General features: G+C 62.9%; 110 protein-coding genes, 1 tRNA gene and 7 pseudogenes (1 of these 118 cut by a window edge). 56 read left to right on the top strand and 62 right to left on the bottom strand.

Going from position 1 to position 111,874, the window contains the following annotated elements:
• The 4 genes in view from BDK88_RS07580 to BDK88_RS07565 are tightly spaced (at most 33 nt apart) and all read left to right on the top strand, a layout consistent with a single transcriptional unit that may run on beyond the window.
• On the top strand, positions 1–1,125 hold the 3' portion of the coding sequence (locus tag BDK88_RS07580; RefSeq protein ID WP_130499915.1) for an acyl-CoA dehydrogenase family protein. Its footprint begins 42 nt before the window's first position; 1,125 of the gene's 1,167 nt are visible here — the last part of the coding sequence; the start codon falls outside the window, past its left edge; its stop codon occupies positions 1,123–1,125.
• Positions 1,126–1,127: 2 nt separating this feature from the next.
• The gene (locus BDK88_RS07575; protein WP_130499914.1) at positions 1,128–2,906 is read left to right on the top strand and encodes an acetyl-CoA carboxylase biotin carboxylase subunit; all 1,779 of its coding nucleotides are present in this window, start codon (positions 1,128–1,130) and stop codon (positions 2,904–2,906) included.
• 6 nt (positions 2,907–2,912) lie between these two features.
• The gene (locus BDK88_RS07570) at positions 2,913–4,649 is read left to right on the top strand and encodes an acyl-CoA carboxylase subunit beta (protein ID WP_130499913.1); all 1,737 of its coding nucleotides are present in this window, start codon (positions 2,913–2,915) and stop codon (positions 4,647–4,649) included.
• A gap of 33 nt (positions 4,650–4,682) precedes the next feature.
• On the top strand, positions 4,683–5,144 hold the full coding sequence (locus BDK88_RS07565; protein ID WP_130499912.1) for a MaoC family dehydratase: 462 nt from the start codon (positions 4,683–4,685) through the stop codon (positions 5,142–5,144).
• Positions 5,145–5,173: 29 nt separating this feature from the next.
• Here BDK88_RS07565 and BDK88_RS07560 read toward each other — a convergent pair whose 3' ends face one another.
• Entirely contained in the window at positions 5,174–5,908 is a 735-nt protein-coding gene (locus BDK88_RS07560; RefSeq protein ID WP_130499911.1) for a class I SAM-dependent methyltransferase, read from the bottom strand.
• Between the two features lie 98 nt (positions 5,909–6,006).
• Here BDK88_RS07560 and BDK88_RS07555 point away from each other — a divergent pair, with 98 nt between their 5' ends.
• Positions 6,007–8,061 carry an AMP-binding protein gene (locus BDK88_RS07555; RefSeq protein WP_130499910.1) on the top strand — a complete coding sequence of 685 codons (2,055 nt, stop codon included), beginning with the start codon at positions 6,007–6,009 and terminating at the stop codon, positions 8,059–8,061.
• Between the two features lie 98 nt (positions 8,062–8,159).
• Here BDK88_RS07555 and BDK88_RS07550 read toward each other — a convergent pair whose 3' ends face one another.
• Positions 8,160–8,990, bottom strand: coding sequence for an HpcH/HpaI aldolase/citrate lyase family protein (locus BDK88_RS07550; protein WP_130499909.1), 831 nt, complete (start codon positions 8,988–8,990; stop codon positions 8,160–8,162).
• Between the two features lie 903 nt (positions 8,991–9,893).
• Between BDK88_RS07550 and BDK88_RS07545 the strand changes: the two genes are divergently transcribed.
• Entirely contained in the window at positions 9,894–10,646 is a 753-nt protein-coding gene (locus BDK88_RS07545; RefSeq protein WP_130499908.1) for an IclR family transcriptional regulator, read from the top strand.
• A gap of 26 nt (positions 10,647–10,672) precedes the next feature.
• On the opposite strand, the gene BDK88_RS07540 is transcribed toward BDK88_RS07545, so the two are convergent.
• From BDK88_RS07540 to BDK88_RS07530, 3 genes are all read right to left on the bottom strand, one after another.
• A complete protein-coding gene (locus BDK88_RS07540) occupies positions 10,673–11,656 on the bottom strand; it encodes an LLM class flavin-dependent oxidoreductase (protein ID WP_130499907.1) in 984 nt (327 codons plus the stop codon).
• Positions 11,657–11,763: 107 nt separating this feature from the next.
• The gene (locus BDK88_RS07535; protein WP_130499906.1) at positions 11,764–12,552 is read right to left on the bottom strand and encodes an enoyl-CoA hydratase/isomerase family protein; all 789 of its coding nucleotides are present in this window, start codon (positions 12,550–12,552) and stop codon (positions 11,764–11,766) included.
• A gap of 74 nt (positions 12,553–12,626) precedes the next feature.
• A complete protein-coding gene (locus tag BDK88_RS07530) occupies positions 12,627–14,183 on the bottom strand; it encodes an acyl CoA:acetate/3-ketoacid CoA transferase (protein WP_130499905.1) in 1,557 nt (518 codons plus the stop codon).
• Between the two features lie 136 nt (positions 14,184–14,319).
• Here BDK88_RS07530 and BDK88_RS07525 point away from each other — a divergent pair, with 136 nt between their 5' ends.
• A complete protein-coding gene (locus tag BDK88_RS07525; protein ID WP_130499904.1) occupies positions 14,320–15,444 on the top strand; it encodes an acyl-CoA dehydrogenase family protein in 1,125 nt (374 codons plus the stop codon).
• Between the two features lie 9 nt (positions 15,445–15,453).
• Here BDK88_RS07525 and BDK88_RS07520 read toward each other — a convergent pair whose 3' ends face one another.
• Complete coding sequence (locus BDK88_RS07520) at positions 15,454–16,317, bottom strand: 3-hydroxyacyl-CoA dehydrogenase family protein (protein WP_130499903.1); 864 nt, start codon at positions 16,315–16,317, stop codon at positions 15,454–15,456.
• 130 nt (positions 16,318–16,447) lie between these two features.
• On the opposite strand from BDK88_RS07520, the gene BDK88_RS07515 reads away from it, so the two are divergent.
• A complete protein-coding gene (locus tag BDK88_RS07515) occupies positions 16,448–17,617 on the top strand; it encodes a thiolase C-terminal domain-containing protein (protein WP_130499902.1) in 1,170 nt (389 codons plus the stop codon).
• Positions 17,617–18,003, top strand: a complete 387-nt coding sequence (locus BDK88_RS07510) for a Zn-ribbon domain-containing OB-fold protein (protein ID WP_130499901.1) — start codon at positions 17,617–17,619, stop codon at positions 18,001–18,003. Before BDK88_RS07515 ends, BDK88_RS07510 begins: the two co-directional genes overlap by 1 nt.
• A 52-nt stretch (positions 18,004–18,055) precedes the next feature.
• Here BDK88_RS07510 and BDK88_RS07505 read toward each other — a convergent pair whose 3' ends face one another.
• Positions 18,056–19,693, bottom strand: coding sequence for an acyl-CoA synthetase (locus BDK88_RS07505; protein WP_130499900.1), 1,638 nt, complete (start codon positions 19,691–19,693; stop codon positions 18,056–18,058).
• A 165-nt stretch (positions 19,694–19,858) separates the two neighbouring features.
• Here BDK88_RS07505 and BDK88_RS22060 point away from each other — a divergent pair.
• The 3 pseudogenes from BDK88_RS22060 to BDK88_RS22050 form a co-directional block, all read left to right on the top strand.
• Positions 19,859–20,707: pseudogene (locus tag BDK88_RS22060) on the top strand (methylmalonyl-CoA mutase family protein); the annotation flags it as partial.
• A pseudogene (locus BDK88_RS22055) lies at positions 20,688–20,849 on the top strand (methylmalonyl-CoA mutase family protein); the annotation flags it as partial. The pseudogenes BDK88_RS22060 and BDK88_RS22055, both read left to right, overlap by 20 nt.
• A 67-nt stretch (positions 20,850–20,916) precedes the next feature.
• Positions 20,917–21,369, top strand: a pseudogene (locus BDK88_RS22050) (methylmalonyl-CoA mutase family protein); the annotation flags it as partial.
• A 202-nt stretch (positions 21,370–21,571) separates the two neighbouring features.
• On the opposite strand, the pseudogene BDK88_RS22285 reads toward BDK88_RS22050, so the two are convergent.
• Positions 21,572–22,076 (bottom strand): annotated as a pseudogene (locus BDK88_RS22285) (N-acetyltransferase family protein).
• Between the two features lie 114 nt (positions 22,077–22,190).
• On the opposite strand from BDK88_RS22285, the gene BDK88_RS07490 reads away from it, so the two are divergent.
• Positions 22,191–22,607, top strand: coding sequence for a cobalamin B12-binding domain-containing protein (locus BDK88_RS07490; RefSeq protein WP_092930945.1), 417 nt, complete (start codon positions 22,191–22,193; stop codon positions 22,605–22,607).
• A gap of 673 nt (positions 22,608–23,280) precedes the next feature.
• Here BDK88_RS07490 and BDK88_RS07485 read toward each other — a convergent pair.
• Positions 23,281–23,916 (bottom strand): dienelactone hydrolase family protein, encoded by a 636-nt coding sequence (locus tag BDK88_RS07485; protein WP_130499899.1) that lies wholly within the window; start codon positions 23,914–23,916, stop codon positions 23,281–23,283.
• 160 nt (positions 23,917–24,076) lie between these two features.
• Between BDK88_RS07485 and BDK88_RS07480 the strand changes: the two genes are divergently transcribed.
• Positions 24,077–25,552, top strand: coding sequence for an AMP phosphorylase (locus BDK88_RS07480; RefSeq protein WP_130499898.1), 1,476 nt, complete (start codon positions 24,077–24,079; stop codon positions 25,550–25,552).
• A 15-nt stretch (positions 25,553–25,567) separates the two neighbouring features.
• On the opposite strand, the gene BDK88_RS07475 is transcribed toward BDK88_RS07480, so the two are convergent.
• Positions 25,568–26,029, bottom strand: coding sequence for a universal stress protein (locus BDK88_RS07475; RefSeq protein WP_130499897.1), 462 nt, complete (start codon positions 26,027–26,029; stop codon positions 25,568–25,570).
• 59 nt (positions 26,030–26,088) lie between these two features.
• Positions 26,089–26,889: an ABC transporter permease gene (locus BDK88_RS07470; RefSeq protein WP_130499896.1), complete on the bottom strand. Its 801-nt coding sequence runs from the start codon at positions 26,887–26,889 to the stop codon at positions 26,089–26,091.
• A gap of 174 nt (positions 26,890–27,063) precedes the next feature.
• On the opposite strand from BDK88_RS07470, the gene BDK88_RS07465 reads away from it, so the two are divergent.
• Positions 27,064–28,227, top strand: a complete 1,164-nt coding sequence (locus BDK88_RS07465) for a COG1361 S-layer family protein (RefSeq protein ID WP_130499895.1) — start codon at positions 27,064–27,066, stop codon at positions 28,225–28,227.
• Between the two features lie 9 nt (positions 28,228–28,236).
• On the opposite strand, the gene BDK88_RS07460 is transcribed toward BDK88_RS07465, so the two are convergent.
• A complete protein-coding gene (locus tag BDK88_RS07460) occupies positions 28,237–29,175 on the bottom strand; it encodes an ABC transporter ATP-binding protein (protein WP_130499894.1) in 939 nt (312 codons plus the stop codon).
• 38 nt (positions 29,176–29,213) lie between these two features.
• Positions 29,214–30,311, bottom strand: coding sequence for a sodium:phosphate symporter (locus BDK88_RS07455; RefSeq protein ID WP_394342661.1), 1,098 nt, complete (start codon positions 30,309–30,311; stop codon positions 29,214–29,216).
• 332 nt (positions 30,312–30,643) lie between these two features.
• On the opposite strand from BDK88_RS07455, the gene BDK88_RS07450 reads away from it, so the two are divergent.
• Complete coding sequence (locus tag BDK88_RS07450; RefSeq protein WP_130499892.1) at positions 30,644–32,014, top strand: nicotinate phosphoribosyltransferase; 1,371 nt, start codon at positions 30,644–30,646, stop codon at positions 32,012–32,014.
• Positions 32,015–32,051: 37 nt separating this feature from the next.
• Positions 32,052–32,198, top strand: coding sequence for a DUF7557 family protein (locus BDK88_RS21115; protein WP_165396920.1), 147 nt, complete (start codon positions 32,052–32,054; stop codon positions 32,196–32,198).
• A gap of 142 nt (positions 32,199–32,340) precedes the next feature.
• Here the strand turns inward: BDK88_RS21115 and BDK88_RS07445 are convergent, their stop codons facing one another.
• The 4 genes from BDK88_RS07445 to BDK88_RS07430 form a co-directional block, all read right to left on the bottom strand.
• On the bottom strand, positions 32,341–32,760 hold the full coding sequence (locus tag BDK88_RS07445) for a CBS domain-containing protein (protein WP_130499891.1): 420 nt from the start codon (positions 32,758–32,760) through the stop codon (positions 32,341–32,343).
• Between the two features lie 89 nt (positions 32,761–32,849).
• On the bottom strand, positions 32,850–33,098 hold the full coding sequence (locus BDK88_RS07440) for a hypothetical protein (RefSeq protein ID WP_130499890.1): 249 nt from the start codon (positions 33,096–33,098) through the stop codon (positions 32,850–32,852).
• 270 nt (positions 33,099–33,368) lie between these two features.
• On the bottom strand, positions 33,369–34,448 hold the full coding sequence (locus tag BDK88_RS07435; RefSeq protein ID WP_165396925.1) for a S1C family serine protease: 1,080 nt from the start codon (positions 34,446–34,448) through the stop codon (positions 33,369–33,371).
• Between the two features lie 105 nt (positions 34,449–34,553).
• Positions 34,554–35,792 carry a mandelate racemase/muconate lactonizing enzyme family protein gene (locus BDK88_RS07430; RefSeq protein ID WP_130499889.1) on the bottom strand — a complete coding sequence of 413 codons (1,239 nt, stop codon included), beginning with the start codon at positions 35,790–35,792 and terminating at the stop codon, positions 34,554–34,556.
• Between the two features lie 174 nt (positions 35,793–35,966).
• On the opposite strand from BDK88_RS07430, the gene BDK88_RS07425 reads away from it, so the two are divergent.
• A complete protein-coding gene (locus BDK88_RS07425) occupies positions 35,967–36,779 on the top strand; it encodes a high-potential iron-sulfur protein (RefSeq protein WP_130499888.1) in 813 nt (270 codons plus the stop codon).
• Between the two features lie 87 nt (positions 36,780–36,866).
• On the opposite strand, the pseudogene BDK88_RS21710 reads toward BDK88_RS07425, so the two are convergent.
• The 7 genes and pseudogenes from BDK88_RS21710 to BDK88_RS07390 all read right to left on the bottom strand — a co-directional run.
• Positions 36,867–37,032, bottom strand: a pseudogene (locus tag BDK88_RS21710) (alanyl-tRNA editing protein); the annotation flags it as partial.
• A gap of 70 nt (positions 37,033–37,102) precedes the next feature.
• Positions 37,103–37,630 (bottom strand): helix-turn-helix domain-containing protein, encoded by a 528-nt coding sequence (locus BDK88_RS07415; RefSeq protein WP_130499887.1) that lies wholly within the window; start codon positions 37,628–37,630, stop codon positions 37,103–37,105.
• 180 nt (positions 37,631–37,810) lie between these two features.
• On the bottom strand, positions 37,811–39,121 hold the full coding sequence (locus BDK88_RS07410) for a J domain-containing protein (protein WP_130499886.1): 1,311 nt from the start codon (positions 39,119–39,121) through the stop codon (positions 37,811–37,813).
• 130 nt (positions 39,122–39,251) lie between these two features.
• On the bottom strand, positions 39,252–40,517 hold the full coding sequence (gene dinB, locus BDK88_RS07405; RefSeq protein WP_130499885.1) for a DNA polymerase IV: 1,266 nt from the start codon (positions 40,515–40,517) through the stop codon (positions 39,252–39,254).
• Between the two features lie 85 nt (positions 40,518–40,602).
• Positions 40,603–41,334 (bottom strand): GNAT family N-acetyltransferase, encoded by a 732-nt coding sequence (locus BDK88_RS07400; RefSeq protein ID WP_130499884.1) that lies wholly within the window; start codon positions 41,332–41,334, stop codon positions 40,603–40,605.
• Positions 41,335–41,447: 113 nt separating this feature from the next.
• A complete protein-coding gene (locus BDK88_RS07395; RefSeq protein WP_130499883.1) occupies positions 41,448–41,777 on the bottom strand; it encodes a transcription factor S in 330 nt (109 codons plus the stop codon).
• 93 nt (positions 41,778–41,870) lie between these two features.
• Positions 41,871–42,863, bottom strand: a complete 993-nt coding sequence (locus BDK88_RS07390) for a beta-ribofuranosylaminobenzene 5'-phosphate synthase family protein (protein WP_130499882.1) — start codon at positions 42,861–42,863, stop codon at positions 41,871–41,873.
• Positions 42,864–43,085: 222 nt separating this feature from the next.
• Between BDK88_RS07390 and ilvD the strand changes: the two genes are divergently transcribed.
• Positions 43,086–44,813 carry a dihydroxy-acid dehydratase gene (gene ilvD / locus BDK88_RS07385; protein ID WP_130499881.1) on the top strand — a complete coding sequence of 576 codons (1,728 nt, stop codon included), beginning with the start codon at positions 43,086–43,088 and terminating at the stop codon, positions 44,811–44,813.
• A 145-nt stretch (positions 44,814–44,958) separates the two neighbouring features.
• Positions 44,959–45,081: a hypothetical protein gene (locus BDK88_RS22045; protein ID WP_277613476.1), complete on the top strand. Its 123-nt coding sequence runs from the start codon at positions 44,959–44,961 to the stop codon at positions 45,079–45,081.
• A gap of 166 nt (positions 45,082–45,247) precedes the next feature.
• On the opposite strand, the gene BDK88_RS07375 is transcribed toward BDK88_RS22045, so the two are convergent.
• The 3 genes from BDK88_RS07375 to BDK88_RS07365 all read right to left on the bottom strand — a co-directional run bounded on the left by BDK88_RS07375 (position 45,248) and on the right by BDK88_RS07365 (position 46,735).
• A complete protein-coding gene (locus tag BDK88_RS07375) occupies positions 45,248–45,679 on the bottom strand; it encodes an adenylyltransferase/cytidyltransferase family protein (RefSeq protein WP_130500595.1) in 432 nt (143 codons plus the stop codon).
• Between the two features lie 64 nt (positions 45,680–45,743).
• Positions 45,744–46,238, bottom strand: a complete 495-nt coding sequence (locus BDK88_RS07370; protein WP_130499880.1) for a Mov34/MPN/PAD-1 family protein — start codon at positions 46,236–46,238, stop codon at positions 45,744–45,746.
• An 86-nt stretch (positions 46,239–46,324) separates the two neighbouring features.
• Complete coding sequence (locus BDK88_RS07365) at positions 46,325–46,735, bottom strand: FAS1-like dehydratase domain-containing protein (RefSeq protein WP_130499879.1); 411 nt, start codon at positions 46,733–46,735, stop codon at positions 46,325–46,327.
• Between the two features lie 124 nt (positions 46,736–46,859).
• On the opposite strand from BDK88_RS07365, the gene BDK88_RS07360 reads away from it, so the two are divergent.
• A complete protein-coding gene (locus tag BDK88_RS07360) occupies positions 46,860–48,764 on the top strand; it encodes a DHH family phosphoesterase (protein ID WP_130499878.1) in 1,905 nt (634 codons plus the stop codon).
• 77 nt (positions 48,765–48,841) lie between these two features.
• On the opposite strand, the gene BDK88_RS22040 is transcribed toward BDK88_RS07360, so the two are convergent.
• The 3 genes from BDK88_RS22040 to BDK88_RS07350 all read right to left on the bottom strand — a co-directional run bounded on the left by BDK88_RS22040 (position 48,842) and on the right by BDK88_RS07350 (position 49,791).
• Entirely contained in the window at positions 48,842–48,970 is a 129-nt protein-coding gene (locus BDK88_RS22040) for a hypothetical protein (protein ID WP_277613470.1), read from the bottom strand.
• Positions 48,971–49,113: 143 nt separating this feature from the next.
• Positions 49,114–49,437, bottom strand: a complete 324-nt coding sequence (locus tag BDK88_RS07355; protein WP_130499877.1) for a hypothetical protein — start codon at positions 49,435–49,437, stop codon at positions 49,114–49,116.
• Positions 49,438–49,521: 84 nt separating this feature from the next.
• A complete protein-coding gene (locus BDK88_RS07350; RefSeq protein WP_130499876.1) occupies positions 49,522–49,791 on the bottom strand; it encodes a hypothetical protein in 270 nt (89 codons plus the stop codon).
• Positions 49,792–49,893: 102 nt separating this feature from the next.
• Between BDK88_RS07350 and BDK88_RS07345 the strand changes: the two are divergent.
• The 3 genes and pseudogenes from BDK88_RS07345 to BDK88_RS07335 all read left to right on the top strand — a co-directional run bounded on the left by BDK88_RS07345 (position 49,894) and on the right by BDK88_RS07335 (position 53,013).
• Positions 49,894–50,818, top strand: a pseudogene (locus tag BDK88_RS07345) (A/G-specific adenine glycosylase).
• 362 nt (positions 50,819–51,180) lie between these two features.
• Positions 51,181–51,876: a helix-turn-helix domain-containing protein gene (locus tag BDK88_RS07340; RefSeq protein ID WP_130499875.1), complete on the top strand. Its 696-nt coding sequence runs from the start codon at positions 51,181–51,183 to the stop codon at positions 51,874–51,876.
• A gap of 555 nt (positions 51,877–52,431) precedes the next feature.
• The gene (locus tag BDK88_RS07335; protein ID WP_130499874.1) at positions 52,432–53,013 is read left to right on the top strand and encodes a DUF7344 domain-containing protein; all 582 of its coding nucleotides are present in this window, start codon (positions 52,432–52,434) and stop codon (positions 53,011–53,013) included.
• A gap of 192 nt (positions 53,014–53,205) precedes the next feature.
• On the opposite strand, the gene BDK88_RS07330 is transcribed toward BDK88_RS07335, so the two are convergent.
• A complete protein-coding gene (locus BDK88_RS07330) occupies positions 53,206–53,655 on the bottom strand; it encodes a hypothetical protein (protein WP_130499873.1) in 450 nt (149 codons plus the stop codon).
• A gap of 238 nt (positions 53,656–53,893) precedes the next feature.
• On the opposite strand from BDK88_RS07330, the gene BDK88_RS07325 reads away from it, so the two are divergent.
• The 3 genes from BDK88_RS07325 (at position 53,894) to BDK88_RS07315 (ending at position 56,732) form a co-directional block, all read left to right on the top strand.
• Entirely contained in the window at positions 53,894–54,625 is a 732-nt protein-coding gene (locus BDK88_RS07325) for a GNAT family N-acetyltransferase (protein ID WP_130499872.1), read from the top strand.
• Between the two features lie 81 nt (positions 54,626–54,706).
• Entirely contained in the window at positions 54,707–55,885 is a 1,179-nt protein-coding gene (locus tag BDK88_RS07320) for a redox-regulated ATPase YchF (RefSeq protein WP_130499871.1), read from the top strand.
• Positions 55,886–56,510: 625 nt separating this feature from the next.
• Entirely contained in the window at positions 56,511–56,732 is a 222-nt protein-coding gene (locus BDK88_RS07315) for a hypothetical protein (protein ID WP_130499870.1), read from the top strand.
• A gap of 61 nt (positions 56,733–56,793) precedes the next feature.
• Here BDK88_RS07315 and gcvH read toward each other — a convergent pair whose 3' ends face one another.
• Together gcvH and gcvT are read right to left on the bottom strand one after the other, a co-directional pair.
• A complete protein-coding gene (gcvH, locus tag BDK88_RS07310) occupies positions 56,794–57,177 on the bottom strand; it encodes a glycine cleavage system protein GcvH (protein WP_130499869.1) in 384 nt (127 codons plus the stop codon).
• A 1-nt stretch (position 57,178) separates the two neighbouring features.
• Complete coding sequence (gcvT, locus tag BDK88_RS07305; protein WP_130499868.1) at positions 57,179–58,276, bottom strand: glycine cleavage system aminomethyltransferase GcvT; 1,098 nt, start codon at positions 58,274–58,276, stop codon at positions 57,179–57,181.
• 127 nt (positions 58,277–58,403) lie between these two features.
• Here gcvT and BDK88_RS07300 point away from each other — a divergent pair, with 127 nt between their 5' ends.
• Positions 58,404–58,880, top strand: coding sequence for an NYN domain-containing protein (locus BDK88_RS07300; RefSeq protein WP_130499867.1), 477 nt, complete (start codon positions 58,404–58,406; stop codon positions 58,878–58,880).
• A 27-nt stretch (positions 58,881–58,907) separates the two neighbouring features.
• On the opposite strand, the gene BDK88_RS07295 is transcribed toward BDK88_RS07300, so the two are convergent.
• Together BDK88_RS07295 and BDK88_RS07290 are read right to left on the bottom strand one after the other, a co-directional pair.
• Positions 58,908–59,180 carry a DUF7513 family protein gene (locus BDK88_RS07295; protein WP_130499866.1) on the bottom strand — a complete coding sequence of 91 codons (273 nt, stop codon included), beginning with the start codon at positions 59,178–59,180 and terminating at the stop codon, positions 58,908–58,910.
• Positions 59,177–60,748 carry a Na+/H+ antiporter NhaC family protein gene (locus tag BDK88_RS07290; protein WP_130499865.1) on the bottom strand — a complete coding sequence of 524 codons (1,572 nt, stop codon included), beginning with the start codon at positions 60,746–60,748 and terminating at the stop codon, positions 59,177–59,179. Before BDK88_RS07290 ends, BDK88_RS07295 begins: the two co-directional genes overlap by 4 nt.
• A gap of 230 nt (positions 60,749–60,978) precedes the next feature.
• Here BDK88_RS07290 and BDK88_RS07285 point away from each other — a divergent pair, with 230 nt between their 5' ends.
• From BDK88_RS07285 to hmgB, 3 genes are all read left to right on the top strand, one after another.
• Complete coding sequence (locus tag BDK88_RS07285) at positions 60,979–61,830, top strand: TatD family hydrolase (protein WP_130499864.1); 852 nt, start codon at positions 60,979–60,981, stop codon at positions 61,828–61,830.
• Between the two features lie 198 nt (positions 61,831–62,028).
• Entirely contained in the window at positions 62,029–62,607 is a 579-nt protein-coding gene (locus BDK88_RS07280) for a DUF2150 family protein (protein ID WP_130499863.1), read from the top strand.
• A gap of 342 nt (positions 62,608–62,949) precedes the next feature.
• Positions 62,950–64,287 carry a hydroxymethylglutaryl-CoA synthase gene (gene hmgB / locus BDK88_RS07275; RefSeq protein WP_130499862.1) on the top strand — a complete coding sequence of 446 codons (1,338 nt, stop codon included), beginning with the start codon at positions 62,950–62,952 and terminating at the stop codon, positions 64,285–64,287.
• 100 nt (positions 64,288–64,387) lie between these two features.
• Here the strand turns inward: hmgB and BDK88_RS07270 are convergent, their stop codons facing one another.
• Positions 64,388–64,834, bottom strand: a complete 447-nt coding sequence (locus BDK88_RS07270) for a universal stress protein (protein WP_130499861.1) — start codon at positions 64,832–64,834, stop codon at positions 64,388–64,390.
• A 222-nt stretch (positions 64,835–65,056) separates the two neighbouring features.
• On the opposite strand from BDK88_RS07270, the gene BDK88_RS07265 reads away from it, so the two are divergent.
• From BDK88_RS07265 to gcvPB, 3 genes are all read left to right on the top strand, one after another.
• The gene (locus BDK88_RS07265; protein WP_130499860.1) at positions 65,057–66,175 is read left to right on the top strand and encodes an AI-2E family transporter; all 1,119 of its coding nucleotides are present in this window, start codon (positions 65,057–65,059) and stop codon (positions 66,173–66,175) included.
• 342 nt (positions 66,176–66,517) lie between these two features.
• Positions 66,518–67,855: an aminomethyl-transferring glycine dehydrogenase subunit GcvPA gene (gcvPA, locus tag BDK88_RS07260; protein ID WP_130499859.1), complete on the top strand. Its 1,338-nt coding sequence runs from the start codon at positions 66,518–66,520 to the stop codon at positions 67,853–67,855.
• Positions 67,852–69,375, top strand: coding sequence for an aminomethyl-transferring glycine dehydrogenase subunit GcvPB (gene gcvPB / locus BDK88_RS07255; protein ID WP_130499858.1), 1,524 nt, complete (start codon positions 67,852–67,854; stop codon positions 69,373–69,375). The genes gcvPA and gcvPB overlap by 4 nt, the downstream gene beginning before the upstream one ends.
• 65 nt (positions 69,376–69,440) lie before the next feature.
• Here gcvPB and BDK88_RS21110 read toward each other — a convergent pair whose 3' ends face one another.
• Complete coding sequence (locus BDK88_RS21110) at positions 69,441–69,617, bottom strand: DUF7838 family putative zinc beta-ribbon protein (RefSeq protein WP_165396924.1); 177 nt, start codon at positions 69,615–69,617, stop codon at positions 69,441–69,443.
• Positions 69,618–69,747: 130 nt separating this feature from the next.
• Between BDK88_RS21110 and BDK88_RS07250 the strand changes: the two genes are divergently transcribed.
• The 3 genes from BDK88_RS07250 (at position 69,748) to BDK88_RS07240 (ending at position 70,825) form a co-directional block, all read left to right on the top strand.
• Positions 69,748–70,281, top strand: a complete 534-nt coding sequence (locus BDK88_RS07250; protein WP_130499857.1) for a cob(I)yrinic acid a,c-diamide adenosyltransferase — start codon at positions 69,748–69,750, stop codon at positions 70,279–70,281.
• Between the two features lie 304 nt (positions 70,282–70,585).
• Entirely contained in the window at positions 70,586–70,723 is a 138-nt protein-coding gene (locus tag BDK88_RS22510) for a hypothetical protein (protein ID WP_449406704.1), read from the top strand.
• Positions 70,724–70,750: 27 nt separating this feature from the next.
• Positions 70,751–70,825: transfer RNA gene (locus tag BDK88_RS07240), tRNA-Val, on the top strand.
• A 257-nt stretch (positions 70,826–71,082) separates the two neighbouring features.
• Here the strand turns inward: BDK88_RS07240 and BDK88_RS07235 are convergent.
• Together BDK88_RS07235 and BDK88_RS07230 are read right to left on the bottom strand one after the other, a co-directional pair.
• Positions 71,083–72,750, bottom strand: a complete 1,668-nt coding sequence (locus BDK88_RS07235; protein ID WP_207225257.1) for an MFS transporter — start codon at positions 72,748–72,750, stop codon at positions 71,083–71,085.
• Positions 72,751–73,054: 304 nt separating this feature from the next.
• Positions 73,055–73,888: an alpha/beta fold hydrolase gene (locus tag BDK88_RS07230; RefSeq protein WP_242611621.1), complete on the bottom strand. Its 834-nt coding sequence runs from the start codon at positions 73,886–73,888 to the stop codon at positions 73,055–73,057.
• A gap of 253 nt (positions 73,889–74,141) precedes the next feature.
• On the opposite strand from BDK88_RS07230, the gene BDK88_RS07225 reads away from it, so the two are divergent.
• The gene (locus BDK88_RS07225) at positions 74,142–74,687 is read left to right on the top strand and encodes a DUF1684 domain-containing protein (RefSeq protein ID WP_130499855.1); all 546 of its coding nucleotides are present in this window, start codon (positions 74,142–74,144) and stop codon (positions 74,685–74,687) included.
• 24 nt (positions 74,688–74,711) lie between these two features.
• Here the strand turns inward: BDK88_RS07225 and BDK88_RS07220 are convergent, their stop codons facing one another.
• Positions 74,712–75,281, bottom strand: a complete 570-nt coding sequence (locus BDK88_RS07220; RefSeq protein WP_130499854.1) for a VIT1/CCC1 transporter family protein — start codon at positions 75,279–75,281, stop codon at positions 74,712–74,714.
• Positions 75,282–75,293: 12 nt separating this feature from the next.
• Positions 75,294–75,587 (bottom strand): DUF211 domain-containing protein, encoded by a 294-nt coding sequence (locus BDK88_RS07215; protein ID WP_130499853.1) that lies wholly within the window; start codon positions 75,585–75,587, stop codon positions 75,294–75,296.
• Between the two features lie 166 nt (positions 75,588–75,753).
• Between BDK88_RS07215 and BDK88_RS07210 the strand changes: the two genes are divergently transcribed.
• Complete coding sequence (locus BDK88_RS07210; protein ID WP_130499852.1) at positions 75,754–76,335, top strand: HdeD family acid-resistance protein; 582 nt, start codon at positions 75,754–75,756, stop codon at positions 76,333–76,335.
• Here the strand turns inward: BDK88_RS07210 and BDK88_RS07205 are convergent.
• The 4 genes from BDK88_RS07205 to BDK88_RS07190 form a co-directional block, all read right to left on the bottom strand.
• Positions 76,307–77,746 (bottom strand): TIGR00341 family protein, encoded by a 1,440-nt coding sequence (locus BDK88_RS07205; RefSeq protein ID WP_130499851.1) that lies wholly within the window; start codon positions 77,744–77,746, stop codon positions 76,307–76,309. The genes BDK88_RS07210 and BDK88_RS07205 overlap by 29 nt on opposite strands.
• A gap of 190 nt (positions 77,747–77,936) precedes the next feature.
• Positions 77,937–78,581 carry a TMEM175 family protein gene (locus BDK88_RS07200; RefSeq protein ID WP_130499850.1) on the bottom strand — a complete coding sequence of 215 codons (645 nt, stop codon included), beginning with the start codon at positions 78,579–78,581 and terminating at the stop codon, positions 77,937–77,939.
• A gap of 183 nt (positions 78,582–78,764) precedes the next feature.
• Positions 78,765–81,332 carry a calcium-translocating P-type ATPase, PMCA-type gene (locus BDK88_RS07195; protein WP_130499849.1) on the bottom strand — a complete coding sequence of 856 codons (2,568 nt, stop codon included), beginning with the start codon at positions 81,330–81,332 and terminating at the stop codon, positions 78,765–78,767.
• A gap of 301 nt (positions 81,333–81,633) precedes the next feature.
• A complete protein-coding gene (locus BDK88_RS07190; protein WP_130499848.1) occupies positions 81,634–82,827 on the bottom strand; it encodes an MBL fold metallo-hydrolase in 1,194 nt (397 codons plus the stop codon).
• Between the two features lie 228 nt (positions 82,828–83,055).
• Here BDK88_RS07190 and BDK88_RS07185 point away from each other — a divergent pair, with 228 nt between their 5' ends.
• The 3 genes from BDK88_RS07185 to BDK88_RS21105 all read left to right on the top strand — a co-directional run bounded on the left by BDK88_RS07185 (position 83,056) and on the right by BDK88_RS21105 (position 84,175).
• Positions 83,056–83,301, top strand: coding sequence for a sulfurtransferase TusA family protein (locus BDK88_RS07185; protein WP_008012761.1), 246 nt, complete (start codon positions 83,056–83,058; stop codon positions 83,299–83,301).
• Between the two features lie 104 nt (positions 83,302–83,405).
• Positions 83,406–83,825, top strand: a complete 420-nt coding sequence (locus tag BDK88_RS07180) for a hypothetical protein (RefSeq protein WP_130499847.1) — start codon at positions 83,406–83,408, stop codon at positions 83,823–83,825.
• Positions 83,826–84,022: 197 nt separating this feature from the next.
• Positions 84,023–84,175: a hypothetical protein gene (locus BDK88_RS21105; RefSeq protein ID WP_165396919.1), complete on the top strand. Its 153-nt coding sequence runs from the start codon at positions 84,023–84,025 to the stop codon at positions 84,173–84,175.
• 51 nt (positions 84,176–84,226) lie between these two features.
• Here the strand turns inward: BDK88_RS21105 and BDK88_RS22280 are convergent, their stop codons facing one another.
• Positions 84,227–84,388 carry a rubrerythrin-like domain-containing protein gene (locus tag BDK88_RS22280; RefSeq protein ID WP_394342671.1) on the bottom strand — a complete coding sequence of 54 codons (162 nt, stop codon included), beginning with the start codon at positions 84,386–84,388 and terminating at the stop codon, positions 84,227–84,229.
• A gap of 230 nt (positions 84,389–84,618) precedes the next feature.
• On the opposite strand from BDK88_RS22280, the gene BDK88_RS07170 reads away from it, so the two are divergent.
• The 3 genes from BDK88_RS07170 to BDK88_RS07160 all read left to right on the top strand — a co-directional run bounded on the left by BDK88_RS07170 (position 84,619) and on the right by BDK88_RS07160 (position 86,457).
• Positions 84,619–85,041 (top strand): CBS domain-containing protein, encoded by a 423-nt coding sequence (locus BDK88_RS07170; RefSeq protein WP_008012765.1) that lies wholly within the window; start codon positions 84,619–84,621, stop codon positions 85,039–85,041.
• 151 nt (positions 85,042–85,192) lie between these two features.
• A complete protein-coding gene (locus tag BDK88_RS07165) occupies positions 85,193–85,822 on the top strand; it encodes a metal-dependent hydrolase (protein ID WP_130499845.1) in 630 nt (209 codons plus the stop codon).
• 74 nt (positions 85,823–85,896) lie between these two features.
• Complete coding sequence (locus BDK88_RS07160; protein WP_130499844.1) at positions 85,897–86,457, top strand: hypothetical protein; 561 nt, start codon at positions 85,897–85,899, stop codon at positions 86,455–86,457.
• A 27-nt stretch (positions 86,458–86,484) separates the two neighbouring features.
• On the opposite strand, the gene BDK88_RS07155 is transcribed toward BDK88_RS07160, so the two are convergent.
• Positions 86,485–88,437, bottom strand: a complete 1,953-nt coding sequence (locus BDK88_RS07155) for an archaea-specific SMC-related protein (protein WP_130499843.1) — start codon at positions 88,435–88,437, stop codon at positions 86,485–86,487.
• Positions 88,438–88,501: 64 nt separating this feature from the next.
• Positions 88,502–89,125: a rod-determining factor RdfA gene (gene rdfA, locus BDK88_RS07150; RefSeq protein WP_130499842.1), complete on the bottom strand. Its 624-nt coding sequence runs from the start codon at positions 89,123–89,125 to the stop codon at positions 88,502–88,504.
• A 254-nt stretch (positions 89,126–89,379) separates the two neighbouring features.
• Between rdfA and BDK88_RS07145 the strand changes: the two genes are divergently transcribed.
• A complete protein-coding gene (locus BDK88_RS07145; RefSeq protein ID WP_130499841.1) occupies positions 89,380–91,635 on the top strand; it encodes an NADP-dependent malic enzyme in 2,256 nt (751 codons plus the stop codon).
• A 1,342-nt stretch (positions 91,636–92,977) separates the two neighbouring features.
• Here BDK88_RS07145 and BDK88_RS07140 read toward each other — a convergent pair.
• A complete protein-coding gene (locus BDK88_RS07140; RefSeq protein ID WP_015298909.1) occupies positions 92,978–93,793 on the bottom strand; it encodes an IS5-like element ISNpe14 family transposase in 816 nt (271 codons plus the stop codon).
• Between the two features lie 203 nt (positions 93,794–93,996).
• Between BDK88_RS07140 and BDK88_RS07130 the strand changes: the two genes are divergently transcribed.
• On the top strand, positions 93,997–94,476 hold the full coding sequence (locus BDK88_RS07130) for a Gfo/Idh/MocA family protein (protein WP_130499840.1): 480 nt from the start codon (positions 93,997–93,999) through the stop codon (positions 94,474–94,476).
• Between the two features lie 253 nt (positions 94,477–94,729).
• Positions 94,730–94,945: a hypothetical protein gene (locus tag BDK88_RS07125; RefSeq protein ID WP_008012777.1), complete on the top strand. Its 216-nt coding sequence runs from the start codon at positions 94,730–94,732 to the stop codon at positions 94,943–94,945.
• A gap of 130 nt (positions 94,946–95,075) precedes the next feature.
• Here BDK88_RS07125 and gvpM read toward each other — a convergent pair whose 3' ends face one another.
• From gvpM to BDK88_RS07085, 8 genes and pseudogenes are all read right to left on the bottom strand, one after another.
• The gene (gene gvpM / locus BDK88_RS07120) at positions 95,076–95,399 is read right to left on the bottom strand and encodes a gas vesicle protein GvpM (RefSeq protein WP_130499839.1); all 324 of its coding nucleotides are present in this window, start codon (positions 95,397–95,399) and stop codon (positions 95,076–95,078) included.
• Complete coding sequence (gene gvpL, locus BDK88_RS07115) at positions 95,396–96,343, bottom strand: gas vesicle protein GvpL (protein WP_130499838.1); 948 nt, start codon at positions 96,341–96,343, stop codon at positions 95,396–95,398. Before gvpL ends, gvpM begins: the two co-directional genes overlap by 4 nt.
• Complete coding sequence (locus BDK88_RS07110; RefSeq protein ID WP_130499837.1) at positions 96,340–96,684, bottom strand: gas vesicle protein K; 345 nt, start codon at positions 96,682–96,684, stop codon at positions 96,340–96,342. Before BDK88_RS07110 ends, gvpL begins: the two co-directional genes overlap by 4 nt.
• A gap of 17 nt (positions 96,685–96,701) precedes the next feature.
• Positions 96,702–97,094 (bottom strand): annotated as a pseudogene (gvpJ, locus tag BDK88_RS07105) (gas vesicle protein GvpJ); the annotation flags it as partial.
• Positions 97,095–97,171: 77 nt separating this feature from the next.
• Positions 97,172–98,083 (bottom strand): hypothetical protein, encoded by a 912-nt coding sequence (locus BDK88_RS07100; RefSeq protein WP_130499835.1) that lies wholly within the window; start codon positions 98,081–98,083, stop codon positions 97,172–97,174.
• Positions 98,080–98,631: an Hsp20/alpha crystallin family protein gene (locus BDK88_RS07095; protein WP_130499834.1), complete on the bottom strand. Its 552-nt coding sequence runs from the start codon at positions 98,629–98,631 to the stop codon at positions 98,080–98,082. Before BDK88_RS07095 ends, BDK88_RS07100 begins: the two co-directional genes overlap by 4 nt.
• Entirely contained in the window at positions 98,631–98,885 is a 255-nt protein-coding gene (gene gvpF / locus BDK88_RS07090) for a gas vesicle protein GvpF (RefSeq protein ID WP_130499833.1), read from the bottom strand. Before gvpF ends, BDK88_RS07095 begins: the two co-directional genes overlap by 1 nt.
• A gap of 3 nt (positions 98,886–98,888) precedes the next feature.
• Positions 98,889–99,509, bottom strand: coding sequence for a GvpL/GvpF family gas vesicle protein (locus BDK88_RS07085; protein ID WP_130499832.1), 621 nt, complete (start codon positions 99,507–99,509; stop codon positions 98,889–98,891).
• 392 nt (positions 99,510–99,901) lie between these two features.
• Between BDK88_RS07085 and gvpA the strand changes: the two genes are divergently transcribed.
• The 6 genes from gvpA to BDK88_RS07060 all read left to right on the top strand — a co-directional run bounded on the left by gvpA (position 99,902) and on the right by BDK88_RS07060 (position 105,051).
• Positions 99,902–100,189 (top strand): gas vesicle protein GvpA, encoded by a 288-nt coding sequence (gvpA, locus tag BDK88_RS07080; protein ID WP_130499831.1) that lies wholly within the window; start codon positions 99,902–99,904, stop codon positions 100,187–100,189.
• Between the two features lie 149 nt (positions 100,190–100,338).
• Entirely contained in the window at positions 100,339–100,881 is a 543-nt protein-coding gene (gvpO, locus tag BDK88_RS21705; RefSeq protein ID WP_130500593.1) for a gas vesicle protein GvpO, halophile-type, read from the top strand.
• Between the two features lie 187 nt (positions 100,882–101,068).
• Entirely contained in the window at positions 101,069–101,407 is a 339-nt protein-coding gene (locus BDK88_RS07070; RefSeq protein WP_130499830.1) for a CHY zinc finger protein, read from the top strand.
• A gap of 80 nt (positions 101,408–101,487) precedes the next feature.
• Positions 101,488–104,214 (top strand): DNA mismatch repair protein MutS, encoded by a 2,727-nt coding sequence (mutS, locus tag BDK88_RS07065; protein WP_130499829.1) that lies wholly within the window; start codon positions 101,488–101,490, stop codon positions 104,212–104,214.
• 113 nt (positions 104,215–104,327) lie between these two features.
• Positions 104,328–104,471, top strand: a complete 144-nt coding sequence (locus BDK88_RS21100) for a hypothetical protein (protein ID WP_165396921.1) — start codon at positions 104,328–104,330, stop codon at positions 104,469–104,471.
• Between the two features lie 124 nt (positions 104,472–104,595).
• Entirely contained in the window at positions 104,596–105,051 is a 456-nt protein-coding gene (locus BDK88_RS07060; protein ID WP_130499828.1) for a YbhB/YbcL family Raf kinase inhibitor-like protein, read from the top strand.
• A 17-nt stretch (positions 105,052–105,068) separates the two neighbouring features.
• Here BDK88_RS07060 and nucS read toward each other — a convergent pair whose 3' ends face one another.
• Entirely contained in the window at positions 105,069–105,812 is a 744-nt protein-coding gene (gene nucS / locus BDK88_RS07055) for an endonuclease NucS (RefSeq protein WP_130499827.1), read from the bottom strand.
• 125 nt (positions 105,813–105,937) lie between these two features.
• Between nucS and BDK88_RS07050 the strand changes: the two genes are divergently transcribed.
• On the top strand, positions 105,938–106,498 hold the full coding sequence (locus BDK88_RS07050) for a hypothetical protein (protein ID WP_130499826.1): 561 nt from the start codon (positions 105,938–105,940) through the stop codon (positions 106,496–106,498).
• A gap of 115 nt (positions 106,499–106,613) precedes the next feature.
• Here the strand turns inward: BDK88_RS07050 and BDK88_RS07045 are convergent, their stop codons facing one another.
• On the bottom strand, positions 106,614–107,096 hold the full coding sequence (locus tag BDK88_RS07045; protein ID WP_130499825.1) for a hypothetical protein: 483 nt from the start codon (positions 107,094–107,096) through the stop codon (positions 106,614–106,616).
• 437 nt (positions 107,097–107,533) lie between these two features.
• Between BDK88_RS07045 and BDK88_RS07040 the strand changes: the two genes are divergently transcribed.
• Positions 107,534–109,468 (top strand): beta-CASP ribonuclease aCPSF1, encoded by a 1,935-nt coding sequence (locus BDK88_RS07040; protein WP_130499824.1) that lies wholly within the window; start codon positions 107,534–107,536, stop codon positions 109,466–109,468.
• Positions 109,469–109,730: 262 nt separating this feature from the next.
• Here the strand turns inward: BDK88_RS07040 and bluB are convergent, their stop codons facing one another.
• The 3 genes from bluB to BDK88_RS07025 all read right to left on the bottom strand — a co-directional run bounded on the left by bluB (position 109,731) and on the right by BDK88_RS07025 (position 111,844).
• The gene (gene bluB / locus BDK88_RS07035) at positions 109,731–110,432 is read right to left on the bottom strand and encodes a 5,6-dimethylbenzimidazole synthase (RefSeq protein ID WP_130499823.1); all 702 of its coding nucleotides are present in this window, start codon (positions 110,430–110,432) and stop codon (positions 109,731–109,733) included.
• Positions 110,433–110,548: 116 nt separating this feature from the next.
• A complete protein-coding gene (locus BDK88_RS07030) occupies positions 110,549–111,361 on the bottom strand; it encodes an endonuclease III domain-containing protein (protein WP_130499822.1) in 813 nt (270 codons plus the stop codon).
• Positions 111,362–111,430: 69 nt separating this feature from the next.
• On the bottom strand, positions 111,431–111,844 hold the full coding sequence (locus BDK88_RS07025) for a DUF371 domain-containing protein (protein ID WP_130499821.1): 414 nt from the start codon (positions 111,842–111,844) through the stop codon (positions 111,431–111,433).
• Positions 111,845–111,874: the final 30 nt, after the last annotated feature.

The following is a 111,874-nucleotide window of genomic DNA, read 5'->3' as shown; positions in this document are numbered from 1 at the left end:
ACCGCGGAAGCGGTCGCAGCAGAATACGGACCGGAGTACTGGCGTGAGAAAGAGGAAAACGAGGAGTTTGCCCAGGGGTTCTGGGACGAGCTCGGCGAAGCCGGCTTCCACGGCCTGCTGGTTCCCGAGGAATACGGCGGTGCCAGTATGGGAATGCAGGATATGGGACTGGCCATGGAGACGCTCTGTGCCGAAGGCTGTGGCATGGCCGGCACCTGGTATCTGGTGCTCACCGCGGGTATGGCCGCCGTCGGCATCCGCGAGAACGGCACGGAGGCACAGAAAGAGAAATACCTCACCGACATCGCCACCGGCGAGCGAAACTTCTGCATCGGCATCACCGAACCAGAAGCGGGGACGAACACGCTGAACGTCGCCACGCGCGCGGAAAAAGATGGTGACGAGTACGTCCTCAACGGCCAGAAGGCCTGGATCACCTTCTCCGACCGGGCGGACAACATGATCCTCGTCACCCGTACGACGCCGCTCGAGGAGGTCGATCGAGGTACCGACGGCATCAGCCTGTTCATCGTCGACATGGACACCCCAGGCATCGACGTCTCGCCGATCTCCAAACACGGCATGAACTACTCGAAGTCCTGTGAGGTGTTCCTCGAGGACGTTCGCGTCCCCAAGGAGGATCTGCTCGGCGAGGAAGACGAGGGCTGGTGGGCGCTGGTCGACATGCTCAACCCCGAGCGCATCGGCTTCGCCGCGGCCGGAACGGGAATCGGCAAGCTCGCTGCGAACACGGCGATCGAGTACGCCAACGACCGCGAGGTGTTCGACGCGCCGATCGGGAGCCACCAGGCCGTCTCGTTCCCGATCACGAAGGCCTACGCGCGGATGGAGACGGCCGCGCTCATGCGCGAGAAGGCCGCCTGGCTCTACGATCAGGGTGAGGAGTGTGGCTACGAGACCAACGTCGCGAAGGCGACGGCCGTCGAGGCCGGCATCGAAGCGGTCAAACAGTCGATGCAGGCCTTCGGCGGCTGGGGCTACGCCACGGAGTACGACGTCGAGCGCTGGTGGCGCGAAATCAACCTCACGCGGCTGGCCCCGGTCTCCCAGCAGATGGCGTACAACCATATCGGCCAGCAGCTTGGCTTCCCGAAATCCTACTGACAATGTTCGAGAAAGTTCTCGTTGCGAACCGCGGCGAAATCGCGGTCCGTGTGATGGCAGCGTGTGAAGAACTGGACTGTGAGACGGTTGCCGTCTACAGCGACGCCGATCGCAACGGCGGTCACGTCGACTACGCCGACGAGGCGTACAACGTCGGCCCCGCACCGGCCAGCGAGTCGTACCTCGACCAGGCGGAGATCATCGATGTCGCCCAACGAGCGGGCGCGGACGCGATCCATCCCGGCTATGGCTTCCTCGCCGAAAACGCCGACTTCGCCCGCCGCGTCGAGGAGACAGACGAGATTACGTGGGTCGGCCCGCCGAGCGACGCCATGGAGACGCTCGGCGAAAAGACGAAAGCCCGAACCGTCATGCAGGACGCCGGCGTCCCGGTCGTTCCCGGGACGACCGAACCGGTCGACGACGCCGACGAAGTACGAGCACTCGGCGAGGAGTTCGGCTATCCCATCGCCATCAAGGCCGAAGGCGGCGGTGGCGGCCGCGGCATGAAGATCGTCCGCAGCGAGGCCGAGGTCGACGACGCCCTCGAGAGCGCCAAACGCGAGGGCGAGGCTTACTTCGGGAACGACTCGGTCTACGTCGAGAAGTATCTCGAGGCACCCAAACACATCGAGGTGCAAGTGCTCGCGGACCAGCACGGAAATGTCCGCCATCTCGGCGAGCGCGACTGCTCGCTGCAGCGTCGCCACCAGAAGGTCGTCGAGGAAGCCCCGAGCCCGGCGCTCGACGACGACCTGCGCGCCGAAATCGGCGAGGCCGCTCGACATGGCGTCCGCGAGGCCGGATATACGAACGCTGGGACCGTCGAGTTCCTCGTCGAAAATGGACAGTTCTACTTCATGGAGGTGAACACCCGCATCCAGGTCGAACACACCGTCAGCGAGGAAGTGACCGGGATCGACATCGTCCGGTGGCAGCTGCGGGTCGCCGCCGGCGAGGACCTCGCATTTTCCCAGGACGACGTCGAAATCGACGGCCACGCGGTCGAGTACCGCATCAACGCCGAAAACCCGGCCGCCGACTTCGCGCCCACGCCCGGGCAGCTGACGACCTACCGGCCGCCGACGAGCATCGGGGTTCGCCTCGACCACGCCGTCGCACAGGGCGACGAGATCGGCGGCGACTACGACTCGATGATCGGGAAACTGATCGTCAGCGGCGAGGACCGCGCCCACTGTCTCGAGCGCTCGAAGCGCGCGCTCGAGCACTTCGACGTCGCGGGCGTCCACACGACGATCCCGTTCCATCGGCTGATGCTCGACGACGATGTCTTCGTCGCCGGCGACCACACCACGAAGTACCTCGATCGGGAACTCGAGGATGACGCGCTCGAGTCCGCCGTCGATCGCTGGGGGCCAGCGGAGGCGGCCGGCGGCGACGGGACGGAGTCGACGACCGCCGAGGTCGCCGTCGAGGTCGACGGCAAGCGATTCGACGTCGTCATCGAAGACGCGAGCGCACGGATGACGGCCGAGTCAGCCGGCACCAGCGGCGGTTCCGGTGGGTCCGGCGGGTCTGGCGGCGGATCCACGGCCGAGGTCGCCACCGCCGACGCCATCACCGCCGAAATGCAGGGAACCATCCTCTCGGTCGCGGTCGAGGAAGGCGACGAGGTCGCTGCTGGTGACGTGGTCTGCGTGCTCGAGGCAATGAAGATGGAAAACGACGTGGTCGCCGCCAGTGGCGGGACGGTCGAGTCAGTCCCGATCGCGGCGGGCGACTCCGTCGACATGGGCGATACTCTCGTCCGACTGGAGTGATCACCGATGCGAATCAAGATTGCAGACGACACGACCGAAACGGAGGCACGGGCGATCGCCGAAGCCATGGCGTCACAGTACCGGGAAGACGTCACCGTCGTCACCGACGGCGGCGACGAGATCAGCAGTGCGTCCTACGACGGCGACAGCGACGCCGGTGCGACGGCGGCGGGCGAACCCGAGGCCCAGCCGGACGCTGATCTCGGGCCAACAGAGCGCGAGGAACTGCTGCTCGAGGAGATCGACGAGATTCTCGAAGGCGGCCCGGAAAAGTACAAAGAACAACTGCCCGAGGAGGGCAAACTGTTCGTCCGCGACCGGATCGATCTCTGGTTCGGCGATGACTTCCTCTTCGAGGACGGCCGGTTCGCGGAGTTCGACGACGACGACCAGCTGCCGGCCGACGGCCTGATCACGGGCGCGGCCGAGTTCGAGGGTCGGGACGTCCACTTCATGGCCAACGACTACACGGTCAAACGCGGCAGTATGGCCGCGAAGGGCGTCGAGAAGTTCCTGCGGATGCAACAGCGCGCGCTGAAGACGGGCAAGCCAGTGTTGTATCTGATGGATTCGTCGGGTGGCCGGATCGACCAGCAGACCGGCTTCTTCGCGAACCGCGAGGGCATTGGGAAGTACTACTACAACCACTCGATGCTCTCCGGGCGCGTCCCGCAGATCTGCGTCCTCTATGGCCCCTGTATCGCCGGCGCGGCCTACACCCCAGTGTTCGCGGACTTCACGGTCATGGTCCGGGACATGTCGGCGATGGCCATCGCCAGTCCACGCATGGTCGAGATGGTTACTGGCGAACAGATCGATCTGCAAGAACTCGGTGGCCCGGACGTCCACGCCCAATACTCGGGGAGTGCGGACCTCGTCGCCGACGACGAGGAACACGCCCGGGAGCTGGTCGCCCAGCTCATTAGCTACCTGCCGAACAACGCGGACGAGAAACCGCCCCACACCGACGGACAGGCACCTGCCGCCTCACCCGAGGGGATCGACGCCATCGTGCCCCAGGAGCCCAACAAGGGCTACGACATGTTCGACGTCATCGATCGGATCGTCGACGCCGGCTCGACGCTCGAGCTCCGTCCGGAGTTCGGCAAGGAGATCATCACTGCCTTCGCTCGAATCGATGGCCGTCCGGTCGGCATCGTCGCCAACCAGCCCGCCCACCGCGCGGGCGCGATCTTCCCGGACGCCGCCGAGAAGGCAGCCCAGTTCATCTGGACCTGTGACGCCTACGACGTTCCCCTGCTGTACCTCTGTGACACCCCCGGCTTCATGGCCGGCTCGCAGGTCGAGAAAGACGGCATCTTAGAGCAGGGCAAGAAGATGATCTACGCCACCTCCTCGGCGACGGTGCCCAAACAGTCGGTCGTCGTCCGGAAGGCCTACGGTGCGGGCATCTACGCGATGTCCGGCCCTGCCTACGACCCCGAGAGCGTCATCGGGTTGCCCTCGGGCGAGATCGCTATCATGGGGCCCGAAGCGGCGATCAACGCCGTCTACGCGCGCAAACTCGCCGAGATCGACGACCCGGACGAGCGCGAGCGCAAAGAACAGGAACTCCGCGAGGAGTACCGCGAAGACATCGACATCCACCGGATGGCGAGCGAAGTCGTCATCGACGAGATCGTCCCGCCGAGCAGTTTGCGGGAGGAACTCACGAACCGCTTTGCGTTCTACGAGGACATCGACAAGGACCTGCCCGACAAGAAACACGGGACGATCCTCTGATCGCCCGGTAATCGTTCACTACCTGATTCAACCATGACAGGACGCTACTACGAGGACTTCGAGGTCGGCGAGACCATCGAACACGAGAAGCGACGGACGATCAGCGAAGCCGACAACCAGCAGTTCTGTGATATGACGATGAACCAACAGCCCCTGCATCTCGACGCCGCGTTCGCCGCGGAGACGCAGTTCGATGGGCGGCTGGTCAACGGGCTCTACACGATGAGCCTGGCCGTCGGGCTCACGATCCCCGACACCACCGACGGGACGATCGTCGCGAACCTCTCGTACGACAACGTCGAGCACCCGACCCCGGTCTATCACGGAGACACGATCCGGGTCCAGTCGACAGTCACCGACAAACACGAGACCAGCGACGGCGAGCGCGGGATCGTCACCATGCACGTCGAAGTGTTCAAAGTGAATGAGGAGGAGCCGCTGGTCTGTGAATTCGACCGGACGGCACTCTCACTGAAACGCGAACACGCAACGTAACGATGCCAGCCGATCGTGGTCGAACCGAGTCACCTCCAGCCCGACTCTGCGACGCCGACGATCCATCGCCACCGCTGTTCGACGGTGCCCTCGAGGCCCGCGAGCAACTCTCGGGCCTTCGCGACGCGCTCGTCGGCGGCGAGTCGCGGATAGAGCCGTGCCGCCATCGCCGGAATCGCGTGGAAACGTCGCACGTTCTCGGCCGTCGTCGCGAACCGCCAGGTGCCCGTGGCGACGGTAAACGCGTCGGCAAGCGCCGCCTCGACGTCGTCGGCACCCGTCGGCGAGCGCGAGTCGCGCTCGAGGTCGGCGAAGACGTCCGTCCCGTCGGCATCGACCCAGCCAAGCGGTGCGACAGCACCGACGACTCCACCCGGCCGCAGGACGCGGGCGGCCTCCTGTGCCGCGACCGCCGGCTCGGGAACGAGAAAAAGCGATGCGGTAAACGCGACGCCGTCGAACGCGCCGTCGACGAAGGGCAGGTGATCGAAATCGCCCTCGACACGGGGTGCACCCTCGAGTTCGCACAGCATCTCGCGGCTGATGTCCAGTGCGACCGTTCGTCGCGCCCGCTCGGCGAAGACGCGCGTGCTCGCGCCCGTGCCGGCACCGGCGTCGAGGACGGTGTCGAACGGCTCGTCGGCTCGCGCCGACAGTTCGGCGGCCAGCAGTCTGGCGAGCGCGGTAAACCGGCCGGTTCGCTGCTCGTAGGCGTCGTAGGCGGAGACGCTGTCGTCGAAATTCGTCCGGACGATAGCCTTCATACGGCCGACCACGGACGGCGATGGAATATGCGTTCTCATCACACGACCGTCCGAGAGACGTATCGCCCGCTAACCACCCATCGCGAGCGACCCCACGAATGACAGAGACACCAGCGACCGACGAAATCGCACACGAACCGAGTCAAGAGTTCGTCGAATCGACGAACGTCTGGCAGTTCATGCAGGAGTACGGCATCGACGACTACGACGCGCTTATCGAGCGCACGACCACCGAACTCGACGACGTCCCGGATTCGGGTGTCGACTGGTTCTGGGACGAACTGGTCGACTACCTCGGCCTCGAGTTTTACGAGGACTACGACGAGGTACGAGACGATAGCGAGGCGCGAAGCGCCTCGGAAGGCGCGAGCGGTGAAACCGCGAGCCGCGGGGGACCGCAGTTCACCGACTGGTACCCCGGCGGCGAGCTCAACATCGCCCACAACACCGTCGACCGCCACGCAGGAGTCGACAGCGAGACGCGGAACACGGTCGCCTGCCTCTGGGAGGGCGAAGATGGCGAGGTACGAGAGATTACGTATCACGATCTTCACCGGCAGGCCAATCAGGTGGCCAACGCGCTCGAGGAACGCGGCATCGAGACTGGCGATACCGTGGGGCTCTACATGCCGATGGTGCCCGAAGTCATCGCGATCCTCTATGGCTGTTTCAAGGTCGGCGCGATCGCAGTCCCGATCTTCTCGGGTTTTGGCGTCGATGCGACGGCGACCCGGATCGCGGACGCGGAATGTTCGGTCCTGTTTACCGGCGATGGCTTCCAGCGCCGCGGCAGCGACGTCCTCCTCAAAGCAAGTGCCGACGAGGCCATCGACGAGGCCGGCCACGTCGAGCACACCATCGTCTACGACCGGCTGGGCCACGTCGGTACCGACGAGATTCCCTGGGTCGACGACCGGGACGAGCGCTGGACCGACGCCGTCGCCTCGCAGGACGACACGTACGAGACGAAATCGCTCGCCTCGAGTCAGGAGTCGATGCTGCTGTACTCGTCGGGGACGACGGGGAAACCGAAGGGGATCGTCCACACCCACGCCGGCGCGCTCGTCCAGCCGGCCAAGGAACTGCACTTCGGGTTCGACCTCAAACCGGCCGATCGGTTCTTCTGGGTCTCCGATATCGGCTGGATGATGGGACCGTGGACGCTGATCGGCACGCATGCCTTCGGCGGGACCGTCGTCATGTACGAGGGCGCACCCGACTACCCCGAGCCGGATCGGTTCTGGGAACTGATCGACCGCCACGGGGTCACGCAGTTCGGTATCTCGCCGACCGCGATCCGAGCGCTGCGCAAGCATGGGGACGAATGGCTCGAGGGCCACGACCTCTCCTCGCTCCGAATCCTGGGGTCGACGGGCGAACCGTGGGACCCCGAATCCTGGCAGTGGTTCTACGAGCACGTCGGCAGCAGCGAGACCCCGATCATCAACATCTCCGGCGGCACCGAGATCATGGGGTGTTTTCTCATGCCGATGCCGACTCAACCGCTAAAACCCTGTACGCTCGGCGGTCCGGGGTTAGGAATGGACATCGATATCGTCGATCGCGACGGCAATTCCGTCAGGGAAGATCACGACCGCGGCTACCTCGTCGCGCGTGACTCCTGTCCCTCGATGACGAAATCGCTCTGGTCGGGCGACGAACGCTATCTCGAGGAGTACTGGTCGACGTTCGAGGACCCGCCGCTGTGGGACCACGGCGACTGGGCCCAGAAAGACGAGGGCGGCTTCTGGTTCCTCCACGGTCGCGCCGACGACGCACTGAACGTCGCAGGCCGAAAAGTCGGCCCCGCCGAAGTCGAAGGCGCACTGATCGACCACGAGGCCGTCAATCAGGCCGCCGCCATCGGCGCGCCCGACGAGACGACTGGCACCGCCGTCGTCACCTACGTCATCCTCGAGAACGGATACACGGAGACCGACGAGTTACGCGACGAACTGCGCGCACAGGTCGGCGCAGAACTCGGGAAACCGTTCCGTCCGCGTGAGGTGTTGTTCGTCGACGAGTTCCCCAAAACGCAGTCGGGCAAGATCATCCGTCGGGCGGTCGAAGCGACCTACACCGGCGAGGATCTCGGTGACATGAGTAGTATCGAAAATCCGGAGGCGCTCGAGGAGATCGAGCAGGCGCGATAAGCGCTCCGGAACCGTCTCATACGGGCTCCTGTCAGTCAGTGCCGGTCCAACCGCGATCTGTCTTGGGTCGTACCAGGAATCTCGTGACAGCAGCCGTATCAGTTGTCAGCCTCGTCAGCACGCTCGAGGATGCGTTCTGCCTGCGCGATGAGTGGTGCATCGATCATCTCACCGTCGACTTCGAATACACCCGTTTCCGACCGATCACGGGCGGCGAGAACGCGTTCTGCCCACTCGATATCGTCGTCGCTTGGCGTGAACGCGTCGTTGATCACCGGCACTTGATCCGGATGGATCGCCATTTTGCCGTCGTAACCGAGTTGTCTAGCGAACGCGGTTTCCTCACGGAGGCCATCCGTATCCCCGTAGTCGGTGTAGACGATATCGATCGCGTCGATGCCAGCGGCGCTGGCCGCGATCACCGTTCGCTCGCGTGCGTACAACACTTCTGTCCCCTCGCTCGTACGCGTCGCACCGATATCGGCTGCAAGGTCTTCAGCTCCGAACAGGAGCGCGTCGGTCGCGTCGACCGTGGCGATTTCGTCGGCCCGAAGGACGCCCGCCGCGGATTCGATCAGCGCTAACACTGGACAGGACCCGCCGGCTTCCGCAAGTCGCGCCTGTACCCGCTGGATGTCCGTCGCGTCTTCCGTTTTCGGCACCATGATGCTGTCCGGGCGTGGCCCCTCGAGAATCGCCTCGAGGTCTGTCATCGCTCCAAGGCCGATCGGATTCACGCGAACAGCGACCTCACAGTCCGATTCGAGGTCAGCGAGGACCTCGCGAACGGCCTCGCGTGCGTCGCTTTTATCGCCTGGCGCGACGGCATCCTCGAGGTCGAACACGACGACATCCGCGTCGCCCATCGCTGCCTTCCGCATGAGGTCGGGCTTATCACCGGGTGAGAACAAGATACTTCGTCGAACCATACCACGGATGAGTATATCATACGACTAAATCGTATGGGTTCACAGACAGGTGAAGCAACGAGCGCGGTCGAACGTGAGCGCATCGCTGTCGGGAAAGAGCGACGAGTAGTGAGAAATGTAATATATTATAACTGGTATTTAACCAGTAGTGTTTAGATAGCAGAAGTATTCTACATGTGAAATTACGTTCAGTTTTTCGGAGCGTGCAGCACGTGGCGTCTCCGTAAACGAGGAAGAGAAGCCTGAAAATCTCCCGTTCTCTGGCGGTATTAAGAGTTGAACGAGATCCATGTCTGTGTCCATCTCCATATGATCTATTCGAGAGTACACTAGTATCGAATATCATCTAGTTCTGAGTAGAATAGTAATATGACAAGATATATTAGCTATTTCAAAATCCGTCTATCGATGTGTGTCGAATGACATTCGCGATTATTGTGGAGCGGTTCGTGTGAATCGGCCACTGTCAGTCTTCAGCCTATCAATTACAATCATAGGATTGTAAGCCTGCGAACAACACGGTCGGACGATCATCGATAACTGACCGGTCCGACACGGGGACACGACCATCTCCGGCTGGCATCTGCTTTCGGCGGAGCCGAATGTGGGCATTTCAACGGAGACAACGCTCGAGCGACGTAGTTTCCACGAATAGCCGGCGACACTGGGTGAAACGCGTTTCATCACACTCGAAACGCAACGCGGCGCTCGTTCGGCAAGCGCGTCGTGACGACAGCGTGGATAGCGGCTGATGAATCCGACAGTGCGCGATCGCGGCGCCGTTGCACTGACACTGCCGACCGAGTTCGGTCCGCGCTCCCGTTCGCGATCGGCACAAAGCACCCGAAATTTCATTCGGGAGAGCCGAAACGCTTCTATGGGACCGGTCGAATGCACCGTGTAATGACGGGCGCGTCAAACCGATCGGTCGAACGGGCGTTCAGGATCGTCGATGAACTCGCGGAAAACGGCGGTGGACGGGTCTCAGAACTCGCAGACCGCCTCGAGATGCCCGTCAGCACCGTCCATAACTACCTGCAGGCGCTCGTCGAGACGGGCTACGTCACGGTTGAGGACAAGGAGTATTCGACGACGACCCGGTTTCTCGAGGTGGGCCACCGACAGCGCCACCGGCTGGAAGTGTTTCAAGCCGTCAGCGACGAACTGCAGGATATCGCGGCGGAGACCGGCGAACACGTGACGCTGATGGTCGAGGAGAACGACCAATGTGTGATCGCCGCGGTCCAGGAAGGCCCTGACGCCGTCAATCTGTTCGCGTATCCCGGTGCGCGTATGCCGCTTCACGCGGCGGCTCCCGGAAAAGCCATTCTGGCACACATGCCCGACGACCGCGTTCAGGAGATCATCGACCGGCAGGGGCTCATCGAGATGACGAATCAGACGATCACGGACCCTGACGTGCTTTTCGACCAACTCGAGGAGATCCGCGAACAGGGGTACGCCATCGACGAGGGCGAACGGATCGCGGGGATGGTCTGTATCTCCGCACCAGTGCTGGACAAAAGCGACGAGATTCGCGGGGCGATCTGTGTCTGTGGCCCTCAGAGTCGCATCGACGAGGCGCGACGCGCAGAGATCGCCGACATCGTCAAGCGGTCGGCGAACGTGACGCAGGTTAACTTAGATTACGTCTAACCCGATTCCGATCGCTAGAACAGTGATTAGTCGCCTGCGACCGGTGCCAGCGCCTCGATCGTGTCTTCGGCAACGTCGTCGGCAGCCTGCTCCGGAATCGTCACGAGCGGCCGGTCGACGATCGTCTCGGTGACCAGCTTGCGGAGCCGCTGGCGGGCCTCGGACGGCGTTCCGGCGACGCCGAGATCGTCGACCATCTCGTCCGAGACAAGCGCCGTCGCGTCGGCACGATCGCCCGCCTGCCAGGCCTCGGCGACGCGCTCGACCTGCTCGGGGAACGCGGTGGCGATCGCGTTCCGGTACCCCTCGGCGCTGCCCGCGTAGTAGGCGATGTGGCCGCGAACGGCGTCGTAGGCTTCGTCGGAATCTTCGCTGACAGCCGATGGGACGTACGGGGCGATCGTGATCTCTTCGGGGTCGCGACCGCGTTCTCGAGCGCTCGTTTCGACGACCTCGAACGCCTCGTCGAGTTGGGAAAAGGGAATGTTGTGTGGGAGCCAGCCGTCACAGAGACGACCGACGACACGGCGGTTCGCCGGCCCGAGCGCCGCGTGATAGACGGGAACGTCCCGATCCAGCGGCGGGACGCCCGAGACGCTGACGAGTTCGCCGTCGTAGTCGACCGGTTCGTCGTCGGTCAAGATCCGCTGAATGATCTCGATGGTCTCGTGGGACCGCCGAACCGGGCGCTCGAACGACTGTCCGTGGATGTTCTCGACGGCGGTGGGCGTGCTCGTGCCGACGCCGAGGACCGCACGGCCGTCGGCGACTTGGTCGAGCGTCGCGGCAGTCATCGCGAGGACGGCGGGTGTCCGCGAGAACACGTTGACGATGGCGGTGCCGAGTTCAACCTCGTCGGTCAGCGCGGCGATTTCGCTGAGTTTCACGACCGAACTCGAGCCCCAGAGCTCGCCCATCCAGACGGAGTCATACCCCTGTGCTTCGGCGCTGATCGCGAGGTCGGTCGGGTCGTGTGAGCCAGTCCGCGGGATGACTACTCCGAGATGCATATCCGCTCGGTTCAACATACAGTGTGATAAAGTATCACGTTCACTGGGCTCGAAACACAGCCACGTCGAGCGGACAGCGCACGCTCGTTTACACCCGACCTGAACGCTCAGCGGCCGACGAAGTCGGGGTCGTCGTCGCCGAAAAAGGCCTCGAGACCGCGCTCGTAGTCTTCCGTTCGCGTCGCAGCTGCGATACCGTTCGTCTCCGCTGCGAGCTGTCGCTCGAGCGAGCGCTCGTAGCTGTCGGTCAGCAGGCGCGTCGTCGTTCCGAACGCCTGAGTCGGCCCGGCTGCCAGTTCGGCGGCGAGTTCGGCCAGCCGGTCGTCGAACTCGTCGGTGGGGACGACTTCGTTGGCCAGTCCCAACTCGCGGGCCGCCTCGGGGCTGATGGGCTCGTCTTTCAGGACGAGTTCTTTGGCGGCTCGCAGTCCCACTAGCCGCGGCAGGAAAAACGTCGCGCCGCCGTCGCCGGTCAGGCCGATCCCCGGGTACGCGAACTTGAGCGTCGCGTCCTCGCCGAGGACGAGCAGGTCAGGAAACAGCGCCAGGCTGAAGCCGATTCCGGCGGCGATACCGTTGACGCCGCCGACGACCGGTGTCTCCGCCCGATGGAACTGGACGATCGCCTCGTGGGCTCGGCCGGCCAGCTCCCGGATATGTGCCGCGTCGGATTCGTCGCCGGAGAGAGCACCGAGGTCGGCACCGGAGCCGAAGAAATCGCCCGCGTGCGTGAGAACGATACAGCGCGTCTCGGGGTCCTCGCCGAGCGTCGTCGCCGCCGATACCAGCTCGTTTGCCATCTCGAGCGTGAGTGCGTTTCGCCCGGCCGTGCTCTCGAGCGTGACCGTTGCGACGCCATCGTCGTGATCGATAGAGAGGTTGTCGTATGCAACCATAGAACAGGTATTTGAAGTAATCTCGCTTAACGGTTCCTGCTTCGAGGCACCGAGAAGGAGGTCTCGATCCAGATCTAGATCGCGTCGGTCAGGTCGAATGGCTCGTCGCCGAAGAGCCGTGGATCCATCTCCGCGAGGTCATCGGCAACGAGTGGCTCGAAGCCCAGCTGGTCGACGACGTCGGTTTCGACGTCGATTCCCGGCGCGACTTCCGTGAGCTCGAGTCCCTCCGCAGTGAGTTCGAAGACGGCGCGCTCGGTCACGTAGACGATCGGCTGGTCGATTTCGACGGCGTACTCACCGCTGAAGGTGATCTGCTCGACCGAGTCGACGAACTTCGGACTCGACCCTTCGCGTTCGATCGAGAGGTCGCCGTCGCCGGTCTCGATCTCGAGGCCGTCGGTCGTCAGGGTGCCACAGAAGACGACCTTCTCCGCGTTCTGGGTGATGTTGATGAAGCCGCCACAGCCGGGCAGCTGCGAGCCGAACCGGCTGACGTTGATGTTGCCCATCACGTCAACCTGTGCCATGCCCAGAAATCCCATATCGAGGCCGCCGCCGTCGTAGAAGTCGAACTGCTGAGTCGACGAGACCAGCGCCTCGTGGTTGACCGCGGTCCCGAAGCTGATCCCGCCGGAGGCAGCGCCGCCGACCGGTCCCGACTCGACGGTCTGGGTGATCTCGTCGTCGACGCCGCCCTCGGCCGCGACGACCGGGACGAGTTCCGGAACGCCCACGCCGAGGTTGATGACCGAATCCGGCTCGAGTTCCATCGCGGCCCGGCGGGCGATGATCGTGCGCACGTCGAGCGGAAGCGGCTCGCGATCGTCGTCGGTCGGCTGTTTGATTTCGCCACTGTAGGCGGGATTGTAGTCTTCCGCGTACGTCTGCTGGTGGTGACTCGGCGGCGCTTCGACGACGGAATCGACCAGGACGCCGGGGACGGCTACGTCGCGGGCGGTGAGCGTGCCCGACTCCGTGACGCGCTCGACCTGGGCGATCACGGTGCCGCCGGAGTTGTGGGCAGCCTGGGCCATCGCCAGCACGTTCGAGTCGAGGGCTTCCCGCTCCATGGTGATGTTACCGTTCTCGTCGGCCGTCGTCCCCCGAATGATCGCCACGTCGATCGGCACCGAGTGATAGAAGAGATACTCCTCACCGTCGATGGTCATGAGGTCGACGATATCATCGTCGGTGATGTCGTTGGCCTTCGCGCCGTCCTGGCGAGGATCGACGAACGTTCCCAGCCCGACGTGGCTGATCGTGCCGGGCTTGCCCGCGGCGGTATCGCGGAGCATGTGATCCATCACGCCAAAGGGAAGATTGTAGGCCTCGATCTCGTTGTCGACGATTTTTGCCATGAGGTCGGGCGTAAAGCCCCAGTGGCTCGCGATCGTGCGCTCGAGCATGCCGTCCTGGACCAGATGCGAGAGCCCGCGGCCCTGTCGGTCTCCCTCTGCAGCTGGATGGTAGAGCGTGAGATCACGTGGATGGCCCGTTTCGGCGTACCGTTCACCGAGCGCCTCGAGAATGTACTCGGGAATGCCCACGGCGACGAAGCCGCCGACGCCGACCGTATCGCCGTCGTCGATACATTCGACTGCCGCCTCTCTTGACTGCCGAACTGTCATACATACCCCTCTCGGGAGGCAGTATTTTTAGTTACCTATCTAGGCCACACCGGAGTCTCGAGCGGTAACACCGGCATCGACGAGGGTTGCATGACGGAATCGGACACTTTACTACCCCGCTCTCGAACACTCCGGTATGGAGCTGACAGCCGAGCAGCAGCTGATACAGGATACCGTCCGCGATTTCGTCGAGAAAGAGGTCGTCGAGACGGTCGACGAGCACGACGAGGCCCAGACGTTTCCGGAGGACGTCTGGGATGGGCTCGCGGAGCTCGATCTGACCGGGCTGACGGTCCCCGAGGAGTACGGCGGGTTCGACGCCGACGAAGTGACCTACAGCATCGTCAACGAGGAACTAGCACGCGGCCACCTGGCGGTCGCGACGGCGCTGTCGGTCCACTGTCTGGCCACCTCGTGTATCCGTCAGTTCGGCACCCAGGAACACAAAGACGAGTGGCTGCCGGAAATGGTCGACGGCCGCCCGGTCGGTGCGTTCGCGCTCTCGGAACCCGACGCTGGCTCGAACCCGGCGGAGATGAGCACTGAGGCCCGGCTCGAGGACGGCGAGTACGTTATCAACGGGAAAAAACAGTGGATCACGAACGGCAAGCGTGCGGGCGTCGTCATCCTGTTTGCCAAGACCGACCGCGACGATCCCAACACCGTGACGCAGTTTTTGGTGCCCAAGGACACGCCGGGACTCGAGGTTGGCAAAAAAGAGGACAAACTCGGGCTGCGTGCCAGCGACACCACGACGCTGATCTTCGACGATGTGCGGATTCCCGAAGAGAATCGCCTGACGGAAGTCGGTGACGGGCTGAAGTCTGCGTTCTCGATCCTGACCGGTGGCCGGATCGCGATCGCAAGCCAGGCCGTCGGCGTCGCCCAGGCGGCCCTCGACGCTGCTGTGAGCTACGCCAACGAGCGCGAACAGTTCGGCGAGCCGATCATCGAGCATCAGGCGATCGCCCACAAGCTCGCGGACATGCAGACGAACGTTCAGGCTGCACGCCTGCTGACGCGTGACGCTGCCCAGAAGAACGACGACGGGCTCGATCCACAGGCGGCGAGTATGGCGAAGTACTTCGCCAGCGAGGCGGCCGTCGACGTCGCGGACGAGGCGGTGCAGGTCCACGGCGGCTACGGCTACACCAAGGACTTCGACGTCGAGCGCTACTACCGCGACGCCAAGATCACCACGATCTACGAGGGAACCTCTGAAATACAGAAAGAAGTTATCTCACGGCACTTAGGCGAGTAGAACGAGTCGTTACTCGTAGTCGTAGAAGCCTTTCCCTGTCTTCTTGCCGAGTTCGCCGGCCTCAACCTTGCGTTTGAGGAGGTACGCCGGCTTGTAGCGGTCGCCTAACTCCTCGTGGAGCGTCTCGGAAGCGTGCAGACAGATGTCCAGCCCGATGTGGTCGGCGAGCGTCAGCGGCCCCATCGGGGCGTTCGTGCCGAGTTCCATCCCCGCGTCGATGTCCTCTTTCGTCGCGACGCCCTCGTCGTAGGCCCGGATACCCTCGTTGATCCAGGGCATCAGGATACGGTTGGTGACGAAACCGGGTTTGTCGTCGGACTCCCAGGTCGTCTTCCCGAGATCCTCGGCGAAGGCGTGGGCCAGTTCCGTGACCTCGTCGGCCGTCTTCTCGCCGGTGACGATCTCGACGCCCTCCATCACGGGCACCGGGTTCATGAAGTGCAGGCCAATGACGTCAGTCGCCCGCTCGGTCGCGCTCGCGATCGACGTGATCGAGAGCGTACTCGTGTTCGTCGCGAGGATGGCATCGTCACGACAGACCGCATCGAGGTCGGCAAAGATATCACGTTTGACCTCGAGATCCTCGAGGGCAGCTTCGACGACGACGTCACAGTCGGCAAGATCCTCGAGGTCGGTCGTGCCCGTGATCCGGTCGCGGGCCGCGTCGGCCTCGTCTTGGGTGAGCGCGTCCCTGTTGACGAGTCGGCCGAGGCTGTCGTCGATCGTCTCGAAGCCGTTGTCGACGAACTCCTGTTCGATGTCGCGCATGACGACGTCGTAGCCCGCGGTTGCGGCGACCTGTGCGATACCACTGCCCATCGTGCCAGCGCCGACAACGCCGACACGGTCGATCGTCTCTAGATCTGAAACCATCACTCTGTGGTGGTCGGACTGTCGTAGTAAATGTCCCGACTCTCGTCAGTGGCGGAAACGACAGTTGCAACGTGTGGTCGTGGTCCGACACAGCTATACCGCGCGAACTGATATGTGGTTCTGGTAGCTAATGTCGCAGGTACGACTCGCCGGAACAGGAATGACGTCGTTTGGATCGCATCCCGATCGGACGGGCAGGGACATGTTCGCGGAAGCCGGCCTTGCCGCCCTCGAGGATGCCGGCGTCCCGGCCGCGGACGTCGACGAACTCTTCTATGGCAACTTCGTCGGCACCCTCTCGGAAGGGCAGGGGCACCAGGGACCGCTCATGGCGGAGGCGCTCGGGACGACCGCTCCCTCGCGCCGAATCGAAAGCGCGTGTGCCTCGAGCGGGGTCGCGGTGCGTGACGCGGTGCGAGCGATCAGAAGCGGCGAGGCTGACGTCGTCGTCGCCGGCGGCATGGAGCGGATGACGAACATGGGGACGGCCGGGGCGACCAAAGGACTGGCCGGCGCAGCCGACGACCTCTACGAGGTCCGGTCGGGTGTCACCTTCCCGGGTGCGTACGCGCTGATGGCACGCGCCTACTTCGACGAGTACGGCGGGAGCCACGAGGATCTGGCTCACATCGCGGTTAAAAACCACGACAACGCGCTGGTCAACGACCACGCACACCTCCAACAGGAGATCACGGTCGAGGACGCACTCGGCGCGCCCGAAATCGCGTCTCCCTTTACCCTCTATGACTCCTGTCCGATCAGCGACGGGGCATCCGCGCTCGTCTTGACCTCGCCGGAGTACGCCGACGAGCACGGCCTTGACGCCAACGTTGCGATCACCGGAGCCGGCCACGGCGGCGATACGATGGCGCTGCACGATCGCCAGTCGCTCTCGCGGACGCCTGCAACCCGCGACGCTGCTGAGGAAGCCTACGACGACGCCGGCATCGAGCCCAGCGACATCGCCATCGCTGAAGTCCACGACTGCTTTACCATCGCGGAAGTGCTGGCGCTCGAGGCGCTTGGGCTCTACAGTCACGGTGAGGCGATCGGAGCGGCCCGCCGTGGCGAGACGCGCCGGGATGGTGAGCTGCCGGTGAACCTCTCGGGCGGCCTGAAAGCGAAGGGCCATCCGGTGGGTGCGACCGGGGCCGCACAGGTGGCGGCCATCGCAACGCTGCTCGATGGCACGCATCCGCGTGCCGACGCCGTCGACGACGACGCGACGATCGGCGTTGCCCAGAACGCCGGTGGGACGGTCGCCAGTGCGACTGTTCACGTTCTGGAGGTGATGGAATAATGACTGACGTGACCAACGGCGAGTACGACGCCTTCCTCGATGCGCTTGCAGAGGGCGAGGGCTACTACCTCACCTGCGAGAACGAGCACGGCCTGCTGCCCCCACGGCGTGCCTGCCCCCACTGTGGCGACCGCGAGCTCGCGGAGCGGGACCTGCCACCGTCCGGCGAGATCGTCACGCACACGACCGTGTTCGTGCCGACGCCACAGTTCGAGGACGACGCGCCCTACGTCACCGCCGTCGTCGACTTCGCCGGCGTCCGGCTTACGGGCGTCGTGCGGGGTATCGACCAGGCGGCCGTCGAAATCGGCGACCGCGTCACCGCGACCGTCGAATCGAACGAGACGACCGACGAGCAAACGATCGTCTTCCGTCCGGCAGAGTAAGCGCCCGAGTCTGAACCGCGACAGAAACCGCACTCGAGCGGGCGTCGGCCCGCTACAGGCCGTGTTTCTTCTGTTCTTCTTTGCGGAGTTCGACGCGGCGGATCTTCCCGCTCGAAGTTTTGGGGAGTTCGTCGGTGAACTCGATCCGACGGGGGTACTTGTAAGGAGCCGTCTCCGCTTTCATGAACGCCTGCAGTTCGTCTTTCAACTCGTCGCTGCCCTCGTAGCCCTCGGCGAGGATCACGTAGGCCTTGACGACGCTGCCGCGTTCCTCGTGGGGGCTGTCGACGACGGCGGCCTCAGCGACGGCGTCGTGGCTGACGAGCGCGTCCTCGACCTCGAAGGGGCCGATGCGGTAGCCCGAGGAGATGATGATATCGTCAGCCCGGCCCTCGAAGAAGAAGTAGCCGTCCTCGTTGCGGGAGGCGAGGTCGCCCGTGCGGTAGTAGTCACCGGAGAGTTTCTCCTCGTCGAGGTCGGGCTTCTCGTAGTAGCCGTCGAAGATCGCCGGCGAGTCGACCGGGACGGCGATCTCGCCGATCTCGCCGGCCTCGACTTCGTCCTCGTCGTCGACGTCGATGATCGTCGCGCCGACGCCCGGCGTCGGCTTGCCCATGCTGCCGGGTTTGACGTCGATTCCGGGGTAGTTCGTCACGAGCGCGACGGTCTCGGTCTGGCCGTAGCCGTCGCGCGGGGTCACGCCCCAGGCGTCCTGAATGCGCTCGATCGGCTCGCGGTTGAGCGGTTCGCCTGCCGAGAGCGCGTCGTTCAGTTGCACGTCGTAGTCTGCGAGGTCGGCGTTGGCGAACATCCGGTACTGCGTGGGGACGGCACAGAGCTTGGTGACCCCTTCCGCTTCCATGATCTCGAGGAAGGTGTCGGGTTCGAACTCGCCGTCGTAGATGAGTTGGGTCGCCCCCGTTGTCAGGCCGACACCGACTGGGCTCCAGAACCACTTCGCCCAGCCGGTGCCGGTCGTCGCCCACAGGAGTTCATCCTCGAGATCCGTCTCTTCGTCGATACCCCACCAGTAGGGGGCGTTGATCCGGTTGAAACAGTACTGCCAGCGGTGTTTGTGGAGGACCGGCTTGGGCTGGCCGGTCGTCCCGCTGGTGTAGTTGATCGTCATCGGGTCTTCGGCGGCCAGTTCGGGGCCGTCGTAGTCGGTCGACTCCTCGGCCATGACATCCGCGACCGTCGTCCACCCTTCGCCCTGCAGGTCGTCTTCAGTGCCGTCGAGGACGATGACCCGCTCGAGGGGCGTCTCCTCGAGCACCGGCTCGACCATATCGGTCAGCGACTCGTGGACGACGATGCTCGTCGCGGTACAGTCGTTTGCCCGAAACTCGATGTCCTTCGAGCGCAGCATCGACGAACAAGGGACCAGCAGCGAGCCGGTCGCCAGCGCGCCGAGTTGGACGGCAAAGGCATCGGGATGGCGCGGGAACAGGTGCATGATGCGGTCGCCCTCGCCGACGCCGAGGGACTCGAGGCCGTTGGCAAAACGGTTCATGTCGTCCCGAATGTCGGCGTAGGTTCGTTCCTCGCGGGTTCCCTCATCGTCTAGAAACCGGACGGCGACACGATCACCGACGGACGCGGCGTGGTCTGCGACGACCGACGTGATCGCGTACGAATCCGGAATGTCCCACTCGAAGCTGTCTACTTCTGTAGTGTAATTAACACCCATACCTTGCTAATCAGAGGTGCCGTTCTTATAGCTTTTGTTACTATTGGTAGTAGATACCGTGTGACGAATATACGAACATCACACCTGCTGTCGATCATCGATGCCACCGGACAGCCACCCTGACCGGGGCAACACTTTAGAAGAGTTGCATCTATACGTTAGACAATGTTCGACAAAGAAGAGCTGGAAGCGATCGCCCAGCAACGGGAATCGTGGGAAGGGGAGACGCTCGAGCCGTTTTTGGAACACGGGGAACGCAAAGACCGGTTCGCGACGGTCTCGAACCACGAGGTCGACCGCCTCTACACGCCCGAAGACATCGCCGACCTCGACTTTGAGGACGATCTCGGCTTCCCTGGCGAGCCGCCGTACACGCGGGGGCCGTACCCGACGATGTACCGCGGGCGCACGTGGACGATGCGCCAGTTCGCCGGCTTCGGGACCGCAGAGGAGACCAACGAGCGCTTTCACTACCTGATCGACGAGGGCCAGACCGGCCTCTCGACGGCCTTTGACATGCCCTCGCTGATGGGGATCGACTCGGACCACCCGATGAGCGAAGGCGAGGTCGGCAAGGAAGGTGTCGCCGTCGACACGCTTCGGGACATGGAGGTGCTGTTCGACGGCATCGACATCGGCGAAGTGTCGACCTCCTTTACGATCAACCCGTCGGCGGCGGTCATCTACGCGATGTATATCGCGCTGGCCGACCAGCAGGGCGTCCCCCGCGAGGAGATCAGGGGCACGCTCCAGAACGACATGTTAAAGGAGTTCATTGCACAGAAAGAGTGGGTCATTCCGCCAGAACCCTCCCTCGAGGTCGTCACGGACACGATCGAGTTCGCCGTCGAGGAGACGCCGAAGTTCCACCCCGTCTCGATTTCGGGCTATCACATCCGTGAAGCCGGGTCGACCGCGGCTCAGGAGGCCGCCTTTACGCTCGCCGACGGCTTTGCCTACGTCGAGGACTGTCTCGAGCGGGGACTCGACATCGATGCGTTCGGTCCCGTTGCTGTCGTTTTTCTTCAACTCACACAACTCGATCTTCGAGGAGGTCGCGAAGTTCCGAGCCGCACGTCGCGTCTACGCTCGCGTGATGGACGAGTGGTACGGCGCAGACAAACCCGAATCCAAGCGCATGAAGTTCCACACGCAGACGGCAGGCCAGTCGCTGACGGCCCAACAGCCGCTGAACAACATCGTCCGGGTGACGATTCCAGGCGCTGGCCGGCGTCTTCGGCGGCACCCAGTCGCTACACACCAACAGCTTCGACGAGGCGCTGGCGCTGCCAAGCGAGAAAGCCGTCCGCGTCGCCTTGCGCACCCAGCAGATCATCGCCGAGGAGTCGGGCGCGGCCGACATCGTCGATCCGCTGGGGGGTTCGTTCGCCATCGAGAAACTCACAAACGAGATGGAAGCCGAGATCATGGCCTATCTCGAGGAAATCAAGGAGATGGGCGACGGCTCGGTCCGCGACGGCGTCCTCAACGGCATCAACCAGGGCTACTACCACCGCGAGATTCAGGAAGCGAGCTACGAGTACCAGCAACGCGTCGAGCGCGGCGAGGAAGTCGTCGTCGGCGTCAACGAGTACACCATCGAGGAAGACACCTCGCCGGAGCTGTTACACGTCGACGCAACGACTCGGGACCGCCAGCTCGAGCGCTTAGAGCAGGTCAAAGCCGAGCGTGACGACGAAGCAGTCGACGCCACGCTCGAGGCGCTGTCGGACTGCAATTACGAGCGACGAGAACGTCATGCCGTCCATCGTCGACGCCGTCAAGGCCTACGCGACGATGGGCGAGATCATGCAGGTCTTCGAAGACCACCACGGTGCCTACCGCGAGGAGATCAGCCCAGTCTGAGACGGCCTTCGGTCACTGGCTTTCGGACGCGTCGAGGGAGTACGTACACTCTTCGTAGCGCTCGTCGCCGATCGTGACTGGTTCGGTTGCCGTCTGCTCGAAGCCAAACGCTTGGTAGAACTCGTTGCCGACGTCGTTTGCTGCAAGCACCATCGCGTTGATGTGCTCGACGCCCTGCTCGAACAGCCGGTCGCGGGTCTCGGTCAGGAGATCGCTCCCGATTCCCTCACCGCGGTGGTCGGGATCGACGTACACGCGGAGGATCGTCCCCTGTGTGTTCGTCCGGCTCGAACGTGGCGTGTGCGAACCCAACGATCGAGTCGTCCCGCTCGGCGACCAGCATGAGTGCCTGCGACCAGATGATCGAGTCGCGAATCAACGCCTCGGTGTACCAGTCGTCGACCCCTTCCTGAATCGACTCACGGCTCAAAATGTCAGGGTAGTCGGCTTCCCATGACGAGTGTGCTACACGCTGAATAGCGTCGATATCGTCGGTCGTCGCGTCGCGAATTGTCATATGGTACCATCCATCTATCCGAAATTAATTCTTTCCCCAGGCGAGACCGTCGTTTCAACGGCTAAACTAGCTGACTCCGATAGAATCATACACCTCCTCTTCGAATCGCGGTCCATGAGTACCGAGAACGATGAGCGGACGATTCGATGCATGGTAGCGAAAGTCGGTCTTGACGGCCACGACCGTGGCGCACACGTCATCGCTCGAGCGTTCCGTGACGCCGGCTTCGAGGTCATCTACTCCGGACTGCACAAGGCACCAGACGACATCGTTCAGGCCGCAGTCCAGGAGGACATCGACGTCCTCGGAATCTCGATTCTCTCCGGGGCCCACGACACGCTCGTCCCGAAGATCATGGATGGGTTGGAAGAATACGGCGCGAAAGACGACACGCTCGTGCTCGCCGGCGGCGTCATTCCGGATGAGGACCGCGACGAACTCAAGGACACAGGTGTTGCGGCGATCTTCGGCCCCGGAACGTCGATCGAAGAGACGATCGAGTTCGTTCGCGAGAACGCACCCGACCGGTAGGCGAAAAGACACGCGAGTTCAGCCGCGAGACCAGCAGGTCCTGCTGGAGACCAACAGAACGTGGCAGAAACAATAGACATATTCTAAACTCTCGTTTTAGAGTTATATTCGTGATCGAGCCGATCCGAGTTCACTCTCGGCCAGCGTCGAGTGTCGCTGCGTCGACGATGTACGAGGGCCGTTTTCCGAAGGACAGGCTGAAGATCGGCAGTTCGGCGGCTTTGCGGGAACGGTAGTGGGGCTGTGGTCGACTTCGTGATGTGGGTTGAGTGTTACTATGATCGCATCGATCGGTTCCGATTCATAACGGATCTGAGAAGTATATAAATCAGAACTGTATGGTGAAATGTTCTGTAAAAACGACTCGAGACTCACTCGAGTATCACCACTCACGAGTGATTTGGACGTGATGTAATGGCACAAGTGCGGTGGAGGGCTGGGCGTCCCGCCACCGTGGTTCGCGGGCGACAGCGCGTGGGGTCGACCCACAATTGTATTAGCTTCCCTGAAGTAATGAATATAGTGGCTCGTCTATCGAAAGCGACTCAGGCAGTCTGCTGTCAGTCAGTGCCGGCCGGCCGCGACCGTCCTGCGGTCCCGCCGGGACCCAGTGACAGGAACCAGTCCCAGCACGAGTGACGCCGCCCGAGACGGGTTCTGCAGTGTCAGTCGACTATCCCAGGTTTGCCTCGAACCAGTCGGCAGCAACGTCGGCGACCTCCTCGAGTTGGCCCGGGCCCTCGAAGAGGTGGCCCGCGCCTTCGACGACGTGCAGTTCGGTTTCACAAGTGAGCGCGTCGGCAGCGTCGCGGTTCAAGTCGAGCACCTGCATGTCGTTGCCGCCGACGATGAGCAACACGGGGGCTGTGACGTCTTCGAGAAACGGTGTCGCGAGATCGACGCGGCCACCACGGGAGACGACGGCATCGATGTCGGTCGCGTCGCGGGCCGCTCCGCGCAGCGCCGACGCGGCACCGGTACTCGAGCCGAAGTAGCCGTACCGAAGCGGTGCAGTTTGGGGGCGGTCTCGCAGCCACTCGGTGACCGCGACGAGTCGGTCGGTCAACAGCGGAATGTCGAAGCGGTTTTCGCGTCGTTGGTCTTCGGCTTCGGTGAGCAGGTCGAACAGCAGCGTTCCCAGCCCTCGCTGTCGGATCACGTCGGCGACGTAGTTGTTGCGAGGGCTTTTCCGGCTACTCCCGCTCCCGTGGGCGAAGACGACGAGTCCGTTCGCCCCCTCGGGGACGACGAGTTTCCCCTCGAGTTCGACGTCGTCGACCGGAATGGACACGAGGTTCGATTCCGACATAGTCTCCGTTCGACGCCTGCTGTCTTAGTAGCGCCACCCACTGATCACTCGCGAGGACTGTGCCGTGATACCGTCGGTCATCGGCGACGACTCGCCACGATCAGGGGCGCGAGACCCGTCCCACATCGTTTTGATTATTGGTAGCGTTTAGCATGGACGAATGCGACTCGAGACCACCCGGATCGATATCGGAACGACCCGGCCACTTGTTCTGTTGAACACAATCGATGCGACCGAGCTCGGCGCACACCCGCTCGATCGGCTCCGGATCGACGAAAACGGCACGACAACGGGGATCGTCAAAGTAACCGACGAACTGGTCGAGCAGGGCGTCCTCGGGGTGACTGAGCCGCTGCACCACGTTCGCGGTCCCGTCGACGTGACACTCGCCGGGACGCCCCGATCGGTCCAGTACGTCCGCAAGAAGTTGAACGATATCGAACTCGAGGACGACGAACTCGAGGCGATCGTCAAGGACATCCACGAAAACCGGCTGTCTGACATCGAACTGAGCGCGTACGTGTCGGCGGTGTATGCAAACGGGCTCTCCTTACAGGAGACCAAACACCTCACGCGGGCGATGACCGACATCGGCCGGCAACTCTCGTGGGACGCGCCAGTCGTCGCCGACAAACACTCGATCGGCGGCGTGGCGGGCAACTGTGTCACGCCGATCATCGTCTCGATCGTCGCAGCCGCTGGTCTGACGATGCCAAAGACCTCCTCGCGTGCCGTGACCTCGCCAGCCGGAACCGCAGACGTCGTAGAGGTCTTCTGTGACGTCGAGTTTTCGATGGCCGAAATCGAGTCGATCGTGGCCGAGGCCAACGGCTGTCTCGTCTGGGGCGGCGGCGTCGACCTCTCGCCGGTCGACGACGCGATCATCCGCGCCGAAAACCCGCTGTCGATCGACCCGCCGGGCCAACTCATGGCCTCGGTGCTCTCGAAAAAGCGCAGTGCCGGCTCGACACACGTCGTGATCGACATTCCCTACGGTGAGGGTGCGAAAGTCGAGAGCCTCGCCGACGCCCGCGAACTCGCCGACGACATCAAGCGTGTCGGCGCTCACCTCGACGTGGCAGTCACCTGTGCGATTACCCACGGGACGGAGCCGATCGGTCACGGTGTCGGTCCCGTCCTCGAGGCACGGGACGTCCTCGCCGTCTTGCACGGCGACGGCCCGGAGTCGCTCCGGTTGAAGTCGGTTCGGCTGGCCGAGATGCTCCTCACACACTGTGGCGTCGACGCGTCGGCAGCCGATCTCCTCGAGTCTGGGGCAGCACTCGATCGGTTTCGGCAGATCGTCGCGGCACAGGACGGCGATCCGGACGTCGAACCAGACGACCTCGAGCCGGGATCCGAATCGACGACCGTGCAGGCCGACCGCGCTGGCGTCGTGACGAGCGTCGACAACAGACAGCTCTGTGACCTCGCGCGGCGGGCAGGGGCACCGAAGGACAGCCGCGCCGGGCTCATCATCCACACGTCGACGGCCGACCCGGTCGAGCCCGGCGACGACCTCTATACCATCTACGCGGAGACAGGGAGCAAACGCGCCGCGGCGGAGACGCTGGCTGCGGACCACGAGCCGATCCGGGTGCGGAGCAAGACCGACGCGCTCGTCGAGCAGCGATGAGCACCCTCGTGCCAGTTATCCCGTTTCCGAACCGCGAACCACAGTGACGCTCACCGGCGAGCGGCGAACGACCAGTTCGGCGACGCTTCCGAGTAAGGTGCGACTCGTCTCGGAGCGGCCGTGGCTCCCGATGACGATTTCGTCGATGTCGTGTGCGTCGGCGTAGTCGACGATTTCGCGTGCCGGGTCGCCGACCGTCGATTCGGTCATTACCTCGCCGTCGATATCGCCGATCAGTTCACGCGCCTCGTCGAAGAGTTGTGCTTCGACCTCGTGGGCACGGTCGTACCAGGCGTCGGACCCGTGGAGCGGTTCGGTTCGGACATCGACATCGACGGCGGAGCTGTAGCCAGGGTCGTTCGGGTCGATCACGTGAAGTACGACGAGAGAGACGTCGTCGTATTCGTCGATCGCGTACTCGAGTGCGCGTTTGGACAGCGGCGACCCGTCGAACGGGACCAGAAGGGTATGTGGCATCATCACATCATGCGACGCCCAGTCTCAAAAGCGTATTCCGGGTCGTCGAGCGAGCGGTCTCACCCGGAGAGATCGCGCCGCTCGAAGAATTCGCTACTCAAAACGACGAGGACGACGACGGCGACCACGAGGAGTGACAGATCGGACCACGAGAGATCGCCATCGACGAGAATCGCGCCCGGATCGAAGTAGCGTGAGAACGCGATATCGCCGAGCCACTCGTAATCGGTGTCGAAGGTAAACGTATCGAGCAAAAACAGCCCAAAGACGGTCCCTGCACCCACGGTCTGTGCCCGACGGACGGAATCGAACGTGACCGAAGCAGCCAGTCCGACGCCAGCACAGGCGAGTAAGTACGCGATGGAGTACGCGTGGATGGCAAACAGCCGGCTCACGGACACCGATTCGCCGATGAGTTCCACGCCGAGATAGATCGCCAGAAACGTGATCGCGTTGACGAGGACCAGTCCCGGCACGAGTGACAGAAACTTCGCGACGACGAACCGCGTCCGCGAGATTGGTAACGTCAGCATCACCTCTGCCGTGCCGCGTTCGACCTCGCCGGCAACCGTCGACGCGGCGGCGTATGCGTAGTAGATCGCGAGCAGCAACACCCAGCCGAACTGATAGAGCTGCGAGACGAGATACCCCTCGATCGTCGTCAGCGTCGTCACGCTCCCGACGAACGCCCGCGTCGCCTCCGGCGGCAGCGACTCGAGATAGGCGTCGAAATCGACACCCGTCTCCTCGATCGACGGAAAGAGCGCGACCGTAAGCACGATCAATGCGATCAGCGCACCGGCGAGTAACAGCGATCCACGGAGCCGACGGCCCGCCTCGAACGAGGTGATCTCGAGCATACGGCGTCGAACCGTCGCGTCCGGACGGGCGACAGCGGCTTATAGGTGCTGGACTGTCGGGCGAGACGACGCAACGTAACACGGTGTTGGTCGCCGAGCGTTCGAGTAAGTCAGTCGTTCGCGGCTGGAACAGGCCTCGTGGTTTATGCCGTAATCGCCCGTTTCGGATCGGATATGACGGACGCGAAGGGTGAGTCGGCACGGCGACGACGTCGCCGCACTGTCGTCGTCACTTTCGTGCTCGCCGCGGTGGTGTTCACAAGCGGCACCGGCAGTGTCACTGCGCTTCCCGATGGCGGTGGTGTCGTCGCGCCACAAGTCAGCGCTCCTGACAACGTAACGGAGCGCAACGAGTCGACTCCGACGGCCGACGGGGACGGCACTGCCGATAGAGCAGCCGTCCGCCCTCGTCCTCAACCCGAATCGCCCGCACCTGCAGATACGGAGGGAATCGACACCTCGAGGACAGGACCATCGACGGCGGAAGCGGCAGGCTTCCCCGTACTACAGCCGGCTGATGACAACGTCACCGTTGCCGTCGCGGAGAACGAGTCCGTCCGTGCGGGCGAGACGACGACGATGACCTTCGAGGTGACAAACGACGGCGACGAGGACGTAACAGACGTCGTCGTCACGCTCCAGTCGACGGGGACAGTGACGTTTGGCCCGCCGACGGCACCACAGACGAGCCAGGCGATTTCCCTCGAAGAACTCGACGACGACGAGACCGAGACCGTCACCATCGACGTCAGTGCAGCCAGCGTCGAACCGGGAGACTATCCGGTGTTCGCAACCGTCCAGTACACCCTCGACGAGGACGACAACGATGATGACGAGGACGACGATGGCGACACCGACGACGAAATCGTCGTGACCGGCGGCCCGTCCCCAGTGCTGATCCCCGTCGACGATGCTCGTTCGTTCGACATCACGCCGGTCCATGACCAGATTCCAGTCGACGGATCAGGGGTCTATACGGTTCGAGTGACGAACGACGGCTCCGAGACGGTGACCGACGTCGTCGCAACGCTGAACGTGACGCCGCCGCTCTCGAGCGAGTCGCCGACGGCGTACATCGGGCGGCTCGAGGCCGGTGAGTCAGAAACAGTTCGGTTCGCCCTCGAGTCGTCCACGGACGCGATCGAGACGACGACCGGCGTCGCGGTGACGCTCATCTACGACACCGAGACTGGGGATCGCACGAGGACGGATCCGGTGACGACGCAAGTCGCGATCGCTGACACCGACGAGCCGACCGACGTCGACTCAGTCGCTCCGTTCGCCGCCGTCGCGGTCGTGTTCGTGCTCGCAGCGATCTGGTGGTTTCGACGGCGGTGATCGATCGCATCAACTGTCGGCCCCTGATTGCGCTTCGCGCTCTCGCTCGTCCTCGTCGGCCTCGCCGTAGAAATGCATGAACACGTCCTCGATGGACGCCTCACGGACGGTCAGGTCGCGGACAGTGTACTCGTGTAAGCGGTCGATCAGCGCATCGAACTCCTGTGCGAGCACGAGCCGGTACGTCTCGTCCTGCCGTTCGACGTGTGCTGTGCCCGGAAACTCGAGTGCCGACGCCGGTGGATTCTCTTCGAGACGGACGGTGACGACTGTCCCACCCGCTTCGAGGATGTTGTCGACGGTGTCGAGTTCGATCAGCCGGCCCTTCCTGATGATCCCGACGCGATCGCAGACGCGGCGCACCTCGCTCAAGATGTGTGAGGAAAAGAAGCTCGTCCCACCTTGTTCCTGGCGTTCATCGAGCAGGTCGTAAAACTCGTTCTGGACGAGCGGATCGAGCCCCGACGTGGGTTCATCCATGATGACCAGCGCTGGATCGTGCATGAACGTCGCGACGATGGCGAGTTTCTGTTTATTGCCACTCGAGTACGCCTTGACGTTTCGGTCGAGGGGGACCGGAAACCGCTCGAGCAGTTCGGCCCGCCGCTGGTCGCCACGGAGTCGGCCGAAGTAGTCGAGAACGTCCGCTCCCGTCACGCGGTTGTAGAACGTCACGTCGCTGGGCAGGTAGCCGAGGTGGCGTTTCGCCTCGCGCAGTTCGGTTCGGTCCGTGACGTCATGTCCCAGCAGCCGGGCCTCGCCGTCGGTGGGTTTCAACAGCCCGAGCAGGACGCGAATCGCCGTCGACTTCCCCGCGCCGTTCGGGCCGAGAAAGCCGAAGATCTCCCCGCGCTCGACGGCAATCGAGAGGTCCTCGAGCCCGCGGACGTCCCCGTAGTACTTGGTCAGCCCGTCGGTTTCGATCGGGGGTGGCTCGGCGCTGGTCACAGCGTCAGACACGACGGCTCGAGGCTTATAGTGACGGCCTATCGCAAACCGATCAGCAGTAGCGGGACGAACAACAGTGAGACGAGAAAGCCAATAAAGTAGCCCCTGTTATCGACGAGTTGCTCATAGAGAACGGAAATACCGCTGACATACCGGTTATAGAATAGTAACGGCAGCAACGAGATGAGAAACCCGAGACCGAGTAACAACGCGACAGTTAGCACGCCAACAGGAACGTCCAGCGCCACTGCGATAATGAGCGTGTCGACCAGCGTTCCGATATTTGCGCCCAGGATATACGGGATGATCTCGCGTCGTTTGATATGACCGCGGTTGTAGAGTGGCACGACCACGCCCAGGGAGAACGCGACACTCATTGTGAGCCCGGTGAAAACGAGTCCGATGGTAAACGAGGTCCACTTATCGTTCAAGCGCTTCACATACCGATCTCGCAACCGCTGTTTGTCGACGCTGTCGAGTATGCGGTCGAAAAGCCGCATACTCAAGAAAATCAACCCAAGCGCCAAGAGAAACGCCACGACTGCGCCGACAGCGTTGATGATTCCCTCCGTGAACACCGGGATGAGGTCTGGAATGTTCACATCCGTTTCAGGTACCAGCCGATCGGCGATTCCCGTCTCGCCGGCGATGACGGGATTGGAGACGTTCCACGATTCGACGACGGGGAGCAAGACGTATCCCACCACGAGCACCGGCAGATAAATCGAGTGAGTGAGCAAAAACGTCAGCACCCCGAGTCGCACCGACTCGCTCACCGACTCGAGTTCTTCGTTCAGATAATCGAACGCCCCGATAAAGAGCACGATCGCAGCCCCACCGAGTCGCGAGCCGACGACCATGAGAAACAGCTGCGACGGGACGACGAGGTGCGAACGGAACAGCGTAAGCGACAGGGCAGCGACGATCGACCCGTTTGCTAACACGTATGATGCGATCCAACTCACGCCAAGCGCCGAGCGATCGCCGACGATGATTTGCTCGAGAATCTGTCTGAGAACCGGTGAGAGTGTCTCAACCGCCGAACCCAGTAGCTGGATTGCAAAGAGAAACAGGACGACCGTTCCAAGCACCTGAAACGAGAGCGATACTGACGATTGAGTGGACAATCCCGCCACCTGTACGCAGGGATGCGCCAAAACGACTAAAGAATTGTCAATAGTACAGACAAGAATCACTAGAACGCGACTGTTTAGCGGCGAATTATAACTCGATGTTCTATTCTTGTATTGCCGATCAGGATTGCGGGTCCGATTCGATGCTCGTTCGGAACGCCTCGAGACGTCGTGTGCGGCAGTCGATTCGACTTTGGCTGGGGAGTCGGCGTCGACCGTCGCGGATCGTTCCCGACAGCGGACGATCACGGCGGCTGTGACGAACAGTCGCCAGCAGCGGCCCATATCAGGTCGGACCTATTTCGGGCGTCCCGGTGTCGACACACACGAAGAACATGACGCAACCGACAGGCAGCTCCCTTGACCCCCGCGATCGTGCACTGTTTACCGATCGGTACGAACTCGCCATGCTGCAAGGGTATTACGAGGCAGATCACACACCAACGGCGACGTTTTCACTGTACTTCCGGAAGCTCCCACCGGACCGCGGCTACGCGATCGCCGCCGGCCTCAAGCAGGTGATCGACTACGTCGAGACTCTCGCGTTCGACGACCGGGCGCTCGACTATCTGGCCGAGGAGGGGTTCGATGCGGAGTTCCTGTCGTATCTGGACGGGTTCGAGTTTACCGGCGAGATCCGGGCGCTTCCCGAGGGAACGCTCGTCTTCCCGAACGAGCCGTTGCTCGAAGTCACCGCGCCGATCCACGAGGCACAACTGTTCGAGACGTTCGTGCTCAATCAGGTCGGGTTCCAGACGCTCGTCGCGACGAAGGGGGCGCGCATGGCCGACGTCGTTCGCAGACACGGCGACGGACAAGACCTCGTCGACTTCGGGTCGCGCCGCGCTCACGGGACCGACGCCGGACTCACGGCCGCGCGGGCGGCGTACATCGGCGGCTTCGACGGCACCTCGAACATGCTAGCGGGCGAGCGATACGGCGTTCCGACGTACGGAACGATGGCACACTCGTGGGTCCAGAGTTTCGAGAGCGAACGCGCGTCGTTCGCGGCGTTCGCCGACGTCTACGGCGACGATACGGTCTACCTCGTCGACACCTACGATACGATCACCGGTGCCGAGCGAGCGGTCGCTGTCGCCGCGGACCGCGACGTCGATCTGGGTGGGGTACGTCTGGATTCAGGCGATTTGACCGAGCTTTCGAAACAGGTCCGCGAGATCGTCGACGACGCGTCCATCGTCGTCTCCTCGGGCGTCGACGAGTTCTTCCTGCGGGAGTTTTTCGACGACGACGGCGTCGCATCGGCGTTCGGTCCGGGAACGGCACTGACCACGAGCGCGGACGCGCCCAACAGCGGCGTCGTCTACAAACTGACCGCCGTCGAGCGCGATGGGGCGCTCGCACCGAGCATGAAACTCTCGCCCGGGAAAGTCACCTATCCCGGACAGAAAGCGCTCCATCGGGTCGAACGCGACGGGCAGTATCAGTACGACGTCCTCGCCCGACGCGACGAAGCGCTCGAGGCCGGAGCCCCCCAACTCGAGCCGATTTTCGAGGACGGATCGCTCGTCTACACCCCGCCGGAGCTCGCGACGATCCGGCAGCGCGCCAGTCGAGAACTCGAGGCCCTGCCCGAGCGCTGCCGGCACGTAAGCGAACCCGACCCATACGAGGTCCGGATCAGCGACGGGCTCGAGGCGGTTACGAAACAGACCGAACGTTCGATTCGGGATCGCGAACTGTGACGGGGATGCGTTATTCGGCTGGCGAGCGGTAGCAGCGATGATGGTCCACCCGATCGAACTCGATGACGACCTCGTCGAACGCATGAACGGCCACCTCGAGGACGACGAGACCCTCGAAGAGTTCATCGAAGAACTCGTCACGATCTACGAACAGGGGAGGCGCTTCCGCCAGGAAGGGGCCTAGCGGCTAACGGAAAGTCACACCACAGACGTTCAGCGTGCCCGGGTGGACCGACACCTATCGTGACGTCCAGCAGTGGAACGAACGCGTCCGCTGGCCGTTGCGACGCCAGCGACGCGGGCTAAAAGCTGGTTCGGACGGTCGGTCAGTACGGTGGCCGTTGTGCCTGAATGACGTTCGCCAGCGCCTGGTGTTCCTCGGCGAGGAGTTCGTTGAGATCGTCGGCCGTGATGATACCCTGCAAGGCACCGTCTGCATCCGTGACGGGGAGCCGTCGGATGCCGTGTTCGCTCATCAGTTCGGTCGCTTCGTAGAATCCGGCGTCGTGTTCGATCGTCTGGAGGCCGTCCGACATCACGTCTTCAGCCATCAATTCGTCCGGATCGGCTTGCTCGCCGAGCACCTGCATCGTCAGGTCGCGATCGGTGACGATCCCAACTGGCTCGTCGTCGGTAATGACGATGCTCCCGACGTCTTCGTCGTGCATCATCGCTGCGAGTTCGTGAACCGGTTCGTCGATCGACGCTGTAACGACATCACTCCGTGCGAGGTTATCGATAGGCATGGGTTCCCTCCTGTGTCCGTCCCACAACGAGTGACATAGTTTTTAGCGGTGATCAGGATGACAGTCAAACAGTTCAAACTGCTGTCTGGCTACACCGAGCGTCGATTCGAACACGACGGACAGTACATCTGCCCGTCTCGAACGAGCATATACGACTGCTCACAGTGTGGACACGAACAGCCGAGCGTGACATCCGTTTCGCGGGCCAGCCCCCGGATCGTATTTCGCAGCCGGCGTTGTTCGGCTTCCGTCTTCGCTACCTTTCGTTTCAGCCGTGTGAGTTCTGCAGCGACCCGTCGATCACTGGTCGGGTCGTTTCTGCGTTGTCGTGGTAACATCACACACAGTACGCGACGGGTCGGCAAAAGGCTACGCCAACGTGATACTCCACCTGAAGGTGGCACGCGACGCTCTCGAACTCACATACCAGTGGCCACACCGACTCGTCGTTGGGACGCATCCAAGAGACGCCACCGATCGCCTCCGAACCGATCCAGCTGTCGATTGAGCCCGCCGCAGCTACTGTCGGCCGAAAGCGGTTTCGGCATGTCCGGACAGCAGCGTGGGAGTAACAGCCATCGCGGCCGCGATCGGTCCGCGAGATCGACTCATCGCTCGGGGCCGATCGGCGTCTGTGGCAGTTGCGATTCCGGCCTCGAGTCCAGCGTCACTTCGACCGACTGCTCGTCACCCGACCGAACGACTGTGAGGTCGACCGTATCGCCGGGTGCAGTCTCGAGCGCGAGATAAGACAACAGCTGTGCCTGATTTTGCACCTGCTGGCCGTCGATCGCGACGATCACGTCGCCGCTGCTGGGCTGGCCGGGTGTCGCCGGTTCGAGGACATCGGCGGCGGGCGCGTCCGGGACGACTTCCACGACGAGGACACCAGTCGCGTCCTCGAGACCGACCGCGTCGGCGATCTCCGGCCCGACGGGCTGGACGGCGACGCCCATGTACGGGTGCTCGTACGTGCCGTCCTCGATGAGCGCAGGAAGGACCCGGTTGGCAAGTCGCGGCGAGATCGCAAAGCCGATCGCCTGCCCGGCACCGGCGAAGACGACCCCGAACACCTCACCCTCGAGATTTACGAGCGGGCCGCCGCTGTTGCCGGGGTTGACCGGTGCATCGGTCTGGATCGCAGCCGGAATCGAGAACCCGGACGGACTGGGTAATACCCGATCCACACCACTGACGATTCCCTGCGAGATCGAAGCGTCGAGGCCGAACGGATTGCCGAGGGCGAGCACCTCCTGGCCGATGGCGGGTTCGCGGTCGACGATCGAGAGTCCGGACGCAGCGTCGGGCATGTTCTCGACACGCAGGACGGCGAGATCGCTGTAGGGATCGGTACCGACGATCGACGCGGTGCGCCACTCCTCGGTGTTAAACTGGAGTTCGACCCCGTCGTCGGTCGCACTCGAGACGACGTGGTCGTTGGTCACGACGTGTTGCTCGTCGATGACGAACCCCGACCCGAGGCCGCCACGGCCACGCGGACCAGCAACGGTCACCAGGACGACGGAATCGATCGTGTCGCGATACACCGCCGTATACGGACTGTCGACGCCGTCGTCACCGTCCTCTCCGTTCTGGGCGGCACTCGAGCCGGCACCGAGCCCGCCGACTGCCACGGTCGCCCCGATCATCCGCAGTGCTCGTCTGCGGGTTGGTTGTTCCGAAGACATGGCCATAGCGACCCCGACAAGCAGCATAAAGGGACGACCAGCACACTCATCCGATGTCGAGACGGCGACGCGTGATCGACCGGCGCTCGAGGCGTGGGTCGAGACCTATGCTTCGTCGAAGAGTTCCTCGCCGTCGATCATGTGCGCTTCGACCGCGTCCATATCGAGCGTGACGCCTAGCCCGGGTTCTTCGGGGACCTCGATGTAGCCGTCCTCGATGACGTCTTCCTCGACCAGCTCCTCCCACCAGCCGAGTTCGTAGGAATGGTATTCGACTGCCAGTGCGTTCGAGATCGCCGCGCCGACGTGAGCGCTGGCGACCGTCGCGACCGGCGAGGCGACGTTGTGCATCGCGACCGGAACGTAGTAGAGGTCCGCCAGATCGGCGATCTTCCGGGTCTCACGCATCCCGCCGACTTTGGGCATGTCCGGTGCGATGATATCGACGGCCTGTTCTTCGATCAGTCGGCGCTGGCCGTGCGTGCGATAGACGTTCTCGCCGACAGTAATCGGCGTCATTGTCGACTGTGACACCTCGCGTTGCACGTCGTGGTTCTCCGGCGGGACGGGGTCCTCGAGCCACCAGACGTCGTACTCCTCCAAACGCTTCGCGAGCCGTTTGGCGCTGTCCGCCGAGAACGTCCAGTGACAGTCGAAGGCGACGTCTGCTCGGTGGCCGACGCGTTCGGTGACCGCCTCGACGATCGACGCCTTGTGTTCGATCTCGGCAGGGCGAAGGTGGCGGTTCGCGCGGTCCTTCTCGTGGCCGCTTGGCACGTCGAGGTCGAACTTCAGGGCGTCGTAGCCCAGTTCCTCGACGACGCGCTCGGCCTCGTCAGCGCAGGCGATCGGGTCGGCTTCTTCCTCGGTGTGACAGTCGCAGTACACCCGCACCTCGTCGCGGTACTTGCCGCCCAGCAGTTGGTAGGCAGGGAGCTCGAGGATTTTCCCGGCCAGATCGTGCAGCGCGACCTCGATACCAGAAATCGCCGTCACGGTGACGCCGCCGATCGAGCCTTCACCGGACATCTTCTGAATGAGGTGTTCGGTCAACCGGTCGATGTCGAGCGGGTTTTCGCCCTGCAGAAAGGCTTTCATCCGCTCGATCAATTCGGGTGCGCCAGCGCCCCAGTAGGCTTCGCCGGTGCCGGTGATCCCCGCATCAGTATAGATCCGCACGAGCGTCCACGGGAAGTTGCCGTCGACCATCGTCGTCTGGACGTCGGTGATCTCGACGTCCCGCCCGTGGCCCCGCTCGTTCGTGATCCCCATCGTCTCGCTCGAGAGATCCCGCATCGTGTACTCGGCGTTCGGGTCGTGTAACTGAGAGTAGTCGATGCCCATGGAATGCCGTTCACTCCTAAGATAGTAATAGTTTCCACCCTCCGTAAGCAAGGTGACCCACACGTATCCGAGCAGAAACTACTGCTGGGAACCACGGGGTACACGCCGACCGGAAGGTCACAATCGGATGTATGTACCCTTGTCATTTATCCTCGCAGGAGAGATAGAATTCCCATGGTGGGAGATAACACGCCTGGGCGGTGGCCTGACGACATCGACGAGTGGAATCGGCGGGCGTATCTCGCTGCCACTGCTGGCAGCACCGCAGGAATCGTGTGGTTGAGCGGATGCGTCGATGACACGGGCAATGGTGATAGCGGTGAGGGCGGGACAGACGAAAACGGCGAGGAAGATTCGGAAGCCGAGGAAGAACTCCCAGAAGGCGTCTCAGAAGAGGAGTTCGAACGCGGCCCGGTGCCGGAAGAATACCGGACGGCGCTGTCGCTCGGTGACGAAGAACGAGATCCCGACGATCTGACCCCGAAAGCAGCTGTCGACTTCTCGGAGTACGACGAAGCCGGTGACTACTCGTCACACGAGCCGGGCATGTGCTGTGCGAACTGTGCCGACTACATCCCCGATAAGAACGGCGACACGTTCGGTGCCTGCGCGGAGGTCGAAGGCTACATCGACGGCGCAGATTGGTGTACGATCTACGAGGAACTGCCCGAACCGTCGGTTCCAGACGGGCTATCCGAAGACGAATTGGCCACGGCTGCGGTTCCGAACGAGTACCGAACGGCGTCCTCCCAGGCCGGTGAGCAGCGTGATCCCGACGACCTGCAGACACAAGCGGACGTGAACTTCATGGAGTCCGTCGAGGCGATCGCAGCGGAAACGGCTCCCCCAGGTCAATCCTGTGGGAACTGTGCGGAGTTCATTCCCGACCAGAACGGAGACACGTGGGGTGCCTGTGCGAAAGTCGAAGGCTACGTCGCAGTCGAAGACTGGTGTAGCCTCTGGGAACAGATCAGTGACGAAACGTGACAGTGGCGACCGGTTCGATTGACTCTCCCCTCGAGCGATCCGGGGTCAGGTCCGACATTCCAGCGGCACGTACACGTCCTCGAGTTCGTCGCCGACCGCGATATCGCCGATCGTCCCGCGATTGGCCGGCTGCCCGCTGCTCGCACCGTAGTAAGTGACTCCGCTCGAGCTAGACGCGCCGGTCGTCGATCGACGTCACTTCGGTCTCGAACCGCGTGGCGTACGGCTCCGCTGCCGCCCGTTGTCCGGTCATCGGTCACAGTCTGTCGTCCGCCACTAAAACTCTGCCCGCCATGACTATCACGACAGCCGAAATTTAGTGGTTACTCCGACAGCGTCACGTCGAGTCGCTCCTCGAGCGCCGTGATCAGGCCGCCACCGATGCCAGCCTGGGTCGCACGACCCTGTTCGACGGCGAGGATGTCCGTCTCCGGTGCGTCGAGTTCCTCGGCGAGTTCCGCACGCTGGAGGCCGGCCTCCCGGCGAGCCTCGACGACGGCCTCGCCGTAGCCCGAGACGAGATATGGGAGTGGATCGTCGTCGTAATTCGTCCCTTCGCTCTCCCAGTGTTCGGAGTCTTCGTCCCAGACCGGGTTCGCTTTCGCGACGTTCTGGGCTGCCTTCTGTTTGCGACTTGGCTCGTCGCTCGAGCGATTACCGCTCGCGTTCCCCTCGCTTCGCGTTCGGTCCCGGCCGTGGGTCTGCGAATCGTCGTGTGGTGCACAGTCCGGACAGACCTCGAGTTCGGCTCCCGCGACCGACGCGAGCCGAAGCGAGTCGCTCTCGGCACCACAGAGTTCACAGTTCGTCCCGCCACCGCCGCCGGACGAACCGGTCGAATATTTGGCCATGCGACACATTGCCCCCTGTCGCATTTTAACCGTTCGGTACGGAGAACTGCCCGGCGAGATCGGCCCGTGAGCGTCGCTCGAGCCCGCGAATTCCTGACTTCCGATGGACCGCTATCGGTCAGTGTCGGCGCACCCGCGACCTGTCGTGTGGACCGCCGGGATACAGTGACAGCGCCCGTCTCAACGACCGAAGTGTTTCCGGATAGTCGCTCGCACTGGCAGCGCCAGCCCGCCGAACAGCGGGACGAGGACGAACGCGGCGAGGTCGACGGGCAGTGAGGCCGCGTCCACTGTCGCAGCGACGAACCCCGCGGCCGGGGCGAGCACGGGGACGACGTACAAATACGACGGCGTCCAGCCGGGCAGTCGCCTCGTGTGGCGGACGATCACGCCGAACAACAGCGGCATGAGAACCGCTCCTGCGAGCAGTGGCCCGCCGACCAGCGTCGTCGTCACCCCCAGCGCGAGCGCGACGACGATCGTCTCGTCGATCGTCACTGCACCCCACGGGTTCTCCCGGCGGACGATGCGCGTTACGAGCAGCGCAGCCACCGCGAGCGCGACCACACCCGCCATCGCGGCGTACCACAGCGTCGATTCCAGCGGCGACGCCACGACCTCGACACCCCGGACGAACGCCACGGTCGTCTCGAGTCCGTGGCGACTCGCCGAGAGCAACGCCAAGATCCCCGATGGATCCGCCCCGAGCGCGCGTACGTCGGCCCAAAGCGTTGCAAGTGTCGATTCGTTCGCGAGCGCGAAGTGACCGAGGCCAGCAACGTACACGAACAGCGATAGCCAGAGCAGCGGCAACGAGAGGTTCTGCCGACGCCACCAGCGAATGACGGGGTTGCCGGTCGTCGCCGATCGTGCGCCGGTCTGGGTGTCCCTCTTGCTCGAGCCGCCGGTTCCGTGAGCCGTTTCGCCTGCGGGACTCGTCGTCCGCCCGGCCGTCCCCGCGTCACTCCCTCCGGCGGTCCCGGTCCCTGTTCCGGTTGCGCTCGCGGTACGCTGTGCAGTGCCGGTCGTACTCGCGCTGGCGGTGCCGGTCGCTGTCGATCCCGTTGTCGAGCCAGTCGCACCAGCGTTCGCGGTCGACGAGCGATTCGATGCGCTCGCGCTCGAGCCAGCCGTTCCGGACCCAGCCGTCGCTTCGGCGGCCGATTTCGTCTCTGATTCCGAATCGTTCAGTTCCGTCCCGTCGGTTTCCTCGTCGTCTCCATCGTTGCTTTTCCAGACGTCGGGCGAGGGCAGGCCGCTGGTCCGTTTGGCGACGTAGTCTTTGTGACCGAGTCGGTCGTAGGCCTGTCGTTCGACCGGATCACCGAGAGTGTCGTAGGCAGTCTTGACCGCGGTGAACTGGGCCTGCGCACGGTCGTCGTCGTTCAGGTCGGGATGATAGACCCGAACCTGTTCGCGATAGGCGTCTTTGATCTCGTCCTGAGAGGCGTCAGGAGGGATCTCGAGAAGGTCGTAGAAGTCATCTGTCATGTGAGCGTAGCGACGGTGTCGTCTGTCTCCTGATTGTTGGCCATGGGTTATAATTTCAATGTTCGATTCAGTTCGGAGTCCTGTCCGTCTCAGTGACACGCGATCGGACAGGCGGCAGCGTGGTGGTCCCTCACGAAAAATCGGTCAGCGACGACTGTCCAGCCACGTGCTCGTCGCTCGATGCAGTCTCCCCGGACGGCTCACTGCTCGGCTCAGGCTCGTCCCCGCTCTGCTCCCAGCTCTCGAGGCTGGCCTGATCGGTGGCCGCGAACTCGAGGTTTGCCACCCGGACGCCGAGTTTGCGGACGGGCTCGGCCTCGAACTCGGCAAAGAGGTCGCGGGCGATCCGGTCGACGAGTTCGGGATCGTCGACCGGGCCGGGCAGCGATCGCTCGCGCGTGTTGACGTCGTACGGCGGCGTGACGGCTTTGACGCCGATCGTCCGGTAGAGTGCGCCTTCTCGCTGTGCGCGATCCGCGACGGCCGCCGCGAGCGTCTCGATCTGGTCGTACTTCGGGGTCGGCTCCGTGACCGGCTCGGCGAAGGCCGACTCCCGCGAGAAGCTCTTGGGGTCGCCTTTCGGCTCGACGCGGCGGTCGTCCTCCCCGCGGGCGCGATCGTATAGCTCCCGGCCGCGCTCGCCGAAGCGCTCGACCAGCGGCTCCGGATCGGCCGCGGCGACGTCGCCGGCCGTCTCCAGCCCCATCTCCCGAAGCTCACGGGCAGTTACAGGGCCGACGCCGTGGAGCAAGTCGACCTCGAGCGGCTCGAGAAAGTCCCGCAGTTCGCCCGGTCGGACGACCGTCAACCCGTCGGGTTTGTCGAAGTCGCTGGCGATCTTGGCCGCGCTCATCGTTGGCGCGACGCCGACGCTGACGGTGACGCCGACTTCCCGCCGGATTCGGTCCTTGATGTGACGGGCGAAGCCGTCGGCGACCTCCCAGGCCGTGCGGTCGGTCACGTCGAGGTAGGCCTCGTCGATGCTGACCTCGCGGACCACGTCGGCACAGTCGTGGAGGATCTCGCGGACGTCGGCTGCGACCGACTCGTAGTAGTCCATGTCGACGGGCCGGTAGTAGCCGGTTTCGCCGCGCTCAAGGTCGTCGTCCAGCTCGTCGGCCTCGTACGCTGCGCGTCTGGGCAGTCGCTCGAGGGCCGTCGAGATGGCCTGTGCGCTCTCGACGCCGAACTCGCGAGCCTCGTAGCTAGCGGTCGCGACCGCGCCGACGGTCTCGCCGGCCTCGTAGCCCATGCCGACGACGAGAGGCTCGCCGCGGAGGTCGGGCTCGCGCAATCGCTCACAGGACGCATAGAAACAGTCGGCGTCGACGTGACAGACGATCCGGTCCTCGTCGTCCTCGCGTTCGACGCCCGGCAACCGCGGGCCATCGGACATTCGTCTACCCGTCGATTCGTGCGAACCGACGTGAACGTTGCGCCCGACGTGGGATCGATCGACGGGCCGCTCGCGGGGATGGGGGCTACAGCTCGTAGGCCATCATCACTTCGTCGATGTACTCGCCGTCGATCGTGTAGTGGTCCTTGCGGATCGCCTCGGTGTTCCACCCGTGTGCAGTCAGGAACTCGAGCGCGCCGTCGTTGACGACCGGCACGCTGTTGTAGACCTTGCGGTAGCCGTTGGCTTCGGCCCACTCGATCCCCCGCTGTAAGAGCGTGCTCCCGATGCCGTGTCCCCGGTAGGCTTCGCGGACGCCGACGGTCTGTTGGGCGACTTCGCGAACCGGATCGACCTGATGGAGATCGAGATGAGTCCAGCCGACGACGTCGCCGTCGACGGTCGCAACGAAGAACACCCGGGACTCCACCGCGTTATGTCTGCTGACGGTATGTTCGTGCAGCAGTTGCTCGGCGATCGTCTCAGCGACGACGTAGGTCTCCTCCGAGGTGACGTCACGGATGGTCTCGATGAGGCCGTCGAAGTCTCGCTGGCGTGCGGGTCGAACGGTGACGGTGAACTCGCCTAAGTCGTGTTTCTCGATGGCCCCGAACTCGAGTGCGATCCGGAACGTGCCGCCATCCTCTTCGAGATACCCGTCAGTTTTCAACTCCTCGAGTCGGTCCTGAAACTCCTCGGACGGAAGCGAGACGACGTCACGGAGTTTGTGCCGTTCGACGGTCCCGTGTCGTTCGACGTACTCGTAAATTCGCCTGCTGTCTTCAGACGCAAACGTCGGCCGATCTATCGCGTCCATACGCACTGTATGGAGAGCCACTGCTTATTCCTTGTGTATTGATACCACATACCTAACTAGTCGTCGAGCGATCCGCTAGTGTCCCAGTCGCCGCAGCCGCTGAAAACGCGGTATTAATTGTAGCCGCGCCACTTCTTCCCGCACTCAGTACACTTGAAGAACCGCGTCGGCGGCTCGTCTGCCGAGGCGGTCTGCTTGAGGGTGTACCACGCCTCCTCGTTGCCACACTCGTCGCAGATCACGTCGGTGGCCTTCGGTTTCCCCTCGAAGTTTGCGTTCTCGTCGGATTCGATCACGTCGCCGTCGGTCTGTGACTCGGTTGTGACGAACGCGTCTTCCTGCTCGCGGTCCCGTTCGCTCGAGGCACCACACTCGTCGTTCGTACAGATCATGCGGTCGCCCTGGGCTTTCATCATCGAGCCGCAATCGTCGCAAAACTGCATATCGTGGGCCTACGAACTCGGCACGCAAAAAGACTCCACTTCGATCGAGTCGGTCGCGTCAGGCCGTCCCGAACACACCTCACAGCGGGTCGGTCACGCCTGCCTTCGATCGCCGTCCGTGCAAACCCGAGCCCCGTGTCGTGCCGGTTCCGCGAGGATAACCCGTCCCTCGAGTCCGTGGTCGGCGAGTGCGTCTCGTGCCGCGGCCTCGGCTTCTGCGGCGTGGGCGACGTCGGTGACGCCGTAGACGACCGGCCCCCACGACGACTGGCCGACGCCCGACAGCACCGGACAACTCTCGAGCGATTCGACGAGTGCGCCTGCAGGTGGTCTGAAGACGCCGCCCTGCGCGTCGGCATACCAGACACCGTTCTTGCGACCGATTTCGGCGATCGCCTCGCCGAAGGCCTCGAGTCGGCCTGCAGCAGCGGCGGGCAGTAGTTTCCGGATGACGACGCAGGCGATTTCATCGGCGACGGCAGGATCGGCGCGTTCGACGACCGCGCGCATACTCGCGTCCTCGTCGTCGCCGCTACGGCCAGAGTCTGCATCGGGGACGACGACGAGAAAGCGCCACTCCGTGGGCAGGTCGTGGCGGGCGACGACCGGGGGGACCGTCCAGTCGCCTTCGACCGGCGGCTCGGTCGTAAACCGAGCCGTCGGGTGGCCAGCATCGACGACGAACCCGCCGTCCTCGAAGGTGGCGACACCGACACCGCTGCGGCCGCCCCGGCCCATCGCCGGGGCGTGCTCGCGGACGCGCGCCTCGAGACCGTGGGCCTGCGCTGTCGCCGTCAACACGGCAAGCGCCAGCTGGGTGCCGCTGCCCAACCCGACGTGGCGCGGCAGTGACTCCTCGAGCGTGACCGCGACGCCGGGAACGGAGAGCACGTCGACGGCCCGGCGTGCGTACCGGCCGACCAACTCGTCGTCGGTCCTGATGTCGGTGGCCGGTTCGGCGGTGACGGTTACCCGCGGCTCCTCGAGCGCGACGCCGATGCCGCCGTAGAGTCGCTCGCGGGCAAGCGAGAGGTTCTGGAAGCCAACGTGGAGTCGTGCGCCCACGCTGACGGTCGCGGTCGTCATGATCGGACTCTTGCTCCCGGCTATGGAGGCCCCCGGCAAGGGGGTTTCGACGGTGGCAACGAGTGTTGTCGATCTGATACTGACTCGTCTGCCGGTCGGCGGGGGTCGGCACCACGAACGACATCCCCGGGTCTCGATCCGAACGCGTTCGGCTGAACCGCTGACCTGGGAAGGGCTGACCGAGAAGGGGTGACTTATGGCCTTTCAACGTAAGGTCTGACTATGAGCGGCGATAGCGAGTTCGACTACGGCAAAGACGAGGAGTTACGGAGCCGCGAGGTGACCGAGGGCGCAGAAAAGGCCCCACACCGCGCGATGTTCCGTGCGATGGGGTTCGACGACGAGGACTTCGGTGCGCCGATGATCGGCGTGCCGAACCCGGCAGCGGACATCACGCCGTGTAACGTCCATTTGGACGACGTCGCCGACGCCGCGCTTTCGGGGATCGACGAGGCCGGCGGCATGCCTATCGAGTTCGGGACGATCACGATCTCGGATGCGATCTCGATGGGGACGGAAGGGATGAAGGCTTCGCTGATCTCCCGCGAGATGATCGCCGACTCCGTCGAACTGGTCTCCTTTGGCGAGCGCATGGACGGGCTGGTCACCATCGGTGGCTGTGACAAGAACATGCCCGGAATGATGATGGCCTCGATCCGGACTGACCTCCCTTCGGTCTTCCTCTACGGTGGATCGATCATGCCCGGCGAACACGAGGGCCGCGAGGTCACCGTCCAGAACGTCTTCGAGGGTGTCGGAGCCGTCGCCGACGGCGAGATGTCCAACGAAGAACTCGACGAGATGGAACGCCACGCCTGCCCCGGCGCGGGGTCGTGTGGTGGTATGTTCACCGCGAACACGATGGCCTCGATTTCGGAAGCGCTCGGCTTTTCCCCGCTTGGCAGCGCCAGCCCGCCCGCCGAGGCCGAGTCGCGCTACGACGTCGCCCGCGAGGCCGGCGAACTGGCCGTCGAGGTCGTCGAAGAACAGCGCAAGCCCTCCGATTTCCTCACCAAGGAGTCCTTCGAGAACGCCATCGCGCTGCAGGTCGCCATCGGTGGCTCGACCAATGCCGTCCTCCACCTGCTGGCGATGGCCGCCGAAGCCGGCATCGATCTCGAGATCGAGGAGTTCGACGAGGTCAGCCAGCGCACCCCGAAGATCGCCAACCTCCAGCCCGGCGGCCAGCGGGTGATGAACGACCTCCACGAGGTCGGCGGCGTTCCGGTCGTCTTAAACGCCCTCTACGAGGCCGATCTGCTCCACGGCGACGCGCTGACGGTCACGGGCAACACGATCGGCGAGGAACTCGAGCGTCTCGACCCACCGTCGATCGAGGAGCTCGACGTCGACTTCCTTTATACCGTCGACGAGCCCAAAGACGAGCAGGGTGCCATCCGCATCCTGACGGGGAACCTCGCGCCCGGCGGCTCCGTCCTCAAGGTCACGGGCGACGACGACCTCCACCACGAAGGGCCCGTCCGCGTCTTCGAGGAAGAGGCCGAGGCCATGGAGTACGTCCAGGAGGGCCACGTCGAAACCGGCGACGTGATTGTCATCCGCAACGAGGGGCCACAGGGCGGCCCCGGCATGCGCGAGATGCTTGGCGTCACGAGCGCGGTCGCCGGGCAGGGCCACGCCGAGGACGTCGCGCTCATCACCGACGGACGCTTCTCCGGTGCGACACGCGGGTTCTCGATCGGCCACGTCGCCCCCGAGGCGTTCGTCGGCGGCCCGATCGGTCTCATCGAAGACGGCGACGTGATCACGATCGACATCGAAGACCGCACGCTCGAGGTCGATCTCTCCGACGAGGAACTCGAGGCCCGCCGCGAGGAGTGGGACCAGCCCGAGCCCAACTACGAGACCGGCGTCTTGGCGAAGTTCGGCCGTGACTTCGGCTCGGCGGAAAACGGCGCGGTGACCAACCCCGGCGTCAAAGACGACTAGTCGGCAGCCGCAAGCGAAGTCTGCCGTTTCGGGACCCGGCCAGTGCCGGTCCCTTCGATTTCCTGCACGGGGCTTTCCCGCCCATGTGAACGACTCTCTGGTAGATCGATGTATGTTAAAGTACTGTCTCGAATGCGACTGGCAGGTGAGCACTGCCGACGGCTACACTGAAAAAGAGGTCTCCGAGAAGGCGATCGAACACTTCGTCGAAACAGGACACACTATCGACTCGCTCCGGTTGCCGCCGCCGATCGTCATGCAAAATTGATACTGCCGGACAAAACGGTTCAGACATCGATCGCACTCGAGACGCGATCGAGTATTCACTGACTGTTGTCCGGTCGTATGACGTGGAAGAGACCTGCCAGACTCGATAGCTGGCAGTACCGTGGAGGAGGCCGCAACCGCGCCTTCTCGAGGCGACCCTCCCGATCCTAGCCCCGTCGCTCGAGAATCCGATTGATGATCAGCCGCGTCGAGAGCAACTGGTCATCGTCGCTTGGCTCGCCGGGGCTTGCTCTGCGAACCGCACAGTCGATGCCACGCGCCTCGAGTTCCGAGCGGATCGCCTCGTCGTCGTGGTGTTGGTCGTGGCCGAGTGCGATCACGTCGGGATCGAGTTCCTCGATCGGGACGAAGATGTCCTCCTCGTGGCCGAGGATAGCCTCGTCGACGGCCTCGAGCGCGTCGACGACGTCGCGTCGCTGTGTCGCAGGACAGATGGGTTTCGCCTTGTGGTCGACGTTTGCCTTACGCGCGACGATGACGTACAGTTCGTCGCCCATCGCAGCTGCTTCCTCCAGATAGTGGACGTGGCCGGGGTGGAGGATGTCGAAGGTCCCCTGTGCAATCACCGTTCGCGTCATGGCTGTCTCACTCTCGATTCCGTCGTCGGTCGGGATGGCATCGTCTCGAGCATACAAGATCTCATCATCGCAGTTCCTCGTCGATGTCCGCCTGGGTGAAATCGAAGAAGTCCTCGGTCTCGGGCAGTTCGACGTCGAGGACGTTCAACTGGGTCGGCTTCCCCTGTGAGTCGAAGGCTTTCCAGTCCGTTCGTCGGTAGGGTGCGCCGATGATGACGTGGACGCTCCCGCGGCCGAACGTGTCCAGATCCGCGTTACTCGGGCGGATCACGCCGTTGGGATGGGAATGAATACTTCCCAGCGCCTTCACGTCGTTTGGAATCTGGTTCGTCTTGACGGTCGCGCTGACGCTGTTTGTCTCGGTTCCGGGCACCACGAGGATGTCCGTAATGACCAGGCCGTCCCGGTCAAGATCCAGCCGCTCGGCCTCGGTCCCCCGGAGAAACCCCATGTACTCGTTTGGGTGTGTCTCCTCGGAGGACTCGAGGGCGAACTCGAGGGTTTCCTCGGCAATACCGAGAATCTCGCTCGAGCGAAACAGCGCGTCGAACAGCCCCATGTCTTTCACTGGGGCTTTGCGAGTGCTAAACGTTCCGATGCTGCTGGCCCTGTCCCCGATTGTTGCCGTGGGACGAACCGTGTAGCCTACGTCGCCTCAGAAAAGGCGTCCGTCGGGATGAGCCCGTCGATCTCGCCTCTCAGCACCACCTCGTCGTCTTCGTCGGTACAGACCGCCGCACTCTCTACGTCGTAGTAACCGTCGCGTTCGGCCACCGACTCGAGGCGAACCGTACAGGTGATCCGTTCGCCGGTGTAGACCGGCTCGACGAACTCGAAGGTCATGCTCCGTGCGATATAGCGGAGGTCGCCGCCGATCTTCGTCGGCAGCGTTGCGGTGAGCAGTCCCTGGACGGTCAACCGACCCAGCTCGTCGGGCTCGGTGTGGATCGGCTGTTGGTCGCCCGAGAGTTCGCCAAATTCGCGGACGTCCTCGTGGTCGAACGTCCGTGCGAACGTGTACTCGTCACCCTCCGCTGGCGGGTGTGAGATGTCCATGCGCGGATGATCCTGACGGGTGCCCTTGTAGCTACTGTTTAGCACAACTTCAAGGACGGCGTCTCGAGCCACGATAGCTTCTTGACAAGGGTTATACGCGACCGCCTCCAACCAGCAGACCAAGATGACACGTGACTCCGCCGGGGAACCCGGCGCAGACGACGGGGATTCCGTCGTCTACGATCTCGCTCCTGACTGTACCGCCGAGGACGTCGAGCAAGACCGTCCCTACCTCGCCGAAATCAACGGCATCGTCGACTACGGCGTCTTCGTCGACCTCTCCGATTCCGTCTCCGGACTCGTCCACGAGTCCGTCCTCGAGGGCACCTTCGCCGTCGGCGACGAACTCGTCGTCGAACTCGAGAGCGTCCGTGAGAACGGTGACATGGCCTTCGAGCCCGTCGATATCGACGACTACTCGATCGAAGAAGTCGGCCACGACTACTCGCTGACTGGGACCCACCGCCTCGAAGACAACCTCGGCGAACAGATCCACCTCGAAGGCGAGGTCACGCAGGTCAAACAGACCGGCGGCCCGACGATCTTCCACGTCGCCGACGAAAACGGCGTCGTCCCCTGTGCCGCCTTCGAGGAGGCCGGCGTTCGTGCCTACCCCGCCATCGAGATCGGCGACGTCGTTCGCATCACCGGCACGCCCGAACACCGCGAAGACTCGGTCCAGGTCGAAGTCGAGGGACTCTCGAAACTCGAGGGCGAGGACGCCGAGGAAGCGCGCGAGCGACTCGAAGAAGCGCTCGAAGCCCGCGCCGAACCCCACGAGGTCGCGCCGCTGATCGACTGGCCGGCCTTCGAGAAGCTGCGGCCGAGCCTCGAAGAAGTCGCCCGACTGCTCCGCCGGACGGTGCTGGAGGGACGTCCCATCCGCGTGCGCCACCACGCCGACGGCGACGGGATGTGTGCCGCCGTTCCCGTCCAGATCGCCCTCGAGCGCTTTATCGCCGACGTCCACGAGGACGAGGACGCGCCACGGCACCTCATCAAGCGCCTGCCCGCGAAAGCGCCGTTCTACGAGATGGAAGACGCGACGCGCGATCTGAACTTCGCGCTCGAGGATCGCGAGAAACACGGCCAGCAACTGCCACTCCTGCTCATGCTCGACAACGGTTCGACGGCCGAGGACGTCCCGGCCTACGAGACGCTGGCCCACTACGACATCCCGATCGCGGTCGTCGACCACCACCATCCCGACCCCGAGGCGGTCGAGGACCTACTCGACGCCCACGTCAACCCGTATCTCCACGACGAGGACTACCGGATCACGACGGGTATGCTCTGTGTCGAGCTCGCACGGATGATCTACCCTGACCTCTCCGACGAGCTGCGCCACATTCCCGCCGTCGCCGGCATCTCGGACCGCTCGAAGGCCGACGCGATGGACGACTACCTCGAGCTCGCCGCCGAGGAAGGCTACGACGAGGACCGCCTGCAGGACGTCAGCGAGGCACTCGATTACGCCGCCTTCTGGCTGCGCTACAACTCCGGCGACCAGCTGATCGAAGACCTGCTTCAGATCGCCAACGGCGACGAAGCGCGCCACCGCGAACTCGTCGAGTTCTTCGCCGAGCGCGGCCGCGAGGAAGTCGACGAACAGCTCGAGGCCGCGATGCCCCATCTCGAGCACGAGACGCTCGACAACGGTGCCCACCTCTACCGGATCGACGTCGAAAACTACGCCCACCGGTTTACCTACCCCGCACCGGGGAAGACGACCGGCGAGATCCACGACCGCAAGATCGAGGAGACCGGCGATCCGGTGATCACGGTCGGCTACGGCCCGGACTTTGCCGTGCTCCGCAGTGACGGCGTCCGACTCGACATCCCCAATATGGTCTCTGAACTCGAGGCCGAAATCGCAGGCGGCGGCGTCTCCGGTGGCGGCCACCTCGTCGTCGGCTCGATCAAGTTCGTCTCCGGCAAGCGCGAGGAAGTCATCGACGCCTTAGTCGAGAAGATGGCCGAGGCCGACATCGACGAAGCGCTCTCGAGTGCGGCCCCGATCGACGACTAAGGACGTTCGGAGGGAGTGATAGAAGTCTGTTTTCGGCGTCGTACCTGTCCTGTTCGCTCGCGTTATCCAGCGATCGGTTAGTCGGCACCGTGGCGCGGCGTGTAGCCACAGTCGTCACAGGCCAGCGAGTCGTATCGGGCCGTAAGTACGCCCGAACAGTCGGGACAGCGGTAGTCGGCGTCGGGTGAGCGTTGACTGATTGCCATATGCGACGCGAAGAATCGAGGACTGATAAGTGCACCTCTTATGTTGGTCAAAGTATATATTGTGCCTAGAACACATAGGGATGGGTTGACGTGGTGCCGTAGTCACGCCGGTCGCGTCCCGGTCGTAAGTGGCCGCGATAGCGTTAGAACTGGTAGCGGCGTTCGTCGTCCATCGACGGATACTGATCCGCGCCGGTCATCTCCTCGAAGGTCATTCCCGAGAGGTATTCGTCATAGGTCACGTCGTAGGCCGTCCGCAGCTGGAAATCGAGTTTGCCGGTGTCGACGGTCGACTGAAAGAGCATGTGGATCGCCCGGCGGACGAGTTCGTCCGTTTCCTCGGGCTCGAGGGCCGTCTCGAGCAAGGCGAGTTCGTTGCGTGTCTCGCGGTCGAGCGAGACGGCCAGTTCGTCGCCGATGCTCGAGTAGGAGTCCGTCACGTCGTCGGTCAAATCGTCGAGACTCATACGAGAGGGGACTGGTGCGGGCCGGATAGACCTTTCGTGGTCGAGTCAGGCGGCGACAGTAGCGGTGTCTGTCGTCGCTCCGGTTTACCGGGCAGTACCGCAGTACTCGCAGGTGTCGGCGTCAGCATCGATCCGTGCCCCACAGTCGTCGCAGTTGATCCGATTGCTGCGGTCGACGTCGTCGTAGCCGGGCGACTCCCGGAGCGAGACGACGATTCCAAGGATGATGACAGCGCCGCCAAGGAGCACCCAGCCGAGGGGGCCGATCGCCAGAAAGAACATGACGAGAAACGGGACGACGATAATCCCAACGCCGATAGCGATCAGCGTCGGCCCGAGCGATCGCGAGGACATGGTCGTGATGTCTGCTGTTCGAGAGAAAAATTACGGGGATTCGTCGTGTGCAGGCCAGCGGATTGCGACACCCACTTACAGCCGACGGCCCAACCCCCGTCGATGACAGCAGGGGCCCAGGAGTGGGCGTTGCCCGACGATCTCGAGAGGGGTTCGCGAGGCGCTGATCACGTGGTACGAGGACGACCACCGCGACTTTCCGTGGCGGCAGACTGACGATCCGTACGCCATCCTCGTCAGCGAAGTGATGAGCCAGCAGACCCAGCTCGGCCGTGTCGTCGACGCCTGGGAGGCGTTTCTCGAGCGCTGGCCGACGCCCGCTGCGCTGGCCGACGCCGACCGCGCGGATGTCGTGGGCTTTTGGACGGCTCACAGTCTGGGGTACAACAATCGGGCGAAGTACCTCCACGAGGCTGCCCAGCAGGTCGAGTCGGAATACGATGGGTCGTTCCCCGACACCCCCGACGAACTGCAGGAGCTGATGGGTGTCGGCCCCTACACCGCGAACGCGGTGGCGAGTTTCGCGTTCAACAACGGTGAGGCAGTCGTCGACACGAACGTCAAACGTGTGCTCTATCGGGCCTTCGACGTGCCGGACGACGACGGAGCCTTCGCGGACGCCGCGACCGACCTCATGCCCACAGGTCGCTCACGGGTCTGGAACAACGCCGTCATGGAACTCGGTGGCGTCGCCTGTGAGCAAACCCCACGCTGTGACGAGGCCGGCTGTCCCTGGCGCGAGTGGTGTGGTGCCTACGCCAGCGGCGATTTCACCGCCCCCGACGTCCCCACCCAACCGAGCTTCGAGGGGAGTCGCCGACAGTTCCGGGGCCGTGTGATCGCCACGCTCCGGGAGTACGACGAACTCGAGCTCGACACGCTCGGGCATCGGATTCGTGTCGACTACACCCCTGACGGCGAGTACGGCCGCGAGTGGCTCGAGGGACTGCTCGCGGACCTCGAGTCGGACGGGCTCGTCGAACTCGACCGCGATGGGACCAGCCCCGTTGCGCGGCTCCACCGGTAAGCCATTACAGCGAGCGAGAAGAAACGCCGCATAGCCTGCATTCCCTGTCAGCCAATTTCCGTTGGCTATGCTAACCAAGGAGTCGGGACTACTTGTAAGTGTCCGGTAATTACAGGAAATGAGAATGGTTGATAAAACACCGACCACCCCACCAGTCTCGAAAATGATTGATTGCGCATGATTTAGTAGTCGAATACACACCGTTACTGAGTGACAACAGCCAGCTACCGCAGAGGACACCTCAGAAACGATGACTGAATGCAGTGAGAAGTCACGCAAACATGACAGTCGGTGGAATTGGGTGGCGGGAAAGGCTACCGGAAACCAAATCCGTCTATACGTCACCGTGGTGGGCTTCGGTGATGACCACAGTCGTCGAACTCGAGATTCCGGCTGCACGGCTTGCCTTCGCCCGGACGTTCGATCGAGTGTCGACGTTCGAGTTTCAGGTCGGTGGAATGATCGGTGGGTCGGCACCGCTCGTCTGGACGAACGGGCCGGATCACGGGACGGTCAAGCAGGCGCTCGAGGCGGATCCCTCGATCGAGGTCGTCGCGAGCGTCGCTGACGACGAGCGATCCACAACGAATACAGAAAGCGTAACCAGTCAGAACGATCGCTGGCTGTTCCGACTCGAGTTTGGAGACGGCGTGAAACTGTTCGAACAGATCGTCACCGAGAACGACGGTGCGATCTTGACAGCGCGCGGTGCTGACGGGCGGTGGGTGGTGAAGTTACTCTTTCACGACCGGGAATCGGTGTCGGCGTGCCACGAGTTGCTCGAGCAATACGAGTTTCGGGTCACCGTCACCCGGATCAGCGGCGTTGACGACCTCGCACGGGCACAGACACCCTTGACCGAAACACAGTACGAGACCGTCTGCAAGGCCCACGAACTCGGCTACTTCGACGTTCCGCGAGGGGTGACGCTCAAGGAGTTAGCCGCGGAGCTGGGCATTTCACATCAGGCGCTGTCGGAACGGCTCCGGCGAAGTCACGCCGCCCTCGTCAGTGCCGAGCTATCCGAGCGAACCGCGCCGATAGAAATCGACCGGTAACACCGTCACTCACTCGCACGCGGTGCTGACGGGCGGTGGGTGGTAAAGTGTCACTGTGTGCGTGGTCGGACAGTCTACAGTTTGCCGTGAGCGTGTCTTGGTGTCGCTGAAGCCCTTGCCCAAAGGCAAGCACCCCACATAATAGCTCCATTTGCCATACATTCGATTTGTCTCTCAACCGAGACGCCATAATAATACCAAAAGATAAGCTTATTACTGGACAAACCGATATTTTGATTGTCGGCGCGATGCCGACCGCTCATACGGTCTGCTGTCCCGATGTGCCGGTTGGCCCGCAGGACGGGTCGCGGATGCATCGGAACTGACTGACAGCAGACCGTATCAGCCACCGAGAAGTGCGGTGCGTATCGGTGGATCACCCATGCTCAATCACGGTTCGCGATCGTTCGTGGCTGTCTGATCGCGTCGCTGTGGGACTCATCGCAGGTCGTCCCACGGCCCGTTTCCTGCGTTCTCACGGTGATACCGGGGTCACGGTTGGACGAGTGCGTAGTTTTATTTGTTGAACAAGAATACGTCCGTCTGGGAATCCACGTGATCGGACGTAGTCGGACGGATGCCGTCGGTGAATCGCCGCGAGCATCCGAGTCGATTGAGAATTCGGCTGACCTTTCGCTCGACGAGATTTACCATCTGCTTCAAACACAACGCCGGCGGGACGTGCTTCGATACCTTCGTACCGCGGACGACCGGGTTCGGTTGCGGGACCTCGCCGAACAGGTCGCCGCCTGGGAACAAGAAACGACCGTCGACAACCTGACCTCCGACGAACGCCAGCGTGTCTACATCTCGCTGTATCAGTCACACCTCCCGAAACTCGACAACCACGGCATCGTCGACTACGACAAAGACCGCGGCTGGGTCGAACCGACGCCGCATGCCAAGCAATTGCGCCCGTATCTCGAGCCGCCGTCTCAACCCGCCTCGCCTCCCCGGTGGCCGCGGCGATACGCGGGAACGATCGTCTGCTGTGGACTGGGTCTGGCGGCAGTCACCGCAGACATCGTTCCGATCACCGGACTCGTCGCGGCGTGGATCATCCTCGTCGCGTTCGCAATCGTTACGAGCGCACACGCGTGGTCGACTGATGCGTTCGATCTCGAGCTGCCCAACTAGACGAGCGACGAGCAGCTCGGAGTGCTGTCATGCAATCGGGGATGAGGTGTCATACAGTCTGCTGTCCCGATGTCCCGGCGCACCCGCATGACGGGGGTGGGTGCGTCGGAACTGACTGCCAGGAGTCGGTATCAGTCGGTAATGATAATCGTGTCCCGTCGCTGTCCGAACACGGCGACCGAACGACGACCGTCAGTCGGCGCGAGGACCGGTCGCCGTGTTCAATGTGCGGGATCGCTCGAGGAGTCGGTCGGCGTAGAACGCAACGGAGAAGTCCTGTGGACTGGGGAGCGCACAGGCGAGCCAGCCGATGGCGGTGGCAGCGACAACCGGCGAGTCGATCGACACGGAGCCAGCCAGCCCCAGTCCGAAGACGGGAACGGCGAGCGCAGCGGGTGCAAGCGCGGCGAGACGAAGGACCCAGGCTGGTTCGTGTCCAGTCGGGTGGGGGACGACGACGGCCCATGGATGGGTCGTTACCAGCCCCACAATTCCATCGGGTCGGCCGGGAAGATACGAGATAGCGTAATCGACCCCAGCGAGCCGAAGGACTGTCGCGTGTGCCCACTCGTGGGCCACCAGTCCGACCGCGAGGGAGAGGGCAAGCGCACAGCCAGCACCAATTAGGGTCGCGTCAATCATCGGGACCGCGAGATGCACGCTCTGTACCCCACGAGCGCCATCTCACGCACTCGAAGCGAGGACCTGGCGGAGGAAGGTCGCTCGGCTGTACCAGTTGTCGTCTTAAGGACGGGCGTGGATGATCGCTCCGCGAGCCGGCACATGAATACTGCTCGCGTTAACTGCGGTCTGGCTCCGATGGAGCACTGGCTGGATCGGCCGGCCAAGCGTTAAGTATTGGTTTGTGGTAGCGACTAACATGGAATCGACAGAGACGCTCGAGTTCGGCCACACGGACCGCAAGCAGATCTACGAGTACGTCGAACGGCGCGGAGCAGTCGATCCCGAAGAGACGCGCGAACAACTCGGCCTCGATCCGGGCGCTTTCCGCCATCACATCGCGATCCTCAAGCGAGACGGGCGACTCGAGGAAGCAGACGGCACGCTCAGGGTGTCCCTCGAAGCGGGCACAGAGGAAGAGTACGTCGACGAGGATCTCGAGTTTCACATCCGGCCGGCGCGCCAGGAGGATCTGACGGGGATCGTCGGCGCGATCCGACAGGTCGCCGAGGAGAAAACGTACATCGAAGCCGAGACCGTCGCCGACGAGATCGACCACGAGAGCGCCTTACTTCGGCACAACGAGCTCGAGTCGCGGATGTTCTTCGTCGCCACCGTCGACGACGACGTTGTCGGCTGGGTACACATCCACGCGCCGGAACTCGAAAAACTGAGCCACACCGCTGAACTCACTGTCGGGGTCATCGAGGAGTACCGCGGACACGGTGTCGGCGCACACCTCCTCTCGCGCGGCCTCGAGTGGGCTGCTTCCAATGGCTACGAGAAGGTCTACCAGAGCGTGCCTTCGGCCAACGAGGATGCGATCGCGTTTCTCGAAAACCACGGCTGGGAGACCGAGGCCGTTCGCGAGGACCACTACAAGCTCGACGGCAAGTACGTCGACGAAGTGATGATGGCCGTCGAACTCTAGGCTCGAGACTGCGATCCACGCGGTCGGCCCGCCATCGTCGGAATCGAAAGGTAGTTTTCCCGGACCCTGCTACCCTGAGCCATGCTTTCGATCGCGCTTGCCGGGAAGCCAAACGCCGGCAAGTCCACGTTTTACACGGCGGCGACGATGGCGGATGTAGACGTCGCCAACTATCCCTTTACGACGATCGACGCCAACCGCGGGGTGAGCTACGTCCGGACCGAGTGTCCCTGTCTCGAGCGCGACGAGCGCTGTAACGCCGACAACTGCGAGGACGGGAAGCGCTACGTCCCGATCGAACTCTTGGACGTCGCGGGGCTCGTCCCGGGTGCCCACGAGGGGAAGGGACTGGGCAATCAGTTCCTCGACGAACTGACGAACGCAGACGTCATCGTCAACGTCGTCGACGCTTCCGGTGGCACGAACGAAAAGGGCGAACCCGTCGACATCGGCGAGCACGACCCACTCGAGGATATCGACTTCATCGAGGAGGAGATGGACCTCTGGCTGGCAGGCATCGTCGAGCGCAACTGGGAGTCCGTCGAGCGCAAGTCCCGCTCGCCCGACTTCGACATCGACGACGCGCTGGCGGAGATGCTCTCCGGATTCGGTGCCTCGCCGAAACAGATCGCGATCGTCCTCCGCGATCTGGACTACCCCGACGATCCGATCCAGTGGGACGACGAGCACCGCGAGGCGCTCGCGCGTGACGTCCGCCAGCGCACGAAACCGATCGTCGTCGCGGCGAACAAGATCGACATCGCGCCCGAGGAAAACGTCGAACGCTTGCTCGAACTGGACAAGCCCGTTATCCCGACCACCGCGGAGGGCGAACTTGCGCTTCGCCGGGCCGCGGACAACGATCTCGTCGACTACGATCCTGGCGACGAGACGATCGAAATCGGCGACGACGTCAGCGATGCTCAGCGCACGGCACTCGAGGAACTCGCAGACACGATGGCCGAGTGGAACGGCACCGGCGTCCAGGCGGCCCTCGATCACGCGGTCTACGACCTACTCGAGCACATCACCGCCTATCCGGTCGAGGACGCCGCGAAGTGGTCCGACGGCAGCGGGAATATTCTTCCCGACGCATTCCTCTTGCCCGATGGCTCGACGCCGGTCGATCTCGCCTACGCGGTCCACTCCGACATCGGCGACGGCTACTTACACGCCGTCAACGCCAAGTCGAATCGGGAGGTGGGGGAGGATTACGAACTCGAGGAGGGTGACGTGATCAAGGTCGTGAGCACCAACTGAGGATTTCCGAACAAATCCGACCGCTGCTTTTGATTTGCGCTGTAGTCGGATATGGCGATCAGTAGCGCAAAATACGAAACAGATAACCACTTATATTACATTTACGTATCATTCAAATGTTAATACATGAACCGGCGTTCTCTTCTCCACTGTTGTGGGAGCAGTATTGTAATTCTGGGAGGAGGGTGTCTTGATTGGTTCGATGATTCAGTCCGTATCTGCGATATTATTGCATGGACGACATACGAAACACGCCACGAGATTCAATTACGCCTCTCTGACGCTGGGGAGAGAGTCTATGAAGAGAACTACGAAATTGGAGGCTCTCACCAAGGTGGATTTGAAATCGAAGGGTCTGAGATTCCAGTACGCAACGGGCACTTTACGCTTCAGGTGAAAATCGACGACTACGATTGGAAAGAGTGGTTCCTCCCAGACTACGCTGATGAGTCTGTCTCTGTTGAACTCCGCTTTCGAGGGAGCCCTCCCTCTGCGAGCTTGGGATACATTCCGGATTGTTAATTTCCCCCCTATAATAGCCGTGGCAAGGATTGTGCTGTCCGAACCCGGTGTGGAATATTGTAATTCACAAAGAGTTTAATGTTTGTGAGGTGACAGAGTCGATATGAGTGCGGTATTCCTCCAAGAAAAGATTCCACGATTTGCTGTGCCCGCAATTATCGTGCTGCTTGCTGGAAGCCTCTTGTACAGCGTATTTGTAACGGCACAGATATTCGCATGGCTCGTCTTTTGGGGCGGACTATTCTTGATCGGACTCTCGCTCTTCGTTGTCTATTTGCTGTACCGCCTTGTACTGGCAGTCGAGCGTATCGCGGACAGTCAGTAGCTGTCCACAGTGTCCGTGATTGGGAAGTACGGGACCCTCCAAAACGTCCGTCTGAATCCAGTTACGCGATCTGATCTTCGTACTCGTCGGCCGTCAGCAGGTCCTCGAGCTCGTCTGTATCGTCCGGATCGATCTCGAGCATCCAGCCGTCGCCGAAGGGGTCGTCGTTGACGAGTTCGGGGGCGTCGAACAACTCGTCGTTGACCGCCACAACCTCGCCACTGACGGGGGCATAGAGGTCGGAGACGGCCTTGATCGATTCGACGACGCCGAACTCGCCTTCCTGCTCGAGGGCGTCGCCTTCGTCGGGGAGTTCGACAAAGACCACGTCGCCGAGTTCGTCCTGGGCGAAATCGGTGATGCCCACGCGGACGACGCCGTCGGTCTCGAGTGCCCATTCGTGTGATTCTAGGTACCGTCTCTCGTCGGGAACGTCGAAGCTCATGTTATACTGTGTCAATGAAGGGTGTGGTCTCAACTCTTGCCTTTTTCGACTGGCCGCGGACGACGACCTGTAGGGTCGTGCCCGGTTCGGCGTACTCGACCGGCACGTAGCCGAGGCCGATCGCCTGCTCTAAGGTCGGGCTCATCGTCCCGCTGGTGACGGTGCCGATGACCCGGCTCTCGGTGGACGTGATGTCGTAGCCGTGGCGGGGGACGCCACGGTCGATCAGCTGGAAGCCGACGAGCCGTTCGTCGACGCCGGTTTCGTCAATCTCGGCCAAGGCATCGCGGCCGACGAACTCGGTCTCGAGCGCGACCGTAAAGCCGATGCCGGCCTCGTAGGGCGTGCGCGGATCGGTCTCGTGGTCGAACTCCTGTCCGGCGAGTAGTAGTCCGGCCTCGATGCGGAGCGTATCGCGGGCTCCGAGGCCGCAGGGCTGACAGTCGAATGCCGTCCAGATCTCTTCAGCCGCGTTCGACGGGACGATCAGCTCGAAGCCGTCTTCGCCGGTGTAGCCCGTCCGGGCGGTCCAGCACTCGACGCCGTCGATCGTCGCGTCCCGGGCTTCGAAGCGCTCGAGGTCGGCGACCGACTCGTCGGTGACGCGCTCGACCAGTTCGGGCGCGTTCGGCCCCTGGATTGCGAACATGGCGTACTCGTCGGTTCGGTTGTCGACGGTCGCCTCGAGGTCCCACTCGTTGCGGTAGCTGAGCCACCGTTCGTGGGTGGCCTCGTCGGTGCCGGCGTTGGGGACGAACAGGTAGGTCGCCTCGCCGTCCTCGTCGGGGAGGCGATAGACGACGGTGTCATCGATGATGATCCCGTCCTCGTCGGTGATCACGGCGTACTGGGAGTCACCGACCGCGAGCCGGGTGACGTCGTTCGATGTCAGCCGTTGCATTAGCTCCGTCGCGTCCGGACCGGTGACGTGAAGCTGGCCCATATGGGAGACATCGAAGATACCGACGTCTTCCCGGACGGCCGCGTGCTCGGTCTGGATCGAATCGAACTCGACCGGCATGTCCCAGCCGCCAAACTCCGTGAACTTCGCTCCGCGCTCGTCGTGTAACCCACGTAACGGCGGCGTCTGAAGCGGCATACTCGAACGGACATCCGCAGCATAGTAATGTCTTTTCGTCGGCCGGGCGCGATCGCTTGCAGTTTCGTCTCCCACACTCGTCGGAACGTTTCGTCACATCTATCTCGCGGCCACGGGAAAGCAGAGTATGTTCGACCACGTTCGCGCCCGTCTCGCCCACCTGGTCGACCCACAGCCCGACGCCGAGCCAGCGGTGGGGCTGTTCGTCGACGGGCCGAACGTCTTCCGCGACGAGTTCGATGTCGACCTCGACGACTTGCGCGACGCAGCGCGCGATCTCGGCCGAATCGGCGTTATCCGCCTCTATCTCGACGAACACGCCACACCCGGCCTCATTCAGGCCGCCGAGGCCCGCGGCTTCGAAGTAATCGTCACCAGCGGCGACGTCGACGTCAAACTCGCCGTCGACGCGACCGCGTTCGCCGGCGATAGCACCATCGACCGGCTTGCGATCGCCTCGAGAGATACCGATTTCAAACCCGTCCTCGAGCACGCAGGGACCGTCGGCGTCGAGACGATCGCGATCGCCCCAGGCACACATGGTCGCTCGGACGCGCTGCGAAACGCCGCCGACGAGGCAGTGACGCTCGAGCCAGAGCCGTAACGCGAGCGCGCCGAAAAAAGCGTTGTTTTAGCCGCTGTAGGAGCTTTCGCCAACGACCTCGAGCAGTTCGCCCTGCCCCGTCGCGGTCGTCTCGTCGAAGTCGGTCACGCGCACGCGGACCTGTTTCTCGACCGTCTCCGGGCCGGCACCGTTGACGATTAGCTCCGTATCGCCGATGTACGCGCGGCCGCTGGTACCGTTGGTTTCGGCGACGAAAACGTCGATCTCGGAGCCGGGCTCGAGCGTCGGCCGGTTCGCGCGGAGCCGCCAGCCCTTGAGGTACTTGCTGAAGAAGCTCATACGCGGGCCACCTCCTCGCTCTGGCGGTCGATAATGTACTCGCGGCCGAAGCCGGTGAGTGCTGCGACGACGAACACTGCAACGAGCAGCCAGCCCTGAAAGACAAATGGCACGACGTCGATCGGCGTGACGAGCATCGACTGGTCGAGCCACTCGTAATTGCCGGGCAACTCCTGCATCGCGCTGTAGCCGGCCAACACCCCACCCGACCACGGGAAGATGTAGCCCAGCGCGGCGGTCTGGCCGTCGAGAATGTTCGCGCGCCGGTAGCCGTTCAGGTTGAACCGCTCGCCGATCTTCGAGATGTAGGGGCCGATCGCGACTTCGGCAGCGGTGTTGATGGTGATGATCGCGTTGATCAGCGCTGCCGAGCCGACCATCGTGAGTTCGGCGTTGCGGACGTTCGTCGCGAGGTTCTCGATCGACCACTCGAGAAGCGCCTCGAACGCGCCGCCGCGGATCATGATCTGGGCCGCACCGATGATCAGGAGGACGAGAATCGAGAGCTCGAGAAAGCCAGCGACGCCGGTCATCAGACTGCCGGTGACGCCGATCGCACTGGGTTCTTCGACGACGGTGAGGATCGGTAGGCTCGCAAGCGGTTCGGACAGCGGCGCGTCCGGTGGGGCGTTGAACATGACGATGTCACCGAGGGTCGTCAGGCCGAACGCGAGGTTGAAGACGACTGCGAGGACGATCCCCCACGAAATGGCCTCGACGATGTGGCGGCCGGCGATCGCCGCGCCGATGACGGCAAGCATCGAGATGACGTGAACGAGGCCGATCGCCTCGCTACTCTCGAGGAAGATCGCCTGGGCTTCGGCGCTGATCTCGAGGCCGCTCATCGCGCTGCCGGCGGCGACGTAGCCGACGAAGGCGATCGCAGCGGCGATAATCACGTACTTGAACCGCGAGGCGACGACGCCGCCGATGTCGGCGTCCTGGGTGACGGCACTGACGATCGTCGTGTCGCTGACGGGTGCGAGGTTATCGCCGAAGATCGCACCCGAGAGGATCGCGCCGAACAACAAGACGGGATTTGCGCCGAGTAACACGCCAGCGGGAAAGAACAGGCCGACGAAGGCGACGGTCGCGCCGTAGCCGGTCCCGATCCCTGTCGTGAAGACGGCCGCGAGGACGAACGTGATCGCCGGGAACAGTGCCGCGCCGATGCCCGCAGTGTCCGCCAGCCAGACCAGGCCACCGACGAAGCCACCGTCTTGCAGGAGCTGGGCGAACATCCCGGCCCAGATCCACGCCACGATGGCTGTCACGGCGACCGGCTGGGTCATCCCTTCGAAGATCGTGTTGGCGTAGGACTGCCAGTTGCCCCGGACGAAGAACATGCCGACGATGAGCCCGATCAGGATGCCGACGATGAGCCCACCCGTGTCGCCGATCCGCCAGAGAGCGGTCTGGACAATGGCCCACACGATGAAAAATGCGATCGGGAACGCGCTCATTCCCCGACCGCCATAGAACTCGACGGTCGGCCCACGATCGCGATCCGGTTGTGTAAACTGGTCTGTCGGTCCGTCATCTGCCGACCCGTCTCCGCTATCACTCATACAGTATCACCATATTGGTGTGCGCTAGCACTATTCGTATCCTCAAGTATAACTATTCCCAATACGAACGACCACGATCTCGTCCACGGCACCGGGTTACCCACGACGAGAGGTGATCGACTCGGTGACTTTCCGGACCGTCTCTCTGTCGACCAATGGTGATCGGCGCAGTCTCTCGCCAGTGTCCCGAAGTCGGTGACTTTTCGAGCGCGGCCCGCCGAATATCGGCCATGATCGACGATCGGCCGGTGCTGGACGACCACCTCCACCTCGATCCGGACAACCACCGGGGTATCGACGCCGTCGAAGACTTCGCTCGTGTCGGCGGCACCCACCTGCTCGTGGTGAACAAACCCTCCTGGCACCTCGGCGTCGAAGCCGAGACCGGCGAGGACTTCCGGGCGGTCTTCGAGCGCACGATCGAGGTCGTCAAGGAAGCCTCGAGCGAACTCGCAGGACAGGCCTGGCCGGTGCTGGGCGTCCATCCGGGCCTGATCTCGCGGCTGGTCGACGAGCGGGGCTTTACGCCCGCGGAGGCGCGTGATCTCATGCAGGCCGGAATCGACGTCGCCGCGGAGTATGTCAAATCGGGTGACGCGCTGGCGCTGAAATCCGGACGCCCCCACTACGAGGTCGACGACGCCGTCTGGGACGCCTCGAACGCAGTCATGCGCCGGGCGTTCGACCACGCGGCCGACCTCGAGTGTGCCGTGCAACTCCACGCCGAGGCCAGCGAGGACATGACCGAGGTGGCCGACTGGGCCGTCGAGGCTGGGATGCCGGCCCACAAGGTCGTCAAACACTACGCGAGTGGCCGTCTCGCGGGACCGACTCCGAGCGTGATCTGTGACAAAGACGAACTCGAGCGCGCTGCCGAGCGCGGCAAGCCGTTCCTGATGGAGACTGACTACATCGACGACCCCGACCGACCGGGGGCGGTGCTCGGCCCTAAGACGGTCCCCCGGCGGGTCCGGTGGCTGCTCGAGAACGGTTACGACGAAGCGGTTCGCAACGCCCACGTCGAGACGCCAAAGCGAGTGTACGGGATCGACACGGAAGCGACGCTCGAGCGCGAGGCGTAACCGGGTGTGGCGGGGCCGCTCCCGGCGCGCTCGAGGACGCTCGTTCGGACGGTGTTGGACGCACACCAGCGACCACCCATAGCTAAACAGCGAAATGGTCTTCTGAGCCGCTGTTGCGGTCGTTTATCGAACTCTGATAGTCGCTCCGTTCGGCTAATGTAGAGAAAGGCATTTCAAGCGGCCGGTGTAGGTGTCTGTATGAGCAATCCCCCGACCGAGTTCTACTCGGAGGAACGCTGGCAGAACTGGATCGATCGCATCAAAGACGAAGATATCGATCCGGAAGACGAAGACTCGGCTCGACTCCTGTTGAACCTGCAAGACGACACGGCGATCGCGATCGCGAAGATCGTCGCCGCCTACGACGACGGGGAACTCGATGCGGAGGAAACGCTCGCGGAGATCGAAGACGTCCGTGAGATCGTCCTCAGCGAAGTCGGCATCGACGACGAGGAGAAACTGATCCTCGTCGACGGTGTCCAGACGAGTCTGGTCTGTGTCTTCTTTGCGGCCGAAGAGTACGTCGCCAACGGCCCGGCCGCAGACGGCACTGTCGGCGACTACCTCAGCGCTGCCGCCGACGCTGAAGCCGAGGAAGACCTCGATGCCGCACTCGGCTACGCAGCCCAGGCTGGCACGCTCATCATCGACGGCGAGGAACTCGATATGACCGTCGCCGAGGATCTCGAGTACGGCCTGGTCACGGAGTGGATCAACGGCCTCGACAGCCTCCAGAGCGCGATGAGCGATCCGGAAGTCGTCGAAGAAGACGAGTAGCCACGATCGAAGCGTGTGCTGATTTTCATCGATCGATCGTCACGATAGTAACAACTGAACCGATTGACACGCCGATCACACAGTCCGCAATTCTCGCTCGCGGTGCGCGCTCCGAACCGCGCTCGCGTCGTGCAATCAGGTGTGCAGTGACGTTCAGTGGCTACTGTAGCGTTGAACGCAGGAATGCCGGGAGCTGTTAAGTCGCCGTCTTCACGCTCGAGCCATCGTCGACGAGCGAACACGATGTAAAGCACGTCGATAGTGGTCGGTGCCACGAATATATCGTTGATCGTCGAAACAGGGAACGACAATACCTTGTACTATCACCTGTATTGGACAGGTATGACAGCAGTCGGCATCGACGCCGTCGAGATCTGGACCGGAAACCTCAAACTCGATCTGCCGGGGACGTTCGCCGCGGAGAAGGGCGAGGACCCGGAAAAATACACGAAGGGGCTTGGCCTCAACGCTAGTTCGTTCCCCGACAGCTACGAAGACATCGTCACGATGGGGGCAAACGCCGCCCATCGCTTGATGGAGCGTAAAGGCCTCGAGCCCGACGATATCGGCCGCATCGACGTCGCGACCGAGAGTGCCTTCGACAACTCGAAGCCGGTTTCGACGTACGTCGCTGGCTGTCTCGAGCAGGTCTACGACGGCGACTTCCACCATGCGAACAAAGGCGAGCGGAAGTTCGCCTGTATCGCGGGGACCCAGAGTCTAGACGACGCCTGCAACTGGATCCGCGCGGGCCGCAACCGCGGTCGCTCGGCGCTGGTTATCGCGACCGACACCGCCCTCTACGCTCGTGGTGATGCTGGCGAGGCGACCCAGGGTGCCGGTGCCGTCGCGATGCTCATCAGTGAGGACCCGAGTCTCGTCGAACTCTCGACCGAGCAGGGCTATGGCTCGGCCGACGAGACCGACTTCCTCAAACCCAACCAGCAGTTCCCCTCGGTCGACGGCAAACGCTCCGTGCAGGTCTATCTCGCACGGATGCGCGAAGCGCTCGAGGACTTCGAGAGCGTTGCCGGCGAGGTCCACGAGGACGACTTCGTCTACGCGCCGTTCCACACGCCGTTCCCGGGGATGGTCCGAAAGGCCGCCCTGCTGGCGTTCCGCCACGTCATTCGCGATACGCCGACCGAAGACGAACTCGCCGAGGAGATCGGTCGTCAGCCACGTCCCGAAGCGTTCGACTCCGACGAAGAGTATCGCGACGCCCTCCGGGAGTACATGGATGCGCTCAAGGACACCGACCGCTACGCCGAGTGGTACGACGCGACGATCGATCCGACGCTGACGATCTCCCGCAACGTGGGCAACTGGTATACCGGCTCCGTCCACGTCGCCCGCGCGAGCGCGCTCAAACACGCACTCGAGGCAGGCCGCGACCTGACCGGCGAAAAGCTGCTCGTTGGCTCCTATGGCAGTGGCGCACAGGCGGAGATCCACGCCGAGACGATTCAGGACGGCTGGGAAGCCGAAATCGAGGCCCTGAACGTCGACGAGCAACTCGACAACCGCTATGAGATGACGTGGGAAGACTACGAGGAGATCCACGACGTCCACAACCACGAGATGGACGTCGACGTTGAGGAATTCACGACGCCGAGCGAGGAGTTCGTCTTCGACGGCTGGGGCCGCATGGGCGAGCGGAAGTATCGGTACGTGGAATAGCGGCGTTTTTGGCGGTTTCATACGATCTACTGTTCGTCAGTGCCGGTGGGCCTGCGGCCCGCTGTACGGGTGTACCGGGAAACAGTGACAGCAGACCGTCTCAGCGCACGACGGTCACCGGAACGGTCGCGCGTTCGACGAGCGACTTGGCGACGCTACCGAGCATCAGCCCTGCACGCTCCGATCGACCGCGGTGGCCGGCGTAGATCGCGTCGAATCCCTCGTCCTCGGCGTAGTTGGTGATCTCCCTGATCGGATTGCCATAGAAGAGTTCGACATCGGCGTCGTGGCCGAGGTCCGCGGCGAGGTCGGCCGCGTCGTCAGTGATGTCGATCCCCCGCTGTTCGGCGTCTTCGACGCTCTCGACGATCAGTCGCTGGTCCTCCCAGAGCGACGCGGTCGGTTCGCTGCCGCCCTCGTCGTACGCGGTGGGATCGACCGCATGGACGATCGTGATCGAGCCGCCCATCGCGTCGACGATGTCGGCAGCGTAGGCGAGCGCGTTCTCGGATTCGTCGGAGCCGTCGACGGCTACGAGTGCCTTCATGATCTGCTATTCGTTCTCGAGCCCTGTGAATCACGAGGGCGACTCTCACAGCACTACAGCCGGCGCGTTCGAGACTGATGTAGCCCCGACAGAGCTGATACGGTCTGCTGTCCCGGTGCAAGCAGGGGAGGGAAGTCGCGGGTGCACCGGCACTGACGGCCAGTAGTCTGTATGATAGGTCCCATCATCGGACTAATGTATCGGGACATTGCATATCTGCCCATGCTAGACAGTCCCGATTCACCGGACTGGGTCGTCGAACAGCCGGGACTGGCCGCGCTTGCACTGGTGAGCAGTCTCCTCGCGCTGTTCGTGCTTCTGCCGTATCTGCAGTACGTCCTCTTCGGTGTCGTTCTTGCCTATATCATGCTGCCCGTCCAGCACCGCCTCGAGCAATACGTCCGCCCGACAGTCGCAGCGATCGTAGTGGTGGTGGCGACGTTGCTCGTCGTGTTACTCCCGCTCGTCTACGTCGTGTTGCTCGCGATTCGACAGTCGCTTCGACTCGTCCGTGCGATCAGACAAGGGCAACTCGACGTCGAGACTGTCGAACAGGTGCTCGAGACGAACGGGTACGCGGTCGATCTCGTTGCCCTGTACGAAGCGAATCAAAACCGGATCGCAACCGGCCTGCAGGGAGTCACGACGGGAGCGATCGACATCGTCGGCGGCCTGCCAAGTGTTTTTATTGGACTGACAATCACGCTGTTCGTCCTCTTTGCGCTGTTGCGGGATGGACGGCAACTCGTCGCGTGGTTCCAGTGGGTGCTGCCGATCGACGACGACGTGCTGGCAGAGTTACAGACGGGGTTGGATCGGCTCATGTGGGCTTCCGTCGTCGGAAACGTCGCTGTCGCGGCTATCCAGGCGGTGATGCTCGGTGCCGGACTGGCGATCGCTGGCGTCCCCGCAGTTATGTTTCTCACCGTCGCGACGTTCGTCCTGACGCTACTGCCGTTGGTCGGCGCGTTCGGTGTCTGGGTTCCGGTTGCAGCGTATCTCGTCGCAGTCGGCCAGCTCACCGCTAGCGCGGCAGTTACCGGTTATGGGATCGTCGTCAGCCTCTCGGACTCGTATCTCCGACCCGCACTGATCGGCCGGACCAGCGCCTTCAACTCTGCGATCGTCGTCGTCGGCATCTTCGGCGGCCTCGTCGTCTTCGGGGCCGTCGGCCTCTTTATCGGTCCCGTCGTCCTCGGCGGCGCGAAACTCGTCCTCGATTCCTTTGCTCGGGTACACACCGGCGAACCGATCGCTGAGAGCGGGCCTGAACCGACAGAGACACCTGATGACACGGAGCCGCCAGCGGATGCGAACGATGACATCGAGTCCGATGGATAGTCAGCTATCGTAGCCACTGAACGTCAGTGCACACCTGATCGCACAGCCGTCGTGCGATTAGCGCCTAAACCGTTTCAGTTGTTACTATCCCATACCCGGCAAGTCTCACTGGTGTGGGCTCATCCCGAGCGGGTCGTCTCCCTCCATGGTGACCGCGAGTGATCGGGTGAACTGGTGGCTCATCGCCCACCGTGTCAGCTGTCTTCCCTGCCTGAAGAGGTGTCTCCGCCTCGCGCCGTTTATAATCCCCTATCCGCTAGAGGCGAATATCGTGTCTCGGACCGAACGGCTCGATCGATGCGGGGGATCGAACGGCGTGATCGGTCGAGACCACCCCTAGTCATGCACGGATCACACACCACAGGGAGTCCGTACGCTCCCCACACGGCGGAGGACCGCACGGCGATGCTCGAGGCGGTCGACGCGGAGACGGTCGAGGAACTCTTCGACATTCCGGCCGACGTCAGGTTCGACGGGCAGTTCGAGATCGACGCGCGAACGGAACGGGAGACGCGACGACTAGTGCGCTCGGTGCTGGGTCGCAACGACGACCGCACCGAGTTGCTCGGACGCGGCCACTACGGCTACTACATCCCATCGCTGGTCGACCACCTCGCGGACCGCTCGGAGTTTCTGACCTCATATACGCAGTATCAGCCCGAGATCTCGCAGGGGTTCCTGCAGGCCTTATTCGAGTACCAGTCGCTGCTGGTCGAGTTGACCGGCCTCGAGATCGCGAACTGCTCGATCTACGACGCCGCGACCGCACTCGGCGAAGCCGCAACGCTGGCCGACCGCGTTCGCGACACCTCGGGCAACCGGGTGCTCGTGCCCGAACTCATGCGCGAGGAACGCAAAAGTACACTCGCGAACTACGTCGCCGGTACCGACCTCGTCGTCGAGGCGTACCCGGTCGACGACGGGAACGTCGACCTCGCCGGACTCGAGGCGACCGTCGACGAGGACGTCGTCATGGTTTACGCCGAGAATCCGACGGTGCGCGGGACGATCGAGGAACAACTGGAAGCGATCGGTGACCTCACAGCGGACGTCGACGCATTCTTCGCGCTTGGCTCGGATCCGATCGCGCTGTCGCTGCTCGAGCGCCCCGTCGATGTCGGTGCGGACGTCGTCATCGGTGACGCGAGCGTGCTGGGCCTCCCGACGAGCTACGGGATGGGACTTGGCCTGTTTGCCACCAAGGAGGACTACCTCCGGCAGGTTCCCGGCCGACTGGTCGGTGTCAGCGAGGACGCAACCGACCGCCGGGCGTTTACGCTCACGCTCCAGACGCGCGAACAGCACATCCGCCGGGAGCGTGCGACAAGCAACATCTGCACGAATCAGGCCTGGGTCGCGCTGCGAACGGCGATCCACGCTGCCGTCCTTGGGCCAAGCGGGATGGTCGACCTTGCAAAACGCGCTGTCACGCGCGCGGAGGCCCTCGCAGAGCGCGTCGACGACATCGTCGGCGTGCAAGCGCCGGTTCACGACCGCCGGCACTTCCGGGAGTTCGTCGCCCACGTCGACCAGCCCGCAAGCGCCGTTGCTGCGGACCTCGAGCAACTGGGCTTTGCGGTCCACGTCGTCGGCGACCACGAGATTCAGCTCTGCGTGGCCGGCGTTCCCGACGAAGAACTCGATCGGTTCGTCGAGGCCCTCGAGGAGGTGGCACGATGAACGACGACGGAACCAACCGCGACACCACGCCCGAACAGTCGCGCTACGATCAGGCTCGATACGTCGAAAACGGCGAGTACGAACCGCTGCTCTCGGAGAAGGACTTGACGCGGGTCGACATCGGCAGCGAAGACGACGGTAACGGTGATGATGGTGAGGCGACAGACTCACCGCTGCCCGACGATCTGACGCGGGATTCCCTCGAGCTACCCGAACTCTCCGAGCCCGAACTCGCGCGCCACTACACGCGCCTCTCCCAGATGATCTACGGGATCGACAGCGGCCCCTACCCGCTGGGGTCGTGTACGATGAAGTACAACCCCAAGTTCACCGAGGACGTGGCCGCGCTGCCGTCGGCGGCCGTCCATCCCGACCGATCTGCGGCGTCCATCCAGGGCACCCTCGAGTTGCTCTACCGGCTGCAAGACTATCTCGGCCGGATCGGCGGCATGGACGCAGTGACCCTGCAGCCGCCCGCGGGCGCAGCCGGCGAGTTCGTCGGCATCCGCGTCGCCGCGGCCTACCACGACCACAACGGTGAGGGTCACCGCGACGAAGTCATCGTTCCCGAGAGCGCCCACGGCACCAACTTCGCGAGCGCCGCACTCGGCGGCTACGACGTCGTCTCCCTGCCCAGCGACGACGAGGGCCGGGTCGACCTCGAGGCACTCGAGGCTGCACTTTCGGAGAACACCGCGGCGCTCATGTTGACCAATCCAAACACGCTGGGGCTCTTCGAGCGCGATATCGCGGAGATCGCCGACATGGTCCACGACGTCGGTGGGCTGCTCTACTACGATGGGGCAAATCTCAATGCCTTGCTCGGCCGTGCGCGCCCGGGCGACATGGGCTTCGACGTGATGCACTACAACGTCCACAAGACGTTCGCGACTCCCCACGGCGGCGGCGGGCCGGGTGCTGGTCCGGTCGGCGTCGTCGAGAAACTGGCCCCGTTCTTGCCCGCGCCTCGCGTTCGCGAGCGGTCCGAGCTGTCACAGTCGGGGGAGTCGGTCTACGAACGCTTCGAGCCCGAGCACACCATCGGCAAGGTCCACGGGTTCGACGGCAACTGGCTCGTCCTCGTCAAGACCTTCGCCTACATCGCCCGCCTCGGCGATGATGGGCTCGCGGATGCAAGCGCTTCTGCAGTGCTCAACGCGAACTACCTCGCCGAACAGATCGACTACGAGATCCCCTACGGGCCGTTCCACCACGAGTTCGTCGCCAGCGCCGGCGAACAAGACGCCGCCGACGTAGCGAAACGAATGCTCGACTACGGCGTCCACCCGCCGACGACCAAGTGGCCCGAAATCGTCCCCGAGGCGCTGATGACCGAACCGACGGAAGTCGAAAGCAAGGACACCTTGGATCGCCTCGCCGCCGCGTTCAACGCCGTCGCCGACGAGGACGACGACACGCTCGAGGCTGCGCCGGAACGGACCACTGCCCGCCGGATCGATCAGACCAGCGCAGCACGGAATCCACGGCTGTCGTGGCAGGCGCTCGAGGACGATTCGTAGCCGATCGACTGCGGGCGCAGATCGAACGACAGTCTCGAGAACGAGAGCAGAAACGGAGTATCGGGTTATGCGGTACTCGAGTCGACGGCAGTCCCGTTGTCCCCGATCCGGACGAAGCCGTAGTCACAGTCCGGGCAGTGCCACTTGACTTTCTCGCCGAGATGCAGCGTCGTGCTAGCAGCGCGGTAAAACGTCTTCTTTTCCCCGCAGTTGGGACACTCGTGTTCGAGTTCCAGAGCCATGGCCGGTGGTAGCCAGCGAAGCGAGTTTAACGTACTGGTTCCGGCGGGGTTCGCGTGACGCTCGAGTAGCCGAACCGGCGGCAGTGCCGGTGACACGAAAGTTAAGTGGCCGCCATCCGTCGGTCCAGCCATGTCGATCTACACCGGTCGCGGCGACGAAGGGGAGACCGACCTCCGCGATATGACTCGCGTCTCGAAGGCCAGCGCCCGCATCGAAGCGTACGGGACCGTCGACGAACTCAACGCACTTATCGGGACGATCCGGCCGACCGACCACGACGATATCAACGACAAGTTGGCAACGATCCAGAACCACCTCCACGTCGTCCAGGCAGACTTCGCGAACCCCGATCCCGACGAGGACGATCCCGCGATCCGTCCCACCCACGTCGAGACCGTTGAGGACTGGATCGACGAGTACGACGAGGAACTCGAGCCGCTGACCTCCTTTATTCTGCCGACCGGTAGCGACCACGGCGCGGCGCTGCATCACGCCCGCACTGTCTGTCGACGCGCGGAGCGACGCGCGGTCGCGCTCGCCACCGAAGAGGAGATCAACGAGGACGCAGTCCAGTACCTCAACCGGCTTTCGGACGGGTTGTTTACGCTGGCTCGAGTCGTCAATGCACGTGACGGCGAACCAGAAGACGCACCGGACTACTAACGCCCGCCTGACGTTGCATGAGGTGCCGCCGACTCGCCACGTGACTTCATTCGGCAGCACAGCTGGACTCGAGTCACACTGTCCGTCACCGGCACCTACCGATTTTGTTGTTCGCAGAAGAACGATATTCTCGCCCAATCTATATACGACAACATACCACATGAACAACCACTGCCATGATAGCCGATACGACCTGCGGCGAGCCGCTACCCACGCCCGACTCGGCGTGGCTGCATACTGAGCACGGCTCACGGGATGGGTCCGCGCTCGGCTCGGCCGAGAGCCCGATCACGACCCCAGCCGCATCGACCGCGTCCGTGAAGACGTACGCGCACTCGAGCACCGCGCCGAAACCCGCGTCCGGAAGACGGTTCGAGGCGTACGCGATCGTGTGAAGCAGTGGCGCTCGAACGTAGCGACGAGCGATGAAAGGAAGTCTTAAGTCGAACGCACGGAAACACTTTCGTGCGGGTTGGTGATCTAGTCCGGTTATGATACCTCCTTCACACGGAGGAAGTCGGCAGTTCAAATCTGCCCCAACCCACTAATTTTGCTGCGAGCAATACGCGAGCAGCAACTTCGTTACGTTGGGCAGTTTGAACCAGACGAGTCGCGCGCAGCGAAGCGAGCACGTCTCGGCGTGGTTCAAATCTGTCCCAACCCCGTATTCATTACCTGAAGTCAACGGACGAGAGTCCGTATCACAGCTGACACTGACCTGAGTCCCTCGATAGAAAGCCATCAGAGGCCGCTCGAGCCACACCAACCGAACAGATAACGGCTCGAATCCGAGGTGTTCGGTTAGTCCTCTGCAGCTCTTTCAGAACCCTCACGTGGTGTACCCTGCGGTGATTCGGCGTGGTCGGGTCGGTCGTCGTCGTCCGGTATCTGCCGTGGCAGGAACGTGGATGCGACGAGCAAGAGTAGCACGAACAGTACCAAGAGGAGCAGCGCCGCTCGTTGCGCGTCGAACATCGCAGCCTCAAAGATCCCCTCGAGCAATTGTCGTTGGGTCGGCGTGAGTTGGGTCAGGAACTGTTGTTGGGTGGCGTCGGTCGCTGTCTCGACGGCATCCTCGAGCGCGATCACCAGCTCATTTCGTCGGTCCGTTGAAACGGTCACGTGCTCTGCTCGGAGGACGCCATCGACGACACTCCCATAGAATTGCCCGAGAAAGTACGAGCCAACGACTGCTGTCCCCAGAGAATAGCCGATCGAACTACTCACGTTTAGGACGCCGGATGCCTCAGCGGAGTCTGCGGTCGGGACAGCCGACATTGTCATATTGGAAATCTGTGCGAGTATGAGCCCGACACCGGCTCCATAAATCGTCATTGGGATCGCCATGCTGCTGATGGTCTGACCGGGGCCTGTCTGCTCGTACAACAGCACCAGTCCAACGCCCAGACACACGATACCGATCTGGATCAGCGTCTTTGGTGAGACGTACGTCCGCCAGGTGGGCGTAACCGTCGCAAAAAGAATCGACGCGAGAGAATACGGTAACAACGCGACCCCAGTTTCAAAGGCGGTGTATCCAAGTACGGCCTGGAGATAGACCGGGAAGATGAAAAAGAAGCCAGCCGAGACGATCGCTCGAATATTGTATGTAATAACGCCGGAGACAAACGGGCGGTTCGTCAGGACGTGCAGTGGAACGAGCGGCGACTTCCCAGCGCGTTCCAGTCGGCGCTCGTATTGAATGAACGCAGCAAACGCAAAGAATCCGAGCCCGAGAAACCAGATCGCCGGCGATGTCCCGAACGGATTGAACTGCACGCCGCCGACGGCGAACGGCCGCCGTTCGAGGAACCACCCATACTTTCCACTCAAAAGAAAGCCAGTGACAAGTGACGTTGCACCGATGATGGACAGCGCTGTCCCACCTTTATCCAGCGTCCTACGTGTTTCTGACAGTGGGTTCGGACTCATGTACTGAACGAAGAGGAGAATAACCCCCACACCGACGAGTTGGATCGTAAATCCCCATCGCCAACTTGCGTACGTGGTTAGTGCGCCACCGATAATCGGTCCAAGCGTCCCTCCAACCCCGCTTACGCCAGCCAACAGTCCGAACGCCTTCGCCCGGTCAGTGCCGTCGTAACTGACTCTCAACTCAGTGTATGTCAGGGGATATAACACAGCGGCCGCGGCCCCCTCAACGAATGACCAGCCGAAATAGAGGATCGTCGTACTCCAGCTAATCGCCGCCACCAGCGTCCCACCGGCGTAGACGATCAGTGCGACTGCCATGACACGTCTCCGACTATGCCGAGACGGCAGCGTCCCGGCCGGGAGAATCAGCGCCGCGATCACCAGCGAGTAGAGTGCAACCGCCCCCTGAATCACGGTGACCGAGGTCTCAAACTCGTCCACCATCGTGGGGATCGCCACGTTCATCAGGGAGGCATTGATGACGATGAGGAACGTCGTCAGACTCACGGCGATCGCTGGGGCCCAGTATTTCACTCTCGCCTTGAAGTCCGTAGCAGGACGAGAACTCCCGTTGGAAGAAGACCCATCTGGGGGCATACAGTAGTCACACACTGTTCATCCCCAAATAGCGTGGACCTGGGTAGCCCGAGCGTCAAAGATAATGTCCAGTCCGTCGCCCGTCACCGGCGCTCGAGAAACGCCGTAACCACAGCCGTCTCCGCCGTACACAGCAGTTCTCACCGGAACCCGGGTTTCGCTCGAGCGACAGATCAATCACGGTGGGTTGCCACCCTGGGTGCAGGTCGGTCGACCGGAACGGGATGGGATCTCGATTACGTCATCGATGCCTGGGTAACATCTCAGGAACAGTTTGAAGGAGGGTCTGCAGGTGATCAGCATCGTCGAGCACCCGTAACTGCGCGGTCGGGAGTTGTGCTGCAAGGCGGCGAACGCCGTCGATCGGGACGTTCGTGTCGTTCTCGCCGTGCCAGAAGCACACGTCGGTCTCGAGGTCATCCAGATCGACCCTCCAATCGGACGTCGTATTGCGGAAGTCGGTGACGGCACCGCGCCGGTGCCGGGCGAACGCGGTAACGAAATCGGCCTGTACGATCGCCGCGGCGTCGTCCGGGATCGACGCCGCGCCCCCAGCCGCCGTGTACTGGGAGACGACGAGCGATGGATCGAGTCGAGCGGCGAGCCACGCCTGGCCCCGGAAGAGGCCGCGAAGCAGGGTGGGCGTCCTCGTCGCCAAGCCTGCGAGTAGCCGTTGCGTCGCGGGTTGCTCCTCGCTGACGTCGGGTGGCACGGCCCCCGAAACGACATCGACGCGGGTGACACGATCCGATTGCGTCACAGCAGTCGCGAGCGCGTGTGGTCCACCACCTGAAAAGGCGACGAGACCCGCGCGCTCGACGTTTGTGTCGTCGAGGACGGTACTGACGACCGTGCCGGCGTCACGCAACGAGCGTGACGGCCACGGTGTCGAGTAGCCATAGCCGGGCCGCTCGAACGCAAGTAATCGAATCCCCTGTTCCCGTGCGACCGTCTCGAAGAGCGCTCCCAGTCGGTGGGAGCCGGGTGTTCCGTGGAGAAAGACGACCGGGACGCCATCCGAACAGCCGTATTCGGTGTAGGCGAGATTGCGGTCTCCGTCCAGCGATGTCGTCATCAGCTGACGACTGTCCCGGGCTGGTTCCCGGTGAGACGGATCAGAAACCCACTGTGACATTACCCGTCGATACTCACTGCTATCGTGAGTGAATACTGCCGGATCACTGCGGGGATTTATATAACGCAGTGGCGAGCGGGGAGTGACGACCGACCGCGTTCGCTGTCGGTTACACTTGCAGAGCCCAGTCGAGAGCAACCAACTCACGTCGCCCGATGAACCATATGTGTCGAGTCCGTACCGAACAGTACAGATGGCATCCGACTGGCGCGACGCGATCGAGACCCAGCGCGAACAGAAGGACCAGTACTTCGGCGAGCATCCACACTCGCCGCTCTCGCCGGACGAACGCGAGTCGTTCGACGGCCTCGAGTACTATCCCATCGACGAGGACTACCGGTTCGAACTCTCCCTCGAGGAGTACGACGACCCCGAGCGAATCACCGTCGGAACGAGTACGGACGGCGAACAGGAGTACCTCGAGTGGGGCGAGTTCCAGTTTACCGTCGACGGCGAGGACGTGACGCTACAGGCCTACAAGGCAGAGCCCGACGACGACCGCCTGTGGGTGCCCTTCCGGGACGCGACCAGCGGCGACGAGACCTACGGGGCCGGTCGATATCTCGACCTCGAGGTCGACAGCCACCGGACGAGCGACGGCGATTGGATCCTCGATTTCAACGAGGCATACAACCCGACGTGTGCTTACTCGGACCAATACGAGTGTCCGCTGCCGCCGATGGACAACTGGCTCGAGGTGCCGATCGAGGCCGGCGAGAAGAACTACGGGGATCACTGACCGGCTATCGCGGCCGCGTTGCGGTCAGCCAGGCAGGAACAGATTGAGAAACGCGACCACGATCCCCGCAAGCCCCATTCGGACGCCGGCGACGACCCAGTTTTGCTTCGAGATCGAGCCGAGGTACGCCCCGAACGTAAACAGGACGGCCACGCCGATTCCGACCGCGACCAGCGTCGCCTCGAGCAGCGAGAAAAAGACGTTGTGTGCGAGAAACGGTAACAGCGGCAGGATAATGCCGATCAGCGGGCCGATGCCGCTGGCGACCGCGTTGATCTTTCGGGCACCCGCCCGTCGTTGCTGGAGTTCCGTGTCCTCGAGATCGGTTAGCATGGCCTGTTCGATCCGCAGCAGCTCGGCCTGTTTCTCCGCGCGTTCGATCTCCCAGACGCTCCAGACGCCGGAGGTTCCCAGCCCGACGGCCGCGCCGAGCCCGATCGTCACGACGGTCAGTCCGTCGTCGATCCCCGACAGATACGCACCGACGACGACCCCGATGGCCGTCAGCGTGCCGTCGAAGCCGTTGGAGATGAAGTACCGCCGCGAGATCGACCTGACGTCTTCGTCCTCAAGCAGCGTGCGAATAGCAGTCACGGCTCGAAAATATCAGGGATCCTGTGGCGTTTCGTGGTCGTCGACCATACGTGTCCCACAGACGACGGCGTCGATCGAGTGGACGGTGCCGCCGAGGTCGGCGATAGCGTCCTCGACAGCGACTGTGTCGATGTCTTCACCCTCGAGCGTCACCTTGAGGTTCTGGACGACGCGATCAGTTTCGATCAGCGCGACGTTGACGCCGGCGATTCCCTCCTGGTCGGCGACGGTCTGGGCGAATTCGAGAATGTCGGGTTCGTGTGGCTTCATCACATCGAGAACGAGCCGTCGTATCGGGGCTGCCATGCTGTATCAGTCTCGCTCGATGCCCTTAGTGACGAGGGCCGATGGAGCCGAGCGGACTGTCAAAACGATGGAAAATCGCGTGACAGGTCGCCTCGAGAGAGCTATTAGTCGGAGAGAACTGGTGTTTACGGATGTCAGCGCCGTATCGTATACTGGGTGAGAGACAATGACAGACACTGTAGCGGACCAGTCGACTAGTATCGATTCCGATCACGATTGGCGCGTCCCAGCCGGCGGCGGCGTCTTGCTGGTCGTCCTCGGCGTGCTCGCGATCCTGTTTCCGTTCGTCACTGGGATATCGGTGTCGTTGCTCCTCGGTGCATTGCTCGTGATCGGCGGCTTCGCCCACGTGGCCCACGCGTTCTCGGTTCCCGGCTGGACTGGCAGCGTAGTCCAGTTGATTCTCGCAGTGATTTACGTCATTGCGGGGATCAGCCTGCTTGCGAACCCGGTAGTCGGGCTGACGACGCTGACGCTGCTCGTGATCGCGTACCTGTTCGTAGCAGGGATTTTCGAGATCGTCGCCGGGCTGAGCATGCCACGTGAAGCCAACGGGCTGTGGATCGCCGTCAGCGGCGTGATCGGACTCCTGCTGGCCGGCTTGCTCTGGGCCGGTTGGCCGTCGACCGCGCTGTGGGCGATCGGTGTGTTACTCGGCGTCAACCTGGTCGTCAGCGGCGTCGCGTTGCTGTCTGTCGGCTCGGCCGAGCGGCGCGTCATCAGCGACGAAACGGCCACTGCGGCGTGAATCGGTCGCCAACCGTTTTTGTGGCTCCGCCCGACACGTCTGGACCGACCGATACGAGCGGCCACTCCGCATGGGGCGTACTAGTCGCCACCGCACTCGTCGAGGTCCCGGTCGTCGGCGGAATCGGGTCGGACTCCTGACCGATAATGAATCCGATCCGAACGGCGACGTCCTCTCCGGACCGCTCCTCGAGGCGGCGATCGAGACGATCCGCGAGATCCGGCGGAACGGATTCGACAGTCGGCCGTCCGGCGATGACCGTGACGGTTGGATCGTGTCCGAGGAGGAGGTCCTGGGTATTGTAGTCGACTTCCACGCTCTCGAGTTCGTATTCCGAGAGTTCGGGCTCGTCGAAGAACTGTTCCGTTTCAGCGGTCGCCTGCTGCTCGAACGTCGTCGTCTGGTAGGCGGCGAGCGTGACCAGCCCAAGCACGACCGACAGCCCGACGAGCGCGATGACGAGCACCGCACCGCGCCTGAGCACCGACGCACGCACAGTTCCATGCTGGTCGGTCAGCTCGGGCCGATACCCACTGAGCCAGAAGATTGCCAGCGCAGAGAGGTTGATTGCCAGGAGATTGACCAACACCAGCACCGAGGCGCTCGCGGCCACGCCGGCGTATTCCCACGCGATGCCGAGCCCTGCCGTCGCCGCAGGTGGGATAAGCGCGACCGCGATTGCGACGCCCACAAGCGTCGACCCGGAGCCACGCGAGACGCTGATCGCGCCGGCGATTCCCGAGCCGAACGCAATAAACAGCGAGAGGAAGTCAGGACTCGTTCGCTCTGCGACCTGCGGGATCGTCCGGATGTCGGTTCCGGGTGGGACAATCACCGTTCCCTTGAGGAGTACCCCGAGCGCGGCGGCGACGGCGATCGCAAGCAGAAGACCGGTGACCTGCAGCGTGATGCCCCGTGTCGTCAGCTCGCGATCCGCCAGCACGCTGCCGGCGCTTGCGGTGATCGCCGGTCCCATCAGCGGTGCGACGACCATCGCGCCGATGATCGTTGCCGAGGAGTCAAGTAACAGCCCTCCCGTGGCGATGACAGTACTGAGCACGATGAACGCGAAATACGTCGAGAGCTCAGGTGCGAGACTCTCTGCGTTCGCCTTCAACTCATCACGCGAGAGACGGTCCCCGGGATAGAGCGCCTGCAGCGCCTGTATTCGCGTCGAGACGACGGTCTCGGTCGGTAACACGATGGTGTACGCGCTCTCGCTGACGCCAGCGGCACGCAGGTCATCGAGCACGGGCTCGACGCCAGTCGGCGGCACCGGGAACTGCACCATCGCTTCGAACTCGCCGCGGCCCGTCTCCTCGAAGATAGCGTAGTCGAGTTCCTGTTCGTCCAATGCCGCCACGACCGAATCGCGGTTCCCCTCCGGGATCAACACCTGCACGAGCCGCATAGGGACGATACGCCGAACGCACGTATAAAACAGAAGCGCGATAACACAACCCCCGACCGCGAGCGAGCAGAGCGACGCGTAGAAATCGTTCCGTAGTCGCTTTCAGTACAAGAAACTCTCGCCCTTGTTTGCCAGTCGCCGATCCGGACACACCTCGGCCGTCAAGTGTCCCAAACCCAGTGATGAACACTCACAGGGGCCGTTGCGATGCCTGCTCTAGACTATCGACGAGCCGTGACTGTAAGACGGCGTTTATCGGAACCAGGAGCCCCCAGGTGAGAACGGCCAGTGTCGGATCGACTGCCGCAACAGCGATCGAGAGGATGAACACCAGTGGTGAGGCGAAAAACCGAGCTTCCTGAACGAGCACGATCCGAGACGTGAGCCCCTCCTCCAAGAGATCCTGCCGTGACGCGTAGTTCCACAGGAGCGCGAGACTGAACCCAGTCAGTGCCAACACGCCCGCATAAACTGAGATCCCGAACTGATTCGGATAGGTGGTGAACAGACTCGTCCCGTACGGAACGAACGCGACCATCAGCAAAAATAGGAGATTGAGCCAGAGAAGCCCTCGATCGTGCTGTTCGATGTGGACGAAGACGTGACGGTGAAGCATCCAGTAGAGCCCGATAACCAGAAAACTCAGCGCGTAGCCGACGAACTCGTCCCACTGCTCGATGACGAGCTCAGGAAGGATCGACAGTGAACTCCCCGCCGGGACGGTCGGGACCGTGATTTCGAGCACTAACAGCGTGATCGCGATCGCGATCACACCATCGCTCAGCGCAATGAGTCGATCCGTTTCGTCGGTGTCTCGGCGAAAGGGATTGTCCATATTCGACACTACAGCACCCATCGGTATAGCTAATGGATACCAATGGCTGGCGAACGACCGTCTCGAGGACGAGCCGCTCGAGGTCGACGGCCGATATCCGAACGACGTGATTCGAATCGCGACTCGCGTGTCACGGCGCTGTGCTCCGGACAGCAGTGGTCGGCCAGCCGCTCTAAACCGTGCTCAGTCCTGCATGCGCCTGACGAAGACGGCAACCCCGAGATATCCTGGCAGACAAACAGCGAGGACGACGGCGATGAGGCCCCAGTCGGCCATGTCGAGTGGCACCGTCCCGAAATACTGGGAAAGCGGGGTATACAACACCGAGAGGTGCAGCAGGATCGAGACCGCGACGGACGCCGTGAGCCAGTTGTTCGATAGCACCGGCGTCTCGCGCAGCCACCGGATAACGTAGAGCCCGATGAGTTCGAGGAAGACGAAGCCGGTGAAGACAAGCGTCATCGTGCGTGGGGTGACGGCGGATGCTCCCTCGAGAGTGTAGAACATGAGTGCGAGGAGGACGATCGTGGTCACGGCACCCATTCCGCCGATCATGACGAGCATCGCGCGACCGATGATCCCCTGCTCGCGGTCGCGTGGCGATCGGTCCATCACGTCCTCACTTTTCGGATCCGAACCGAGTGCCAGCGCCGGCAACCCGTCGGTCACCAGGTTGATCCATAGCAACTGCACTGCAGGCAGGATGAGATAGCCGTACAGCGATGCGATGAAGACGAGCGCCACCTCGCCGATGTTCGCACTGAGAAGGTAGGCAACGAACTTCCAGATGTTATCGAAGATCGTTCGCCCGCGCTCGATCGCACGCTCGATCGTCGCGTAGTTGTCGTCGAGCAAGACCATATCCGAGGCCTGTCTAGCGACGTCCGTCCCGCGGATTCCCATCGCGACGCCGATGTCGGCGTTTTTCAGCGCCGGCGCGTCGTTGACGCCGTCGCCGGTCATCGCCACGTTGTGACCTCGGTCTTGCAGCGCCTGCAGGATGCGTACCTTGTGTTCTGGCGACGTGCGCGCGAAGACATCGACGGCCTCGACGCGCTCGCGCAGCCCCTCGTCGTCCATCCGTTCGATCTCCCGTCCCGTGAGCACTTCAGCGCCGATCCCGAGTCCGCTGGCGATCGCACCGGCCGTGCGGACGTTATCCCCGGTCACCATCTTCACGTCGATGCCGGCGTGTTCCGTCGCTGCGATCGCATCGGCGACTTCCTCTCGAGGTGGATCGATCATGCCAGCGAGTCCGACGAACGTCAGTCCGTCAGCGAGGTCGTCGGGACCAGTTGGCTCCTCACAGTAGGCCATCGCCAGCACACGCAGCGCGTCGTCGCCGAACTCGCGAACCGTCGTCTCAATCCGGTCGCGACTGTCGTCGGTCAGCGCCACCGGCCCGTCGGCGGTCAGAATTCGGTCGCAGTGGTCGACGACGACCTCCGGCGCACCTTTGACGTAGCCGACGTCGTCGTGGACCGTCCCCATCCACTTTCGATCCGAGGAGAACGGCACCTCACCACTCCGGGGATACTCGTCCCGCAGGTCCTCGAGATCGATCCCCCGACGGTCTGCCGCCTCGAGTAAGGCCTGCTCGGTCGGATCACCACTCTCGAGCGTCGCGTCGTTACAGAGTGCACCAATTTGTAAGAGCAGATCTTCACGGTCAGCGCGTTGCGTGTCCCCTGTCTTGCCGTCGAGATCGAGGACCATGTCGTTGACCCAGAGTCTGCTGACGGTCATCTGTCCCTTCGTGAGCGTCCCGGTCTTGTCCGTACAGACGACGTCGACAGCGCCCAGCGCCTCCACCGCCGGAAGTCGACGGACGAGTGCGTTCTCGTCGGACATCCGCCGGACGCCGAGCGCGAGCGCAAGCGTGACCACTGCCGGCAACCCCTCTGGAATGGCGGCGACAGCCAGCGAGACGGCCGTAAGCGCGGCCTGGATCGCAGCAGTCCCGCGTAGGAGCAACAGCGGGGCAACCAGTGCAGAAAGGACGAGAACGCCACCGCCGAGCATGCGACCCAGCTGGTCGAGCTCGGTCTGTAACGGCGTCTGCGTCTCCTCAGTCATGGCGAGTTCGCGGGCAATCGCACCGACCGCCGTCTCCATCCCAGTCTCGGTAATGACGGCCACACCCTTGCCGCGGGTGACGTTCGTCCCCTTATAGACCACACTCGTCCGCTCTGCGATCGGCGTCTCCGACTCGACCGGTGCGGTTGACTTCGAGACCGGGACACTCTCGCCGGTCAGCGCCGCCTCGTCGACCTGAAGGTCGGTCTCCTCGAGCAACCGACCGTCGGCGGGGACGACGTCGCCGCCTCGCAAGACGACGATATCGCCGGGGACGATCTCCTGGGCATCGATCTCGACGACCTCGCCGTCTCGGCGGACGGTAGCCGTCGGCGCGGCCATCTCGCGCAGCGACTCGAGGCTTCGCTCGGCGCGGTAGTCCTGGACGAAGCCGAAGATCCCGTTTGCGATGACGATAATGCCGATCAGAACTGCGTCGACAGTGTGGTCCGCCCAGACCGAGAGCACGGCCGCGACGATCAGCACCCAGATCAGGACGCTGTCGAACTGAGCGATAAAAATGTCGACCGGCGTCCGCCCGCCGCCTTCGATGATATCGTTCGCACCGTACTCCTCCCGTCGCCGGCGCACCTCGTCGCTCGTCAGTCCGTTGGGGTTCGACTCGAGGTCCTCGAGAACCCGTGACCACGGCTGCTCGTGTGGCGGGTCAGCCATCGCCACGGTATTCCAGCGCGATCCCTATAGTCGTACCCCGGAGTGGGAACGGCTATGTCGTAAACGATGGGCTGACGGTCCGGTGCTCGAGCATTTCAGGGCTAATGTCGAGATTGTGACATAGAAATCTGGCACGTAGAGCCACGAATACGAGAAGTCGAAACGCGAAACGAGGATCCGGGAATCAGGAAAGATCGAGTCACCGGCTGCTGTCACACAGCCGTCTAACTCGAGCGCATGGGATGAGTCGCCACGGACGATCCGAGAGGTGATCGGGCGAACCGGTATCGATCGGCTCCGCTTAGTCGCCTGCCAGCGATTCCTGGCTGGCGGCACAGTTGTTCGGGCCGAGCTCGAGTTCGAATGCTTCGTCGTCGTCGGCCTCCTGCTGGCCGAGGTTCGTCGGGATGATGTCCTCGTAGTTAGCCGGCCGTGGGGGCATGTCCGAGAGGATGAGCTCGACGAAGTCGTCTTCGTCCATCGTGAGCGCGTCCATCTCCTCCTCGAGCTGACCGATCGGAGCGGTGTAAGTGCCATCGTCGGCGGGCTCGGCGGCGTCGCTGAAGTGTGCGCCACCGATCAGCGTGTCGTCGGGTAGCGTCAGCACGCGCTCTTGCAGGCTCTCGTAGAGCTGGGCTGCGGCTTCGGGTGCGCCGTCGTCGCCTTCCTCGAGGTCGGGACGGGCGACGCTTTCGATGAACAGGCCGTCACCGGTCGCCAGCAGCGAGTCGTCGACCAGGTACGAGGTCATGCCGGAGGTGTGCCCGGGCGTGTAGACCGTCTCGATCGTCGCGTCGCCGACTTCGAACTCGTCGCCGTCCTCGGCGAGGGTCATCTCGTCGGCGTAGGTGACGCCACGCTGGACCGACGCGTCAGGGATGACGCCTTCGACGCCGACGGCGTCGAGTGCACGCACGCCGGAGATGTGGTCGGCGTGGATGTGCGTGTCGATCGCGTACTGCAGGTCGACGCCGAGTTCCTCAGCGTCGTTGAGGTAGCGATCCGTGAACGCGCGCAGTGGATCGATGACCGCGGCCTCGCCGCCGTCGACGACGAGGTAGCCCAGACAGCCCGAGGAGGGACGCTGGTACTGGTAGAGCGTGCCCGCGCCGTCGTACTCCGAGACCTCGACGCGCTCGTAGATGCGCGCCCAGCCGTTCATCCCGTCTTCGAGCTGGTTTGCGTCGTAGCCACGGTCTTTGAGCGTGGCTGCGACGAACTCGCTCGAGCCACCCTTCGCACAGAGGACCGTCACTTCACGGTCGTCGGGGATCTGTGCAAGAACGTCCTCGTCGATCTCGTCCTCGAGGAACTCGAAGTAGGGGATGTTGATCGACTCGACGCTGTCGCCGTCGATGTGCCACTCCTCGTACTCCGAGTTGGCGCGTACGTCGAGGAGCGTTACGTCCTCGCCCGCATCGATGCTCGCTTTGAGTTCGCTGGGGGTGATCGATTCGACCTCGACGTCTGGGGTTGGGAAGTCCGTGTCGTCCATTGTGTACACCAACGAGTACTGTCCCGTTCCACATAAAGCTTTGCATGGTCGTTCTACTATCGCACAATACTGGCTCGCCAAACAATGGGTAGATTGGAATACTGTGTCCGTATGAGCTATTTGCCGCGTTTGTATTTTGTGCAGTTGTTTGCATACTCCACAAGAATCAACAACCTTTTGAAGCCGTAGTCGATATTGTGGAATAGCTCCAAGAGAGCACACAAAACTATGAGTTCGGAATACCAGATCGCGGAGACGCTCGACGTGAAAGGTGCATCGTGTCCCATGCCGGTTGTCCAAACGAAGTCTGCCATCGACGACCTCGCCGACGGCGAGATCCTCGAGGTAGTCGCCACGGATTCGGGGAGCATGAGCGACCTCGACGGCTGGGCGACTGGCACGGACGGCGTTGAGCTGCTCGAGCAAGTCGAGGACGGCGACGTCTACAAACACTACGTCAAGAAGACGGCCTAAGCGGCGCGACGGGACATTTTATTCAATTCTGCGTGCGCTTGCGTGAGACGGATAGCCGTCTCGAAGGCGACGTTTGATGGGTCTCGGCACAGAACCCCGATGTGATGACCGCCGACGATCGGTACAAGCTGTTCGGTGTCTACGTCTCTCAGGACGTGTTCGACGCGCTCGCCGACTACCTGTACGAAGCGGCCGGCGTCGTCGACTACGAGAGCTACTTCGACCCGTCGGAGTCGACGATCCCCGAGGGTGATCCGGGTGCTGACGCGACCGACAGGCTCGTTTCAGACCTCGTCACTGAATTTGCCGACCTCTACGACGAGGCGGCCTTCGAAACTGCCCGCGAGGTCGACGCCGACGCGTTCGACCTCGCGTATCTCGCTGCCGAGCCACAGACGGTCGCGAACGCCCGCGAACGCTTTCAGGCGGCGGCAACGATTCAAGCGGCGGATCTGCGGACGATCCAGACCGCGATCCTGGCGGCGTACCTCTCGCAGGCGACCACACGTGAGATCGACGACTGAGACGGGCTGCTGTCCCGATGTCCCGGTGGGCCCGCAGGACGGTCGCGGCCGGCCGGCACTGACTGACAGGAGTCCGTATGAGACGGGCTACCGGGCGTCGTCATCGGGCTGGCGGTCGTCGCGCTGACCGTCGTCGGCATCACGGGCGGTATCCTCGGTGCGTCGATTGGCGGCCCGCCCCGCTTCGGATCAATCTGATGACGACACTGGTGACCGTCGCTATCCTCGTTCACAACGTCAACGAGCTCGTCAAAGAATGGCTCCGGACGGAGCAACACGTTGGCAGTCTGATGGATAGGCGCGAGACGTGTGACATCGAGCTCCGATCAGTGAAAACGCTTCCTGGGTGAACAAGCGCGGGACCGCAGGTCGCACACCGGGCGACGAGCGATCGCTCCGATTCACTCCCGCGTATTGCTGAGGTTCTGCATCTCTCCCGCACAGTGCGCACAGGCGGCTTGATGACGTGCTTTCGTTCGCGCTCCGCAGACCATACATTCGTACAGGTTTTTCTGTTTAGAGGTAGTTGACTTCACGCTTACCACGACAAAACTACCATACACAACCAAATAAAAGCTCCGTCAGTCAGCCTGTCAGATCTTCCCGGCTGCGACTAGCTGAGAGTCTCGTACTCGAGCGCACAGTTGGTCGCTACGCCGTTGCAGACCAGATATGGTGAGCCATGATCTGAGGTGGTGTGTGCGACCGGAAGAGAGGACTGTCGATCAGGTTGGCACATTGATAGCTGCGAGGGATTATGCTACTGGTCGTGGGACCGACGAGTGAGCCACCCATGCCAGTCCAGAATCTCGCTCGGAGCGACATTGTCACCGCCGCACCCGACGAATCGATTCAGGAACTCGCAGCGACGATGCAAGACGAGGGCGTCGGCTGTGTCGTGATTACTGACGACGACGCGCCGGTCGGAATCGTGACCGACCGCGATCTGGTGATGGAAATCCTCGCGTCCGGAACCGATCCGGGCACGGTCGTCGCCGAAGACGTGATGTCGAAGGACCTGTGTACGATCGAAGATCGAGCGGGCTTCTACCACGCCACTGAACTGATGAGTGAACACGGCGTTCGACGGCTTCCCGTGACGGACTCGGACGGCACTCTGACGGGCATCATCACGATCGACGACCTCAACGAACTCCTCGCGGACGAACAACAGGAGCTCGCGGGCGTCATCCGGCAACAGCGACCACCATACTGAGTGTACAGCGGGTCCAGTTGACCGATCCACCAGCCCAACGACTCCTGCATGCCGACACGTCGACAGCGATGTGGGGCACACCTATGGATAGTGTTGACATAGCATTGTAACCGACATACTCAAAGGGTTGTGTCGCCTGGAATGTAACACAATGATGCTGCCAACGCACGTGCTCGTTGGACTTGCGCTTGCACTCCCCGTCGCAGTCGCCGTCCCCGAGCACGCCGACATCGCGCTCACTGCAGGGTTGCTCGGTGGCCTCATTCCGGATCTGGATATGTATATCGGCCACCGAAAGACGCTGCACTATCCGGTCTACTACTCGGCACTCGCCGCCGTGGCAGCACCGGTCGCCGCGCTCGCCCCGACGACGGCGACGATCGCTGCAGCGATGGGGCTCCTCGGTGCGGCAGCTCACAGCGTGATGGACGTCTTCGGCGGCGGACTCGAGCTCCGGCCGTGGGAAGCAACCTCGAGCCGGGCCGTCTACAACCATTACCACGACCGCTGGCTCGCACCGCGACGGTGGATCCGGTACGACGGCGCACCCGAGGATCTGGTCCTCTCGGTGGTCGTCGCCGTCCCGCTCCTGTTCGCGCTCGAGGGCACACTCCGCATGATCGTCGGCACGGCCGTGCTGATCGGGGTCGTCTATACCGCCGTGCGACGGCTGCTCCCGGCGATCGCGGAAGTGCTGATCGCGGGCTATCTGCTCCAAGCGATTCCGGATCACATGCTTGCGCGGCTGCCCGCCCGGTACGTCCCTGAATACGTCGAGTGATCGATCGAACGGCAGCGTCGGCGCGTTTCTGTCGGAACTATTATCAGTTGCGGCTATAACCTGTGAGCAAACACATGCAGACCTCGGTAGCGACAGAGGCCGAACGTGGGATCCGATATTCGCTTCTCGCCGTGGTCGCTATCGGCTACCGTCGGCGGGACCCGGGTGCGGTCGTCAACGCACTCATCGCGCTTGTGGCGACGTACCTTCCCGGCCGCCTCGAGCGCCGATACGACGTGACCTTCCGATCGTGGCAACGCGTGTATCTCACCAGCGCGATGCTTACCCACGCCATCGGCATGCTCGGCCCGTACGATGATATCTGGTGGTGGGACCACATGACACACACCCATTCAGCAACGCTGCTCGGTGGGCTGACATTCGCTGCCGCCCGGCGAAACGATCACGACCCCGGCCCTCGAGTCCTCGGTGTCGTCGCCTGCGCCGGCGTCCTCTGGGAGATCGCCGAGTACATTGTCCACGCGACGGCGAACCACCTCGGCTGGGAACCACTGCTCGTCTCCTACGGGAAAGTCGACACCGCTCTCGATCTCGTGTTCGACCTCGTCGGCGCGCTGTTGGTCGTTCTCCTCGGCGATGCCTTCCTCGAGAATTTGGCAGAGACCGACGAGTAGCGTGTGCGCCCCGCAGTGGCGTGGTGTCTATATCTCCCGCACGTACGAATACGAGTCCGGGAGCGCTTCGGCGTCCTCACGGAGCAAGGCGACGACGAGACAGTCGGCGTAGTCCTCAAGGTATTCGACGAGGGCGGCGATCCGATCCGCATCGATCGCCTCGAGCGAATCGAGTAGCATGAACGGAACGACGTCGTAGACATCGTGAACCAGATAGCCGGCGAGTGCAACGACCAGGCCCGTGACCTCGCGCTCGCTCTCCGAGAGGTGATCGATCGTGTCCTCGTAGCTCGTCCCATCCGCGGTCGATCGGACGATGTGTAGATCGAACGCCGTTTTCGTGACCGTCTGACGACCCTCACGAACCGTCTTCTCGCGGCGGTCGATCCAGATGCGATCGAGGTTCTCGTACTCGAGCAGCGAGAGAATCGAGTCCATGTGCTCGTTGAACGCATCGACGGCGGTTTCTTCGAGCCGGTCGACGCGGGTCCGACACTCGGTGAGGGCTTCCTCGACGGTCTCGCGTCGATCCTCGAGGTCGTGTCGGTCTGCGAGTGTGGCCTCGATCTCGTCGATTCGGGCCTGCACCTCGTCGCGTTCGGTCTCGAGACTCTCGCGTTCGAGTTCGAGGCGGTTCAGTTCGCGGTGGGTCTCGATGATGTCGCTATACTCGGCGTCCTCGAACGTGTCGGCGTCCGATTCGAGGTCGTCGATGCGGGCTCGCTGTTCGTCGCGTTCGGCCTCGAGTTCCTCGATGCGGTGCTGTCGACGCTCGAGGTCGTCCTCGATCGCCGAGAGCCGCGTTTCGATCTCGCCTCGTCGTTGTGATCGCTCGCGAAGCGCTTTCCGGCGGCTCGTGAGGTCGTCGATCTGTGCCTGCAACTCGCTCCGTTCCTCGAGTTTGTGGTGGCGGAGCGACCGGAGCCGCTCGAGCGTCGACTCGATCCGGCCGCGATCGACGTGTGAGCCACACGTCCAGCAGACGACGTCGTCATCGGCGAGGAGTTGCTCGGTGACGTCGCCGTCGGTCTTGGCCTCCGAGTCAGCTGCTTCCTCGAGTTCGATCTCGACGCCATCGTCTGTGAGACGGTCCTCGTTGAACCGGATCACACTCTGCAGTTCGCTGACGGTCGTATCGAGCGACCGCTTCCGAGCGCGAAGCTCCTGAATCCGTCCCTCGAGTCGATCCGGCGATGGCTGCTCGTCGTCGAGGGTGGCCAGTTCCGCCTGCAGCTCGTCGCGTTCGGCTTCGAGTTCGGCGTAACTCTCCCGTTCGGTCTCGAGATCGTACTCGATGGACTCGAGTTCGGTTCGCGCCGCCTGCAGGTCGGCAAACGCCGACTCGATCGCGTCTTTCCGGGCGCGGCTCGCCTCGATGTCGACCTCGAACTCGTCGAGTTCGGTTTCGAGAGCGGAGATCCGGTCGGTTACAGACTCGATCTCGTCGTCGAGAGCGGTCCGTTCTTCTTCGAGCCCGGGAAGGTCGGTTTCGAGCTGGGCGAGGTGTTCGAGCCGGTCATCGAGGTCGCGTTTTTCAGCCTCGAGGGAGTCGATTTCGGCCTCGATCTCGTCCGTATCGATCGGGCGCATGATGAGTTCGCGAAGGTCATCACCGCTTCTGACGGCGCGGCGTGCTTCGTTGGACTCGAGTTGGAAGGCAAAGAGATCAGCAAGCTCGGGATCGTCGAGATAGGGCTCGCCGTCAAAGACGACCTCGCCGTTGCATCGCTCGAGTGTACGCGTGTACTGCCGACCGTCGAGTGTCAGTTCGACGCGACCGGCGTCTGCGTCACCTTTGAGCGAGGTCTGACGGCTCCCCAGCGCCGCCATGATCGTCTGGAGAAACGACGTTCGGTTCGTCGCGTTCCGGCCAGTCAACACGTTTACACCGGGTGTAAGTGTGACCTCGGTACTGTCGATACCGCCGATATTCTCCGCCAGAACGGTAATCGAGGAGGAGACTGACGCTGGAGATGACACGATCGATGGTTCTCGCCGGCCAGTATAAATGTTATTTGGTTACAGGAACCCCGGCTGCCTCACGCTACGAGCCGTCGGCGATCTCACAGTCGCAGTCACCCTGATCGAGCAGTGTCGCGATCGGGTAATCAGCCCCACAGTTGCCACAGATCGCACGGACGTCGACGAATACCTCGTAGTCTCGGTCCGCGATCTCGCCTGCATTGCCTAACTCCTCGAGTGTGGATTCGGTGACGACTTGCGTTCGACCGGCGAGTCGCTGGACGGTCTCGGTCTTTCGCTCGAGTCGGTCGTCGGTGTCCGCTTCGGGAAGCGATGCATTGCGGACGTTCGTCAGGTACGTATAGATCGTTTGATGCGTGACGAAGTCCGAACTGACCGCATCGATATCGACACCCGTTCGTTCCAGTTCACGGCGCTTTCTGACCGTCTCGGAGCGGGAGACGTCGTCGTCAGTCAGCGTCCGGTAGAGGGTTTCGATGTCGGACTCGACCATCGAGCCGCCAGCATCGCGGACGGCTGCCCGAAGGACCGCCCTGTTGAACTCGGCTGCAAGATCGCGAAGACTCGTTCGCTCCGTCCCGTCGCCGACCCATTTCGCCTCGAGACGGTCACCCCACGACTCGAGGTCGTACTCGTCTATCACGCGCTCGACTTTGGTTTGGCGGCGACTCGAGCCGTCAGTCATACCGAATGCCAGTGATGCCTGTCGTACAAATGTTGTGGTTAGAATATCGATGGCCGGCGTCTCGAATCGCGGTGTCGAACGAGCGGCGGGTGGCTGCCGAGCCGATCGCGTTGTGACACACGATGAGTGTATTTTCGGTCAGGATACCGTCAGACGTGATCTGCCGGGTTTGCCGACGTATGTTTTCGATTGAAAGGATATTCGACTACAACCGTACACTTTTGCTGGTGCAGCGGAGACACACGGACAGACCAATGGACGAAGACGCGCTCGAGTACCATCGGGGCGACCCACCGGGCAAGATCGAAATCGCGACGACGAAGCCGACGAACACGCAGCGTGATCTCTCGCTTGCGTACTCGCCGGGTGTCGCTGCCCCGTGTCTCGAGATCGACGACGATGAGACCGCCGCCTACCAGTACACGACGAAAGGGAACCTCGTCGGTGTAATCTCGAACGGCTCGGCCGTCCTCGGGCTCGGCGATATCGGTGCACAGGCGTCGAAACCCGTCATGGAGGGCAAGGGTGTCCTGTTCAAGCGCTTCGCGGACATCAACGTCTTCGACATCGAACTCGCCCACGACGACACCGACGCGTTCGTCGAGTCGGTCGCCGCGATGGAACCGACCTTCGGCGGGATCAATCTCGAGGATATCGCAGCGCCCGAGTGTTTCGCTATCGAGGAACGACTCCGCGAGCGCCTGTCGATCCCTGTCTTCCACGACGACCAACACGGCACCGCCATCATCAGCGGGGCTGCGCTGCTCAACGCCATCGAAATCTCGGGGAAAGACCTCGCCGACCTCGAGGTAACGTTTGCGGGCGCAGGTGCAGCCGCGGTCGCGACGGCGCGGTTCTACGTCTCGCTGGGGGTTAAACGGGAGAACATCACGATGTGTGACATCGACGGGATCTTGACGACCGAGCGGGCCGAAGCCGGCGATCTCAACCCGTACAACAGAGCGTTCGCACAGGACCGCCCCGACGGGGAGCTGGCAGACGCGATGGTCGGCGCGGACGTCTTCGTTGGCCTCTCAGCTGGCGGTATCGTTTCGCAAGAGATGGTGCGAGCGATGGCCGACGACCCGATTATCTTCGCGATGGCCAATCCCGACCCGGAAATCGGCTACGAGGAAGCCAAAGCGGCCCGCGACGACACCGTCATCATGGCCACCGGGCGCTCTGACTACCCCAATCAGGTCAACAACGTGCTGGGCTTTCCCTTCATCTTCCGCGGTGCGCTCGACGTCCGCGCGACCGAGATCAACGAGGACATGAAAGTCGCAGCGGCGAGGGCGCTGGCCGACCTCGCGAAACAGGACGTGCCCGACGCGGTCGTCAAAGCCTACGGCGACGAACCGCTGCAGTTCGGCCCCGACTACATCATTCCGAAGCCACTCGACGCGCGCGTCCTCTTCGAAGTCGCCCCCGCGGTTGCCCGCGCGGCGATCGAGTCAGGCGCAGCCCGCATCGATCTCGACATCGACCGATACGTCGAACGACTCGAGGCCCGACTCGGGAAATCCCGCGAGATGATGCGCGTCGTCCTCAACAAGGCCAAATCCGATCCGAAACGGATCGCGCTGGCGGAGGGAACCGACGAGACGATCATCCGTGCAGCCTCACAGATGGTCGACCGCGGAATCGCAACCCCGGTTCTGATCGGTGACGAGCACGAAATCCGCGAGACGGTCGCAGCTCTCGGTCTCGAGTTCGAGCCCGACGTGGTCGACCCAACGAGCGGTGCGTACGCGGCCTACGCCGACCATCTCTACGAGCGCCGGAAGCGAAACGGCATCACCCGCCGCGAGGCCACGTCGCTGATCCATGACGATACCAACTACTTCGGGAGCGTCATGGTCGATCGTGGCGACGTCGACGCGATGTTGACGGGGCTGACGAACCACTACCCGTCGGCGCTGCGCCCGCCGCTGCAGGTAATCGGCACGGCCGCCGACGCCGACTACGCGGCCGGCGTCTACATGCTGACGTTCACGAATCGTGTGGTCTTCGTCGCCGACGCGACGGTCAATCAGGCCCCCGACGAAGACGTTCTCGAGGAAGTCACCCGCCACACGGCCGAGTTGGCTCGGCGGTTCGATGTCGAGCCACGCGCAGCGTTGCTCTCGTACTCCGATTTCGGCAGCGTCGACAACGAGGGCACCCGCAAACCCCGCGAGGCAGCCCGACGGCTCCGCGAGGATCCCACGATTGACTTCCCCGTTGATGGCGAAATGCAGGCCGATACCGCCGTCCTCGAAGAGATGGTAACTGGGACCTACGAGTTCTCCGAGTTGGAGCAGCCCGCGAACGTACTGGTCTTCCCGAACCTCGAGGCAGGAAATATCGGCTACAAGCTGCTCCAGCGGCTGGGTGGGGCCGACGCGACTGGCCCGATGCTCGTTGGCATGGACAAGCCGGTTCACGTGCTCCAGCGTGGCGACGAGGTCAAAGACATCGTAAACCTCGCGGCTGTCGCGACGGTCGACGCCCAGAGCGACAGTTCCTGACCGACGATCGCGCTCTGCCAGGTCAAAAGCCACTCGCTCGTCGACGCGACCGGCAACCGTCGCCGACCCCATCGTCGATGTCGGCCGGCATCCCGTTCCAGAGTCGTGTCGTCGATTCGGAAGGCGGCGATCAATTACACGGATAGGAATGTAATTCTAGCAGGTATATCCGAGCAGCATACCTACAGGAACCCGACAGTTGTGGTGATGGGGACGACGGAGCCAAACCGCGATGTGGGCGTTCGCTGCTACGCGAGACACGATAGCTATTTGATTTCAATAATAAACGAAATACTGAGAAGAAGGTACTCATAGTGTTCAGAGCATCGTGACTACGCTTCCGAGTCCAGCAGTACGGAACCCGAGGTTCAAACGGCCCAAAAGCGGCTCGATTGCTGCTTTCACCGGAATTACTCTTTCTCATCCCCAGCGTATTACGTCATGCTTATAGGGCAATCGTGACTCATCTAGCAGCGTGATACGTTCCGGCTCTGAAGCGGCTTTCAACCGTTTGTTCGTTGATTTATGCGAAGCTAGACAGTTGCATCCGTGATGATCTCGGCGTGAAGGGGGCTAATTACCAGTCCCGCATAATTTCGACGATGGAACGTATTGATAATCTAGTAGCTTGGTATATACATCAGCTATTATTTATTTCAGAGTGAGGACTGTCCGACACGTCTCGAGGATGGGAGCCGATCGTACGTACCGGACAGCAGTGTCGAATGTGGGACACTCGATGGCACAGAACACAGTCACCGTCGTCTTTGCCCCAACCTGTCGCTCGTTCGGTTGTGAGTTGGCACTTTCCGATTCGCGTATCGGGGAACCCCGGGCGGAGCGGGGGGAGCCGCCCTGGGCGTGAGAGACATGAGCGTACTCGAAGCGGGGGCGAGTCCACGTCCGAGCGATCCGGGCACGAACGCACGCAATCGGCTGTCAGCGCGTCGCTTGAGCCGAGCGTGTACCCGGCGGGGGTTTGCAACCCCGCACGTCTGTCGATGGGTGATTCACCAATAGTTATGCAGCCGCTTGGTACGGTGTAGCGACACCAAACCACACGCAGGCAGCGTATAACGGCGTATAGCGTCGTGCTACTGCCCAACGTTGGACTCGAGCTGCTCTGTTGAACGCAAGACGGCGGCAGTATTGAAATTTTGATATTCAGGTAGATGGCGTTAGAACTCCTGTACTGATGGTTTTGAGATCTGGATGATGTGGGAGGAGTCCAGTTCGTTGATTCTGCAACCATCAGAATTAGGTCACTTTGTGAGAACCCGTACGTGGATGACGGCGATGTCTCTGGCGGATACGTCCAGAGAAAGAGAGCAGGCGGCGAGCCCTAACTCGCCGCCTGCGATAGGTTATGCACGATACACTTGCGCGTGAGCTCTCGGAACTGGCCGTGCCAGCTCCGAGAGCGTAACTTCTCACCGTCATCCTTCAGTAGTGAGAACGCAGTCTCACTCAGTGTCCGCTGATGGTACAGATCTTCGTCCATCCGAGCGTTATGCGCTTTCTTCAGCGCATTGTGCTCCTTGTGCTTGATTAGCGGTCGTGTCGCGCCAGCGCGACACTCCTCTCTGAGATCTGACCACGAATAGTTCGCATCTGCAAGGAACTCTTGCAGGTCTTCGGCGTTGCGCCGATAGACCTGCAAGCCGATGTGTCCGTCCCACTTGCGCTTCGTCGTGAAATGAACGTCTTTGATCGCCAGTGACTCTGTATCGACCAAAACCGTCGTCTTCAGCTTATGAAACGAGAAGCCAGCACGATTCCGGTAATGATAGCTGGTCTGATCTCGCTGGAAGCCACTGGCGTCGATTGCTGCTGTTCCCGACCAGCCAGCCTGCTCCGCACTGCGGCGGAGCAGGCTGCGGAGCTCACGCATGTCGACCTGTTGCTCCCATCGACAGAGCGTGGTGTGATCCGGCGATTTGTCGATGTTGAGCTCTTCACGGATGGCTCTGGAGTCATTGAACCATGCTTCAGTCTCTCGGAAATCTTTGTCGAGTTCCGCATGCAAGAGGATAAACGCGATCTGAGCCCACTCGGCGAACCCGCTGGCGCCGTCCGGCGCAGCGGGTTCGTCAGGGTTATCCACGTGCTGTTTGGCAAGATTCTTACACTGCCGTATGATCGGTCGTTTCGACCTCATATCGCCAGACGGCGTCCAATTCCCCACAAGTCTCACGGAATTCAGCCGAGAACAAGGCTGAAACTGGTGCTATTCGACGCTGCAACAGAGCAACTCGAGCCGAAAACTCGAGTTTCCCACATAGTCACAGGACGATCCCGAACGAACAGCGACTGTTGCTTGCGACGCCTCCAGACGGGGACTGCGCCAGTCCGTGGAGACCTATGAGCAACGAACGTCGACACCGACCACTTCGAATCGGTATCGTCGGATTCGGATATATCGGGACGACCGTCGGTGAACAGTTTCACCGCCACTCGGACGCGATCGTCGCCGCGCTCTGTGACCTCGACGGGGCCGTTCGCGACGAAGTGGGTCGCCAGTTCGACGTGTCTGCCGACCGGCAGTACGCCACGTACGAGGCGATGCTCACGGAGACGCCACTCGACGCAGTACTCGTCGGAACTCCCCATATGCACCCCTACGAGCAGGTCCTCGCTGCCCTCGATAGCGGCTGTCACGTCTACTGTGATAAGCCGCTGACGACCGATTTAGAGCGGGCGAGCGACCAGCCCTTGTCGATGATGGTTCGTCCCGAAAACCTGCTACGGACGACTGGACGTCAGTACCGGTGGGACCGCGACCCGCCCTGGGTCCCACCGGGACAGCGGGACAGCAGACCGTATGACTCATCGGGAGTGTAACGTTCTCGTTTCGTCTCGAAAGACAGTTTTTCGAGAACGTAATTCGTTCGCGAATCGTCGACACGAAACCCGCTTCTGGCTTGCGATTATGCAGGTATTACTCGCGTTCGATCCGGCTCGAGCGACCCGCAATGCCGGAGGGGGCTGTCCGAATCCGTGTCGACAACTGCGACCCGGGTAAGAACCCTATAGTCTCGTGTCCCGGTCGGTTACAAGCCGGATAACTACAACCAGTAGTGGCCATCGAACGGATATGATCACCTGCACTAACTGCGAGACCGCCCAGTTTCTGCAGATCACCCAGAGCCGGGTCTACTTCGAGGACGGCGAGATGATCAACGAAATCTCTGAGACCTACGAGTGTACCCTCTGTGGTGCGACCGGCCAGTACGTCTACGACGAGGACAGCGACGAGGAAAGCATCACCGGCGACGTCGAGCACACGACGGAACGGCCGAAGTACGCCTGACTGGTGGCCCCCGTCCGGGGGCACAGGAAGAGTCCATGGGGAGGGTTCGGCGGGCCATCAGTGCAGCGATACCCCTCAGCTCTCGCCCGTTCGGCTCTCGTCTGCAGTCTATCTTCTCGAGTCTGCGCGATCACTGCGTCACGTCGTCCTTCTCGTCGGCACCCGTGTACGAGCGACTGACATCGAGTTCGTCAAACGTGGGGCGGTCCCGATCAGGTTTGGATCGGGCGTACTGGCGGCGGCTGACGGCCGCGTTCCGGCGACTGGCATCCCACTCCTCGAAGAGGCCGTAGTCGGTCATCGTCTCCATGCCGGCGATCGCCGCCGTGAGTTTGATCCCGACCAGTGGAACCTCTGCGACCGAGACGATCACGTCAGCACGGAGGATCGCACCGTCTCTAAGGAGCACGTCAAGCACGTCGACGAACGCCTCGTCGTCCTTTCGCGGTCTCATGGCTGTGAGTTCGGGCGGTCAGTAGCGGCTGTGGCTCCGTCATCGTCACCGCCCAGTTCCGGCGCGAACGTGTACGGCGGCCACGGCCCCGTGAACCTGACCTCGAGACCGTCGTTTGCGGCCACGTCGTCGAGGATCGAGCCGATCGCGTCCTCGTCGTCTTCGTGAGCCAACAGCGTGAGCCGACAGAGGGGCTCACCGCCATTCGACCCCGAATCGTCGGTGGCGACGTCGTCAGCCAGTGACGCACTCGGCGAGCGCTCGAGGGCGTGGACTTCCCGCGCCTCGGCAGCCAATTGCTCCTCGAGGTCGGCGGTCAGCGACTCCCGTCGCGCGGCACGCAGTTCCGCCAGCCGTTGGTCGAACTGCTTCTCGAGCAGGAAGGCCGTCCCCTCCTCGGAGTCGCCGATCCGTTCGTCGAGGTCTTGGAGTCGCTCGTCGCGTTCGGTCAGCGTCTCGTCATCGATCGGATCGACTTCGACGACCTCGACGCGGTACTCCCAGTGGTCGGCCAGCCCGGCGAGCGCGCGCTCGAGGGTCGCTCGCTCCTCGCGGAGCCACTCGCGGACGACGCTGTCGTCACCTCGGATTATCGTGTCGAACTGGAACGGGATCGGCGTTCCGAAGGCCTGTCCCGCCTCGTCGACGACCGTCTGGTGGCGAACCAGCCACCGCCGGATCTGTGCGAGATTCGCCGAGTCGTAGATGCCGTCACAGGTGTGGACGACGGCTCCGATGCCGTCCTCGACGATGATCGAGACGGATTCGCCGTCGACGCCGGTCGTCTCGAGGGAAGCGTCCGCGTCTGGCTGGACGAGACAGTACAGGTAACGCCCCGTCTCGATATCCGGCAGCTCGGCACGCTCCCCGGCCGGCTGATCGTCGAGCGTCTCGAGGTGCTCGTCGGAGCCGGAGCCGAGGTCATCAGTGCGATCGTGGCTCACTCACCCTCACCTCCGAATACGGAGTAGCCGGGCTGCTGAACGGTCGTCGGCTCGCCGTGCAATTGTTCGATCGCGTCAGAGACCAGCCCGTCCAGATCGCCCCGAAGGTCGTCGACGCCGTCTTCGATTCCCTCGTCGGCTTTGAGCTGGTCGATCTCGGCCTCGATCGTCGCGAGTTGGGAGCCGAGCCGTTCGATCTCCGCGTCCGAGAGGGTTCCCGACTCCATGCGGCGGATCGCCTCGCGCTCGAGTGCGTCGATCAGAATCTCGACGACGGTAACGACCAGCGTCATCAGTCCGTCTCGGGCATCCTCACCGTCGCCGACGTTGATCGCCGTCATGTGACCTCACCTTCCGATTCAGCCTCCGGGGCAGCATCGTCCGCCTCGGATTCCGTGGTTGCCGATTCCGTTTCCTCCTCGCTCGCAGTCTCATCCGACTCTTCTGAGGCAGTGACGTTGACGCTTCGAGTCGGGTCGATCACCGGATTCGGCCGGTCCATCTCGGCGAGTTCGGGATCACCAGCCGCCTCGGCGACGCGGCGCATATCCGTTCCCTCGGGGAACTCGAGGCCGTACTTCGCCGCGGTTTCGAAAGAGGCGATCGCGGCTCGGACCTGAACGCCAAGCAGTTGCGTGTCGCCGATCGAGACGGCGATATCGGCGTTGATCACGATCCCCTTGTCCAGGAGCATCTCGACGACTTCGGCGAGATCGGCCTTCTGGCGGCTGGGCTGGAACTCATCGACCATCGTGATCACCGCCGGTGAGCCGGGGCCACACGTTGGTCGGACGCCCCTCACAGCCGTTCAGTCGTCGGGTTGGTGAGTCAGTCATGGGTATGTCTCCGGCGTTCTCGCTCGAGTTCGAACCGACGGCCGTAGATCCGTTTCCGGGAGGGTGCCGTCGAGAGCTTGACGTCCTGTGGGACGGTCGAATAGCGGGCACCACCCCCGAGATCGCGCCGTTTGGTGGGGATCGTCGACGTCGCCGTCGGGTTCCGCGAGTTCGTGCTCGTGTCCTGTCGGCGCATTTTCTCGCGGTTGAACTCGTAGAGCCGTTCGAATCGCTCGTGCGTCTCGAGCAGCGCCGCCCGGAAGGCGTCGATGCCTTCGATTGCCTGCCGCTGGATGGCTGCCTGATAGGCGTCGGGATCCTCCGCGATGTCGATGTCGCCAAGCGCCGCCGCCGTCACGGCATCGGTCGCGTCCGCGTCCGTCTCGAGGAGGGCACCCGCTTCGCTGAACAAGAGTTCGTCGCTGGCCGCGATTTCAGACACGACCGCTTCGACCGCGCCGGTGTCGGCGCTGTCCTCGAGATCGGCGAGTGCGTCGTCGAGTTCGCGTTTCTCCTCCCAGAGGCCGGTCAGATCCGCGGCGTTCCAGGTTTCGAGCAGGTCGATTGCGTCGAACAACTCCCTAAACTCGACGAGGTCGGTGGCGTCTACGTCTTCGTCTTCCAAGACGGCTGGCAGCTCGCCGAGTTCGATCGCATCGACGAGTTCGTCCACTGCGACGGCCTCGGGAAGCTCGCTGACGTCCATTGCCGCGAGCAGTTCGCCGACTTCTTCGGCGACCCGCGCGAGGGCGTCGAGGTCGCCGATGGTCGTCTCGATGGTCTCGTCGTCGAGCTCGTCGATCGTCTCGCTCTTTTCGAGCGTCTCGTCGAGTCGCTGGAGGCCCTCGGCCGCCTCCTCGAGCAGTTCACCGAACGTCTCGTCGGCGGGCTCGGCGTTGCTCATTGGTCATCCTCCATCGCTTCCGGTTCCGCCGAACCCGTCGTCTCCGGCCGGATCCGGACAGTGAGGACCCCGTTTCTGATCGTCGCTCGAGAGTCCGTCTCCCGCCAAGGAACCTCGATCTGATCGAGTTCGGTCCCGCCGACAGCGATGACGAGGACCGAGTCGTCGAAGCCGACCGTGATGTCGTCCGGACCGGCACCGGCGACATCCGCCACGACCAGCAGTTCGTCGTCGTCAGTTCGGATCGCCATGTTGTGATCGCTCGAGGGACTCGACGAGCGAACGCGTCGCGTCCGTGATTGACCATCGTCGCCGTCCGGACGCCGTCCACATGGCGAGTCGGTCATCGACCGGATCGCGATGTCGTACTCGAAGACAGTTCGACCACCGCGCCGTCGCCTCGAGGCCGACGTCACGCCGCTTCCGATCGCCTCGAGCGCCGAGAGCAGGCTCGCAAGCCAGTGATCGTTCTCGTCGGCGAACCGATCGTCGGTGGTGCGGTCGTCGTTCGATTCGTCGCGGTCGTCGGTCGGGGGCTGGTCGCTCATTATCGTTTCACCTCCACGCGGCCGCTCGCAAGCCGCTCGTGGACGTCGCGGGCAGTCTCGAGTTCCGCCTCGAGTTCCTCCTTGCGGCGCTGGTATTCCGCCTCGGAACGCTCGCCGAGTTCGTACAGCAACTGGTTTTCCTTGAGATCGTCCTCTATGGCCTCGACGTCGTAGAGTTCGTCGAGCGCAATGGTGTGGAGCGCGTCGATGATGCCGACGAACGGCCGGAACAGAAGATCGTCGAGGACGAACATGGGTTACTGGGCTCCGATTTTCACGTCGACGAAACTGTACGGCGCGAACGGCCCCGTGTACTGGACCATGAGCTCGTCGTGGTCGCCCTCGAAGTCGGCAACCGCGTCGTCGAACGTTTCGCGCTCGTCACGATCGACGAGATACGAGCGATTGAGGACGAGCCGATCGCTGAACAGATCGTTTTCGACCGACTGTGCGGCGACCGGCTCGAGGCGATCCGCGACATCCGCTTCGATCGCCTCGCGGTCGACATCGGCGTCGTCCTCGCGGACGAGTTTGAGGCCGAGTTCGAACCGGCCTTCGATATCGGTCATCGCGCGTCGGAACGCCGGTCGTGCCCCACGCAGAACGTTCTTCAGTTCCCGATCTCCCTCGAAGGCCATGCCGAACTGCATTGGAACGACCGTCGTCCCGCCGTCGGAACCCATGATCTCGCGGAGGACATCGTCGTGGCGCTGGGCGTCCTCGTCAGTTTCCGTGGGATCGGTCGTGTCGATGTCGGAGACGACGGCACCGAGTCGCCGATGAGAGATCGTATAGACGCACTCGGCACCGCCGACGGCCTCGGTTTCGAACTCGACCGTCTCACCGTCGACGATGCCGTAGACGTATCGGTTGGTCATCGGTGGATCACCAGTTGAACGGACGCGGCGGACGTCCCATCCAAACTCGTGTCTGGTCGTCCGTGCCGACTCCGTCTATCGTCACGGGACGAGACACGCGATCGAAACACGTCGCCGCTGTCGATGGGAGGGAACCTAACTAACATGGTATTGGTAACTGCGCTCCGTGCGAACACCGCAACGAGCACCCACGTATCGTCAGGCGAACAATTCGTTGCTCCGGCGGGTTACGGTAGTGCTTGCAGTTTCATCCTCCGGATCTCGAGCCGTGTTCTCTCGAGACCGGTCCACTACGAAAGAGGCGTTGAGCCGGTGAACCGGCTGGTTTGGGCCAGCGTACTTGCAGTCGCAGTCCGAGTCGTGTTACGAACTGCCGATCAACGCTGGATTGTATGGCACAACCACAACGAAGACCTGACTCCTCGAGTCTCGCAGAGGTACTCGACCGCGTCCTCGATAAGGGCGTCGTCATCGACGTCTGGGCGCGCATCTCGGTCGTCGGGATCGAACTGCTGACGATCGAAGCCCGCGTCGTGGTTGCCTCCGTCGACACCTTCCTGCACTACGCGGAGGAGATCGCAAAAATTGAGCAAGCCACGGCCGAGGGCGAACTCGAGGAACTCGAGGAAGTGGAGGTCGAGCCCCGGCCCGAATCGTCGCCGAAGTCCGCAACGGAGTAATCACTCGTGGGCGACGTGCTCGCGCCGAAGGTCGCGGGCGATGGCGGCAGTGATATCGACGATCTGTGATCGCAGATCACCGAGACGATTTGACCCACAGACAGCACGACCGCATCGAGCGACTCGAAGAGTACACCGAACACAGACCAATGGCCGAAGCCGACACCCAATCACAGGCACAGTGCAAGGCCCGCACCGAAGACGGCGAGCGGTGCTCACGGCCAGCCCAGGACGATGGCTTCTGCTATCAACACAACGAGCATGATCCAACAGTGAGCGACAGTCAAGCAGCCGAAACACAAGAACAGCCCGACGAACAGGCCGAGAGCGGCGACGTCGAACACCCCAGATCCCGCGGCACGGCGGCCATGACAGCATCGGAGACGACTGATCCCGAGGCGGTCGACGCGGACGTCGACGCCGACGAAGAGATCGCGGGCGTCCTCGCGGTTCGAGAAACCGTCCAGTCGACTGCCGGCCGACTCATCGGCCACGAGTTCGACGGCGTCAGCGAGATTTCGCCGACCGACGACGGCTGGCGGGCCGTCGTCGAGGTCGTCGAACGCCGGGCCGTCCCCGACACGCAGGACATCATCGGTCGCTACGAGATCGAACTCGATACCGACGCCACCGTCCACGGCTACCGCCGGCTCGACCGCTATCGGCGCGGCGACACCACCGAATTCGAGTAGCGGGTCGACGCGAGCAGTCTCGCTCGAGGGCGCTCGAGTCACGACGCCGCTCGCCACGTCACTCACTGCTGCTGTCCCGTTCGTGCCGCGTTTGCGGCTCTCGTAAGCTGACGTCTACGCTGCTTCGATGTCACGCCTGACCACAACCTCGAAGTCGTCATAGCCCGTCGAATCGGCCGAACACGCTATGCCAAGCCCGTCCATCCGCGGCGTCGAGGTCGGCCCGGAAACCCGGTGTGCTCACTACGAGACCGACCGCGACGTGGTCGCGTTCAAATTCGCGTGCTGTGAGCGCTACTACCCCTGTTTTCGATGCCACAAGGCGCGTACGGACCACGAGGCGGTGCCGTGGCCACGCGATCGGTTCGATGAGCCCTCAGTTCTGTGTGGCGTCTGCGACACCACGCTGACCGTCCCCACCTATCTCGCAGCCGATTATCGGTGTCCGTCATGTGACGCGGCGTTCAATCCCGGGTGTGCGAGCCACGCAGCGCTGTACTTCGAGACCGGTGTGTCAGAACAGTGATCGGTCGTTGACCGGCACAACACGCGAGTCGGCGAGCCAATCCAGCAAGCTATTTCCGCATCGGACGGTCGACTCCGGGTATGGATCCGGCGCTTGGCCCGCCCGACGCGATGGCCGAGAAACGCGACGAGCTGACGCCGATGATGCGTCAGTATCACGACCTCTGTGCGCGCTACGACGACGCGATCGTCCTCTTTCAAGTCGGAGATTTCTACGAAACCTTTTGTGGCGCGGCCGAACGCACCGCGCGTCTACTCGAGATCGCACTGACGAGCCGTGAGGACTCCACCGGCGAGTACCCGATGGCCGGCATTCCGATCGACAACGCCGAGTCGTACATCGAGGACTTACTCGAGGCCGGCTACCGGGTCGCGGTCGCGGATCAGGTCGAAGAGCCCGGCGAGACCTCGGGCGTCGTCGAGCGTGCGGTCACACGCGTGATCACGCCCGGGACGCTCACCGAGGACGAACTGCTCGCAAGCGACGACAACAACTTCGTTGCGGCGCTCGCCCGCGAAAACGAGCGCCTCGGCCTGGCCTTCCTCGACGTCTCGACCGGCGACTTCTACGCGACGAGTGCGACCGCACGCGAGTCGATCGCCGACGAAGTAAGCCGATTCAACCCCTCCGAGGCGGTCGTCGGCCCCGACGCGCCGGCTGATCCCGTCCCCGACGACTGTATGATGACGCCGTTCGACGCACGGGCCTTCGACCACGAGCGGGCCGGCAAGAAGGTCGCAGCGTACTTCCGGAACCCCGACGCCTTGCTCGCCACCGACGCCGAAATCCGTGCCTGCGGCGCGTTGCTTTCCTACGCCGAGTACGTCCGCGGCGGCGACCACGAGGGCGAACGCGGCGAGGCCGATGACGAGCGCGTCGCAGCCGTCTTCGAGAGCGAGGGAGAACAGCGCCTCGAGTACATCACGCAACTCACCCGCTATGACCCCCGCGAGTATCTCTTACTCGATGCCGTCGCCCTGCGTAGCCTCGAGCTGTTCGAACCCCGAACCGTCCACGGCCGCGACGACGCGACGCTGATCGGCGCGATAGACGAGACCGCGAGCGCCCTCGGTGGCCGCCGGTTGCGCGACTGGCTTCGCCGACCGCTGCTCGAGCCCGCACGAATCGAGGCCCGCCACGACGCAGTCGCAGAACTAAAAGCGGCCGTCCAGCAGCGCGAAGAGCTTCACGAACGGCTTCGGGAGGTCTACGACCTCGAGCGGCTGATCGGACGGATCTCCCGCGAGCGGGCCAACGCCCGTGACCTGCGTTCGCTGCGGGATACGCTCGCGGTCGTCCCCAAGATCCGTGACCAGCTCGCGGACGCCGACTGCGAGCGGCTGCGGGAACTCCACGAGGCGCTCGACCCGCTGTCGGACGTTCGCGAGTTGATCGAGGACGCGATCGTCGCCGAGCCACCGATCGAGATCACCGAGGGCGGGATCATCGCGGAGGGGTACGACGACGACCTCGACGCGGTGCGTGCGACCGCCCGCGACGGCAAACAGTGGATCGACGACTTAGAGGCACGTGAACGCGAGCGCACTGGCATCGACTCGCTGAAGGTCGGTCACAACTCGGTGCATGGCTACTACATCGAGGTGACGAACCCGAATCTCGATTCCGTCCCCGACGACTACCAGCGCCGCCAGACCCTGAAAAACTCCGAACGATTCGTCACGCCGGAACTGAAAGCACGCGAAGACGAGATCGTCGGTGCCGAACAACGGGCCGACGACCGCGAGTACGAGCTGTTCTGTGAGGTTCGTAGCGAGATCGCTGCCGAAGTCGAACGCGTTCAGGCCCTGGCCGACGCGTTGGCGACGCTCGACGCGCTCGTCTCCCTTGCGACCGTCGCCGCCCAGTACGACTACTGCCGGCCCGAATTGCTCGAGCGCGAGGGACGGGACGGCCTCGTGATCGACATCGAGGGCGGCCGCCATCCGGTCGTCGAGCGCACCCAGGAGTCGTTCGTCCCCAACGACGCCCACCTGACGAGCGACCGACGGCTCGCAGTGATCACCGGTCCCAACATGTCCGGGAAATCGACGTACATGCGCCAGGTGGCCCAGATCGTCCTGCTGGCCCAAGTCGGGAGTTTTGTCCCCGCTCGAGCCGCCAGACTCACGCCTGTCGACCGGATCTTCACCCGCGTCGGGGCCAGCGACGACATCGCCGGCGGCCGCTCGACGTTCATGGTCGAGATGGACGAACTCGCGACGATCCTCCGGGACGCTGACGAGGGATCGCTCGTCCTCCTCGACGAGGTCGGGCGGGGTACCTCGACTGCCGACGGCATGGCGATCGCACAGGCGATCACTGAACACCTCCACGACGCAGTCGGCGCGACGACGCTCTTTGCGACCCACCACCACCCGCTGACCGAACTCGCCGACGACCTCGCGGCCGCCTTCACGCTTCACTTCGAGGTCGACCAGGACGACGGCGAGGTCGTCTTCTACCACGAAATCGCGCCCGGCGCGGCCACGGGCTCGTACGGCGTCGAAGTCGCGACCGCGGCCGGCGTGCCCGAAAACGTAGTCGATCGAGCGCGGGAGCTAGTCGCCGATGCGGCCGCGGCGGAAGCCGGAGCGGCCGACAGCGCTGACGAGGGGACTGACGACACCGACTCGAGCGATCGCCCGATAGCCGACGCCGACGATGAGCCGCCTGCGCCAGCGACGGCAGACGGTGGCGACATCCCAGCGGACGTGGCGGCCGAACTCCGCGCGCTCGATCTCGCGCACCTCACACCCGTCGAGGCGCTGACGGAACTCGATCGGCTCAAACAGTTGCTCGAGGAGTAAGCCGGTCGCTCCGTCGGTTGCATCGATCCAAGCCGCCGGCGTGGAACGCCGAGCAGACCGTAGACGGCACCATCCGGCACAACACACAACCGTGCCAGCGACGATGTTACTCCATGACGTATCGAACGACCATTGGCTGGTCGCTCATCACGTCGGGCATCGTCACCCTCCTGCTAGCGTATCTCCCGGGCAAATCGTGGTGGTGGGGTGTTATGTTGCTGGTACTGGGGATCGTGATCTTCACCGTTCGTCGGTAGCCGACCGCTTGGACGGGTTCGGGCCGCGTACGCTGGTTCGATCGCCCCACAGCCAGCTCTCGAGCCGGCTGTAAGGTTCTTTTATCGCGGCGGTGAACGCCCGACACGAGAGTTGGTGATCGAGATGGAACCCCTGACACTCGCGAGTCCGGCGTTCGACGATGGGGACCGAATCCCCGCAGAGTACGGCTACACGAACGACAACGTCAACCCGCCACTCGAGATCGACGGCGTTCCTGACGACGCCGACGCGCTCGCGCTGATCGTCGACGATCCCGACGCGCGGGCCCCCGCGGGGAAGATCTGGGATCATTGGATCGTCTGGAACGTTCCGCCGACAACGACGACGATTCCCGAAGACTGGCACCCGAGCGCGGCGACCGAGGGAACGAACGACTACGGCGAGCACGGCTACGGCGGCCCGAACCCGCCAGATAGAGAACATACCTACCGGTTCGAACTGTATACGTTGGACGCGTCGCTCGACCTCGACACCGATGCCGGCGCGGACGAACTCCGGTCAGCGATGGACGGCCACGTCCTCGAGCAAACACGCCTCGAAGGGACGTATCCGGCCTGACGTGCCGACTAGACTACTCACTCGGCCGGCGGCTCGAGCGAAACGAATTCGAGGCCGTGATTGTCGAGCAGCCGCGCCGCGCGATCGGTCACCGACGGCGCGACTAGAATCCCGCGGACCGTCGCCTCGGCGTGCAGATCCCGCTCGAGGGCGTCGACGTACCGCCGGAGCTGACTCACCGCGTCGGGGCCGACCCGTCGACGCTTCAGTTCGACGACGACCGCCCGCCCAGCGTCATCCTCGCCGTAGATGTCGACCGCACCCGCCGGCGTGTCGCGCTCGGTCGCCAGCGGCGTAAAGCCGGGCTCGAGCAGATCCGGCTCCTCTAAGATCCGCTGGCGGAGGTCTTCCTCTGTGCCAATGAGTGCGAGGTCGTTCTCGTCGGACCCCGACAGCGCGGAGACCTGCAAGAGGTCCTGAAATCGGACGGTGAGCCGTTCCTCTGGCGTCGACCGACGGCTCTCGAGGACGAGCGTGCCGTCCTCACAGGAGACGGCGTGGTCACAGCCCGGCGGCTGCCAGTTGACCGGTTGCTGACCCTCGTCGGTGTGGACCAGCGCTGCGCCGTCGGGCTTGAACATGACGTGGCGGTCGCCCGCCTCGAGATAACTTGTCGCTCGGCCGTCGTAATCGACGGTACAGCGTCCGAAGACGGTCACGATGGCGTCGCGATCGAATCCGCGAGCGATCACGTCGCGGGCGGCCGTCGGCGTCGGTCCCTGAAGCGTTTCCGTCCGCTGGCCGTGCTCAGACTCCGTCACTGGCAGCGATAGTGTCGGGACCGATAAAAGCTCCCCGCTGTCGGGTCGATTCCGTCTCGAGTCGTCGCCCTCGAGTCAAGCCGAACGCAGAAGGTATATTGGCCTCCCACCCCGCACACGACACGATGGCGAATCTCCCCACCCGTCGCGGATTCCTCGCAGCTGCTGGCACCGGTACAGCCGCATCGCTCGCTGGCTGTTCACAACTCGAGTCGATCACGCAGAGCGATTCGGGAAGTGCCGATGGCCCGCTGACCGTGACTGTCATGCCGGATCAAGAGAAACTGGCAAGTTACGAGCAGGACCTCCGCCAATCCATCGAGAACGGTAGCATCACTCAGCAACAAGCTGGTCAGCGGTTCCAGGACAAACAGCGCGAGCTGACCGAGGAGGCTGGAACGGCGATCCAGGATCTGGCCAGCGCCAACGACGACGTGACGATCGAACAATCGTCCCCGTCGTTCGGCTTCTTCCTCATCGATGCACCCCCTGCGACCATCGTTGGTGCGCTACAAAGCGGCGACATCAACGCGATCTATGCCGCCGACCGGTACGAACAGTTCGCGCAGCGACGAGACCAACTCCAGCAACAACAGGCGGCAGCCGACGACCAGCAGGGAGCGACGAACAACTCGACCGATGTGAGCGGCGACACGAACGAGTCGACCACCGGCACCGAGTCGTAACTGCTTATACTGTCGGACAGAAGTCAATACGAAGTCGGTCGCGGATTCGCGGCCGTCTCCACCGGTGACGGCCGCAGCAGAGCGACCGATCTTCACGTCGTTCTGTCCGGCAGTATTATTCGACGCTGAACGGACTCTCGCGCTCGGTCCACTTCCACCCCGGCAGCCGTTCCTGAAAGCCGGCGGCCAATGCGGCCTCGCAGTCGTCGACGCCGGCGTTTTCGTCTGCGTCGCCGTGGACGTGGACGTCGGCGTAGTGGAACGTCGCCTCACCGAGCGTCCGAAGCGGTTGCTCGCCGGCGATCGTTCCGGCGAGTTCGCGACCGAGGAGTTCATCGACAATGAACCCTGGATAGTCGCCCTCGACATCGAGGTCTCTGAGGATGGCGACCAAGGCAGCGACGTTGACTGCCAGATCGCCGTCAGCAAAGACGTCGTCGACCGCCGCACGGTACTGTGTCGTCGTCACCGCATCGACATCGGTCTCGAAGATCTCTCCGAGGTCGTCGCGGACATCGTTGATGATCGGGACGACGCGATCGGCACGGGCTGCAATCCAGTCTCGTTCCTCGCTGACGCGAGTGGGCGTGACGTGCATTGCTATCGACGACGGTCGCATCTCCCAAAGCTCTGTAGCATTCGTCACACCTACACCGGCGAGAGACCGCGTTCAACGCTCCTGTTGGCCAACAGGAGCGCCGCTCCGGTCCCAGTTTTGCGAAGGCTTTTATACTCCGCAAAGAATAGCCTCGAGTAAGCGGGTTCTCCCTGGAATCTTCCCGCACGAACCAGGATAACCGATCCGGGAGCGTCTTCGTCAGGCATGGAGTAGGATACGATGATCCAAGAGACGAGACGGAGTGTGAGCTACGTTGTCCCGTCCGGACGACACTCACCACCGATGTTGACACGGCGGCCGCCGGTCAGCGGTCGTCACGACACCGAGTTCCGTCAGTTGTCTCCGATCGCCTCCGCCCGGCCCGGCGGCGTCCCCGATCCCGGACGGCGAGTTCACGCAAGCCACATTGGCGACCTATGAGCACTGTAGAGCAGCAACTCGACGATCTCAAAGCACAGATCACGAGCGAGTTACCGAGCGATATCTCGGTCTCCTCGGTGAAATACGAAGGCCCCGAACTGGTGGTCTACACTCGCGATCCGAAAAAGTTTGCCCAGCAGGGCGATCTCATCCGACAGCTCGCGAGCAAGCTTCGCAAGCGGATCACCGTCCGGCCCGACCCAAGCGTTCTCTCGCGACCCGAGCAGGCCCGCGAGGAGATCATGGGCGTTATTCCCGACGAAGCCGGGGTGACCGATCTCGATTTCCACGCCGATACCGGCGAAGTCGTCATCGAGGCCGAAAAGCCCGGCATGGTGATCGGCCGTCACGGCTCGACGCTCCGCGAAATCACGAAAAACGTCGGCTGGACGCCCGAAGTCGTCCGTACCCCGCCGATCGAATCTTCGACCGTCTCGAACGTCCGGAGTTTTCTCAAACAGGAACGCGACGAGCGCCGAGACATCTTGGAGAAGGTCGGCCGACAGATCCACCGCGAGGAGATGTCCGACGACGAGTACGTCCGCATCACCACACTGGGTTGCTGTCGTGAAGTCGGTCGCGCGTCGTTTATTCTCTCGACGCCCGAAACCCGCATCCTCATCGACTGCGGTGATAAACCCGGCGCGGAAGGCGAAGTGCCCTATCTCCACGCACCCGAGGCACTCGGCGCTGGCCCCCAGACCATCGACGCCGTCGTCCTCACCCACGCCCACCTCGACCACTCCGCGCTCATTCCGCTCCTGTTCAAGTACGGCTACGACGGCCCGATCTACTGTACCGAACCCACACGGGACCTGATGGGCCTGCTGACCCTCGACTATCTCGACGTCGCGGCCAAAGAAGGCCGCAGCCCACCCTACGAGAGCGAACAGGTCCGCGAAGCGATCAAACACACCATCCCGCTCGAGTATGGCGACGTCACCGACATCGCACCGGACGTCAAACTCACCCTCCACAACGCCGGCCACATCCTCGGCTCGGCCGTCTCGCACTTCCACATCGGTGACGGCCTCTACAACGTCGCCTTCTCCGGCGACATTCACTACGAGGACACGCGCCTGTTCAACGGCGCGACCAACGACTTCCCGCGGGTCGAAACGCTCGTGATGGAGTCGACCTACGGCGGTCGCAACGACTACCAGACCGACCAGCAGGACTCCGAAGAGAGACTCAAGGAAGTCATCAACGAGACCTACGAGCAGGGTGGCAAGGTCGTCATTCCGGCGTTCGCGGTCGGCCGCTCCCAAGAAATCATGCTCGTCTTAGAGGAGGCGATGCGCAACGGCGACATCCCCTCGATGCCGGTCCACTTAGACGGCATGATCTGGGAGGCGACGGCGATCCACACCACCTACCCCGAATACCTCCGTGACGACCTGCGCGACCGCATCTTCCATGAGGACGAAAACCCCTTCCTCGCCGAGGAATTCAACCACATCGACGGCGGCGAGGAAGAACGCCAGGACGTCGCCGACGGCGACTCCTGTATCATCCTCTCGACTTCAGGGATGGTCACCGGCGGCCCGATCATGTCCTGGCTCTCGCATATCGGCCCTGACCCGGACTCGACGCTCGTCTTCGTCGGCTATCAGGCCCAGGGAACCCTCGGCCGACGCATTCAGAACGGTTGGGACGAGATTCCGACCAGCGAAGTCGGTGCCATGGGCAACGGCGGCGGCCGCGGCACCCTCTCGCTAAATATGGACGTCGAAACCGTCGATGGCTTCTCCGGCCACGCCGACCGCGCCGGCCTCGAGAACTTCGTCAAAACGATGAACCCACGTCCCGAGAAGGTCCTCTGTGTCCACGGCGACGAACGCTCCACACAGGACCTCTCGAGTGCGCTCTATCACAACTACGACATGCGCACCTTCGCGCCGAAGAATCTGGAAACCTTCCGTTTCCTCTAAAGAAAGCCCTCGTTCGGTCTTGACAGACCTCACTCGCCCTTTCAATGTCTACCGGAGCGCCAGGCGCTCCGGTCGCCCGGAAATCGAAGATTTCCGCAGGCCACTAGGGCGACATTGGCACGGCGCGCAGGTTCGCGCGCCGTGCGGTCGGCCTGCCCTCCCCCGTGACTCGAGCGCTCGCCACTTGATCGAGGCGCGCGCTCGAGTCGGCCACGCGGATGACCAATCGAGTTCGAAGTCGCTCAGAATCTCGAGCAGGGAGTTACCGACTGTTGTTCGATGAGGTGGCCGCTTCGCCATCGGCCGCTATCGACTCGTCTCCGTCCCAGCGCTCTTCGTGGACGAGCGTCTCCATATCGAGTCGCTCACGCCATCCTTCCTGCTGAAGCACGGGTTCTTCGGGGAAGCCGTCTTCCGGATAGCCGAGACAGAGATACGCGATCGGCTTGACGTGTGGCGGAATGTCGAGCACCCCCTGAACCTCGTAGGGATAGAGGACGCTCACCCAGCCGACGCCGACGCCTTCCGCGCGAGCCGCTAGCCAGAGGTTCTGCACCGCGAGACACGTCGAGTAGACGTCGGTGCGCTTCATCGAATTGCGACCCAGCACGTGGGGCGCGCCGCGGGTCGGATCGCAGGTCACACAGATGTTGATCGGGGACTCACGAATGCCCTCGAGTTTCAACTCCGCGAACTCGCTACGGCGCGGTTCCTCGTAGCCCTCGCGGGCGGCCGCGATGGCGCGCTCTGCGATCGACGCGATCTCGGCTTTGGTCTCATCGTTGCGGATAACCACGAGATCCCACGGCTGCGAGAACCCGACGCTCGGTGCGTGATGGGCGGCCTGCAGCAGTCGCTCGAGCACCTCCTCGGGAATCGGATCGTCACGAAACCGCCGGATGTCGCGCCGGGCGTAAATCGTCTTGTACACTGCCTCCCGTTCCGCATCCGTGAATGCAACCATTGTTTCACAACTGCAATCAACATTGTATAAATCCAGTGACTAGCCGCTGGGAGGGGACTCGAGCGAGGACAGCCGAGACCGGCTGCCAACAGTGACGAGAGGAGTCGCCGGCCCGGTCACTCGGGAGCGTCGGCCGGATCGACGACCTCGCCCGTCGCAGGATAGACGCCGACCTGCTCACAGAGATCGGCCATCGGGCACGCCTCGGGATCGTCCAGACAGGCAGGCTTGCGCGCAGTGCAGTACTCGCGGCCGAACTGGATCGTCGCCGTGTGGCCAAAGCCACACTTGGCCGCGGGGACGTCGCGCTCGAGGATCTCACGAACGGTTTCGTGATCGGCATCCGGCGGCGCGATTCCCAGCCGCCGGTAGATCCGGTGGACGTGCGTGTCAACGGGGAAGACGCCACCGCGACCGCCCGCAAAGAGCAGGACACAATCGGCGGTCTTCGGGCCGACGCCGCGAACCTCGAGCAGCGTCTCGCGAACCGCTGCCGGTGCCTCGTCTTTGACGAACGTATCGAACGCGGCGGCAGAGCCGAAGTCCTCGAGTACCCACTCGGCGGTATCGATGATGGTTTCGGACTTCTGGTTGTACAGCCCCGCCGAGCTGATCGTCTCGGCGAGCGTTGACTGCTCGGCATGGGCGAGCGATTCGGCCAGATCGACGTCGTCCCCATCGTAGCGCTCGAGCAGTGCGTCATGAGCCGGCTGGCTCGCCTTATCGCTCGTGTTCTGGCTCAGAATCGTCCGGACGAGACAGGTAAAGGCGTCCTGCCCGCCGTAGGTCTTCTGCCAGTACAGCTCACCCAGTCGGTCGACGACCGCCTCTGCGCGGGTGTCGGCTGTCGCTGGATCGAACTCGGCGGCCACACCGCCACCTGCCGTGCCACCGCTGATGTTGACGGCTGGCTCCGGATCATCGCTCATATCGGGATGATAGAACGGACAGGACAAAACCGCGACGGAAGCGGTGGCTCGAGCGGCGCTGACGACCGGTCACTCGACGCGAATCGTCACCGTCACGTCGGCACCGTCAGCCAGTGCGTCGACGAGGTCGCGGTCGAACCCCTCGGCTGCGAACTCTGCACCAACCATGATCGTCCGGTCGTCGATGTAGTCGCTCGTTCGTCCGACCGCGCTTCGCTCGTTGGTCAGTTCGAGATCGGGGTGGCCACGTCCCGAGACCGATTCCGTGTAGCCGTCGGCCTCGAGCGTGACCGTGATCGTTGCGTCGGCGTCCTGACATGCCACGACGAACTCGGGGTCGAAATCAGCCGGGGAACGGTCGGCCTCGATCGCGAGAATGCAATCGCCCGCAGGAGTGAGATAGTCATCGGTCGTCACTTCGAAGGTGCTCGCGTGTTCGGCGCTGACGTGCTCGTGACCGCGAGCACGGATGATTTCTTCCATGCAACGGAGTTCGGTGCCGGTCGGAAAACG

The organism is Natrinema hispanicum (assembly GCF_004217335.1).
Lineage (GTDB): Archaea > Halobacteriota > Halobacteria > Halobacteriales > Natrialbaceae > Natrinema > Natrinema hispanicum.
Note: the sequence above shows the minus strand (reverse complement) of the source record. Positions and strands in the feature narration are given on the sequence as shown.

Bases quoted from the DNA above. Each gene is read 5' to 3' on its own strand.
- BDK88_RS07575 (WP_130499914.1), top strand. From the start codon at position 1,128: ATGTTCGAGAAAGTTCTCGTTGCGAACCGCGGCGAAATCGCGGTCCGT.
- BDK88_RS07570 (WP_130499913.1), top strand. From the start codon at position 2,913: ATGCGAATCAAGATTGCAGACGACACGACCGAAACGGAGGCACGGGCG.
- BDK88_RS07565 (WP_130499912.1), top strand. From the start codon at position 4,683: ATGACAGGACGCTACTACGAGGACTTCGAGGTCGGCGAGACCATCGAA.
- BDK88_RS07560 (WP_130499911.1), bottom strand. From the start codon at position 5,908: ATGAAGGCTATCGTCCGGACGAATTTCGACGACAGCGTCTCCGCCTAC.
- BDK88_RS07555 (WP_130499910.1), top strand. From the start codon at position 6,007: ATGACAGAGACACCAGCGACCGACGAAATCGCACACGAACCGAGTCAA.
- BDK88_RS07550 (WP_130499909.1), bottom strand. From the start codon at position 8,990: ATGGTTCGACGAAGTATCTTGTTCTCACCCGGTGATAAGCCCGACCTC.
- BDK88_RS07545 (WP_130499908.1), top strand. From the start codon at position 9,894: ATGACGGGCGCGTCAAACCGATCGGTCGAACGGGCGTTCAGGATCGTC.
- BDK88_RS07540 (WP_130499907.1), bottom strand. From the start codon at position 11,656: ATGCATCTCGGAGTAGTCATCCCGCGGACTGGCTCACACGACCCGACC.
- BDK88_RS07535 (WP_130499906.1), bottom strand. From the start codon at position 12,552: ATGGTTGCATACGACAACCTCTCTATCGATCACGACGATGGCGTCGCA.
- BDK88_RS07530 (WP_130499905.1), bottom strand. From the start codon at position 14,183: ATGACAGTTCGGCAGTCAAGAGAGGCGGCAGTCGAATGTATCGACGAC.
- BDK88_RS07525 (WP_130499904.1), top strand. From the start codon at position 14,320: ATGGAGCTGACAGCCGAGCAGCAGCTGATACAGGATACCGTCCGCGAT.
- BDK88_RS07520 (WP_130499903.1), bottom strand. From the start codon at position 16,317: ATGGTTTCAGATCTAGAGACGATCGACCGTGTCGGCGTTGTCGGCGCT.
- BDK88_RS07515 (WP_130499902.1), top strand. From the start codon at position 16,448: ATGTCGCAGGTACGACTCGCCGGAACAGGAATGACGTCGTTTGGATCG.
- BDK88_RS07510 (WP_130499901.1), top strand. From the start codon at position 17,617: ATGACTGACGTGACCAACGGCGAGTACGACGCCTTCCTCGATGCGCTT.
- BDK88_RS07505 (WP_130499900.1), bottom strand. From the start codon at position 19,693: ATGGGTGTTAATTACACTACAGAAGTAGACAGCTTCGAGTGGGACATT.
- BDK88_RS07490 (WP_092930945.1), top strand. From the start codon at position 22,191: ATGAGTACCGAGAACGATGAGCGGACGATTCGATGCATGGTAGCGAAA.
- BDK88_RS07485 (WP_130499899.1), bottom strand. From the start codon at position 23,916: ATGTCGGAATCGAACCTCGTGTCCATTCCGGTCGACGACGTCGAACTC.
- BDK88_RS07480 (WP_130499898.1), top strand. From the start codon at position 24,077: ATGCGACTCGAGACCACCCGGATCGATATCGGAACGACCCGGCCACTT.
- BDK88_RS07475 (WP_130499897.1), bottom strand. From the start codon at position 26,029: ATGCCACATACCCTTCTGGTCCCGTTCGACGGGTCGCCGCTGTCCAAA.
- BDK88_RS07470 (WP_130499896.1), bottom strand. From the start codon at position 26,889: ATGCTCGAGATCACCTCGTTCGAGGCGGGCCGTCGGCTCCGTGGATCG.
- BDK88_RS07465 (WP_130499895.1), top strand. From the start codon at position 27,064: ATGACGGACGCGAAGGGTGAGTCGGCACGGCGACGACGTCGCCGCACT.
- BDK88_RS07450 (WP_130499892.1), top strand. From the start codon at position 30,644: ATGACGCAACCGACAGGCAGCTCCCTTGACCCCCGCGATCGTGCACTG.
- BDK88_RS21115 (WP_165396920.1), top strand. From the start codon at position 32,052: ATGATGGTCCACCCGATCGAACTCGATGACGACCTCGTCGAACGCATG.
- BDK88_RS07445 (WP_130499891.1), bottom strand. From the start codon at position 32,760: ATGCCTATCGATAACCTCGCACGGAGTGATGTCGTTACAGCGTCGATC.
- BDK88_RS07440 (WP_130499890.1), bottom strand. From the start codon at position 33,098: ATGTTACCACGACAACGCAGAAACGACCCGACCAGTGATCGACGGGTC.
- BDK88_RS07435 (WP_165396925.1), bottom strand. From the start codon at position 34,448: ATGTCTTCGGAACAACCAACCCGCAGACGAGCACTGCGGATGATCGGG.
- BDK88_RS07430 (WP_130499889.1), bottom strand. From the start codon at position 35,792: ATGGGCATCGACTACTCTCAGTTACACGACCCGAACGCCGAGTACACG.
- BDK88_RS07425 (WP_130499888.1), top strand. From the start codon at position 35,967: ATGGTGGGAGATAACACGCCTGGGCGGTGGCCTGACGACATCGACGAG.
- BDK88_RS07415 (WP_130499887.1), bottom strand. From the start codon at position 37,630: ATGGCCAAATATTCGACCGGTTCGTCCGGCGGCGGTGGCGGGACGAAC.
- BDK88_RS07410 (WP_130499886.1), bottom strand. From the start codon at position 39,121: ATGACAGATGACTTCTACGACCTTCTCGAGATCCCTCCTGACGCCTCT.
- dinB (WP_130499885.1), bottom strand. From the start codon at position 40,517: ATGTCCGATGGCCCGCGGTTGCCGGGCGTCGAACGCGAGGACGACGAG.
- BDK88_RS07400 (WP_130499884.1), bottom strand. From the start codon at position 41,334: ATGGACGCGATAGATCGGCCGACGTTTGCGTCTGAAGACAGCAGGCGA.
- BDK88_RS07395 (WP_130499883.1), bottom strand. From the start codon at position 41,777: ATGCAGTTTTGCGACGATTGCGGCTCGATGATGAAAGCCCAGGGCGAC.
- BDK88_RS07390 (WP_130499882.1), bottom strand. From the start codon at position 42,863: ATGACGACCGCGACCGTCAGCGTGGGCGCACGACTCCACGTTGGCTTC.
- ilvD (WP_130499881.1), top strand. From the start codon at position 43,086: ATGAGCGGCGATAGCGAGTTCGACTACGGCAAAGACGAGGAGTTACGG.
- BDK88_RS07375 (WP_130500595.1), bottom strand. From the start codon at position 45,679: ATGACGCGAACGGTGATTGCACAGGGGACCTTCGACATCCTCCACCCC.
- BDK88_RS07370 (WP_130499880.1), bottom strand. From the start codon at position 46,238: ATGGGGCTGTTCGACGCGCTGTTTCGCTCGAGCGAGATTCTCGGTATT.
- BDK88_RS07365 (WP_130499879.1), bottom strand. From the start codon at position 46,735: ATGGACATCTCACACCCGCCAGCGGAGGGTGACGAGTACACGTTCGCA.
- BDK88_RS07360 (WP_130499878.1), top strand. From the start codon at position 46,860: ATGACACGTGACTCCGCCGGGGAACCCGGCGCAGACGACGGGGATTCC.
- BDK88_RS22040 (WP_277613470.1), bottom strand. From the start codon at position 48,970: ATGGCAATCAGTCAACGCTCACCCGACGCCGACTACCGCTGTCCCGAC.
- BDK88_RS07355 (WP_130499877.1), bottom strand. From the start codon at position 49,437: ATGAGTCTCGACGATTTGACCGACGACGTGACGGACTCCTACTCGAGC.
- BDK88_RS07350 (WP_130499876.1), bottom strand. From the start codon at position 49,791: ATGTCCTCGCGATCGCTCGGGCCGACGCTGATCGCTATCGGCGTTGGG.
- BDK88_RS07340 (WP_130499875.1), top strand. From the start codon at position 51,181: ATGACCACAGTCGTCGAACTCGAGATTCCGGCTGCACGGCTTGCCTTC.
- BDK88_RS07330 (WP_130499873.1), bottom strand. From the start codon at position 53,655: ATGATTGACGCGACCCTAATTGGTGCTGGCTGTGCGCTTGCCCTCTCC.
- BDK88_RS07325 (WP_130499872.1), top strand. From the start codon at position 53,894: ATGGAATCGACAGAGACGCTCGAGTTCGGCCACACGGACCGCAAGCAG.
- BDK88_RS07320 (WP_130499871.1), top strand. From the start codon at position 54,707: ATGCTTTCGATCGCGCTTGCCGGGAAGCCAAACGCCGGCAAGTCCACG.
- BDK88_RS07315 (WP_130499870.1), top strand. From the start codon at position 56,511: ATGAGTGCGGTATTCCTCCAAGAAAAGATTCCACGATTTGCTGTGCCC.
- gcvH (WP_130499869.1), bottom strand. From the start codon at position 57,177: ATGAGCTTCGACGTTCCCGACGAGAGACGGTACCTAGAATCACACGAA.
- gcvT (WP_130499868.1), bottom strand. From the start codon at position 58,276: ATGCCGCTTCAGACGCCGCCGTTACGTGGGTTACACGACGAGCGCGGA.
- BDK88_RS07300 (WP_130499867.1), top strand. From the start codon at position 58,404: ATGTTCGACCACGTTCGCGCCCGTCTCGCCCACCTGGTCGACCCACAG.
- BDK88_RS07295 (WP_130499866.1), bottom strand. From the start codon at position 59,180: ATGAGCTTCTTCAGCAAGTACCTCAAGGGCTGGCGGCTCCGCGCGAAC.
- BDK88_RS07290 (WP_130499865.1), bottom strand. From the start codon at position 60,748: ATGAGTGATAGCGGAGACGGGTCGGCAGATGACGGACCGACAGACCAG.
- BDK88_RS07285 (WP_130499864.1), top strand. From the start codon at position 60,979: ATGATCGACGATCGGCCGGTGCTGGACGACCACCTCCACCTCGATCCG.
- BDK88_RS07280 (WP_130499863.1), top strand. From the start codon at position 62,029: ATGAGCAATCCCCCGACCGAGTTCTACTCGGAGGAACGCTGGCAGAAC.
- hmgB (WP_130499862.1), top strand. From the start codon at position 62,950: ATGACAGCAGTCGGCATCGACGCCGTCGAGATCTGGACCGGAAACCTC.
- BDK88_RS07270 (WP_130499861.1), bottom strand. From the start codon at position 64,834: ATGAAGGCACTCGTAGCCGTCGACGGCTCCGACGAATCCGAGAACGCG.
- BDK88_RS07265 (WP_130499860.1), top strand. From the start codon at position 65,057: ATGCTAGACAGTCCCGATTCACCGGACTGGGTCGTCGAACAGCCGGGA.
- gcvPA (WP_130499859.1), top strand. From the start codon at position 66,518: ATGCACGGATCACACACCACAGGGAGTCCGTACGCTCCCCACACGGCG.
- gcvPB (WP_130499858.1), top strand. From the start codon at position 67,852: ATGAACGACGACGGAACCAACCGCGACACCACGCCCGAACAGTCGCGC.
- BDK88_RS21110 (WP_165396924.1), bottom strand. From the start codon at position 69,617: ATGGCTCTGGAACTCGAACACGAGTGTCCCAACTGCGGGGAAAAGAAG.
- BDK88_RS07250 (WP_130499857.1), top strand. From the start codon at position 69,748: ATGTCGATCTACACCGGTCGCGGCGACGAAGGGGAGACCGACCTCCGC.
- BDK88_RS07230 (WP_242611621.1), bottom strand. From the start codon at position 73,888: ATGACGACATCGCTGGACGGAGACCGCAATCTCGCCTACACCGAATAC.
- BDK88_RS07225 (WP_130499855.1), top strand. From the start codon at position 74,142: ATGGCATCCGACTGGCGCGACGCGATCGAGACCCAGCGCGAACAGAAG.
- BDK88_RS07215 (WP_130499853.1), bottom strand. From the start codon at position 75,587: ATGGCAGCCCCGATACGACGGCTCGTTCTCGATGTGATGAAGCCACAC.
- BDK88_RS07210 (WP_130499852.1), top strand. From the start codon at position 75,754: ATGACAGACACTGTAGCGGACCAGTCGACTAGTATCGATTCCGATCAC.
- BDK88_RS07205 (WP_130499851.1), bottom strand. From the start codon at position 77,746: ATGCGGCTCGTGCAGGTGTTGATCCCGGAGGGGAACCGCGATTCGGTC.
- BDK88_RS07200 (WP_130499850.1), bottom strand. From the start codon at position 78,581: ATGGACAATCCCTTTCGCCGAGACACCGACGAAACGGATCGACTCATT.
- BDK88_RS07195 (WP_130499849.1), bottom strand. From the start codon at position 81,332: ATGGCTGACCCGCCACACGAGCAGCCGTGGTCACGGGTTCTCGAGGAC.
- BDK88_RS07190 (WP_130499848.1), bottom strand. From the start codon at position 82,827: ATGGACGACACGGACTTCCCAACCCCAGACGTCGAGGTCGAATCGATC.
- BDK88_RS07185 (WP_008012761.1), top strand. From the start codon at position 83,056: ATGAGTTCGGAATACCAGATCGCGGAGACGCTCGACGTGAAAGGTGCA.
- BDK88_RS07180 (WP_130499847.1), top strand. From the start codon at position 83,406: ATGACCGCCGACGATCGGTACAAGCTGTTCGGTGTCTACGTCTCTCAG.
- BDK88_RS21105 (WP_165396919.1), top strand. From the start codon at position 84,023: ATGACGACACTGGTGACCGTCGCTATCCTCGTTCACAACGTCAACGAG.
- BDK88_RS07170 (WP_008012765.1), top strand. From the start codon at position 84,619: ATGCCAGTCCAGAATCTCGCTCGGAGCGACATTGTCACCGCCGCACCC.
- BDK88_RS07165 (WP_130499845.1), top strand. From the start codon at position 85,193: ATGATGCTGCCAACGCACGTGCTCGTTGGACTTGCGCTTGCACTCCCC.
- BDK88_RS07160 (WP_130499844.1), top strand. From the start codon at position 85,897: ATGCAGACCTCGGTAGCGACAGAGGCCGAACGTGGGATCCGATATTCG.
- rdfA (WP_130499842.1), bottom strand. From the start codon at position 89,125: ATGACTGACGGCTCGAGTCGCCGCCAAACCAAAGTCGAGCGCGTGATA.
- BDK88_RS07145 (WP_130499841.1), top strand. From the start codon at position 89,380: ATGGACGAAGACGCGCTCGAGTACCATCGGGGCGACCCACCGGGCAAG.
- BDK88_RS07140 (WP_015298909.1), bottom strand. From the start codon at position 93,793: ATGAGGTCGAAACGACCGATCATACGGCAGTGTAAGAATCTTGCCAAA.
- BDK88_RS07130 (WP_130499840.1), top strand. From the start codon at position 93,997: ATGAGCAACGAACGTCGACACCGACCACTTCGAATCGGTATCGTCGGA.
- BDK88_RS07125 (WP_008012777.1), top strand. From the start codon at position 94,730: ATGATCACCTGCACTAACTGCGAGACCGCCCAGTTTCTGCAGATCACC.
- gvpM (WP_130499839.1), bottom strand. From the start codon at position 95,399: ATGAGACCGCGAAAGGACGACGAGGCGTTCGTCGACGTGCTTGACGTG.
- BDK88_RS07110 (WP_130499837.1), bottom strand. From the start codon at position 96,684: ATGACGGCGATCAACGTCGGCGACGGTGAGGATGCCCGAGACGGACTG.
- BDK88_RS07100 (WP_130499835.1), bottom strand. From the start codon at position 98,083: ATGAGCAACGCCGAGCCCGCCGACGAGACGTTCGGTGAACTGCTCGAG.
- BDK88_RS07095 (WP_130499834.1), bottom strand. From the start codon at position 98,631: ATGAGCGACCAGCCCCCGACCGACGACCGCGACGAATCGAACGACGAC.
- gvpF (WP_130499833.1), bottom strand. From the start codon at position 98,885: ATGTTCGTCCTCGACGATCTTCTGTTCCGGCCGTTCGTCGGCATCATC.
- BDK88_RS07085 (WP_130499832.1), bottom strand. From the start codon at position 99,509: ATGACCAACCGATACGTCTACGGCATCGTCGACGGTGAGACGGTCGAG.
- gvpA (WP_130499831.1), top strand. From the start codon at position 99,902: ATGGCACAACCACAACGAAGACCTGACTCCTCGAGTCTCGCAGAGGTA.
- gvpO (WP_130500593.1), top strand. From the start codon at position 100,339: ATGGCCGAAGCCGACACCCAATCACAGGCACAGTGCAAGGCCCGCACC.
- BDK88_RS07070 (WP_130499830.1), top strand. From the start codon at position 101,069: ATGCCAAGCCCGTCCATCCGCGGCGTCGAGGTCGGCCCGGAAACCCGG.
- mutS (WP_130499829.1), top strand. From the start codon at position 101,488: ATGGATCCGGCGCTTGGCCCGCCCGACGCGATGGCCGAGAAACGCGAC.
- BDK88_RS21100 (WP_165396921.1), top strand. From the start codon at position 104,328: ATGACGTATCGAACGACCATTGGCTGGTCGCTCATCACGTCGGGCATC.
- BDK88_RS07060 (WP_130499828.1), top strand. From the start codon at position 104,596: ATGGAACCCCTGACACTCGCGAGTCCGGCGTTCGACGATGGGGACCGA.
- BDK88_RS07050 (WP_130499826.1), top strand. From the start codon at position 105,938: ATGGCGAATCTCCCCACCCGTCGCGGATTCCTCGCAGCTGCTGGCACC.
- BDK88_RS07045 (WP_130499825.1), bottom strand. From the start codon at position 107,096: ATGCACGTCACGCCCACTCGCGTCAGCGAGGAACGAGACTGGATTGCA.
- BDK88_RS07040 (WP_130499824.1), top strand. From the start codon at position 107,534: ATGAGCACTGTAGAGCAGCAACTCGACGATCTCAAAGCACAGATCACG.
- bluB (WP_130499823.1), bottom strand. From the start codon at position 110,432: ATGGTTGCATTCACGGATGCGGAACGGGAGGCAGTGTACAAGACGATT.
- BDK88_RS07030 (WP_130499822.1), bottom strand. From the start codon at position 111,361: ATGAGCGATGATCCGGAGCCAGCCGTCAACATCAGCGGTGGCACGGCA.
- BDK88_RS07025 (WP_130499821.1), bottom strand. From the start codon at position 111,844: ATGGAAGAAATCATCCGTGCTCGCGGTCACGAGCACGTCAGCGCCGAA.